This is a genomic window from Mesorhizobium ciceri WSM4083, from assembly GCF_000519305.1.
Classification (GTDB): Bacteria; Pseudomonadota; Alphaproteobacteria; order Rhizobiales; family Rhizobiaceae; genus Mesorhizobium; species Mesorhizobium ciceri_B.
Map to the genome: position 1 here is coordinate 506,223 of NZ_JAFG01000006.1, position 113,218 is coordinate 619,440.

Consider the following 113,218-nt stretch of genomic DNA (forward strand, 5'->3'; position numbering starts at 1 on the left):
AGGAGATCGAGCGAGCCGTCCTCGCGATCGGCCTGGAACAGCCGGTCGAGCCCGAGCAGACAGGACAGCAGCGCACCGATCCACAGGATCGCCGGCCCGATGCGGGCCAGCAGCTTCAGGTCCGGCCCTACTCCGAACGGGATGGTGGCGATGACGGCGAGGAAGAAGATGACCCCGGTCAGCGCCCCGCCGCCGGCACGGATGTTGAGGCGGATGTCGCGGGCGAAGAGGGCTAGCATGATGTGAAATGCCTTTGCCAAGGCACCCCGCCGTAGAGCGCCGACATCAACCGGCTTCCCCCATCATCAACCCCTTCGCCCCATCCAATCCAAGCGGCAGATGCGTCGCCGCGACAATCATCCCACCATCCGTGCAATGCCTCGTCATCAGCCCCGCGAACCGCGCCTCCGAAGCCTTGTCCAGCCCCGCCGTCGGCTCGTCCAGCAGCCACAATGGCCGGTGGCTGACCAGCAGTTTCGCGATCGCCGCGCGGCGTCGCTGCCCGGTCGATAGATAGCCGAACGGCAGGTGGCCGATGCCGCCAAGCCCGACGGTTTCAAGCGCCTCTTCGACGCCGAGCTGCCCATCGCCGTTGAAGTCGCGCCAGAAGCGCAAATTCTCCGCCACGCTGAGCGCCGGCTTCATTGCGTTCTGGTGGCCGAGGTAATGACAGGCCGAGGCAACAGACGGAAACGCTTCGCCGCCACCTTCAATCCTCACGCTGCCTTCCGCCAGCGGCAGCAGCCCGGCGATGACCCGCAGCAAGGTCGACTTGCCCGATCCGTTCGGCCCGGTGACGACAAGGGCTTGACCCTCCTTAAGGGCAAAGCCGATGCCGGAAAACACCGCGTCGCCGCCTCGCTCGCCGCCCAGATTTTCGGCGATCAGCCGCATTCCTCGCCTGCCCTGAAACCATGTGTCGCGGTCGCTGCCGCATCGCACAAAATTGCTTTCCAACTGTCTAGAACTATTCCAGAAAATTCTCTATATGCGGTGCATCCGTGCCAGCGGTCGGCACGGGAACAGAATTAGCGCCGAACCAGCGCACGCGCCGCCTTGAACGGCTCGGGTTGCTTGGGAACGGACAGCGGAAATGGCCGTACCCGCACCTTTGCGCGTGATTGCATGCCATCGGCGTCCGTTCCCTTTCAGGCTGAACAGACAAGGATCGCACGTGTCAAAATCCCTCGACAGTTTCAATTGCCGCCGCACGCTGACCGCAGGCGGCGCGGAGTATGCCTATTTCGACCTCATCGAGGCCGAGAAGAACGGCCTCACCGGCATCTCTCAGTTGCCCTATTCGATGAAGGTGCTGCTGGAAAACCTGCTGCGCAACGAGGACGGCCGCTCCGTCACCAAGGAATCGATCCAGGCGGTTGCCGGCTGGTTGACCGACAAGGGCACCGCCGGCGTCGAGATCGCCTATCGCCCGGCCCGCGTGCTGATGCAGGATTTCACCGGCGTTCCGGCCGTGGTCGACCTTGCCGCGATGCGCGACGCCATGGCCTCGCTCGGCGGCGACCCGCAGAAGATCAACCCGCTGGTGCCGGTCGACCTCGTCATCGACCATTCCGTCATCGTCGATGAATTCGGCACGCCGATGGCCTTCGCTCGCAATGTCGAGCTCGAATATGAGCGCAACGAGGAGCGCTACAAATTCCTCAAATGGGGCCAGCAGGCGTTCCGCAACTTCCGCGTCGTGCCGCCCGGCACAGGCATCTGCCACCAGGTCAACCTCGAATATCTCGGCCAGGTGGTATGGACCAACACCGAGGATGGCGAAACAACCGCCTATCCCGACACTTGCGTCGGCACCGATTCGCACACCACCATGATCAACGGCCTTGGCGTGCTCGGCTGGGGCGTCGGCGGCATTGAGGCTGAAGCCGCCATGCTCGGCCAGCCCGTCTCCATGCTTTTGCCTGAGGTGATCGGCTTCCGCCTCACCGGCAGGCTCAAAGAGGGCGTCACCGCCACCGACCTCGTGCTCACCGTCACCCAGATGCTGCGCAAGAAGGGCGTCGTCGGCAAGTTCGTCGAGTTCTTCGGGCCGGGCCTCTCCAACATGACGCTGGCCGACCGCGCCACCATCGGCAACATGGCGCCCGAATATGGCGCCACCTGCGGCTTCTTCCCGGTCGACTCGGAAACCATCCGCTATCTCACAATGTCCGGCCGCAGCGAGGACCGCATCGCGCTGGTCGAAGCCTATGCCAAGGCGCAAGGGTTGTGGCGTGAGACCGGCTCGACCGATCCGGTGTTCACCGATCTGCTCGAGCTGGAACTTGGCTCCGTCGTGCCGTCGATGGCCGGACCCAAGCGGCCCGAGGGCCGCGTCGCCCTGGAAGGCATTCCGGAAGGTTTCGCCAAGGCGATGGAGACCGAATACAAGAAGGCCGCCGAAATCTCCAAACGCTACGCAGTCGAAGGCACCGACCATGATCTCGGCCATGGCGACGTCGTCATCGCCGCCATCACTTCGTGCACCAACACCTCGAACCCGAGCGTGCTGATCGGCGCCGGCCTCCTGGCCCGCAACGCCAACCGCCTCGGTTTGAAGCAGAAGCCGTGGGTGAAGACTTCGCTGGCGCCGGGCAGCCAGGTGGTCGCCGAGTATCTGGAAAAATCCGGCCTGCAGAAGGAACTCGATCAGATCGGCTTCAACCTGGTCGGCTTCGGCTGCACCACCTGCATCGGCAATTCCGGCCCGCTGCCGGCGCCGATCTCGAAGACCATCAACGACAAGGGCCTGATCGCTGCCGCGGTCTTGTCCGGCAACCGCAACTTCGAAGGCCGCGTCTCGCCCGACGTGCAGGCCAACTATCTGGCCTCGCCGCCGCTGGTCGTCGCGCACGCGCTGGCCGGCACCGTCACCAAGGACCTGACCACCGAGCCGCTCGGCGAGGACAAGAACGGCGAGCCGGTCTACCTCAAGGATATCTGGCCGAGCTCGGCCGAGATCCAGGAGTTCATCGAGAAGAACGTCACCCGCGAGCTGTTCGCCCGCAAATATGCCGACGTCTTCAAGGGCGACGAGTACTGGCAGAACGTCAAGGCGCCGGAAGGCCAGACCTATGCCTGGGACGACAACTCGACCTATGTGCAGAACCCGCCCTATTTCGCCGGCATGACGTCAGGTTTCGGCAAGATCGGCGACATCAAGGGCGCCCGCGTGCTCGGCCTGTTCGGCGACAAGATCACCACCGACCACATTTCGCCGGCGGGTTCGATCAAGGCGGCCTCGCCGGCCGGCAAATACCTCACTGATCACGGTGTCGGCGTCGCCGACTTCAATCAGTACGGCACGCGGCGGGGCAATCACGAGGTAATGATGCGCGGCACCTTCGCCAACATCCGCATCCGCAACCACATGCTGGGCGAGAATGGCCGCGAGGGCGGCTACACCATCCACTACCCGTCGAAGGAAGAGGAATCGATCTACGACGCGGCGATGGAATACAAAAGGGAAGGCGTGCCGCTGGTCGTCTTCGCCGGCGTCGAATACGGCAACGGCTCGTCGCGCGACTGGGCGGCCAAGGGAACCAATCTCCTTGGTGTCCGCGCGGTCATCGCCCAGTCCTTCGAGCGCATCCATCGCTCGAACCTGGTCGGCATGGGCGTTATCCCCTTCGTCTTCGAGGAAGGCACCTCATGGGCATCGCTCAACCTCAAGGGAGACGAGCTGGTCGAGATCGACGGGCTGAGCACCATCAAACCGCGCCAGACGATGATCGCCAAGGTCACCTATGGCGACGGTACGGTGAAGAATGTGCCGATCATCTGCCGCATCGATACGCTGGATGAGCTCGATTACTTCAAGAACGGCGGCATCCTGCAATACGTGCTGCGCGATCTGGCAGCTTAGTACGGGAGTAAGGGAGTAGGTCAGTAAGGGAGTAGGGAAGGTGAAGACCTATTCCCCTATTCCCCTATTCCCCTATTCCCCTATTCCCCTATTCCCCTATTCCCTACCTTCGGCTTCCCGAACCGCGCCGCGGCGGCCAACAACACACCCAGCATCAGACCGTTGAGGATGTGCCAGAGGAAGTGCGTTCCAAGCGGAAAACTGCCGCAGACCACCGGATCGATCATCCGGCAGACAACGGACACGACGAAGATCGCCGATCCCGCCAGATTATACCAGCCGGCGCGATTGCCGCTGGCCGCCACCAGCGCACCGAAGAAGGCGAGCGCCAGGAACGGCGGCAGATAGCCCGTCGTGCCGTTCGACGCCTGGCGCAGCCAGTCCGGCACGGCCAGGGTTATCGCCCCGGCAATCACATAGAAGGCGATGAAGATGGCGATGGCTTTGCCCCATCGCATGCCGAGGAAGCGACGCAGATTGAACAGCGTGTAGGCCAGCGTGAAGCCGGCGATTGGCAGCACGTCGGCCCACACTGTGCCCTTGGTGGCAAAGGTGTGGAAGATCGTCGAGCCGATGCCGATCGCCACCACCCACCAGGCCAGCACCTCGGCGAAGGCGCCGGTGCCCAGCCTTCGCACCTCGCGCACGCCCCACAGGCCGGCGGCGATGAAGGCGAGGTTGGTCAGGGCGTTGACCGGCTCGGACCAGAATTCCGGGCCGGTCCGCTCGCAATAGAGGTCGACCGGCGCCAAAAACGTTTGCCACATCGTGATTGTCGCCCGAATCGGTTTCTATCCTGAAGCGCAGATCCTTCCTATTGCGGGGTTGCGGTCGGCTGCAATGGCAAAATTTCACCGCAACGTGACTTCCCGTTGACTTCCGCTTCTGCCACATATTTTAGCAATCAAGATAAAGCCGGCACCACCGGCGGGAATCGGAATGGCCATGGCCTCGCGAAAACCATTGTGGCTGGCAGCTCTTGCGCTGGCCTTCTCGGCGTCTGCCGGCGCCGGGCATGCCGGCGAATCCGATCGCGCCCATGCCGACCGGGTCCAGATCGACAGGCCCCAGATCGACAAGCCATTGGGCGTGGTGGAGCTGTTCACCAGCCAGGGCTGCAGTTCCTGCCCGCCGGCCGATACGCTGTTCTCCGAACTTGCCGCCAAGGAAGATATCGTCGCGCTCGCCTATCACGTCGACTATTGGGACTATCTTGGCTGGCAGGACACGCTGGGCCGCAAGGAGAACACCGAGCGGCAATACGACTATATGCGCGCCTTCGGCAGCCGCTCCGTCTATACGCCGCAGGCCGTCATCAATGGCCGCGTCCACGTCAACGGCGCCAGCCGCGGCGAGGTCGATGGCGCGCTCGCCCGCATGGCCAAGAGCGGCGAAGGCATGCGCGTCGCCGTCAAGGTCAGCCGCACCAGCGACCGCGTGACGATCGACGCCGGCGATGCCGGCAACGGCCCCAGCGACGCCCACGTCGTCATCGTCTATTTCGACCCGCCGCAGACGGTCAAGGTCGGCGAGGGCGAGAATACCGGCCGCAAGATGACCTACTGGAACGCCGTCACCGGCATCCAGACCGCCGGCATGTGGCATGGCAAGGCACAGCGCTACGAACTGCCGATGAGCGAGATTGCCAAAAAGGGCGGCTGCGCCGTGCTGCTGCAGTCGGTCGGCAAGGACGGCATGCCCGGTCCGATTCTCGGCGCCGCGTTCATCCACAGGCCTTAAGGCCTTCTTTCCTTCTCCCCTTGTGGGGCGAGCAGCCGGTTCGTCGAAGGCGAATTCATCGTGCCGGCGGCACGATGAAGGCCGGCGAACGCCGGGACGCTGCGAAGCAGCGCGGACCCGGCAGGGTGGATCGACTAACCACGCCCGGCCCTTCGCAGGCTCAGGGCGTTCGAAGCTCGAAAAGCCAAGCAATTGGCTTTTCGTTCGCTGCGCGAACCGCTTCTCACCCAATAAAAAACCGACGTCAGCTTGCTTCTGACGTCGGTCATTTAGGTTTTGGGATCGTCGCACCCGGTTCTTCCGAGGAAGAACCGAGGTTGGTTCGATCCGACGCAGACCCGTGGGCGGGGGGCTTGGGGTTTACGAGCCGGTGCCGGACCGAACCGTCTCAGGCAACACCGGTAAATTCGTCGGACATTGGGGCATGAGCGCGGATAAAAAAAGGCAGAAATGTGGCGGAACATCACCAATTCCAACACGGCGTTTCATAAAAGTGACTGGACGTTGCGGAAACAGCGCGGCGCGGGGCTCGGTTCGCCGGGCTTGCAATTCAGTCGCGAACACGCCAACTTTGGTTGGCAAAGATTCATTTTGAAGGATCGAGGCATGACCGATGACAGCGGCGGGACGGGGGATGGAGACGCATCCGCAATATTGATCCCGCTGCACGAGGCACGACGCGAACGTCTCGATCAGCCGGTGCGGTTCGACCGGCGCGAGCTGGACCAGATTCTCAGGCTCTACGGACGCATGGTCGCCGCCAATGAATGGCGCGACTATGCCATCGATCATCTCACCGACCGCGCTGTGTTTTCCGTATTCCGCCGCACCAGCGAAGTGCCGCTGTTCCAGATCGTCAAGGATCCGAAGCTGGCCCGCAAGCAGGGCGCCTTTGCCGTCATCGCCGCCGGCGGCCGCATCTTGAAGCGCGGCCAGGAACTCGGTCGCGTGCTTGGTGTGTTCGACAGCAAGCTCAAGGTTGTAGAGGCTTGAGCTGGGGAATTAGAGCAGGGGAATTGAGGAACTGGAGAATTGATGAGTTGAAGAAAAGGCTCGGCGTCTGACACAACCCACCTTCTTCTTTTATTCTTTTGTTTCTCAATTCTTCAGTTCTCCAATTCTCCAATTCCTCATTTCACCCCAGACCCTCGAAATCTCCGTTCCGGCAGAGAAGCCGGATCCGGCGGCAGCGTCGCACCGCCATTCAGCGACAGCTGCATGAACACCGTGTCGAGCCAGCGCCCGTGCTTGTAGCCGGAACCTTCAAGGCGTCCCGAATGGCGAAACCCGAGCTTTTCGTGCAACCGCACCGAGGCACTGTCGGGACGGCCATCGCCGATCACCGCGATGATCTGGCGAAAGCCTGCCGTCGTCACCGCCTCGATCAGGCTTTGCATCAGCTTGAGCCCGACGCCCTGGCCCTTGGCCGCGGGCGCGACATAGACCGAATCCTCGACGATGAAGCGATAGGCCGGGCGTGGCCGGAAGGCGCCGGCATAGGCGTAGCCGAGAACGGTGCCGTCCTTCTCCGCCACCAGGTAAGGAAAGCCGCCGGCAATCAAAGTGTCGAATCGAACACCCATCTCCGTGCGGCTGGGCGGCTCCAGCTCATAGCTCGCCGTGCCTTGGGTCACCGCATCGGCATAGATGTCCGTGACGCTGTCGAGGTCGGCCACCGTGGCGGGCCGGATCGCAATATTGCTCATTGTTTATGCATGCCGTTTCCCTGCTCGCAATAACAGCAAAGCCCGAGACAAAAGAAAAGGGCGGCCGTTGGGCCGCCCTTCCGGAAGTTGATGGTCCAATGCCGCTTTAGCGGCGGTCGCCCATGAACTGCAGCAGGAACATGAACAGGTTGATGAAGTCGAGATAGAGCGTCAGCGCGCCCATGATCGCCTTACGGCCCGCGACGTCGGAAGTGTCGCCCTCGAAATACATCTCCTTGATCTTCTGCGTGTCATAGGCGGTGAGACCCGAGAAGATCAACACGCCTAGCGCCGAGACGGCGAAGGACAGTGCCGACGACTGCAGGAAGATGTTGATCACCGACGCGATGATGATGCCGAACACGCCCATGATCAGGAACGAACCGAAAGCGGTCAGGTCGCGCTTGGTCGTGTAGCCATAGAGCGACAGTGCGCCGAAGGCCGCGGCGGTGGCGAAAAAGGTCTGCGAAATGCTGGCCGTGGTGTAGACCAGGAAAATCGAAGACAGCGACAGACCGACGAGGCCGGCATAGATCCAGAACGTCGTCTGCGCCGCCGAAACACTCATCGACTGGACGCGGAACGACAGGAACAGCACGGCGGCCAACGGCGCCAGCATCACCACCCAGCGCAGCGGCGAGCCGAAGATCGCGTAACCGAAGGAGGTCAGCATCTCCCCGCTTGGCAGCGTCGCAACAGCCGAAGCCGGATCGGTGGTGGTGGCCAGCATGATCGTGCCGACAGCGGCAAGACCGGTGATGAGGAGGCCAAGCCCCATCAGATTGTAAACCTTGATCATGTAGGCGCGCAGGCCCTGATCGATGTCGGCACCGACGCCAACGCCGGGCACGGCGCGCGTCTGGTAGTTGCGAATGGGATCAGCCATTGTAGTCCTCTATTGCTTCTGCCCCGTCCGGTGTCAGGTCCTTCCGGACCCAGGCGCCGCTGGCAGGGCTCCAGCATGCCTGTGGCGAAATATGATGGTTATTCGCGTCAAGAACAAGACCGTAACCGGATGTAACGGTTCGTGAGGCAACGAAGTGCCGATTCCTCGGCTTTCCGGACGGCTTTCTTACCAAGATTTAATCCAGGATGCCCATTCCGGGCCTGTCGTCACAGGTTGCGCAGCACCGGTGCTGCCTTGTGGCCGAGCACCCGCCAGGTGCCGGCGAGACCAATGCCGACCGTGATCACCAGCGAAAACAGAATGGTTGCCACCGCCACCTCGGGCATGAAATGCGACGGCAATGTCATGATGCGCGCGACGACGAACCAGGCGGCTGCGCTGCCCGCCGCCAGCGCGAAGATGGCGGTGGCCAGCCCGATCAGCATATATTCGAGCGAGAAGGCCGATATCAGCGTCGTGCGTGTCGCACCCAGCGTCTTCAACACCACCGCATCATGGATGCGCGCCCGGTTGCCGGCGGCAAGCGCGCCGGCCAGCACCAGCACCGAAGCGATCAGCGCCACGCCGGCGGCCGCCCGGATCGCCGTGCCGAGCTGCCCGACCAGCCGGTTGACGACATCGAGCGCGTCCTTGACCCGCACCGTCGTCACCGCCGGGAAGGCGCGGGTGACGGCGTTGAGGATGCGGGCGTCGTCGGCCGTCGAGGCACTCTTTTCGGTCAGCGTCGCCATCCAGCCATGCGGGGCGCCCGCGAATGTGTTGGGCGAGAACACCATGACGAAATTGATGCCCATCGTCTCCCATTCGACCTGGCGGAAATTGGCGATCCTGGCCGTGACATTGCGGCCCAGCACATTGACGGTGATGGTGTCGCCGAGCTTCAGCCCGATCTCCTTGCCTTCCTGCGCCGAAAACGAAACCAGCGGTTCGCCGCTGTAATTTTCGGGCCACCAACTGCCCTCGGTCAGCGTCGCGTTGTCCGGCTGCTTTGCGTCATAGGTCAGTCCGCGGTCCCCCCTCAGCACCCAGGCGCCTTCCGACGGTACGTTCACCTTGTCGACATCGACACCGTTCAGCGCCATCACCCGGCCGCGCAGCATCGGCACCTTGGCCAGCACGCCCTGCGGCACCTCCTTGCCGATCAGCGCCGAGAAAGACGCGACATCGGCGCTCTGGATGTCGACGAAGAAGAAGTTCGGCGCCCGTTCCGGCAGGCTGCCGGAGATCTGCCGCCTGAGATTGCCGTCTATCAGCGCCAGCGTCACCAGCAGCGTCAGACCAAGCCCCAGGGACAGCACCACCGATGGCGTCAGGGCGCCTGGCCGGTGAATGTTGCCGATGGCGAGCCTGAGCGCCACGAAGCGCACGCGCGGGCTTTTCCTGGCCGCCCATTGCACCAGTGCGCCGACCACGCGCAGCACCAGGAAGGCGAAGACGGTGGCGCCGACAAAGATCGAGGCGATGCGCTGATCGCCCGAGAACAGAATGGCCAGCGCCGCAAGCAACAGCGCGATGCCTATGGCCGCCGCGACATAGGCGGGGCGCGGCAAGCCGCGGCCTTCCAGCCCCATTTCGCGAAACAGCGCGGTTGCCGGCACGTCGCGGGCGCGGCCGAGCGGCAGCAGCGCGAAAGCCAACGTCACCAGCAGGCCGAACAGCGCCGCCATGCCGAGCGCGCCGGGATAGAAGCCGCCTTCGGCCGGCACCGGAATGACGGATTGCAAGGCCGCACTCGCCGCGAACGGCATCAGTGCGCCGAGCACAAGGCCCAGCACGATACCCAAAGCGGCAATGATCAGGATCTGCACCAGATACACGGCAAAGACGAAGCCGCCCGAAGCGCCCAGGCTCTTGAAGGTGGCGATGACGCCGCGCTTGCCGTCGAGATAGGCGCGTACCGCATTGGCGACGCCCACACCGCCGACCACCAGCGCCGTCAGCCCGACCAGGGTCAGGAACTGCGAGAAACGTTCAATGTTCGACGACAGCGCGGGCGCCGCATTGCTGCGTGTGCGGATCGACCAGCCTGCTTCGGGGAAATCCGTGGCGGCCTGGTCCTGGACGGCCTTCAGCCTGAGCTCGTCGGCGTCCGCCGGCAGCCGGATCTTGTAGGCATTCTCGACCAGGCTGCCCGGCTGGATCAGTCCAGTCGCCGCCAGCCCGTCGGTCGAGATCATCAGCCTTGGCGCGAAGCCGAAACCGTCGGACACGGCGTCCGGTTCGGCGACCAGCCTGGCGCGCAGTTCGAAAGTGGCGGTGCCGAGCTTCAGCCGGTCGCCGATCTTGACGTGCAGCCGCTCGAACAGAAGATCGGGCGCCGCCGCGCCGAAGACGCCGAACTCTTCGCCGAACAGTTCCTGTTTCGACAGTGCCGGCTCGGTCTCCAGCGTGCCATAGAGCGGATAGGCATGGTCGACCGCCTTGGCCTCGACCAGCGCCTGGTCGGATCCGTCGGCCAGACGCGCCATCGAACGCATGCTGGCGGTCCGGGAAACCGTGCCGAGCCCGTCAAGGAAGCTGCGCTCCCCCTGGCTGGCGTCACGCTGATTGATCTCGAAGCGAAGATCGCCGCCAAGCAGCGTCTGGCCCTGATTGGCGACACCGGCGGTGATCGAACGCGCCACCGAGTTGACGCCGCCGATGGCCGCGACGCCGAGCGCGATGCAGGCGAGGAAGATCAGGAAGCCGGACAGGCCGCCGCGCACCTCGCGCAGCGAGAAGCGGACCGCAAGCCTCAACGTCCGGGACAGCGGCATCAGGCCGTCACCTTGACGGGGGTCGGTGCCTCGATCCGGCCCGAGCGCATCGATACCTGGCGCGAACAGCGCGCCGCGAGCGCCGGATCATGGGTCACCAGCACCAGCGTCATGCCGCGCTCGGCCGCTTTGGCAAACAGGAGGTCGGCGACCTGCCGCCCGGTCGCCTGGTCGAGATTGCCGGTCGGCTCGTCGGCGATCAGGATGCGCGGCGAGGGCGCCAATGCGCGGGCGATCGCCACGCGCTGCTGCTCGCCGCCCGACAATTCGCCGGGATAGTGGGTGACGCGGTCGCTGAGGCCAACCGCCGCCAGCTCGCGCGCCGCCACCGCGAACGGATCGGCATGGCCGGCCAGTTCCAGCGGCACCGCGACATTTTCGAGCGCCGTCATGTTGGGAATGAGATGGAAGGACTGGAACACGATGCCAATGTTTCGGCCACGAAACGAAGCAATCTGGTCCTCGCTTTTGCCGTTGAGCAGCTCGCCGGCGATTCGGACCGTACCCGAATCGACCCTTTCCAGTCCTGCAAGGACCATCAGCAATGTCGACTTGCCGGAACCCGAAGGCCCGACGATGCCGGTCGCCTCGCCGGTCGCCACATCGAGGCTCACCCCCTTCAGCACATGGACCGATGAAGCGCCCTCGCCAAGGGTCAGGGATACATCTTTCAGCGCGATGACCGCTTCTGTCAAAATGAAATCGTCCTATATCTGGAGATGAAGGCTCTGCTTGCCGGAAGCCGTCGAAGAATCCTAGCTCATATGGGGCCTGCCGCATGTCTTTCAAACGCAGTATTGCCGCAGGCTTCGTGGCTTTCCTCGCCATTTGCGGCGCCATGTCCTCGGCGAGCGCCGAGCCGTTCAAGATCGTCGGCTTCGGTGACAGCCTGATGGCGGGCTTCGGCCTTGGGCCGGACCAGGGCTTTACCAACAGGCTGCAGGCGGCACTTGGCGCCAAGGGCCACGAAGTGACCGTCGCCAATGCCGGCGTCTCCGGCGACACGACGAGCGGCGGCCTGGCGCGGCTCGACTGGTCGGTGCCGGACGGCACGCAGCTGGTCATCCTCGAACTGGGCGCCAACGACATGCTGCGCGGCGTTTCGCCCGACATCGCCAGGAAGAATCTCGACGAGATGCTAAGCAAGCTGAAGCAGCGCAAGATTGCCGTGCTTCTGGCCGGCATGCGTGCCGCACCCAATCTCGGTCCCGACTACCAGAATGCGTTCGACGCCATTTTTCCGGACCTGGCGAAGAAATACGACGTCGTGCTCTACCCGTTCTTTCTCGACGGCGTCGCCGGCCAGCCCGGCATGCAGCTCGAGGACGGCCTGCATCCAAGCGCACGAGGCGTCGACCAGATGGTCGAACGCATCCTGCCGACGGTCGAGAAGGTGATCGCGGCGGTGCCGGGCGATTCCTAGCGGACTGGAACTGTTTCCGCCCGGCGAGCTTTTAACAGGGACTGTGACCAACAAACCTCTTGCTCCGTTTGACTATCGATGATTCGCTGGGGATGACAGTTCGATTCGAGGAAGGGAGGCTCTTCATGCCGCGTCTTTTCACCGCCCTCGAAATTCCGCGTGACGCCGCCCTTTCGCTGTCCCTGCTGCGGGGCGGCTTGCCGGGAGCCCGCTGGATCGACGTCGAAAATTACCATCTGACGCTGCGCTTCATCGGCGATGTCCCCGGCCATGTGGCCGACGAGATCGCCAACGCGCTCGACCGGGTCCACCGCCCTTCGTTCTCGCTGGCGCTGTCCGGCGTCGGCGCTTTCGGCCAGAAGAAGCCGCATGCGGTGTGGGCGGGCACTTCCGCCTCGCCCGATCTGGCCGCCCTTCAAGGTGAGATCGACCGCATCTGCCAGCGGCTCGGCATCCCGGCCGACCCGCGCAAATTCATGCCGCATGTGACGCTGGCGCGGTTACGCAATTCGACCCCGCTGGACGTGGCCCAATATCTGTCGGCGCGCGGCAATTTCTCGACGCTGCCGTTCCGCATCGGCCGTTTCGTGCTGATGTCGTCGCGCGATTCGGTCGGCGGCGGACCCTACATCGTCGAGGAAGCCTGGCCGCTGTCAGGCACGGACGCCCGCGCCTCCAGCCTTGTCGCCAGCGCCTCCGACGCCTCGCGGATCATGCGATAGGCGGAAGCGAAGGCTTCTGCCTCGTCATGATAAGGATCCGGCACGTCGCGTGACTTTCCATGCGCGAACTCCAGGAACAGATGGATGCGGTCCTGCACGGCCGCCGGCGCCAGCGCCTTCAGGTCGGCGACATTCGACCGGTCCATGCCGAGGATCAGGTCGAAACGGTGGAGGTCCTGCGGCGTGACTTTACGCGCCCTCTGCCCGGAAATGTCGACGCCGTGCCGCATGGCGACCGCGATCGCGCGTCGATCGGGGGCAGAGCCGGCCTCCCAGTCACTGGTTCCCGCTGAATCGAGCAGGATATCCCGGGCCGACCCGCGCTCGGCCCAAACGGCGCGGAAGACACCTTCCGCCAGCGGCGACCGGCAGATGTTGCCGAGGCAGACGAAGAGAATGGAATTTATGGGCTTCGCGCTCATCGATCCGTCGCTATGGTGAGGGTCGTTTTCGAATAGCACAGGATATGGACATGGCGAGAGAGAAACTGGGCAGGCAAGCCGCTGAAGCCGCATTGACCGGTCTCGACGGCTGGGCGCTGGCGGAAGACGGCGCCTCCATCAAGCGCACATTCACCTTCGCGAATTTCTCCGAGGCTTTCGCCTTCATGACCCGCGTCGCGCTTGCCGCCGAGACGATGGACCATCATCCCGACTGGTCGAATGTCTACAAGACAGTCGACGTGACGCTGAACACTCACGACGCCGGCGGCGTCACCGCGCTCGATATCGATCTGGCCAAGAAAATGAACCGTTTTGCCGGCGCCTGAGGGCCTGATATCGCCTCGACAGGCTCAAATCGGCACCGGCATCTTGTAGCGGGGGTCGGGTTTCACCACATTTTCCCCCGCGGGCATGCGCCGGATGCGCATGGGCGCTCGCAAGGAGAGACTGATGGCGCAACAATCCGGTTTTGATTTCTTCGGCTTTGGCGGCAAGCTGGCGGACGAGAGCGAAGTGCGCGAGAAATTCTGGCGCACAGCCAAGAAGGCCGCACGGCAGATCCCCTTCATGGAAGAGGTCGTGGCCGCCTATTACTGCGCCATGGACAAGAACACGCCGCTGCGCGCCAAAGGCATTCTGCTGGCCGCGCTCGGCTATTTCGTGCTGCCGGTGGATGTCATCCCCGACTTCGTCTTCGGGCTTGGCTTCACCGACGACATCGCCGTGCTCACCGCCGCGATCACCGCCGTCAGGGCCCACATCACCACTGCGCACCGGCAGGCCGCCAGGGACGCCATGGCCGACAAGGGCTGAGCACGCGCGCGGAACGCCGTTGAAGCCGGCTTTTGGCGACAGCGTAAAAAGTCAAACTCTTGCCGCTTTCGTGGCCTCCAAGTCCGCCAAAGGGATGTCGCGTCACCCGCTCGCAGGGCGGCGGCGCGGGAATGGCGGCGGTTTCCTCGGGTGAGGGTCCTTTTCTCTTCGGAAATTCACCGTTTGGTAACCCAGATTAAATCAAAATGAAGCGACGGGCAGGACGCCAAGCCGGCCTGCCTCCGCACCATTTGGAATACGGGAAAAGCGATGCGCGGATTGATTGCACTAGTTTCGAGTCTGGCCCTGGTGGCCGTGGCAGCGCCGGCACTGGCGCAGTCGGCGACCAAGATCGGCCAGCACAATGCCTGGGGCACCTACAGCTACCAGGCATCGGGCGGCAAGGTCTGCTATGTCCTGACCGTGCCGACCGACAAGCAGCCGCCGACGCTCGACCATGGCGACATGTTCTTCTTCGTCAGCCAGCGCCCCGGCCAGCAGGTTTCCTACGAGCCGCAATTCATCGCCGGCTACAACTTCCAGGAAGGCTCCAAGGCCACCGTGACCATCGACAAGAAGACGTTTTCGATGTTCACCCGCGGCAAGTCGGCCTGGGTCGAGAATGCCGCCGAGGAGCCGGTGCTGATCGCCGCCATGAAGACCGGCACCGACATGAAGGTGACGGCGAAGTCCGGCCGCGGCAATCCCACCTCCTATGTCTTCTCGCTGAAGGGCATTTCGGCGGCGCTGACGTCGATTGCCAAGTGCAAATAGGCAAAGAGAGCAAGCAAGCACTTCGTTTTGAATGAATGGCCGGGCCGCAAAGCCCGGCCTTTTTGCTTTCAGCCTTGCCCCGATCCTGGCCCGGCCTCCGCTCGGCGGCGCCGGATCGCCTCGGCGATGAAGACACGCGACAGCGCGTGGTAGAGCGGTTCGTGTGAGATCATCCGCGCCGTGCCATAGCCCAGCATCGAGGCCAGCATCAGCGCGATGACATTGTCGTGATTGCCGGTCATCTCCAGGATGATGACGAAGGCCGTCATCGGCGCCTGCACCACGCCGGCGAAGTAGCCGGCCATGCCGAGCAGTGCCGCAGCCCCCGTGCTGGCGCCGAAAAGGAGGCCGAGCGAACTGCCGATGCCGGCTCCGACCGCCAGCGAGGGCGCGAAGATGCCGCCCGGAATGCCCGAGATCATCGACAGCAGTCCCGCCAGGAACTTTTCGGCAAAGAAGAACCATGGCAGCGGCGTGCCTTCGACCGCCCCGCGCGCCTGCACGTAACCGGTGCCGAAGGTCAGCCCGCCCGAGGCGATGCCGATCACTGCAACCAGCAGCCCGCAGACGGCCGCGACCAGCAAGGCGCGCCGCAAAGGCTGGCCTGTGTTCCAGCGCCGGATCCGGCGTGTCACCTTCAACGCCAGCAGCGAAAACAGCGCGCCGAACCCGCCGCCGACGATGCCGCAGGCAAGCACCAGCGGCCACTCGGCGGCAAACGAGATGGTGTCCCTGGCGACGCCGAAATAGGTGTAGTTGCCGAGCAGGCCGAGCGAGGCGAGACCGGCCAGGATCACCGCCGTCAGCACCAGTCCGTTGGTGCGCGCCTCGTAGGTGCGGCCCATCTCCTCGATGGCGAAGACGATGCCGGCCAGCGGCGTGTTGAAGGCGGCGGCGATCCCGGCGGCCGACCCGGCCAGGATCAGGCCGCGCGCCTGCACCATGCCGCCCCAGCGTGCGGCCTGCAGCATCAGCGACGCGCCGACCTGCACGGTCGGACCCTCGCGGCCGATCGAGGCGCCGCAGAACAGGCCGACGATGGTGAGCATGATTTTGCCGACCACCAGCTTGAGGGACAGGATATGGCTTCGGTCCTTGTCGTCGCGAAGATGACGGGCGGCGATCGCCTGCGGAATGCCGCTGCCTTGCGAGCCGGGAAAGAAGGTGTGGGCAAGCCAGGCGCACAGCACGAAACCCAACGGCGTAATGGCAAGCGGCAGATAGAAACGCCAGCCGGCTGCGTCTCCTGTCATCAGGTGAAACAGTTCCTGCGCCCTGTCGGCCAGCACCGCGAACAGCACGCTGATCACGCCGATGCCAAGCGCCCCGGCCCAGAACACCAGGCGCGGCTGCCACACCCGCCGTGAGCCCCACATCGCGCGCGAACGCCGCAGCATGGGATATTTTCGCGATGTGCCGGCCATGTCTGTCCTCGAGCGGGGAATGTTTCGGCCTAACACAGCTGGGCAGTCTATTAAACTAGCGCCAGAAAAACCTGTCGTTGGCGCTCGCCTGAGTGCCAGGCAGAAGCATCGCTTCGGTGAAAGATCGACCCCCACTCCGTCGAGCTACGCTCGACACCTCTCCCCCGATCGACGGGGTAGAGGAAAGGCGCGAATTTGCCAGCCTTGGCTCCCTTCCTCTCCCTCCGGAGGGGGGAGAGGTGGCGCTGCGAAGCAGCGACGGGGTGGGGGAAGCCATCAGCCAAACGCGCTGCCGCCGCAAGACAGGCATTGTCGGGAGAGAAATGCCCGCCATGACGAGGGGCGGTGCCGACGTCGTTCCAAGGCGATCGTAGATCGTAGAGCTAGCTGAGCATGACTCTGCCCTCAACCTGTGCTATGCGCCGCGCTTCCTTTCCGGCACGATGCGTGAAATCGGCCGCAAACCGCTTATATCAGTGCAACCATGACCCTTTCATTCGATCTCACCACTGACGGCGCCCGCGACGCGTTGCGCGCCCGCGCGGCACAGCCCGAAAAGCCGTCGCTGATCGGCCTGACGCGGATCGAACTCGCCGAGGCTCTGGTTGCATCGGGCACTGTGCCCGAGCGCCAGGCGAAAATGCGCGCCCAGCAGCTCTGGCACTGGATGTATGTGCGCGGCGTCTCCGACTTCGCCGGCATGTTCAACATCTCCAAGGATCTGCGCGCCGAGCTGGACAAACATTTCACCGTCGCCAGGCCCGAGATCGTCGAGGAGCAGATTTCCGCCGACGGCACGCGCAAATGGCTGTTCCGCTTCCCGCCGCGCGGCGCCGGCCGGCCGGTCGAGATCGAGACGGTCTATATTCCCGAAGAGGGTCGCGGCACGCTGTGCATCTCCTCGCAGGTGGGCTGCACGCTGACCTGCTCGTTTTGCCACACTGGCACGCAGAAGCTGGTGCGCAACCTGACGGCTGAAGAGATCCTCGCCCAGTTGCTCACCGCCCGCGACCGGCTTGGCGATTTCCCTGACCGCGACACGCCCGACGGCGCCATCGTGCCGGCCGAAGGCCGCAAAGTGTCCAACATCGTCATGATGGGCATGGGCGAGCCGCTCTACAATTTCGAGGCGGTGAAGAAGGCGCTGCTGATCGCTTCCGACGGTGACGGCCTGTCCCTGTCGAAGCGGCGCATCACGCTGTCGACCTCCGGCGTCGTGCCGGAAATCTTCCGCACCGGCGAGGAGATCGGCGTCATGCTGGCGATCTCGCTGCATGCCACCAATGACGATCTGCGCGACTTGCTTGTGCCGATCAACAAGAAGTATCCGCTCAACGAGCTGATCGCCGCCTGCCGCGCCTATCCTGGCCTGTCGAACGCCAAGCGCATCACCTTCGAATATGTGATGCTGAAGGACGTCAACGATTCCATCGAGGACGCCAAGGGCCTGATCAAGCTGCTCAAGGGCATTCCGGCCAAGATCAACCTGATCCCGTTCAACCCGTGGCCGGGCACCAATTACCAGTGCTCGGACTGGGAGACGATCGAGAAATTCGCCGATTACATCAACAATGCCGGCTATGCCTCGCCGATCCGCACGCCGCGCGGCCGCGACATTCTCGCCGCCTGCGGCCAGCTCAAGTCGGATTCCGAGCGCATGCGCAAGGTCGACCGGCTGGCGCTCGAGGCCATGATGATCGCGGGGCACGGCGAGGCGTGAGCCGCCCCTTCGCCTGGCTAAAACGCTTCGCCATCATGACCGTCGGCTATGTCGCCGCGGTGCTGACCTCGATCCTGGTGCCGGTGCTGCTGATCGCTCTTCTGGAAGGCATCGAAGACGGCAACTGGTCCATCATTTTCGCCTTCGACTGGCTGGGCTCGTTCCCGCTCGCCGTGTTGACCGTAATGATCGGCGCGCTGTTGATCGTCGGCCCGGCGCTCTTTGTCGCCGAACGGTTTTCACTTCGAGGATGGTTCTACTTCGCCGCCACCGGTGCGATCACGTCCATCGCCTTTGGCGTATCCATGCCGCGCTCGGCCAGCAGCTTTGTCTTCAATCCGGGCTTTCTGGGTTTTCTCGCCACCGCCGGCATCGCCGCCGGTTCGGTCTACTGGCTTCTGGCTGGACGCAGGTCCGGCACGCGACAGACTCTGGGCCGGGATTGATGGCGCGTCTCGTCGGCTACCTCGTCCGTTTCACCGTCATCCTGTTCGGCTATGCCGTCGCCTCGCTGGCGGCGAGCGCCTTCCTCAACATCCTGTTGCTGGCATCGCTCGGCTACACGCCGGAGCATGCGCACCCGACGGCGACGGCTTCCCTGTATTTCTCAATTCCCTTCGCCGCCCTGTTCGTCGCCTATTTCGCCCTGATGCCGGCCTCTGTCGTCATCCTGCTCGCCGAAATCCTGGGCCGGCGCGACTGGCTGTTCTATGCGCTAGCAGGCGCGCTGGTCGCCGGTGTTTTCCTCGGGCTTGCCGACCACAGCGATGACACCGCCTTCGTCGTCAGGGACACCAGCACCATCATGGCCGTGATAGGCAGCGGCATGGTCGGTGGTATCTTTTACTGGCTCAGCGCCGGGCGCTGGGCCGCAAGCTGGTGGCAAGGCGAACCAGGCTCAAAAGAGGATGGCCGGACAGGATGACGGCGCCTACTTCGCCTGGGCCGTCAGGATCTTGAGGGCGAAGGCGGAGAACACGCCGGCAAAGAGATAATCGACCACCCGCGTGACGCGCGGGCTGGCCTTCATCGCCGCCGAAAACTTTTCCCCCGCCAGCACCATCGGCACCGTCACCGGGATCGACAGCACGATGAACATCAGCCCAAGGAAAAACAGTTTTCCTGGCGCGCTCGGATCATGCGCGGAGACGAACTGCGGCAGGAAGGTCATGAAGAACAGGATGATCTTGGGGTTGAGCAGGTTGACGCCGAGGCCCGCCGCCCAGCTGCGCAACAGCGAAATCTCGGGGCCTGTCTTCTTCTCCGGCGAAAAGGCCGAGCCCCTGGTGATTGCCTGCCAGGCCAGGAAGACGAGGTAACCGGCACCAAAGATCTTCAGCACGAAGAAAGCCATCGGCGAGGCGACGATCAGCGCCGAGACGCCGACCACCACCAGCGTGGTGTGGATCAGCGTGCCGCACAGCGCGCCGGCCATCGAGGCAAAGCCGGTGACGCGGCCCTGGCTCAGCGTGCGCGAGACGAACAGGGTCATGTCCGGCCCCGGCGTGATCGCCAGGATGACCGTGGCGATGGCGAACTGGATCAGCGTGGTGGTGTCTGGAATGAACGACATGAGCAGCCCCAGGGGATTGGGAGGCCTATACAGGATGCGCCATGACGATGCCAGACACAGCAGCGACCCGATGTCGATCCAGCAGGCGTCTGCACGGTATTCGCTTTACGGCCGGCCGCGGCGTCCTATGCCTGCCTGCTCAGCCGCATCCTCGCCGGCTCCTCCGCGACAAGTTGATCGTTGCGGACATCGGCGTCCCCGGTGATCTGGTCGATCGGCTTGGGCCGGCCGAGGAAATAGCCTTGCGCCTCGTTGCAGCCTTCGACTTGCAGGATGGTGAGCTGGACATGCGTCTCGACGCCTTCGGCAAGCACCGGAATGTCGAGGCTGCGGCCCAGCGTCAGCACCGCCCGGATGATGGCCTTGGCCTGCGGGCTTCGTTCGACGTCCGCCATGAATGAGCGGTCGAGCTTGATCTTGTCGAAGGGAAACGAGCGCAGCGTGTCGAGCGACGAATAGCCGGTGCCGAAATCGTCGATCGCGATCGTCACCCCAAGCGCCTTGATCTGGCGCAGCACATGCAGCGTGCGCACCTTGTCGGCGACGATCGTCGATTCGGTCAGCTCCAGCTCCAGCCGTTTCGGCGACAGCCCGGTCTCGATCAGGATCTGATGGACGAGCTTGGCGAGATCGGCATGGGCGAACTGTACCGGCGACAGATTGACCGCGATCTTGTGGCCATTGCCCCACGAGGCCGCCTGCCGGCACGCGGTCCGCAGCACCCATTCGCCGATCGCCATGATCGAGCCGTTCTCTTCGGCAATCGGGATGAATTCGACGGGCGGGATCATGCCATGCACGGGATGGGTCCAGCGCAGCAGCGCCTCGTAGCCGCAGGTGGCGCCGGTCGGGACCGAGGTCTGCACCTGATAGTGCAGCGAAAGCTCGCCGCGGTCGATCGCCTGGCGAAGGTCGGTGGCCAAGGCGCGGCGCGCCCGCGCCGTCTCGTCCATGGCGGATTCGTAGAAGCAGACGGCCCGCGTGACGTCGTTCTTCGCCCGGTACATGGCAAGATCAGCGTTGCTGACCAGCCGCTCGCGGTCGGCCCCGTCGCGCGGATAGACGGCGACGCCGATGCTGGCACCGGCGGCGATTTCGAAATCGTCGAGCCGCAACGGCTCGAACAGGGATTTCTCCAGCCGCGAGACCAACCCGAGAAGGTCCTTCTGATCCTTGAAGCGCTTGATGGCGGCGAACTCGTCACCGCCGAGCCGGGCGACGAATTCGCCCTCGCCGATGAGTTTCGACAGCCTGCGGGCTACGATCTTGAGAGCCTGGTCGCCGGCCGCGTGGCCCCTGAGGTCGTTGATCTCCTTGAAGCGGTCGAGATCGATGACGATGACCGCCGTCATTGTGTCCTCGCCCTCGCATGCCCGGTCGATCTCATGGTCGAGGCGGTCGTTGAAGGAGACCCGGTTGGGAAGGCCGGTAAGGGCGTCGTTGAGGGCGAGATGCTGAAGCCGCTCGAAGCTCTCCAGACGGCCACGCTCATCGATCAGATAGCTGGCGAAGCCGGTGGCCGCGACGATCAGGCCGACCACGGCGACGGCGACCGCCATGGCCACCAGAATATCGGGATTGGTGCCTGTGCTGATGAAGGACAGCGGCGTCACCGCCACCGCGGCCATAGCCGTAAAATGCAGGCCGACGATCGCCAGCACCAGCAGCCCGATGGCGAGATAATGCGACCAGCCGTATGGCCGGCGCACGGCATGGCCGACGGCCAAGGCGGAGAACACGGCCGAGATAACCAGTGAGGCCACGACATAGGAGCCGTCCCACTCGACGATGCCGGCAACGTGATAGGCCATCATGCCGGTATAGTGCATGGCCGAGATCGCCAGGCCGACGACGATGCCGCCCCATTCCGGGGCCAAGCGCCGGCTCTTGCCGGATGCGAGGGTGAAGCCCAGCCCGGTGCCGACGATGGCGATGACCAGGGATGCCATGGTCAGGACCGGATCGAAGGTGATCGGCGCGCCGGGCTGGTAGGCCAGCATGGCAATGAAATGGGTGCACCAGATCGACGAGCCGGCGGCGACCGCGGTCAGGAACAGCCAGCCCTTCATCTGCACGCCGGTGGTTTTCCTCGAACGGTCGAAGAGGCCGATCGTCACCCAGCAGCCGGTGACGCACACCAGCGCCGCCAGCAGGACAAGCCACAGATTATGCTCCATGGCGATGCATGATATAACGCGCATCAAAAATGGCTCGAGCCCGAGGACACCCGCGACAAAGCAGGCAAGAAGCCGCCCGGAACGTGCCCAAGGCGGCTTTGTCCCGAGTGTTAGCGACACTGCATGAAAACTTGATTAAGTCTCACCGGCAAATGCAGCCTTTGATTGCAGCAGGTTGTTTGCGCTGCCGGCATCGCGCTCCCGCCATGTGCTGGACCAGAAGCCATGCACGCACGCGTGCTTGCTCGCTCTGCCGTTCCTGTTAAAAGGCCCTCCGACAATCCGTGACGCCCCGGTAGGGGCGTCCGCCACCGACGGGGTAAAAATGTCCAAGGCCAAAGACATCAAGAAAGTCGTGCTCTCCTATTCCGGCGGTCTCGACACATCCATCATCCTGAAATGGCTGCAGACGGAGTTCGGCGCCGAGGTCATCACCTTCACCGCCGATCTCGGCCAGGGTGAAGAGCTGGAACCGGCGCGCCGCAAGGCCGAGATGATGGGCATCAAGGACATCCGCATCGTCGACGTGCGCGAGGAATTCGTGTCCGACTTCGTCTTCCCGATGTTCCGCGCCAACACCGTCTATGAAGGCACCTATCTGCTTGGCACCTCGATCGCGCGACCGCTGATCTCCAAGCATCTAGTCGATATAGCGCGGGAAACCGGCGCCGACGCGATCGCGCATGGCGCCACCGGCAAGGGCAACGATCAGGTTCGCTTCGAGCTTTCGGCCTATGCACTGAACCCCGACATCAAGGTCATCGCACCGTGGCGCGACTGGTCGTTCAAGTCGCGTACCGACCTGATGAATTTCGCTGAGCAGCACCAGATCCCGGTGCCGAAGGACAAGAAGGGCGACGCACCGTTCTCGGTCGACGCCAACCTGCTGCACTCGTCCTCCGAGGGCAAGGTGCTGGAAGACCCGTGGGTGGAGCCGCCCGAATTCGTCCACCAGCGCACCGTTTCGCCGATGGACGCGCCGGACAAGGTCACCGAGATCGAGATCGAGTTCCTGAAGGGCGATCCGATCGCGCTGAACGGCAAGAAGCTGTCGCCGGCGACCATGCTGGCGGCACTCAACGATCTTGGCCGCGACAATGGCATCGGCCGGCTTGATCTGGTCGAGAACCGCTTTGTCGGCATGAAGTCGCGTGGCGTCTACGAAACACCCGGCGGCACCATTCTGATCGCTGCCCATCGCGCCATCGAATCGATCACGCTCGACCGCGGTGCCGCCCACCTCAAGGACGAGTTCATGCCGCGCTACGCCGAGCTGATCTACAACGGCTTCTGGTTCGCGCCCGAACGGCTGATGCTGCAGGCGATGATCGACAAGAGCCAAGAAGACGTCGAGGGCACGGTGCGCCTCAAGCTCTACAAGGGCAATGTCATGGTCACCGGCCGCAAATCGAAGAAGACGCTCTATTCCGATGCGCTGGTTACCTTCGAAGACGACCGCGGCGCCTACGACCAGAAGGACGCCGCCGGCTTCATCCGCCTCAATGCGCTGCGGCTGAGGACGCTGGCCGCGCGCAACCGCGCCAAGTAGCGCGGATGCGCGGTTTCGGCCACTGCCTGGCGCCGCTGGTTGTTCTGGCGACGCCGGCCGCCGGCCAGGAGTTCGACCCCGCCTCTCTCGACCTTCCGGCGCTGATCGAGTGCAGGGCGGACGTTCCGACCTACAACGACTTTGCCCTGTGGCTGTCCAGCGCACCGGGTGCCGTTGAAACGCTTGGCTGGAAGGAGGTTGCCTCGGGCAATCCCTTTCTCAGCCAATACGAACTGCCGGCCAAGATCCGCGTGTTCAACCGCGAGACAGGATCGATCGTGTTTACCGCTGCGGGGCCGATGGCCGTGCTCGACGGCGTTGCCGCGCCGGAGCTTGCCAAAGAACTCAACGTCATGGCCGCTTTTTCCACGCCGCAAAAATTCCTTGGCGAGAAAGTCGTTGTCCAAAGCACCGAAGAGTCGGAAGGATTGACCTTCTCAACGGACGTCAAGCTCAACGTCTCGACCGTCGAATCCCACCCCGGCAAGACCCTGGCCGGCTGCTCCTACGTGCTCGAAATCAAATAAAAACCCGGCATTCGCGCCGGGTTTTTGATTAAGTCAGAAATGGCCGGGGCCTTCTGCCCGGTGCATGGTCCGTCAATCGCCGTCGATCGCCGTGGCAATGCGGGCGATGGCCTGCTGATAGACGCTCGCGGAATTCCAGCCGGCAATCGCGCCCATATTCGCACTCGCGCTGGCGCCCGCCCGCCAGCCATGGCCCTTGAGGAAGTTGGCGGTGGAAGCCAGCGCCGTGCTCTTGTCGCGCAGGTTCCCGCCGCCGACGCCATATTTCAGGACGTTTCCGGGCAGGAACTGCGTGTGTCCGATCTCGCCATGCGCGGCCCCGACCGACGAGGCTGTCAACGCCCCGCGATCAACCAGCTTCAGGGCTGCGATCGCATGCGGGTAAAAGAACCCCGGGCGGCGGCAATCATAGGCAAGCGTCAAAATGGCAGAAACGGTGTTCTGGTTGCCCATGGCCGAACCGAAGCCGGTTTCCATACCCCAGATGGCGAGCAACACGCCCGGCGACACACCGTAATTCGCTTCGATCTTGGAGAACAAAGCCGCATTCGACTTTTTTAGCGACCGGCCTTTGGAAATGATGGCCGCGCCGCCGCGACGCCGCATGAAATCGTCCACCGAGCCGCTGAAGGCCTTGTGAATGCCGCGGTCGACCGAGATCGTCTTAGTCGCGTAGTTTGCCCCGGCCAGAGCGGCCAGCCCCTTGGCGCCTACGCCTTCCGACCTGGCCTGCGCGGCAAAGTCCTGCTTCCAGGCGTCGAAGCCGGCGCCGGTCTTGCCGCAGCTGGCCGCCGCCTGTGCGCCCGTCGCCAGCGCAAGCACCGCCACCATGGCCGCTGCAAACATCTTTCCCTTGGCAAGAATTGCCATGTTGATCTCCTGGTTGCCTGAATCACGTCCCAATTGCGAACTTGCCAGCGAAACGCGCACTTGTCACTGTCACCGCTGCAATGCTGGCGAATGCCGTGGAATTTGCCTAGGATCAAGTGATTATTGTGGCAAGGGGGCTGCATGCAAGACGTTGATGTCGTCATCATCGGTGCCGGCTCGGCGGGTCTCGCCGCTGCCAGGACCCTGCAGGCGGCGGGCCTTTCCTTCACCCTGCTCGAGGCGATGGACCGAATCGGCGGGCGAGCCTGGACCAGCGACCAGCATTTCGGCGTGCCTTTCGACATCGGCTGCGCCTGGCTGCATGCCGCCGACCGCAATCCCTATTTTCCCGAAGCCCAGGCGGCAGGCTGGACGTTGCATCATCACGACATGAACGTCGATCATCTCTACTACCGCGAGCGCAAGGCGAGCGAAGCGGAAGAAGCCGACATGAAGGCCGCCGACGCAAAGCTGTTCGAACTGCTGGCCAGGCATGAAGTGAAGGACGGAGATGACGATCGTCTTTCGGCGCTTTTGGCAAAAGGCCATGCGCCGCGCGCCGCAGCCACCTTCGCCGGGCCGATGGATTTCGGCGCCGACGAGGACGAGATCTCGATCCTGGACTTCCAGGCCGCTGCCGATCTCGACCCGAACTACTTCAGCAAGGAGGGTCTTGGCGCCCTGGTGGCGCGTTTCGGCGCCGGCGTGCCGGTCGAACTGTCGACGCCGGTGCGCAAGATCCTGTGGGACGTGCCCGGCGTCGCCTGCGTCACCGATCGCGGCACCGTTCGCGCCAAAGCAGTGATCGTCACCGCTTCGCCGGCGGTGCTAGCCTTCGAGGAGATTGCGTTCTCGCCGGCCTTGCCAGACACGCATTTCGGCGCCTTCTTCGACCTGCCGATGGGCATGCTGACGAAATTGCCGGTCGAAATATCGGGCACAAGGCTCGGGCTGCAGCCCTTCGACGACCTGCTGATCGAACGGATGGCCAGGCACGACATCTATTTCCTGTGCTTCCCGTTCGACCTTGACCTGATGGTCGGATTCGTCGGCGGCGATTTCGCCTGGGAAATGTCGGCAGCCGGCGAGGCGGCCGGCATCGACTTCGTCGTCGACCGGCTGTGCGGCATCTTCGGCGGCGATACGCGCAAGCACGTCGGACGCGCCATGATGACCAATTGGGGCGGCGAGCGCTTCGTGCGCGGTGCCTATGCCGCCGCTCGCCCCGGCCGCTCGCTGGCGCGCGCGGCACTCATGCAGCCGGTGGCCGACAAGATCTTCTTCGCCGGCGAGCACCTGGCCGGTCCTCTGATGCAGACCTGCGGCGGCGCACGGCTGTCGGGCGAAGCCGTGGCAAGACAGGTTGTCGCCCAGCTTGCGGCCAAATAGCTTCAGGAAAATGTGGAACACCGCGCGGCCGTTCGCGTTGGGCACGGGCCGCCGTGAACATCTATGTCACCTCCGGTGAATTGAGACCGACATGAAACTCTTCGACTGCCCGCATTGCGGCCATCGTATCTATTTCGAGAACGCCCAGTGCCTGAACTGCGGGAACCCCGTGCTCTACGATCCCGAGCACGCCTGTTTCGCGCTGGCGGGCGTCGACGGCGTCTTCCAGTGCACCAACGCCGATGAATGCGCCTGCAACTGGATGGCGGAACCGGGACATGCCTTTTGCCGCGCCTGCGTGCTGAACCAGTTGATCCCGGATCTCTCCGTCGACGGCAACCGCCGCCGCTGGATCCGTGTCGAAGCGGCGAAGAAGCGCGCCATCTACTCGCTGCTGGCCTTCGGGCTGACGGTGGCGCCCAAGCAGAATCCGGCCGACGAGATCGGCCTGGCCTTCGACTTCCTCGCCGATCCGATCGGCGGCGGCCCCGGCGGCGAGCGGATCCTCACCGGCCACGACAATGGCCTGATCACGCTCAACGTCGCCGAGGCGGATTCGGCCGAGCGCGAGAAGCGGCGCGTCGAGATGGGCGAGAACTATCGCACCTTGCTCGGTCATTTCCGCCACGAACTCGGGCACTATTACTGGGACCGCCTCATCCGGGACGATCCGCACAGGCTCGAAGCTTTCCGCGCACTGTTCGGCGACGACCGCGCCGATTACGAGCAGGCGCTGAAGGCCTATTATGCCAATGGTGCGCCGCCCGACTGGCAGCAAGGCCATATCTCGGCCTATGCCACCTCGCATCCTTGGGAGGACTGGGCCGAGACCTGGGCTCACCATCTGCACATCACCGACACGCTGGAAATGGTCCATGCGCTGAACTTTCCGCTCGGCCGGCTGGAGACGGTGGAGGCCAACGACTTGCCGCGCGGCGACACAGGCGGCGGGTTGCAGGCCGCACCCTCGGAGCCGGCGACCGCGCCCGAGCCTTTCGAAAAGATCCTTGCACGCTGGCTGGTGCTGTCGGAAGCCTCCAATTCGATCAACCGCTGCATGGGCCTGCCCGACCTTTATCCCTTTGTCATTTCGGACGTCACGGCGCGGAAATTGGAATTCGTTCACGAACTTCTGACCGATTTGCCGAAAGAAGCGGGAACAAATCGTGAGTTGGCGCAAGCGTTTTAGCGGGAACGCATAAGCTGCTGCCCCGTTTTGGCTGCCGAGGGACCTGAAAACGGAGAGAAACCATGAAATTCCTGTTGTTTCCGGCGGTCGCCGGAATGCTGACCGTGATGTCGGGCGCCGCGCTTGCCGATACCGCCGTCTCAGCCGTCACCGATCTTAACGTGCGCGCCGGACCCGGCCCGCAATACCCTGTCATCGGCGTGCTCACCGCCGGCCAGTCGGCAACCCTCAATGGCTGCATCGAAAACAGCAAATGGTGCACCATAGCCGAGGCCGGCGGCCAGGGCTGGGTCTATTCAGACTATGTGACGGCCGATATCGGCGGCAGCCGCGTGGTGCTGACGGAACGGCGCGCCAGTGTTGCTGTCGTCTCGCCGCCGGAGGACATCGGCAACTACTCGACCGATTATACCGGCGCGATCGTTGCCGGTGAGCCGGTCGTGGATGACTTCCCCCCGCCCCCGGCTGAAGTCCGTACCTATGTCGACGCGCATCGCCTCGATCCCATCTATCTCGATGGCGAAGTGGTGACCGGCGCGACCCTGCCCGACACCGTCGAGCTGCGCGAGATTCCGGACTACAATTACCGCTATGTCTATGTGAACGGCCAGCGGGCGCTGATCGATCCTCAGACCCGGCGCATCATGTACGTCGTGCGTTAACAACAATTGCCACAAGCGGCCGCTGCGAGAGCAGCGGCCGCCAGCAGCGGCACTGCAGCGCGTCGCCTCTCCTGCGTCGACGCTGCTCTGAGCGTGTCCTTGGCGGAAAACGATTCCGATTTTCCCGGCCATCGGTTAGTCAATAGGCGATGACTTTGGCAAAGGAGCCCGCGTGACCATCGATCCGGCCGCCTTCGAGCGTTACAGGCATTCGCCGAACGCCAAGACGACCTTGCCGCGCCTGTTGCTCGGAACGGGGATCGTCGTCCTTTTTTGGGCAGCAACCACCGTGGCCGTGCTGGTCGGCGGCACCTATGCCTTCTTCGCCTGGCAGGCGGCCCCATCATCTGGCATTCAAGGTTTCCTCGCTTCGCCCCTTGGCATCCTCACCGCGCTCGTCTCCTTCGCCGGCATCTGGATCGGTCTGTGGGTCGCGATGCGCTGGGTGCATGGCGAGAAGCTGTCTGCGCTGCTCGGCAACAGCCGGCGTGTTTCATGGTCGGGCTTCCTCAAGGGGCTGATCGCGGTGCTGATCACCTCGTTCATATCCGAAGTCCTGCTCTATCTGCTGCAGCCGCAGATCGCGCGCGGCCCGATCAGCCTGTCGTCCTGGCTGCTGTTTGCGATCCCGATCGCCGCGCTCACACTGTTGCAGACCTCTTCGGAAGAGCTGCTGTTTCGCGGCTACCTGCTGCGCGGCCTCGCCAGTCGGTTCAAGAGCCCGTTCGTCTGGGCGCTGCTGCCGGCCCTGCTGTTCACCTCGCTGCATTGGAGCGCGAGTTCGTCGCCAGCCATCAATGCCTGTGTGCTGGCGTCGATCGCCGCTTTCGCGCTGCTGCTGACGCTGGTGGTCTATGCAACGGGCAATCTCGGCGCCGCCCTGGGTGCTCACCTCGGCAACAACCTGACCGGGTTTCTCTTGATCTCGCATCAGGAAAGCTACAATTCCTTCGCCCTATTCAATGCCAGGCCGCTCGAGGGACCGGGCTGGGCGACGTCGGACGCAGTCCTCATCGCCTTCATCGGCATCGCCTGCAGCCTGCTGACCATCGTGCTGCTTCTACATCCGCGTTCGCCGCTCAAGGTCGCCGCCGAGCTTCCGGACCGGGCGAGCACGGCCTGATTGCAGGCCCGGGAACGACGCAATCCGGTCTTTGTCTTGACTCTGCGTCCGATTTCCTGTCTACACGCCCCGAATTCCGCGACGAGTATCCCTCCGAGCAAGCCGACCAGGACGCCGAAGCCTCTTTGAGGTGAAGTGCTGTAAATCGATCCTGGAGGCCAACACCCGGCAGCGCTGAGCGCCCCCGGGTGCTTTTTGGCTTTTCGCTTGCACGGGCTTTTGCTTGGACACTTGGCGCGAACGCATTACTTCTCGGTCACCGTCCGGGTGCCTGGGAAAAAGGAAGAAGAATGTTTGAATCGCTGCAGGAGCGCCTTGGCTCCATCCTGAACGGCCTGACTGGCCGCGGCGCGCTGTCGGAGGCTGATGTCTCGGCGGCGCTGCGCGAGGTGCGCCGTGCACTGCTCGAAGCCGACGTGGCGCTGGAAGTGGTGCGCTCCTTCACCGACAAGGTGCGTGAGAAGGCCGTCGGCGCTGCCGTGGTCAAGTCTATCAAGCCCGGCCAGATGGTCGTCAAGATCGTCCATGACGAACTGGTCGACATGCTCGGCGCCGAAGGCGTCGCCATCGATCTCAATGCCCCGGCCCCGGTCGTCATCATGATGGTCGGCCTGCAGGGTTCGGGCAAGACGACCACTTCGGCCAAGATCGCCAAGCGTCTTTCCGAGCGTCAGAACAAGAAGGTCCTGATGGCCTCGCTCGACACGCGGCGCCCCGCCGCGCAGGAGCAGCTGCGCCAGCTCGGCGAACAGGTCAAGGTCGCCACGCTGCCGATCATCGACGGGCAGTCGCCGGTCGACATCGCGCGCCGCGCCGTGCAGGCGGCCAAGCTCGGCGGCCACGACGTCGTCATCCTCGACACCGCCGGCCGCACCCATATCGACGAGCCGCTGATGGTCGAGATGGTCGACATCAAGAAGGTGTCGAGCCCACACGAAATCCTGCTGGTCGCCGATTCGCTGACCGGCCAGGACGCCGTCAACCTGGCCAAGAGCTTCGACGAGCGCGTCGGCATCACCGGTCTCGTCCTGACTCGCATGGACGGCGATGGCCGCGGCGGTGCTGCACTCTCCATGCGCGCCGTCACCGGCAAGCCGATCAAGCTGATTGGCACCGGCGAAAAGATGGACGGGCTGGAGGAATTCCACCCCAAGCGTATCGCCGACCGCATCCTCGGCATGGGCGACATCGTCAGCCTGGTCGAGAAGGCCGCCGAGAACATCGACGCCGAACAGGCGGCGGCGATGGCCAAGAAGATGCAGTCGGGCAAGTTCGACCTGAACGACCTCGCCGGCCAGCTTCAGCAGATGTCGAAGATGGGCGGCATGGGCGGCATCATGGGCATGATGCCCGGCATGGGCAAGATGAAGGATCAGATGGCCGCCGCCGGTCTCGACGACAAGATGTTCGGCCGCCAGCTCGCCATCATCTCGTCGATGACCAAGGCCGAGCGCGCCAATCCGGATGTGCTGAAGCACTCGCGCAAGAAGCGCATCGCCGCCGGGTCGGGCACCGACGCGGCCGAAATCAACAAGCTGCTCAAGATGCACCGCGGCATGGCCGACATGATGAAGGCGATGGGCGGCAAGGGCAAAGGCGGCGGCCTGATGCGCGGCATGATGGGCGGCCTCGCCAACAAGATGGGCCTCGGCGGCATGATGCCGGGCGGCCCCGGGGGCATGGGTGGCGGCATGATGGGCGGTGGCATGCCGGACCTGTCGAAGATGGATCCCAAGCAGCTCGAAGCCTTGCAGAAGCAGGCGCAGGCGGCCGGCCTCGGCGGCGGCATGAAAGGCCTTCCCGGCGGCGGCCTACCCGGACTGCCCGGCGGCATGAAGCTCCCCGGTCTGCCCGGAATGGGCGGCGGCCTGCCCGGCCTTGGCAAGAAGAAGTGAGGACGCCATGAACGAAGAGAAGGACATGGCCGAGGCCCGCGCTCTCCTGGCCGATTACCGGGCGTCGATCGACAACATCGACGCGGCCCTCATCCACATGCTGGCCGAGCGCTTCCGCTGCACCAAGGCGGTCGGCGTGCTGAAGGCGACGCACGGCCTGCCGCCGGCCGACCCGGCACGCGAACAGCAGCAGATCGCCCGGCTTCGCCAGCTGGCGAAGGATGCCCATCTCGACCCGGATTTCGCGGAAAAATTCCTCAACTTCGTCGTCCGCGAAGTGATCCGCCACCACGAACAGATCGCCGCTTCCGCTTCCAACGGCGTGACGAAAACCAACTGAAACCCAATCAACGAACTTAGTTTTTAGGAGAAAAGAAATGCCCTTGAAGATCCGACTGGCCCGTGCGGGCTCGAAGAAGCGTCCTTACTACCACGTCGTCATTGCCGACGCCCGTTCGCCGCGTGACGGCCGGTTCATCGAGTCGATCGGCTCGTGGAACCCGCTGCTGCCCAAGGACGGCGAACGCGTCAAGGTCGACGCCGACCGCGTCAAGCATTGGCTGGCGCATGGCGCCCAGCCGACCGACCGCGTGCTGCGCTTTCTCGACGAGGCCGGCCTCGTCAAGCGCGACGCCCGCTCCAACCCGAAGAAGGCCGAGCCGGGCAAGAAGGCGCAGGAACGCGCTGCCCTTCTGAAGAAGGCGCAGGAAGACGCCGCTGCTGCTGTTGCGGCCGCCGCCGCTGCACCGGCCGAGGCGGAAGCCGCCACCGCCGAATAATTGCTCTATTCGCATCCAGGAAAACGGCGGGCATGGCCCGCCGTTTTGCTGTCCAGTTCTGTCTGTAAGAGCTGCCGATCAATAACCGTCCGGGCAGCGGTCGACGTAGACGCGGCCACGGCGATCACGGTAGCGGCATTCGCCACGCTCGCTCGCCCGGCCGATCAGCGCGCCGGCAACGGCGCCGACAGCGCCGCCGACGACGGCGCCTTCAACCGGATCGCCGGCGACCGCCGCACCGACGGCAGCACCACCGAGACCGCCTACGGCCGCGCCTTTTTCCGTTTGCGAACAAGCGGCGAGCGGCACCAGCAGCGCCATCAAAAGCATCGTTTTCTTCATCGTCGTTCCTCTCCGATAGGAGCCGCCTCCGCCGCCAGGCGAATCTCTAACTCGCAACTCGGCGATTCGATCCCTGAGACATTGCCCGGCAAAGGGTTCAGGCTTCGAGTTGAAAGCGATGCTTCGATCGGGATCTAACGGCTGAACGGGATCAGCGCGCGGACGCGGGCATCGCGCAGATACAGGCCGCCCCACAGAATAATGCCGAGATAGACGCCGAACAAAATGTGCGAGAACAGCGGGTTGTCGACGCGGACATTGGTGGCGATGGCGCCGCCCATATAGGCGGTGAGCAGGATGGCGCCGAGCACCGAGGTGCGCGGCAGCGCATAGAGAGCGGTCGAGATCAGGCCGATGACGCCAAGCATGCGCGCGACATTGGCATCGGCCGGCCAGCCGAGCGGCACCATCGTCTGGGTGACGATATCGAGCGGCGGCAGCTTGATGGCGCCGTCGAAGATCATGAACAGCACGATGACGCCGCTGAGCGCGCGGCCGGTCCACAGAGCGCCCGGCGATACGGGCGCGGTTTCGAAAATGCTCATGATGGTCCCTCCTGATGGTTCGAGCCCTTTTCGCTGGGGTCGAACCAAGGACGCGGCATGGAGCGGCGATCCGACAGGGGTCCGGATTCTTGTTAAGCCCGCACGTCTTCGCCTACGAGAAATAGAACTTTTCCGCCGGGATCATCTTCGGCGGCGTTTCGCCCAGCGCCTCGAACACCGAGATTTCGCAGACGCGGCAGAGGCCGTCGAGTGCAAGGTCGTTGGCCTCGGTGCCGAACGGATCCTCGAGCTCTTCCGACAGCGCGTCGAGGCCGAAGAAGGTATAGGCGATCAACGCCGTGAACAGCGGCGTCGCCCAACCGGTGGTCGAGATCAGGCCGATCGGCAGCAGCAGGCAGACGATATAGGCCGTGCGATGCACCAGCAGCGTGTAAGCGAAGGGTAACGGCGTGCCGGCGATCCGCTCGCAGCCGGCCTGGATGGCGGCGATCGACGCGAGCCTCTCATCGAGGATACGAAAGCCGATCGTGTCGACGTCGCCCGCCCGGCGCTGGGCATTGGCACGCCGGCCCATGCGCCTGACCATCTCATCCGCCGGATTGGAAAAGGCTGCGGCCTTGTCCGCCTCGGCGTCGATGAAGGCGCGGGCATCCTTCAGGCTGTCGATCTTGCGCAACTGCCCGCGCAGGAAATGACAGAAGGCGAGCGCTTCCATCAGCAAGGCGCGCTGTTCGGTCTGGTCCGGGATGAGGCTAGTGGTGGCGCGGGCCAGGTTGCGCATTTCGAAGACCAGCGCGCCCCACAGCTTGCGCGCCTCCCACCAACGGTCGTAGGCAGCGTTGTTGCGGAACGAGAGATAGATCGACAATGTCACGCCGACCAGGCCGAAAGGCGTGATGTTGAAGACGCTGAAATCAAGCTGGAACCGGCGCGCCACGGCCAGGATGATCGCGGAATAAAGCGCGAAGCCCAATATCTGCGGCAGGATGCGTGGCACGACCGAACCGCGCATGATGAAGAACAGCTGCAGGAATGTGGGGCGCGGGCGAACGATCATCGAAGGCCTTTCACGGGCCGGCATCGGCCCTCAGCTCCTCTATTGTGCGATGCGACAGCTCTGCAAGCCCAGCCGCCAGCGACATCGCCATGTCGTCCTTGCAGCGCCTGGACTATCGGCATGCGCCGGTCGCGGATATTGAAGAGCACGTGGGCTGCGGCCCATTTCTGCAAGCGAGAGAAAACGAATGACCGGCGAGACCGATCTGAAGACACTGCTGGCATCGATGACGCCGGAACTGCTGGCCGGCACCTATGTCTTCGCCACGCTGGCGCCTGGCGTCGCTCAGCCGGAAGGCGTTGAGCCGGTGATGATGTTTCGCGAGCGCGAGGGCGTGACACTGATCGTGACCGAGGAGGCGGCCAGCACTGCTGCACTGACCGCTTCGTTCCGCTGCCGGATGCTGACGCTGAACATCCATTCGTCGCTGGAAGCCGTCGGCTTCCTCGCCGCCATCACCACGCGCCTGGCCGCCGCCGGCATGGGCGTGAACCCGGTTTCGGCCTTCTACCACGATCATCTGTTCGTGCCGGCCGACAGGGCAGAGAAAGCGCTGGAGCTGCTACGCCAACTGGCTAGGGACAGCGCCGGCTGAATTTTGACAGGACCCCAAAAATCGCGTAAATTGTGGTAAATGCGTAAATTACGCGAATTAGGATGACCCCATCATGCGTGAAGTTCCCACCACAGAATTCACCCGTAATTTCGGGCGTTACCGAGAGATCGTGCAGCGTGAGCCGGTCGCAGTGATGAGTCACGGGCGGCCAACCGGCTATTTCGTTTCAGCTGTCGAGTATGAAGAGCTGCAACACTACAAGAACCTGGCCCGGCAGTCATTTGCGACCAGGGATCTGCAGCGCGAGGAAGTGGAAGCTATCGCCGGCGGCCGCATGTCATCAGAACACGATCATCTCAATGCCTTGATGGATACCAAGTAAGGCATGCCGCTTCCCGACCCACAGCTCGGCCTCGTCATCTCCTATGCATATCTGTGGCATCATGAACATCAAGCCGGACAGGACGAAGGGCGGAAAGATCGCCCTTGCGTGATCGTGCTAGCCGTCGAACGCGGCGCCGATGGTCTGATCGTGACGGTGGTGCCTGTCACGCATGTACCGCCGGCCGATCCGTCGCTGGCGATCGAGCTGCCGCCAGCCGTCAAGCGTCATTTGGGAATGGACGGCGAGCGTTCATGGGTGATGCTCCACGAAGGCAATCGCTTCGCGTGGCCAGGCTACGACCTTCGTCCGGTGCCGCGCTCCACCGACCGCTATGACTACGGCCTGTTGCCGCCCCGGCTGTTTTCATCACTGGTGGAGCGCTTGAGGACTATCTGGGAAGCCGGGCAAGGCCGTCAGGTGCCGCGCGACTGACCCGTCCTCCGTATCCGACAAGGGGAAAAGCAAGAAGTATCCCGGCCAAAGGCCGAGCCCGCGGGCCGCCGATCGTTCGGCGCCCCCGCGGAGGGCTCGCCGCGGCAGCGGCGATACGGCCCGTGAGCGAAAACTAAACGGCCGTCAGGCCGCCTTCTTCTTCGGCTGGATCAGGCCGCGCTCGACCAGCAACTCGGCGATCTGCACCGCGTTCAGCGCCGCGCCCTTGCGCAGATTGTCGGAGACGATCCACATCGACAGGCCATTGTCGATGGTCGAATCCTCGCGGATGCGCGAGATGAAGGTGGCGTCTTCGCCGGCCGATTCCAGCGGCGTGATGTAGCCGCCGTCCTCGCGCTTGTCCAAGACCTGGCAGCCCGGGGCTTCACGCAGGATATCCCGCGCCTCGTCGGCGGTGATCGGCTTTTCGAACTCGATGTTGACCGCTTCCGAGTGGCCGATGAACACCGGCACGCGCACGCAAGTCGCCGTCAGCTTGATCTTGGGGTCGAGCATCTTCTTGGTCTCCGCGACCATCTTCCACTCTTCCTTGGTGGAGCCGTCGTCGAGGAAGACGTCGATGTGCGGGATGACGTTGAAGGCGATGCGCTTGGTGAACTTCTTGACCTCGACGCCATCGGCGACGAAGACCGCGCGGGTCTGGGTAAAGAGTTCGTCCATACCTTCCTTGCCGGCGCCCGACACCGACTGGTAGGTGGCGACGACGACGCGCTTGATGGTGGCGAAGTCGTGCAGCGGCTTCAGCGCCACCACCAACTGCGCCGTCGAGCAGTTCGGGTTGGCGATGATGTTCTTGCGCGTGAACAGCGAGATCGCGTCCGGGTTCACTTCCGGCACGATCAGCGGCACGTCCTGGTCGTAGCGGAAGGCCGACGAATTATCGATGACGACGCAGCCCTGCTTGCCGATCTTCGGCGACCATTCCTTGGAGACGCTGCCGCCGGCCGACATGATGCAGATGTCGGTGTCGGAAAAATCATACTGGTCGAGCGTCTTCACCTTCAGCGTGCGGTCGCCGAACGACACTTCCGTGCCCTGGCTGCGCCGCGACGCCAGCGCCACGACTTCGCTTACCGGAAAGCCGCGCTCTTCCAGTATGTTGAGCATTTCCCGGCCCACATTGCCCGTGGCGCCGACGATCGCTACCTTGAAACTCATCGAAAAATCTCCTGTCCCTCTCCGCTTGGTTTTTGGAGAAACCCGCTGGCCGGTGCGGGTTCCGTCCCCCGGGCCGAACCCGGGAGAGGGTGGTTAGGCCAAGGGAATCACACCGTTTTGGTGGTGGTTTTGCCGGTCTTCTTGGCCAAGAATGCAGTTTTGCTGGAACGAGGAGACGCGCCGACGCGCCCGGCCCAATGATGTGCATTGAGGCTGGGGGCATCGAATGCAAGAAGAGCCATCAAAAGGCCGCGCATCGAAACTGTCCCGTTCGGTGCCGGCTTTTACGCGGTTTGCGTCAAGAGTCAATTGCCGAGCGGCGCCTGGTTTTGCGCGCGCCCTGTACAATCGCGGCTGCGCGAAGTACGAACGGCCAAGATTGTTTGGCTGGCGCTAGGCCCGCCCCGGCATGTGCTCCGTGATGAGCGCGGACCCTAAAATTCCGAAAGAGTGAGATGTCCAACTTCGAAGCACTTGTTCCAGCGCTTGCCAGGGCGCTGGAGAAACGCGGCTATTCCGAGCTGACGTCCGTCCAGAAGGCGGTTGTGGCGCCGGAACTCGGCGAGGCCGATGCGCTGGTTTCGGCGCAGACCGGCTCCGGCAAAACGGTGGCCTTCGGCCTCGCTCTGGCGCCGACCCTGCTTGAGGGCGCGGAGCGCTTCGGCCACGCCGCCGCACCGCTGGCGCTGGCGGTGGCGCCGACGCGCGAACTCGCCTTGCAGGTGACGCGCGAGCTGGAATGGCTCTACGAGCTGACCGGCGCAACCGTGGCTTCCTGCGTCGGCGGCATGGACATGCGCTCGGAGCGGCGTGTGCTGGAGCGCGGCGCCCATATCGTCGTCGGCACGCCCGGCCGGCTGCGCGACCACATCACCCGGCGCTCGCTCGACATGTCGGCGTTGAAGGCGGTGGTGCTCGACGAGGCCGACGAGATGCTCGATCTCGGCTTTCGCGAAGACCTCGAATTCATCCTCGACGCAGCGCCCGCCGAGCGCCGCACGCTGATGTTCTCGGCCACGGTGCCGCGCTCGATCGCCACGCTGGCGCAGGGCTACCAGCGCGATGCCGTGCGCATTTCGGCCGCCGGCGAGGAGAAGCAGCATCTCGACATCGAATACCGGGCGCTGAGCGTCGCCCAGCCCGACCGCGAGAACGCCATCATCAATGTGCTGCGCTATTACGAAGCCAAGAACGCGCTGGTGTTCTGCAACACGCGTGCCGCCGTCAATCATCTGACCGCGCGCTTCAACAACCGCAACTTCTCCGTCGTCGCCCTGTCGGGCGAGCTCAGCCAGAACGAGCGCAGCCATGCGCTGCAGGCGATGCGCGACGGCCGCGCAAAAGTCTGCATCGCCACCGATGTCGCGGCGCGCGGCATCGACTTGCCCAATCTCGAGCTGGTCATCCACGCCGACCTGCCGACCAACCCGGAAACGCTGCTGCACCGCAGCGGCCGCACCGGCCGCGCCGGGCGCAAGGGCGTCAGCGCGCTGATCGTGCCCAACAGTGCCCGCAAGCGCACCGAGCGGCTGCTGCAGAACGCCGGCCTCAAGGCAACATGGGCGAGCCCGCCCTCGGCCGACGACGTGATGCGGCGCGACGACGAGCGCATCCTTGCCGATCCGGCTTTCGACGAGCCGGTGAAGGAAGACGAGCGCGGTTTCATCGACGCACTGCTCGCCAGACATGGCGCCGAACAAGTGGCCGCTGCCTTCGTGCGCCAGTGCCGCGCCAGCCGCTCGGCCCCCGAGGACCTCATGGAAATCGCGCCCTTCACGCCGTCGCGTGAAAGACCGGCAGGCGAAAATTTCGCGCGCCGCGACGAGGCGCCCAGCCGTCGCGACGATTTCGGCGACAGCGTCTGGTTCTCGCTATCGATCGGGCGGCGGCAGAATGCCGAGCCGCGCTGGCTGATCCCGATGCTGTGCCGCACCGGCAGCATCTCGAAGTGCGAGATCGGCGCCATCAAGATGCAGCCGGAAGAGACCTACGTGCAGATATCAGCCGATTGGGCCGACCGCTTCCTGGCCGCGATCGGCCCCGATCGCAAACTGCAAGGCAACATCCTGGTGAAGCGGCTCGACGGCCAGCCCGATCTGTCGCGCGCCGGCTATCAGCCGCCAAGCCCCGACAAGAAACCGCATCGCGGCAAGGCGCCGTTCGACCCCAACGCGCCGAAGCGCAAATTCGAAAAAGGTGCACCGGCTTCGGCCGATCAGCGCCCGGCAGCCACGCATGAAGCAAAGCCTTGGGCGAAGCCGGGCAAGCCGAAATTCGACGCCGCCGGCGCGCCCAAGCACAAGAAAGCGAAGAAGCGGCCTTCGTAGGACCGGCAACGAGCCTGATCCACCCGCAATGACGTCGGCCGCATCCCGATGCGGTCTTGCCCATCGGTTCGGCCATGTGCCACACCTTGGCAGGGACGTGGCAAGCGGGGGTGGCAAATGCGCGGCGAAGTGCTTCACTATGACGAGGTCCAGGGCTTCGGCTTCATCACCGGAGCCGACGGCAACCAATACACCTTCACCCGAGAAAACCTGCGCCGGGAAACCGCTATGCGGAAGGGCGCGGCCGTCGAGTTTCAGGCGGGCGGCGGCCAGGCTCACGACGTCTTTTCGATCGGCGCCCAGACCGCTACTTCGGCCACTGACGCCGGCACGAACCCCGCACCGGCTCAAGCCGGCAGCAAGGCCGCGGCAACCCCGCCCCCGGCACAGCATTTCGGCCGCTCCTCCGAGCCGGCCGAACCCAGCGATCTCTGGGGCTATTTCTGGCGCGGCGTGACGCAGAACTACTTCAATTTCGCCGGCCGCGCCCGCCGCAAGGAATATTGGGGCTACTGCCTGTTCTGGACGGTTTGCCTGCTGATCATCGGCGGCATCGGCCTGTACACCGATATGGATATGGGCGGTTTCGACAGTGATATTTCGGGCGCGATAACGGTCGGGCTGTGCGGCACGTTCCTGCTGGCGACACTGCTCCCTAGCCTCGGCATGATCGTGCGCCGGCTCCACGACATCGGCCTGTCAGGCTGGCTCAGCCTGCTGATCCTGATCCCGACCATCGGCAGCCTGATCATCCTGGTCTTCGCGCTGATCCCGACGCAGGCCCGGGAAAACCAGTGGGGGCCGGTGCCGGCGGGTGTCAGGATTTAGCCGCCACGTGTATTGCAATCACAAACAACCCTGGGTAGTATTTGCGCAACGCGGGGGAGAAACATGCGTGGCACGATATTCCACTACGATCAGGATCAGGACTACGGCTACATCGACGGAATCGACAGCAAGCGTTATATCTTTGCCCGTGACGATGTGAGCCATGAAGTGACCCTCGCCAGGGGCACCCTTGTCGAGTTTCAACCGGATGACGGTACGGCGCACGATATAGTCGCCGTCACCCCGACAGCGCCATCGCCAAGCACGGGCCAGCCACGCCGTTCGGCCGAGAGCAGGCCCGCCTATTCCATGGGTCTGTGGGCTTACTTCTGGCGCGCGATAATTGCGGACTATAGCAATTTCAAAGGTCGCGCCCGCCGCAAGGAATTCTGGGCCTTCTGGCTATTCTACACCCTCGGGATATTGGCGCTTCTAGGCTTCGGAATACTCGTTGACCTAGCGTTCAATGGCTTCAAAACCAATGCGGACAGGACGACGATGAGGGCCATAGGGCTCATACCCTTCCTGGTTTTCTTTTCGGGATTGATCCTGCCGTCGATTGCCCTCGTCGTGCGGCGTGTGCATGACGCGGGTCTGAGCGGCTGGTTTGCACTGCTGGGCTTCATCACTCCCATTGGCAGCATTGCCTTGCTGGTCTTCGGACTTCTGCCGTCCCAGGTGGGCGAAAATCCTTGGGGACCAGTGCCGGCAGGCGTCAGGATCTAGCCGCTTTTCAACGCCTCACCCGAAAGCCTGAGAAAGACCTTCTGGCCGTGGCGCTCGACGCCAAGCCGGTCGTAGAATCGCAGCGCGCCTTCGTTCCAGTCCTCGGTGGTCAGGTCGATGCGGCCGATGCCTTCGCGCAGGCAATGATCGGCGAGAAAGCCGATCAGCGCCCGGCCGACACCAGCGTTGCGGGCTCTGTCGCGCACGAACAGGTCCTTGAGGAACAGCAGCCGCTGGAGATCAATGCCGGGATGCGCGATCGCCACCGACGCCAGGCCGCTGACCTCGCGATCGACGAAGGCAAGCGCGAAATGCGGATAGGCCGGGCTTTCCTCGCCAAGCCATTTGCGTGCGGCAGACAGGGCCCGGTCGGCATCGAGAGGTGGCTGCCGGTAGTGAACAGCCATCTCGCACAATATGGCCGCGAGTGCCCCGGCGTCCTCGATCGTCGCCCAGCGGACGTCGACCGTCACGGTATCAGCCCAGGAATTTGGCGATGATCGCGTCGCCCATCTCGACCGTACCGACCTCGGTCATGCCATCGGACATGATGTCTTTCGTCCGCAGGCCCGCGTCGAGCACAGCGGCGATCGCGCTTTCGACGCGGTCGGCTTCCTCGACCATGCCGAAGGAATAGCGCAGGCACATGGCGAAGGACGCGATCATGGCGATCGGGTTGGCGATGCCCTTGCCGGCGATGTCGGGGGCCGAGCCGTGCACCGGCTCGTACAGCGCCTTGCGCTTCTTGGTCTTCACGTCAGGCGCGCCGAGCGAGGCCGACGGCAGCATGCCGATCGAGCCGGTCAGCATGGCGGCGATGTCGGACAGCATGTCGCCGAACAGATTGTCGGTGACGATGACGTCGAACTGCTTTGGCCAGCGCACCAGCTGCATGCCGCCGGCATCGGCCAGCATGTGGTCGAGCTTGACGTCGGAATAGCGCGCCTTGTGGGTCTGGGTGACGACCTCGTTCCACAGCACGCCCGACTTCATCACATTGCGCTTTTCCATCGAAGTGACGTGGTTCTTGCGCGTGCGTGCCAGTTCGAAGGCGACGCCCGAAATGCGCTCGATCTCGAACGTGTCGTAGACCTGCGTGTCGATGCCGCGCTTCTGGCCGTTGCCGAGATCGATGATCTGCTTCGGCTCGCCGAAATAGACGCCGCCGGTCAGCTCGCGCACGATGAGGATGTCTAGACCCTCGACCACCTCCTGCTTGAGCGAGGAGGACGCCGCCAGCGCCGGATAGCAGATGGCCGGGCGCAGATTGGCGAACAGCTCCATGTCCTTGCGCAGGCGCAGCAGGCCGGCCTCAGGGCGCACCTCGTAGGGCACCGCGTCCCATTTCGGACCGCCGACGGCGCCGAACAGCACTGCGTCGGCCGCCATCGCCTTTTCCATGTCGGCATCGGAGATCGCCGCGCCATGCGCGTCATAGGCGCAGCCGCCGACCAGCCCCTCATCGGTGGCAAAACCGCTGCCCAGCTTGTCGTTCATGACCGCGATCAGTTTCTTGACCTCGGCCATGGCCTCGGGACCGATGCCGTCACCGGGGAGCAGGAAAAGATGCTTCGTTGCCATGGAGAAACCGTCCTGGAAAGATTTGAACCGGCGCTTTGCTAAACGCCAAGCGCCCGTCGCGCAAGGAGGAACGCAGAGATCGGGGACAACCTCGTTCGTTTGTGATCCTTGGCGCCCCCTCTTGCCTGCCGGCCATCTCCCCTCAAGGGGGGAGATTGGATATCACCTCGGCTTTCGCCAATTTCCTATGCCGAAAGCGAGGCGGTGTGGTGAAGCGCTAATCTCCCCCCTTGAGGGGGAGATGTCCGGCAGGACAGAGGGGGGGCTGTCCCGCCGGCGTCGGAAGAGCTCTCTGGCCTGCCTACCGATGCGAGAGAATGTTGACCAGCCGGCCGAACGGATCGCGGACATAGAAGCGGCACACGCCCCAGGGCTCGTCGGCCGGTCCGTATTCGATGGCGAAGCCCGCCGCTTTCATGGCATCGAGCGCCGCATCGACATCATCGACCTCGATCGAAAGATCCGGCACCGGCGTTTCGGAGCCGCCTTGCGCCATGAAACTGACCTGGACATCCATCTTTGCTTGCGAGCCATAGGTGGCGATCCAGCCAAGGTCCATCAGCACATCGAGGCCGAGGACATCCTGGTAGAAATGCTTCGCCGCGGCGACATTCGATGTCTCGATATTGGCAACGATGCGCTGGACTTTCATCGTCGGCCTTTCATGCCGTGCGCCGCAGCGCGGTGACTTCGATCTCGATCTTCATTTCCGGTCTGTTGAGCTGGCAGACGATCATCGTCGCTGCCGGCCTGATGTCGCCGAACGTCTCGCCGAGGATCGGGAAGACCACGTCCACGAAGGCCTGGTCGGTGATGTAGTAATGCGCCCGCACTACGTCAGCCATCTCAAAGCCGCCTTCCTGAAGCGCCTTGCCGATCGTCGCCAGGCAATTGCGCGTCTGCGCCTCCACCGTCTCCGGCATCGTCATCGTCGCATAGTCGTAGCCGGTGGTGCCGGACACGAAGCACCAGTCGCCCTGCACCACGGCGCGCGAATAGCCGGCGGTCTTTTCGAAGGGCGAACCGGTGGAGATGAGTGTGCGCATGGAGGTTCTCGCAGGATTGTGGTGGCCATTTTGCAGGGAAAGGGCAGGGCAGGCCATGGGCCAACATGGATGGATTGGCGGTGCAAACCGTCGATGCCGGCGGGACAGCACCCCCCTCTGGCCTGCCGGCCATCTCCCCCGCAAGGAGGGAGATCGGATGTCACGAATGGTTTCGCCAACGACCAACGTTGCAGAGATGGGCGGAGCGCTGAAGCTGCCGATTTCCCCTTGCGGGGAGATGCCCGGCAGGGGCAGAGGGGGGTGTGAAGGATTGCGGCGGGCAATTCCTTTCCGCAACACGACGACGGTGCGGCTGCCGTCGCGCAAAATACTTAGTTCGCCGACCCCTGCGCCTTGTCCAGCGCCGCCTTCACATCCGCCGGCCATGTCGCCACATCAGGCCACGCCTGCGGCTGGCCATTGTCGCCGCGGCGCGCAAAATAGAGCTTGTGCTGGGCCGGGTCGACCGCCATGAAACCGTCATTGCCGCCGCAGTCATGCGGCACGCAGCCGCTGGCGTAGAAGGCGCCCGAAGCGGTCTTTTCCGTGCCGCCGCCGACCAGCAGGCTGGTCGCCATGTCGGGCATGTCCTTGCCGAGCAGCTTTTCAGCTTCCTTGTAGACGGCCTCGTTGTGGAAGGCGTCGATGATGTTCTGGTACTTTTCCGGGTCGATGTCTTTCCAGTCCGTGCCGGGTTCCGGCATGTAGCTCAGATTGCCGGAAATCGTCAGCCCATCGGTCGGCGACCATTGCAAAGCCGGCTTCTGATCTCCCGGCAACAGATAGGGCACGAAATAGATGGCGTTGTCGGACACCGCCGAGGGCGGCGCGCCGCACTGGTCCTGCTCGACCGTGGTGCTCTGGATCGTGCCGCCATCCGGTTTCCAGACGATCACCGTCGCCGGCCCGCATTGGTTCCCGCCGTCGCCGACATCGAACAGCGCCACCTTGACGCCGCCGACCTCGACTATCCTGTCGAAGAAGACGTCATAATTGCTGGCCAGCTGCTGGCCGTCATAGGCAAGCACCTTCTCGCCATACTGTTCCTTCTGGGTGATGGTCAGCGTGCCGCCTTCGAAAGGGACGGGCGCCTGCTTGTCGTCATCGGCAGCGTCGGCGGCGTTCGTCCCCTGATCGGCGGACGGCTGGTCCGTCGCGGGGGCCGGCTGGGTGGCGGGCGCCTGTGTCTGCGCAAGCGCGCTCACGGCCTGCCCCAGCAATAAGGCCAGCCCGCAAACGCCGGCAAGAAGCGAACGTGTCATGACTGTCCCTCCGTTCAGCCGCCACGAACCCGGCCTGTGGCGGCCGGGTCAGATCCTGCGACTCAGGCCCAGGGGCGCTGTTCGGCGTTACGCTTCTCGAACGACGCGATGGCGCCGGCCTTCTCCATGGTCAGGCCGATGTCGTCGAGGCCGTTGAGCAGGCAGTGCCGCTTGAAATCGTCGAGGTCGAAGGTGACGACACCGCCGTCGGGCCCACGGATTTCCTTGGCTTCGAGGTCGACCGACACCGTGGCATTGGAGCCGCGCGAGGCGTCGTCCATCAGCTTCTCGAGATCCTCGGGGCTGACGGTGATCGGCAGGATGCCGTTCTTGAAGCAGTTGTTGTAGAAAATGTCGGCGAACGAGGTCGAGATGACGCAGCGAATGCCGAAGTCGAGCAGCGCCCATGGTGCGTGCTCGCGGCTGGAACCGCAGCCGAAATTGTCGCCGGCGACCAGGATCTGCGCCTTGCGGTAGGCCGGCTTGTTGAGCACGAAATCCGGATTTTCCGAACCGTCGTCCTTGTAGCGCATTTCGGCGAACAGGCCGGTGCCGAGCCCGGTGCGCTTGATCGTCTTCAGATAATCCTTCGGAATGATCATGTCGGTGTCGACATTGACGATCGGCATCGGAGCGGCGACGCCGGTGAGCTTGGTGAACTTTTCCATGGCTTTTGCCCGTATCTCGTTGCGGGGGAATTTGCTGAGGCCCGGTTTACACAAAGCCGGCGGCAAATAAAAGGCAACTGTTCGTGCACGGTGGCACAAGCCAGCCCGATGGTGCAGTCTGGCGGACATGGCAGAAAACGCACACGTCCTCTATAACAGCGAAGCCGCGCTCGACATCGCCGAATTCCGTCGCGTGCTGGTCGAATCCGGCCTCGGCGAGACACGGCCGGTCGATGATGAAGCACGGCTGCGGGCGATGCTGTCGGGCGCCAACCTGGTGCTGACCGCGCGCCTCGACGTCGAGGGCAAGCCGCTGATCGGCGTGATCAGGGCGATCACCGACTTTTCCTGGGTCTGCTACATCTCCGAACTCGCCGTTTCCCGATCGGCGCAGGGGCTCGGCATAGGCAAGGGCCTGATGGACGAGGCGCGGCGGCAGCTTGGACCATCGGTCGCCATCAGCCTGATCTCCATGCCCGATGCGGTAGGCTTCTACGAACGTATCGGCATGAAGCGCATGGCGGATGCCTTCTGGTTCGACCGCAAGGGCTGAGGCTAGCCCACGTGCCGATGACGCAGTGTCTTGATCTGCGTTCCGCTTGATCCACATCGCGAGGATGGAAAAGCAGAGATGCTTCGTTGGCACGGCCGGTTGGGGAATTCCGACCCGATACAGGGATGATTTCCCACAACCCGGCTCGCATCTCGAACGTTACGCCCAGCGCCTGCCGATCGTCGAGATCGACACCTCCTTCTACAAGCCGCATCGCCGCGAGACCTATGAGCGCTGGGCAGGTTCCGTCCCTGAGCATTTCCGCTTTGCCGTCAAGACACCGAAGGCGATGACGCACGACCTTCGTCTCGCCGACTGCGAGATGGTCGCCGAGGCCTTTCTCCAGCAGGTCGGAGGTCTCGGCGAAAAACTGAGCGTGCTTTTGGTGCAGCTTCCGCCGAGCCTGCCGTTGGAGCCGGACGTCGCCGGCGCGTTCTTCGACATGCTGAGGTTGCGAACCCAGGCAGGGCTGGTCTGCGAGCCGCGCCACCCAAGTTGGTTCGATGCGAAGGCCGATGCGCTTCTGGCCTCTCGCCAGGTTGCGCGTGTCGCCGCCGACCCGGCTCCAGTCCCTGCAGCGGCGGTTCCGGGCGGCTGGCCCGGCCTCGCCTATTTCCGCTGGCATGGCGCGCCGCGCGTCTACTATTCGGACTACGATGCTGAAACGCTCGACCGGATCGCTCGGCAGGCGAATGCGGCGGCCGCTTCGGGCGCGGAGGCCTGGTGCATTTTCGACAACACGGCGGCAGGGCACGGACTCGGCAATGCTCTCGAGGTTGATGCGATGATCATCTAGAACGCGGGCCAGCTCAAATCACATTCAATTCCCGAAACGCCCTTCCCTCCGCCACCCGCTCATACCCAAACGCCGAGCAATCCACCGTGCGGTAGCCGCCATGCACGATCAGCTCGGCCAGCGCCTTGCCCACCGCCGGCGCCTGCTGCAGGCCGTGGCCGGAGAATCCGTTGGCGAAGATGAAATTGCCGACTTCGGGATGCGGACCGATCACCGCGTTCTGGTCGAGCGTGTTGTAGTCATAGTGGCCGGCCCAGGCGCGGGTCGGCTTGATTGCCTCGAAGGCGGGAATGCGGGTCGCCAGCACCGGCCAGATCACCTCTTCGAACAGCGGCCAGTTTACTTCGAAGTCGCCGGGATCGGGTGCGCAGTCGCCTTCCTCCGGTTCGGCGCCGCCGGTGAGATAGACCGAGCCTTCCGGACGGACATAGATGCCGGAGGGATCGACCAGCAGCGGCATATCGGCATATTTCTCGCGCGCCTCAAAGACGAAGACATTGCGCTTGCGCGGCTCGACCGGCAGCTCAAGCCCGGCCATGGCAGCCACCTTGCCGGCGTTTGGGCCGGCGGCGTTGACGACGATGCCAGCCTCCAGCGTCTCGCCATTGCCGAGGCTCACTCCGGTGACCCGGTTGCCATCGCGCGCGATGCCGGTGACATCGGCGGCGATGAAATCGACTTTCTTCTGCCGCAGCGCCTTGCGGAACAGCGTCAGCATCGCATGCGCGTCGAACCAGCCTTCGCCGGTGCGGCCATAGGCGCCGGCTGAAATGCCCTCGGTCGACAGCCACGGGAACCGGCGCGTAAGCTGGTCGGCATCCTCGAGCACGATGTCGGCGCCCTCCGCGATCTGCGCCTCGTGATTGCTCTTGAGGATCGGCAAGCCGTCCTCGCCGGCAAGGATGAGGTAGCCGCCCTCGCGAAAGCCGATATCGGCGTCATCTCCGAACTCTTCCTTCAGCCGCCGGAACAGTTTCAGCGTGAACTGCGATAGGCGGATGTTTTCCGGGATCGAGAATTGCTGGCGGATAGAGGCCATGGACAGCGTCGTTGCCGCATGCGCAAATTGCGGATCACGCTCGACCAGCGCGATCGTGCCGGAAAACCCTTGCTCACGCAGGTAATAGGCGACCGAGGAGCCGACGATGGCTCCACCGATGATGACGATGTCGTAGCGCATGTTCTCTCCGATCCGACCGATGGTGTCCTTCACGCCACCGGCAGAATGATCTCGAAGCGCGTGCCGCGTTCGCTGTCAACCAGCGCGATCATACCATCATGCGCTTTCAGGAGGGCCAGCACGATGCCAAGGCCCATGCCGGTGCCGCCCTGTTCGCGCCGCGTGGTGAAAAACGGCTCGAAAATGCGCGCCCGGTTGCTCGGCGAAATGCCGACGCCATCGTCGCTGACCAGGAGGCTCGCCTTGCCGTCGGCGCTCGTAGCAGAGACAGAAACCTGTGTCGCGCCGTGCCTGGCCGAATTGTCGATGAGATTGGCCAGCACGATAGCCGCGTTCTCGGCCGATATGCGCAATCTGATGTCGCCGCCGGCTCCGATGCTAACCGCCAGCCTGTTGTCTACGGGAAGCAGCGCCAGCGCCGCACCGATCGATGTGCTTTCGCCGCTCGGCGCCAGGTTTTCGGCGCGCGCCAGGTCGAGCAGACGGCGAACCAGCAGATTGAGCCGCCCAGCGTCGGTGACGATATTGTCGGAAAAGCGCCGCCGCTCCGTATCGTCCATCGCGCTACCGGAATCGCGCAGCAATTCGGCCGCGCCCTGGATCGCTGTCAGTGGCGATTTGAGCTCATGCGAGACATGGGTGGCGAACGTCTGGATGCTGTCGGAACGCGCCTGCAGTTTTTCGGCCATGTCGAGGAAGGCGGCGGAAAGCTCCGCCATCTCTCGCGTGCCGTGATGGTCGAGCGGCCTGATCGCCGCGCGGTCGCCGGCGGCGATGCGCTCGGTGCGGTCGATCAGCGCATAGATCGGCCGGCTGACGGTGCGCAGGAAGATGAGGCCGATGAGCAGCGTGCCGCCGAGAATGGCAATCGCCGCCAACGTCACCTTGCCGCGTTCGCCATAGAGATGCTTGATGATGTTGTTGGGCGTCCGCGACACATAGACAACGCCGGCGACCTTGCCGTCGACGGCCACCGGCAAAGCGGCGAAGACACGCACCTTGGTGCCGCGGCTGACCGAATAAAGCGGCGGCGCCGGCTGGTCGCGGATGCGCAGCCTGAGCGCGCTGGCATAGTGGCCGGCAAGTGCTGTGCGCACCTCTTCGACCTCGCTGAGCGACTGGCCGACCTCGCCGCGTCCGGCAATGACGACGCCCCGGGGGTCGAGCAGCCGGAAGCCGGCCAGCGTGGTTTTCTGGGTGGCGTCGAGAATACCGGACAGACGGGTGCCGATCGCGGCAAAGGCAGGATCGGCGGTGGCAGCGATCGCCGCCGGCCGGGTCGGCAGCACATAATCTGAGGCAAGATCGAGTTGCGGCTCGATTGGCCTGTAGAGCGGGTCCGGATTGCCGCTTCGGCTCGAATCCCCGGCTGGCCCCGGCATCGGCGCGCCGAGCTTTTCCGGCGGGGTGCCGGCGTCACGCACATCCTGCGCATAGATGGCGGCGATGGCCGCGCCTTGCGCGATCAGCTCCGCCTCGGTCTGGCGGATGAGCTGGTTTTCGTAGAGCCGGAAGAAGAACAGGCCGACCAGCGGCAAGGCCATCACCATGATCAGGATGGCGACGACGACCGTGGCAAGCCGTGGCCGCCATTTGCGGCCGATCCATTTGCTGGACGTCGTCAGCCGCATCGGCCAAGCCGGAAGCCGACGCCATGCACGGTCTCGATGACATCCAGGCAACCCACTGCCGCCAGCTTGGCGCGGATGTTGCGGATATGGCTGTCGACGGTGCGGCCGGCGACGTGGATGTTGCCGGCATAGGCGCTGGCCATCACCGCGTCGCGGTCGAGCACATGCGCCGGCCGCGCCAGGAACCCCTTCAGGATCGAAAACTCTATCCCTGTCAGGGCAAGCGGCCTACCGTCGAAGCTGGCGGCATGGCTGGCCGGCGCCAGAGCCAGCTTGCCATGCGAAAACTGCCTTTCGTCGGCTGGTTCGGGCGGCACCGGGCGGGCGCGCCGCAGGATGACATTGACGCGGGCGACCAGCTCGCGCGGGCTGAATGGTTTCGTCACATAGTCGTCGCCGCCCATTTCGAGGCCGAGGATGCGGTCGATCTCCTCGTCGCGCGCGGACAGGAACAGCACCGGCACATCGGATGTGTGCCGCAGCCGCCGGCAGACCTCCAGCCCGTCCATTTCCGGCATGCCTATATCGAGCACGACAAGATCCGGCGCCCGGCGGCCGATCGCCTGCAAGGCGGCGGCACCGTCGGCCACCCCTGTCGTTTTCATGCCGGCCTTTTCCAGCGCGAAGCAGATCACCTCGCGGATGTGCGGGTCATCGTCGGCGACGAGGATGTGATGCGGCATGGATCAGCGGTCCGGCACAGGTTCTGGGACGTCAGGAACCACGAACGGCCCCTTGCTGTCGAGATATCGCAGCAGCCGCCAGTCGCGAAAGCTCCAGGCCCGCCAGTTCCGCTGGATAGTTCGATACCAGATTTCGTCGCTGCCGCGCACGCCAGCCAGTTCGCGGACAGTGCCGGCGGCCGGCGTCTTGCCCTGCTGCTCGAGGAAGCGATCGAGTGCGGGAAACGCGCCCGGACCGAGCGAGTGAAGATACCAGGCGTCTAGGGGAATGCCCTGGCCGGTCACTTCGAGGGAATGGTCGACATTGTAGTTGGCGATCGTCGCTGCAAAATTGATGAAGCAGCCGGCATAAAGCGTCAGGGATAACGTCAGAAGATTGGCGGAGAGCAGCCATTCGTTGGATTTTCTGAGCGCGATGCGGGCAATGATCAGGGCCAGGCCTGCTGCCACCAGCCCCATCCAGGCAAAGGCGGCGACGCGCCAGTAGGTCAATGCATAGATGCCGATATAGAGGTCGAGCCGCAGGATCGACGAGACGACCAGCATGATGTTCTGCGCCACCCAGGCATAGACCAGCCGGCGGATGAGCGGATCGGCCGATGTCTCGCTGCCTGGCCGCAGCGCTGCCAGCACGAAGCCGGCGGCAAGCAGCGCCGTGACGATCAAGGGATAGGCGCCACGATGCGCGTAGGCCGCGTAGCTCAGCCCGTCGGGAAGGGCCGCCCCGCCCCACAGATAGGTGGCGTCGAGCGCCGTCTGCAGCGCAAACAGGATGTTGAAGACGATCAGGGCGCGCAGGATGGCGGCCTTGCCGAACAGGATGTCTTCGATGGTGGTGACGGTTTTGTCGGCTTGAGCGCCGACCGCCGGCGCCGCGCGCGGGATGCGGCGAACCAGGCGCGGCAGGCGCGGCCGCAGAAAAGTCCAGACAGCGGCGGGCACGAACAGCCAGAAGGCAATCCGCACCAGCTGGATAAGATCGAGCAGCCTCACGAGGTCGATCAGCGACAGCCAGTAGTCGATGACCGGATTGGCCACACCGAACAGCGCCAGGAAGACCGCTCCCAGCGTCAGCGGCATCACCCAGACAGCGATCGCCGCGAGGCGAACACGCCGTCGGCCGAACCGCCGCGCCGTCCTGCGCCAGCGGATGAAATCATTGGCGAAGCGGAACGGCGCCGCCAGCCCGAACAGCGCGATCTGGCCGGCAATACGGGCGATGCTGTGCCGCAACCGCCCGCTCAGCGAGAGCGCGAAGACGCTCAGCGCCGCCAGCGCGATCGAGACCGACAGGGTGCTGACGTTTTCAGCCAGCGGCAGCAGCGCGACAAGCAAGGCGATGGGCTTGAGCCAGACCCTGCCGTCGCTGAAAGCCGCCGGGTGCACGGCCACGACCGCCGCGGCAATCAGCAGGGCGAACAGGAAAACCGTGATGCCGGCGGGCTGGCCATAGAACAGGAAATCCGCAAGTGCTGCCAGCAGCACGGCGACACCGAAGCGGCTGCAATAACTCGGCGCGGCGGAGAACAACGCTGTCATGACCTGGCTTTCCTGACCCGCCGAACCGTTGGCGGGCTTCTGTGTACAAAGGGAATGAGGGTTGCGACAGGACACGCGCGCGGCGGATCGGCCAGCCACCAGCCTTCGCTGCGCAGTCGGAAGGGCAGGAAGGGTTTTGCTCGCTTTTGCATGCCACCTGTTTGTCAGGCCGGCAGGGAGATCGCAGGGCGGATCCGAGGAGGTTTTCCGCAGGCCTGTGCAGTTTTCGTGCAGAGGCCGAAGCTGCCAATCTCCCCCCTCGTGGGGGAGATGCCCGGCAGGGCAGAGGGGGGCGTGAAGGATCGCCGACCCCGGTTACTCCGCTCCCGCTGAGAACAGCCTCAGAGTGCAATTGCAATCAATGATAGGTCGGCAGGACAGCGCCCCCCTCTGGCCTGCCGGCCATCTCCCCCACGAGGGGGGAGATCGGACTGTCCTGCGCGCTTGCCTCACCCACCCACAAGCGGCATAGATCACCCATGGAAACCTATCGCCCGCGCCGCTCGGTGCTCTACGTCCCGGCCTCCAACGACAAGGCCCTGGCCAAGATCGCGCAGCTTGCCTGCGACGCAATCATCATCGACCTGGAAGACGCCGTCGCTCCGGCCGACAAGATCGCCGCTCGCGCAAAACTGGCCGGCATTTTCGCCAATCGCCCCAACGAACGCTGCGAGATGATCGTGCGCATCAATGCGCTGGCCAGCGCATGGGGCGCCGACGACCTGCTGGCTGCCGCAAGCTGTGAGCCCGACGGCATCCTGCTGCCCAAGGTCGACACGCCGCGCGACCTGCTCGAGGCCGGCGATGTGCTCGACGACAATTTCGCTCCCGACAGCGTGAAACTATGGGCGATGATCGAAACGCCCAAGGCGCTGCTCAACATCGGCGCCATCGCCGAGCTTGGCCGCGACCCGGCCTCGCGGCTCAATTGTTTCGTTGCCGGAACGAATGATTTGGTCAAGGAGACCGGCATTCTGGCAACGCCTGACCGGCGCTACCTCGTGCCATGGCTGATGCAGATGGTGCTGGCCGCACGCGCCGGCGGCATCGACATGCTCGACGGCGTCTCCAACGATTTTCGCGACCTCGACGCTTTTGCCCATGAATGCACCGAGGCGGCCGCCATGGGGTTCGACGGCAAGAGCCTCATCCACCCGGCCCAGATCGAAGCCGCCAACCGCGCCTTCGCGCCGTCCACGGAAGCGGTGGCCGAGGCGCGCTCGGTGAAGGAAGCCTTCGCGCTCGCCGAGAATGCCGGCAAGGGCGTGATCGCGCTGAACGGCAGGATGGTCGAGCGGCTGCACCTGGCGCAGGCCGAAAAACTGCTGGCGAAGGCAGCCGCCATCGGGTCATAAATGCTCGATGGATGCGAGCGGGCTATGGCTACTCACGACAGGAATTGAACAATGAAACTCTACCGCTTTCTGTCCGCTCCGGACGATGCCAGCTTCTGCCACAAGGTGACGGCGGCGCTGAACAAGGGCTGGCACCTGTTCGGCTCGCCGACCTATGCCTACGACAGGAAGGCCAAAACGATGCGTTGCGGCCAGGCCGTGGTCAAGGATATCGACGGCCAGGAATACGGGCCCGATACGAAGCTCAGCGACTGGTAATCGACGCTCGCATCCACAGCCACCCGCCCAGCCAGGCGATCGCTGCCGCAAGCGTCACCAAACCCAGGTCAAGGGCCCACTCCGGCACGAACGCACGGAGCGCAATAGGCACCGCGCCAATGAAATAGAGGGCGAGCGGAATGCGTGGCACGCCTCTTGCAACGACAAGAGAGATTACAAACGCAAGTGTCCCAAGCAGAAAAAGGAACGAACTGACGACCAGAGCCAGTCCGAGAGGGCCGGCGCGCAGCTCGATGATGGTTGTCAGCGGAAGTTTCGAAAATACCAGATTGATCACCACTTCCACACCGACCAAACTTGCCAGTGCAAAGAAGTTGATGACAAACGCGATGGTGCCGAACAGACCCGCGCGCCGCCCAAAAGCGAGAAACAGGCCGACGACAAGACCAAGCGCCAATATCTCGGCGACTGGCGCGAGAAGTTGTGTCAGATCGGTGGTCGCGATGAGCGCGCTGCGTTTGGCCGCGTTAACCACAAGAATAAGCGCGCTTCCCACCCCGGCGATGGCGGCAAGCCGATAAAGCGTGACGCTGGGCATAGCCGCGCTCGACTGGACAGTCGTGAGGTTCTCGTTGTGCTGAGGTTCTTCGGCTGGACTCCTCAGCGAAATCAACGATTGCGGACGGCGGGGTTCGGCGGTTCTGGCAGACATGTTCGTCTCCTCATTCTGGGAAAACGGGGAGCCCGCGAAGACCGCAGGCCTGTTTCGGTCCCATTTGTAATCACTGCTTACATCCCCTTACCTGCATTGTAAACGGTGATTACATAAATCGCGGATCGTGCTACGGACGCGTGAAGCAGCTCTACGGAACGAAGGAAAAGAGATGGCAAAAGCCAAGACGCCTCACCGCACCGGCTACCACCATGGCAATTTGCGCGACACGTTGATCGATGCTGCAATTCAACTTGTCGAGGAAGGCGGCCCCGACAATGTGAGCGTGCGCGAAGCCGCAAAGCGGGCCGGCGTTTCGCCCGGCGCGCCCTTCCGGCATTTTCAGTCGAAAACAGCGCTGCTGACCGCGGTCGCCGAACAAGCCATGAACCGGCTGACAGAGGCCGTTGCCAATGCACTTTCAGAAGTCGACAGCGCGGATCCCATCGTGGCCTTCGAAGCAATCGGACAAGGCTATCTGGAATGGGCGATCGGCAATCCCACGCATTTCCAGATCATCAGTTCCCGAACGCTGATTGATTTCGACGCGTCGGACAGTCTTCGCGGTCAGAATGAGGCCATTCGCCGGAAGATGATCGACCTGCTGACCCAGGCGCAGCGGCAGGGTCAGTTGGCTGCGAACGCGGACTTCGATCATCTGGTTCTTGCCGCTCGTGCCTTTGTCTATGGGTTGGCACGAATGGTGGTTGATGGTCATTTTCCGGAGTGGCATCCGTCCGAGCCGCCATCGCTCGCCGTGCGCAAGGCGCTGCATCTTTTCATCAGCGGGATGACCAACCTATCCGAAGCGAGATCCCAAGAACCCTTGCCGCCGCTGAGTTCTGGACGACTGGATAGGAATGGACAATTCACGTGACGCAGGAAGCAGTTACTCCGCCGCCTCTTCGATCTTCTCCATATCATCGTCCGACAGCCCGAAATGGTGGCCGATCTCGTGGATCAGCACGTGGGTGACGATGTCGCCCAGCGTCTCTTCGTTTTCGGACCAGTAATCGAGGATGGCGCGGCGGTAGAGCGTGATGCGGTTCGGGCCTTCGCCGGTCTGCGGGTTCCAGCGCTCGGCGATGCCTCGCCCCTCGAACAGGCCGAGCAGGTCGAACGGCGTTTCCAGCGACAGATCGTCCATGATCTCGTCGGTCGGGAATTCGGCGATCTGGATGACGATCTCGCCGGTCAGCTTGCGGAAATCTTCCGGCAGATGCGCGTACGCCTCCAGCGCCAGGAACTCCATTTCGTCCATCGAGGGCGAGAGTTCGTCGTGCCAGGTGCGGGTCTTGTAGATGCGGGCCATGCTTTGTCCTTTGATCCCGGCATATAGGCTTTCGCACCGGAATCGGCAAATGAACGGGCCGATGCGTCTGCGCCTTCCATGCGGAGAGGAATAAATTCCCTATGAGTCTGCTTGACTCTTGGGGTGCGCTCTGGAATCTATAGGAACATAACAGGAACAATTGTGAGTGGAAGCTGACCGTCATGGCGATGACCGCCGTGGCGCGGGAGACTGTTTTTGCCCTGCGCCGCCAGATCGCGAAAATCGAGGGAACGCTGCCCGAGCGCTTGGCTGCGCCGGCCGCCGCGCCCCTTGATGCCGACGTCAACACAGATCTCACAATCGTCCGGCGTGGCATTGCCGCGGCGTTGCCGGATGCGTTCCTGCCTATTGGCGTCCAGCGCTTCGACGCCGCCCTGAGCGGCGGCCTGCCGAAGGCCGCCCTGAGCGAAATCCATGGGCTGGAAACCCGCGATGCCGGGGCCGTCGCCGGCTTCGCTTTGTCGCTCACCAGCCTGATCCTCAAGCAAACGCCGGGGCTGCCGGTGCTGTGGATCGGCACATCGGAGATCTTTCGCGAGGCAGGCTTTCCCTATGCCAGGGGGCTTCACGCCTCGTTCGGCATCGGGCCGGAGCAATTGCTGTTTACCGAGGCGCCAAAGCTTGTCGATGCGCTGTGGGTCGCCGAGGAGGCGGCCCGGATGACGGCGCTCGCCGCCGTCATCCTGGAAATCCGCGGCAATCCGCAGCGGCTGGACCTGACCGCGACACGCCGGCTGCATGCAAGGGCGCAAGCTGCCGGCCGGCCGGTGTTCCTGCTGCGGCAGGCGGCCGAGCCCGAACCGACGGCGGCACCCGTCCGCCTCATCGTCGCGTCGGCGCCGGCAACACCGCGCGACACCATTGCCGGACCGCTGGCCGGCTCGATCGGCCGCCCGGCCTTCACCCTCACCATCGGCAAGAGCCGCACGGCCCTGCCTGGACAATTCACACTGGAGTGGAACCCCGATGAACGCGCATTCGACGAAAGATGGAGCGAGGGAAGAGACCGGGCAAAGAATCCTGTCCCTGTGGTTTCCCTATCTGGCGGTGGAAAGGATCCTGCGCCAGCGTCTGGGGCGGTCCTGGCGTTCCCGGCCCTCGGATCACCCATCTCACCCGCCGCTCGTAATCAGCCATCGCGACCGCAACGCGCAGCGCATCTCGGCCCTCGACGAGCGGGCTGAGGCGCTGCACCTGAAGCGCGACATGGGCATTGCCGATGCGCGCGCCATGCATCCGTCGATCGAAATCGTCGAGGCGGATCCGGAAGCCGACCGCCGCCTGCTCGAAGGCCTTGCCGACTGGTGCGACCGCTACACCCCGCTGGTGGCCCTGGATGGGGCGGATGGCCTGTTTCTCGACGTCACCGGCTGCACCCATCTGTTCGGCGGCGAGCGCGCCATGCTGGACGACATCCTGTCGCGTTTCTTCCACCAGGGTTTCGATGTCCGCGCCGGGCTTGCCGCGACACCGGGTGCTGCCTGGGCGGCGGCACGCTTTTGCGGCGACCGCATCGTTGTGTCAGGTGAGGAGGAGGCGCTGCTGGCACCCCTGCCGCTGGCCGCGCTGCGCATTGAACCTTCGACCCGCACCAGCCTGGAAAGTGTGGGCCTGCGCACGGCGGGCGCCGTCATGGCGGCACCGCGCGCGCCGCTCGCCCGCCGCTTCGGCGCCTTGCTGCTCCTGCGCCTCGACCAGGCGCTTGGCCGTCTCGATGAGGCTGTCTCGCCGCGCCTTCCCGTCGCGCCGCTTTCGGTCGAACGCCATCTCGCCGAACCCGTCACCTTGACCGAGGACATCGAACGGCTGGTGGGCATGCTGGCGGCGACCCTGAAAACCGATCTCGAACGCCGCGGCGAGGGCGCCAGGACGCTGGCGCTGCTGCTCTTTCGCGTCGACGGCGCCGTCAGCCGCATCGCCATCGGCACCTCGCGGCCGATGCGCGAACCCATGCTGATCCAGAAACTGTTCCATGAGAGACTGGCCGCGATCGAGCAGGATATCGATGCCGGCTATGGTTTCGATCTGGTGCGGCTCTCGGTGTTGGCGGCAGCCACCTTCGACATGCAGCAGGCCGATCTTGCCGGCGAGGTGACCGACGACGGCGCCGATATCGCGCTGTTCGCCGACCGCGTCCGCGCCCGGCTCGGCGAGGGCGCGGTGCTCCGGCCGGTCGCGGTCGAAAGCCATCTGCCGGAGCGTGCCGTAGCCACCATCCCCTTCACCGAAGCGCCGCGCCGGACCACGCCGCCGAAAAAGCCGGACAGGCTGCAGGCACCACCACAAACCATTTTTCCGCCGGAACGGCCGATCCGGCTGTTCCGCTCGCCCGAACCCATCGATGTGCCGGCCACTGAAATGCCGGAAGGACCACCGCTGAACTTCCGCTGGCGGCGCGCGCTCTACCGGGTCACGCGCGCCGAAGGGCCGGAACGCATCGCCGCCGAATGGTGGCGCGAGGCAGCGAGCGACCCGATCACGTCAACCCGCGACTATTTCCGCATCGAGGACGCCGATGGTCGCCGCTATTGGCTCTACCGGCAAGGTCTTTACGGCAACACGCAGGTGCCGCCGCGCTGGTTCATGCATGGTGTTTTCGCATGAACGCGCTGACCGTCATCCCCTATGCCGAGTTCGGCATCCAGTCGAATTTCTCCTTCCTGCGCGGCGCCTCCAAGCCGGAGGAGCTGGTGGTCGCGGCCAAGCTCCTGGGCTTCTCGGCGATCGGGCTTGCCGACCGCAACACGGTGGCCGGCGTGGTGCGCGCCTGGCAGCAGGCCAAGGTCGAAAAACTCTCCTATCATCCCGGCTGCCGGCTGGTTTTCGGCGACGGCACGCCGGACATCCTCGCCTATCCCCAGGACCGCAAGGGCTGGGGACATCTCTGCCGCATGCTGACCCAAGCCAATCTGCGCGACGAGAACGAAAAAGGCGCCACCCTCCTCCAGCGCGGCGACCTTCTCGAATGGGGTGACCTGATGTCGCTGGCGGTCCTGCCCGATCTGTCGGCGGGCGCGCAAGACGGTCTCGCTTTGCTTGGTGAGCTCAAGGGCCGTTTCGGCAGGAACCTGCGGCTTGGCGTTTCGCCCTGTTATGCCGGCAATGACCGTTTCCGTATCGAGCAGGCGGCAGCGCTTGCCGAGAGCGTCGGTGTTCCGCTGATGGCAACCAACGACGTTCTCTACCACACGGCCGAACGGCGCCCGCTGCAGGACGTGCTGACCGCGATCCGCCTCAACACGCCCGTCGCCGAGGTCGGGCTGCAACTCACCGCCAATGCCGAACGCCATTTGAAGCCGCCAATGGAGATGGCGCGCCTGTTCCGCCGGCATCCGCAGGCGCTGGCCGAGACGCTGCGGTTTGCGGAAGAATTGACCTTCTCGCTTGGCGACCTCCAGTACAACTACCCCGACGAGCCGACGGAATCGGGTCTTGGTCCACAGGCTGAGCTGGCGAGACTGGCTCGGGAGGGGGCGGCGAACCGCTATCCGGCTGGTGTGCCGGATTCGGTGACCAGGCGCATCGAGGAAGAGCTCGCTTTGATCGAACGCCTCAACTATGCCCGCTATTTCCTGACTGTCTACGACATCGTCAAGTTCGCGCGCAGCAAGGATATTCTCTGCCAGGGACGTGGATCGGCCGCCAATTCGGTCGTCTGCTTCTGCATCGGCATCACCGAAGTAGGACCGGAAAAAATCGATTCGCTCTTCGAGCGCTTCATTTCCGAGGAGAGAAACGAGCCGCCGGATATCGACGTCGATTTCGAGCACGAAAAGCGCGAAACCGTAATCCAGTACATCTACGAGAAATACAGCGGCAAGCGCACGGCACTTGCGGCCGCCGTCATCAGCTATCGCGGCCGTTCGGCGCTGCGCGAAGTGTCGAAGGCGATGGGCCTGTCCGAGGATGTCAGGGCATCGCTTTCCGGCTCGATCTGGGGTTGGTCGACATCGGAGCTTGGCGAGAAGGAAGCCCGCGCCGGCGGCCTCGACCGCACCGACCCGGTGTCGAGGCACGTGATGGAGCGTGCCAATGAGATCATGGGCTTCCCCCGCCATCTGTCGCAGCATGTCGGCGGCTTCGTCATCACCAGGGACCGGCTCGACGAGATCGTGCCCATCGTCAAGACGGCGATGGACGAGCGCAAGATGGTCGAATGGGACAAGGACGATCTCGACGCGGTGAAGATCCTGAAAGTCGACGTGCTGGCGCTCGGCATGCTGACCTGCCTCCAGCGCGCCTTCACCTTGCTTACTGACCACTATCCAAAGGCGCGAGACAAATACGGCCGACCTTATGTGCTGGCCACCCTGCCGCCGGAGGATAGGCAAGTTTACAAAATGATCTGCCGCGCCGATACGCTTGGCGTCTTCCAGATCGAATCGCGCGCCCAGATGTCGATGCTGCCGCGCCTTGAGCCGAAAACCTTTTATGACCTTGTCATCGAGGTGGCGATCGTGCGGCCGGGCCCGATCCAGGGCGACATGGTCCATCCCTATCTGCGCCGCAGGCAAGGCAAGGAAAAACCCGAGTATCAAAAACCGGAGCTGGAGGCGATCCTCAGCAAGACACTGGGCGTGCCGCTGTTCCAGGAGCAGGCGATGAATATCGCCATCGTCGCCGGTGGTTTCAAACCGGGCGAGGCCGATGAACTGCGCCGCGCCATGGCCACTTTCAAGCGCACCGGCACCATCGGCAATTACCGCGACCGTATGATCAATGGCATGGTCGGCAAGGGCTACACGAAGGACTTCGCCGAGCGCTGCTTCAAGCAGATCGAGGGCTTTGGCGAATATGGCTTTCCCGAAAGCCATGCCGCTTCCTTCGCCCTGCTCGTCTATGCCTCCTGCTGGTTCAAGACCTTCTATCCCGACGTGTTCTGCGCCGCGATCCTGAATTCGCAGCCGATGGGGTTTTACCAGCCGGCCCAGCTGGTGCGCGACGCAAGCGACCATGGCGTCGACATCCGCGACGTCGACGTCAATTTCTCGGTCTGGGACTGCACGCTGGAGAAAGCGCCTTTCAATCCGGCCCGCATCCTCCCACGCCATGCCGAGATGCGCGGCGTCATCGAGACGAAGCATGCCGTCCGGCTCGGCTTCCGCCAGATCAAGGGCCTGTCGAAAGAGCGCATGGAGGCTTTCGTCGAACAGCGCGGCTCAGGCTACGTATCCGTCCGGGATGTCTGGTTGCGCTCCGGCCTCGATGTCGGCGAGATCGAGCGGTTGGCGCAGGCCGACGCCTTCCGTTCGCTCGGCCTTGATCGTCGCGAAGCCTTGTGGGCGGTGCGCGCACTCGACGGCAAGAGCGCCGCCGAAAGGCTGCCGCTGTTCGACCAGCCGGCGCTTCGCCTGCGCGAGCTGGAGCCCGAGACGAAGCTGCCGAAAATGCCGCTAGGCGAGCATGTCATCCATGATTACCGCGCGCTCGGCCTGTCGCTGAAGGCGCATCCGGTCGCCTTCCTGCGCGAGCGGCTCGACCGCGCCGGCGTCATCCCCAATGCGAACCTGCCTTCCGTGCGCGACGGCAGGCGTGTCTCCGTTGCCGGCCTCGTGCTGGTGCGGCAGCGCCCCGGCAAGGGGAACGCGATCTTCCTGACGCTGGAGGACGACAAGGCGGTGGCCAACGTCATCTTCTGGCAAAGAACCTTCGACCGTTACCGGCCGATCGTCATGGGCGCCCGGTTCGTCAAGGTCACCGGAAAATTGCAATCTGAATCGGGCGTGGTCCACATCGTCGCCGAGAGGATCGAGGATCTGACGCCTTGGCTGACCGTGCTTCTGGAGAAGGTCAGCGGGGCCGAACCAGCGGTCGCCGGTCCTCCGGAGCGCGCTGCCAGGGGGCCCGATCGCTTCGGCCAAGCCGCGACGGGGAACGCGCTGGTCCGGCAGGATCTCGCAACGCTGTCGGAAGAAGCGGAACAGGTCATGCCCAAGGGACGGAATTTTCAGTAGGCAAGGCCATGCCAAGAGCGGAACGAAAGCGGACGTCGGCGATCCTTCGTACCCCTCAGCCCGGCCCACCCAAGCGCGGCGGCGGCGGGGCCAGCACATCCTCCACCGAAAGCGTCCGCGCCTCGGAAGGCAGCATGATCGGGATGCCGTCACGCACCGGATAGGCAATCTTGGCGACCCTGGAAATCAGCTCACCGCGCTCTGGATCCCAGGCCAGCGGCCCCTTGGTCAGCGGGCAGGCCAGCAGCTCCAGCAGCTTGGGGTCGACCTTCCTCCCGTCACGTCCGTCCGCCGCCATAGCAACCTCTCATTGTAGACTCGAGCCAAAGTCCTCATTCTCGCGCGCCAGCGCCATTTCGGTGATGGCGATCAGCGTCTCGGCCCGGGTCCTCAAATCCGCCGCTTCGAGCAGCGCCTGTTTCTCGGCCGGCCCGTAGGGCGCCATCATCGACAGCGCATTGACCAGCATGGCATTTTCGGCCCGGCTGACGCTTTCCCAGTCGGCCTCCAGGTCGTTGGCCTGCAGATAGGCGCGAAATGCCTTGAGCAGCGAGGGCCGGTCGATCTCGTTGCCCGCCTCGTCCTCATCGAGATCGGTGAGGAAGGGCGCCGGCTTGCACTGGCGAAACGGCGTCTTGACCGTCAATTCGTGGGCAATGCGGAACCGGCACACGCCCTGCAGCGAAATCAGGTAGCGGCCGTCGCCACTCTCGGAAAAGGCGATGATGCGCCCGGCGCAACCGACATTGCAGAGCTCCGGCTCGCCATCGCCGCGCAAGGCGCCGTCGAGACTGGGCTGGATGACGCCGATGAGCCGCGGGCCGGCAATCGCCTCGTCCACCATCTGCAGATAGCGCGGCTCAAATATGTTGAGCGGCATGCGGCCTCCCGGCAGCAAAAGCGCACCCTCGAGCGGAAAGATCGGGATCGTCGACGGCAAATCCTTGGCGAGCCGGTAATGCGCGTTTCCCGCTTGCACCGTATTCCTCCGATCGCTTCACCAGAAGCGCGTCATCCCGTTCTAATCTGGCGCAGTCGTGGCCGACGCCAAGCCCGTGCGGCAAAACAACCGGCAGCCGGCTCAGGAAAACAGCAATGCCGACAATTTGCGGCGCGCCGCCAGCGTTGCCTCGTCGGTCATGCCCCATGCCTCGAACAGCTGCAGCAATTGCGTCCTGGCGCCATCCTCGTTCCAGGCCCGGTCGGCCTTGATGATGGCCAGCAGATTGTCGGCCGCAGCCGTACGGTCGCCATTGGCGTTCTGGATCATGGCCAGATCGAAACGCGCCTGGTGATCTCCGGGATTTTCCGCCAGCCGGCGCTCGAACTCGGCCGGATTGCCGAGGGCCGCCGCCTGCGCCGCAACCGCCATCCTGGCGCGCAGGGCTGCCAGTGGCGGCGCATCCTTCTTGGCCTCCGGGGCTGTTGCCAAAAGCGCCTCGGCGCCTTCCGTGTCGCCGGCGTCGAACAGCAGTTCGCCCAGCCCGGCGATCGCCTCGATCGTCTCCGGCGCCTGCGCCAGGATGGCGTCATAGATGTCGGCCGCGGTCTGCATGTCGCCGGCGTCGCGCGCCTCGGTGGCCGCAGCCAGGGCTTCGGCCACCGGCGGCGCGCCATTGCCCTTGCCGCCGACCTTGGTGATGAATTCGTTGATCTGGCTCTCCGGGATGGCGCCCATGAAGCCATCGACCGGCTGGCCGTCCTTGAAGGCAATGACCGCGGGTATAGACTGGATGCCGAGCTGGCCGGCGATCGAGGGATGGTCGTCGATGTTCATCTTGACCAGCTTGACCCTGCCGCCGGCGGCCTTGACCGCCTTCTCCAACTGCGGCGTCAGTTGCTTGCAAGGGCCGCACCAGGGCGCCCAGAAATCGACCAGAACCGGCTGGCGGCGCGATTCCTGGATGACATCGGCGGCAAAGGCAGCCGTCGTCGTGTCCTTGATCACATCGGCGGGAGCGGCGGGCGCATCGCCAAGCGCGACTTTCGCCGGCGCCGGCGCGGCTCCACCATACTGCACCGAGGTGGTGTACTGGCCGCCATTGCCGCCAAAGGAGCCGCCGAACGGATTGTTGTCGCTCATCTCTTTAACCCTTCCGTGGCGCCGCCGGCCGGCGGCCATGCGCCCTATGCTTCAGACCATCTGACTCAAGCCATCCATGTGGCGATCACACGGAGACTTTCAAGATAGCAGCATCGTGCCCGGTTGCCTCGACGAATCTGATCAGGTCGCGCGCCGCGATCGATGTCGTCGCCTCATTGGTCAGCGGATGCCCATTGATCACCGCATGCTGCATCAAATCCTTGTCGAGCACGAGCTTGACCCTGTTTGCCGTGTCGTTGATGACGCCAAAGACCGTGACGGCGCCCGGTGTGACGCCGAGCAGCTCCATCAGCATCTCCGGTCTGCCGAAGGAAACCCGGCTGGCCGCACCGATCACCTGATGGATTTGCTTCAGGTCGACGACCGCGTCCTCGCCGACGGTAACCAGGAAGAAATTGTCCTTCTTGTCCTTCAGGAACAGGTTTTTCGTGTGCCCGCCGGCGATTTCGCCGCGCAGCGCCTGCGAATCCGCGACCGTGTAAAGTGGCGGATGGCGCTTCGTCGACGTGGCAATACCGAGTTCGGCAAGAAAGGCCATCAAATCGGCTTCGGTCTTCGGCATCGGTTTCGTCTTCGTCCCATTTCTCTAGCCAGCCGTTTACGGCCAATGGGGCAGCCGACACAAGACCGTCATGCGACATCATGGTGAGCGGCGCCGCCCTTCGCGCTGGCGCCCCGCCGCCCGCCGCTCACGCGCCCGCCAGCAGCTTGCCGGTCCCGCTTGCCGCATCGCAAAAAAGCCTGCGATTTCCCTGTTGCAATCGCCGCGCTCTTCAGCCATATAGGCCCGGCTTGCGGCCAAGACGCCGTGCGAGCGGGTGTAGCTCAGGGGTAGAGCACAACCTTGCCAAGGTTGGGGTCGAGCGTTCGAATCGCTTCACCCGCTCCAGTTTCCTCCAGGGGACTAAGCATCGAAAAGCCGCGGTCCGCCGCGGCTTTTTCGTTTCTGGGGCTTGCCGGGCTAAGAGCTTTGGCGGAGCTCTTTCGTCCCTCCCCCAGAAGTCACATAAAATTACAGTGGGGAACGGTTCCCGCCTCGCCTCGTTAGCCTCCTTCAACGCAACGATGGAGAAAGCCATGCAGGACATTTCCGGCAAGCGCGTCGCTATTCTGGCGACGAACGGGTTCGAGCAGTCCGAACTTGAGGTGCCGCTGAAGAAGCTGCGCGAGGCGGGCGCCAAGGTCGATGTCGTGTCACTCGCAAGCGGCAAGATCAAAGGCTGGGACCTCAAGGACTGGGGTCGGGAGATTCCCGTCGACAAGACTTTGGATGAGGCGCGGGCGCACGACTATGACGCGATCGTCCTGCCCGGCGGGGTCATCAATCCCGATCTGCTGCGCGTCGAGCGAAAGGCCCTGGACTTCATCGAATCGTTCTGGTCGGCCAAGAAAGTCGTCGGCGCGATCTGTCATGCGCCCTGGCTTCTCGTCGAGACAGGCATCGTAAGGGGTCGCCGGGTCACCTCTTACAAATCGATCAAGACCGATGTGATCAACGCCGGCGGTCTTTGGGAGGACAGCAAGGTCGTCACCGACCAGGGACTTGTTACCAGCCGCAACCCCGGCGATCTCGACGCGTTCTGCGACAAGCTCGCCGAGGAGATCAGGGAAGGGCGGCACGACAGAAGGGTTGCTGCCTAGCCTTCTGTCCGGACGCGTCGGTTGGAAGGTTACGCCGGGAAAACCGCAACGTTTTCCTCAGGCGCTCTTTGCCCCATGCGCCTTCCGCAGCGATGCCTGATGCACCAGCGAGGTCCAGCTGTTGGTCGAGGCGAGGTGGCAATAGAGCAGGCCGAGCGCACCTGATTTGCGCAGGTCGAGAAACGCCTCGTCGCTCAATTTGTTGAAGGCCGGCTCGTCGATCACCTGGAAATCGGTGAGGTTGAGCACCTCGCCGCCTTCCAGCGTCACCTTGCTCTGGCGCGGCGAGAACAGGCCGTGCGCATCGATCTTTTCGACCATCTCGCGGGTGGCTCTGAAGTCGATCTGGAACTGGTTGCAGAAGGCGAGCGCCTGTTTGGTCGCTTCGGTCGGCTCGTTGCCGGTGAAGAACGGCGCGATCTTGTCGTCGCGCAACGGCGCCAGCAGCTGGTCGACGACGCGGTCGCTGGCCCGTTCGACGCACAGCGTCAGCCGGCCGGCCGATGTCGGGTCTTCGGCCAGGATGAAGGGATAGCGCCGGACATAGGCGGGGATGTAGTGCGGACCGGTCCATTTGCCGCCGGCATCGACGAACAGGTTCTCGTTCTGGCGCACGCCGGTGATGATCACCGGCGACTTGGCCGGGCCGATGAAGACGATCGGGTAGGAGCGCATCGCCGCCGGCATTTCCGACGCGACCACCGGAATGGCGTGCGCCGAGCGGGCGAAGCGGAAGTCGCTGCGCGCGGTCAGGCCGAGCGAGCCGTGCCGCGTCGGATTGAGCGCCTCGGGCCTCGAATAGAACAGCGGCAACGCATCGCTCGCCACGTCCGTCTTTGCATCCGCCATCATCCGTCTCCCGCAAGCCGATCTGGCCGCCAATGGTCCCGAAGCCGGGATCTGTTGTTGTTTGCACCGAGCTTGGATCGAAAGGAATCCCGCGCAGGAACAAAGTACTACAGCGTCTCTTGCGTGCATAAAAGGACAGGCGGTGCTGTATTTTGGGTTTGCGGGCGATCGATTGTCTTGGGGAGCACGGCTGTCGGCCTGCCGCCTCTGGACAGCTTGCGGCGAAGCGGCGACAGTGCCGCCGCTGGAGCAATTCCAGGAAAAGTGTGGAGCAGTTTTCCCTGGCAATTGCGAAGAAACAAAAGCCGGATCAGCGATCCGAACACGGAACCGCTCCAGCAGATAGATTGAGGGAAACGGAATGGCGTCGGTGTCGGATTTCGAGCAAGGACAAACCTTCACCATAGAAGCCGGGGGCCAGCGGATCCCGCTCGAACTGAGCGCGGTCAAACCAATCGCCGCCAGCCCGCGCCCGGGTGGCGGTTTCTCGCTGCTGTTCAGAGGCCCGCGCGACATCGCGCTGCCGCAGGCGACCTATCTTTTCACCGGGAAAAGCGGCAGCCACGAGATCTTCATCGTGCCGGTCGCCGCCGATGCGACGGGGCGGCTGTACGAGGCGGTGTTCAATTAGGACCCAGTTTTGGGCTGCATGCAGGCCTATCGCATCGTGACAGGGCCTAATGCGACAATTCTTGCCGCCGGCGCCGCCCCTCACTGTCCTGCCGGACATCTCTCCCCGTAAACGGGGCGAGAGTGGCTGGCTGCGACGCGGGCGCCTTTCTTGCAACGCTGGAGAGTGGTGAAATCCGCGGCGAAAGCGTCCCTCTCCCCGTCACTATACGGGGAGAGGATGCCGGCAGGCAGGTGAGGGGCAGCGCAAACGATGACCATAGACAATGATCGCATCTGCCAACAAATCGGTTCCGACGATCATAGATCGTCGCCCCCTGACGGCGCACAGGCCATCAGGTCATAAACGCCCTTGTCCTCGACGACCGCGAAGCCCAGCGCCAGGTAAAGCCGTCTCGCCGGATTGTTCTTCTCGACATGGATCGAGGCTGATTTGCCGGCTAACCATGCCTCGTCGATGAGATCGCGCAGCAGTGCGGTGCCGTAGCCCTTGCGGCGATGCTCCGGCAGGAAAGCGATGTCGATGATGCGGTGCTGGCTCGGCCAGCGCTCGATGTAGAGGCGGCCGATGTCTTCGCTATCGCGTTCCACCACCAGCCAGTCGGCCTCGGGATAGTGTTTTCGGTAATGCGCGTGCTGGGCCTGGAACTGCATACCGAGGAATTCGGCCTTCTGCGCCTCGCTCCACGACGTCACCGCGAGTTCTTCCATGCGCGTCGAAGCATAGAGCCGCGACAGGAACGGCAAGTCCGCCTCCGCTGCCGCACGACAGCGGAGCCCGGCCGTGTCAGACCGGGTCCAGGCCGGACGGGCCTGCTTGCCTTCCGCCCCGCTGCCGGAAACCAACCGTCAGACCGGCGGCGTCAGGTCGCGCACGACGATGGTCTGGTTGACGTTGCTGTCGGCAAGCGACACCCAGGAATATTCCCACTCTGTGCTGTCGATGCTCATCTGCGACAGCGTCCACAGCGAATTGGAATTGCCGGCGGCACCGCTCAACAGGCTGAACACCGCGAGGCGGCCATCGGCATTGTAGTCGAGCATCAGCCGCGTGTTGGCGTTGGAAGCGTTGAAGTCGCGCCATCCCGACCAGTTCTGCGTGGCAGCATCGTACTGCGCGTTGAACTCGTGCACATGCTGTACGTCGGATGCGACAAGCATGATGTCGCCATTGCCCTCGATGCCGGCGGCCAGCGTATATTTGCCGACCCTGCTGTAGCCTGTGGTTGCCCAAGGCGTCCATGTGGCGGTTCCGGCCGGTTTCTGGCGCGTGTGCAGGGCTTGGCCGCCCTTGGTCAAGGCGAACAGATTGGTGGCGCCCAGCGGACCGACAATCGGCGCCATTGCGATGAACCCGCCGGTGCCTGGAGTGTCGATCTGCACCCAGCCCGTCCAGTCCGCAACCTTTAGCGCCTGCGCCTTATTCTGCTGGCAGCGGTAGAGATTGGCTCCTGAATTGATGCCGAACAACGCAATGGTCCCGTCGGCCTGGCGTACCGCTGAGATCGACACCAGTCCGCCGGGAATCTGCAGCCAGTCGCTCCACATCTTGACGGGCGGAACGCGTTCCTCGACGGTGACGACGATCGGCGTGGAGGTGCCGGGCGGCGTGATGGTTTTCTGCACCTGCACGATCTGGTCCGGGTTCTGGTAGATCCACCAGATGCGCGCCTGGTTGTCGAGGACGAAGAGTTCGATGCGGCCATCAACATCACGTGCCATCGAAAAGCCGTAGTAGCTGGCGGCGCCGGCCGGCGCGCCGATGTTCATCGGCGCGGTCCATTTGTCGATCGGGCCGACCTGATTGGCATCCTCGGTGATGAAGAACAGATTGGGGCTGCCTGACAGCTGGGCGACGACGGCCACCCTTCCGTCCCTGGTGATGCCGGCCGTCATCTGCACGAAGGTGCCTGGAGCGATGATCGACCAGGCGGCGGGCCACGGTCCGTTCGGCGCGGTCTGTGCCTTCTGGATCAGGCGCCCGGCCGACGTATCGATGGCCACCACCATCAGCCGCGACAGTTCGAAGAAGGAAGCGCCGGCTGGCATGCTCTGGAAGATGGGCGCGGTCGGCGACGTGGCCGTCGCGGCCGTCTTCTTGGCTGCGGGGGTCGGCGCTTTGGACTTTGGTGCTGCTGTCTTGGCCATCGTATCGGTCCTGCCCTGTTGACTCGGTGTCAGCCTCTTGGTGGGAAAACGCCTTGCAGCGCGATGCAGAAATAACAGGTGAGATAGGGCTGCATATTGTTGTGCGGCTGGTCGCCGCCGGCAGGCGATATCGTCTGGTCCGACAGCGACACCATGCTGCCTGGCGCGACATATGCATTTCCCTGGCTTGACTTGGCGAACGCATTGCCGGGAGCGATGTTGCTGTCCCCGCTGACAAGCGAAGGAGCGGCCTGAACGAAATGGGTATGCATCGGCATCTCGGACTCCAGCAGGGACACCGTTTCAGAACCACCGGTTTCACCGAGATCATGCAACGACAGGCCCGGCCCCTGCCCCGGGTGCATCGGCGCGCGGCCTTGCAAATCCGGCAAGGCGAAGTTGGACTTGCCGTTGCCGCCATAAGTGGTGCCGAGCAACGAGAACAGTGCGGTGTTCTGCGACAGCGGCAGCAATTGACCATCGCACCAGGCCCAGCCCTTGGGCGCGAAATTGAACGGAAAGATGCGGATTTCGGCAACGAACGGATCAGCCATGACGGTCCTCTTTAAGTCGGCGAAGGGAATATGCCGAACAGCGAGATGATGAAGTCGACGCACAGATAGGGCTGGAAATTGCTGTGTGGCTGGCTGCCGCCGCGGCTGCCGAGAAATTGGGTGCTCATTGGCACCGACGGGCCGGCGTTGATGAACGCATTGACCTGACCTGATCTGCCGATGACGCTTTGGCTGGGGTTCGGCTGATTGGCGACGTCGCTCGAGGCCAGCAAGGCGTGGGTATGCGCCGGAATTTGCTGGATTGTCAGCGTGATGTCCTCCGCGCCTCCCGTCTCGGCTAGGATGAACCCGTTGCCCTGGTGGATGGGAAGGCGGCCGCGTAGGTCAGGCAGCGCGAAGGTGCTCTCGCCATCGCCGCCATAGGTGGTGCCTATCAGTTGGAAAAGCGTCTCGTTCTCGGAGATGGGCAGCAACTGCCCCTCGCAGAACATCCAGCCGGCCGGCGCGAAGTTACCGGCAAACATCCGAACTTCGCCAACATAGGGTTGTGCCATGATCGCGTTTCCTCAGGTCGGCGATGGGAAAATGCCCTGCAGGGCAATGCAGAAACTCAATGCCAGAAAAGGCTGCATATTGAGATGTGCCTGGCTGTCGCCGATATTGGTGACGGTGCCGGAAGCCATGGCACCGAGATTTTGCACCGGGCCATAAAGGAGGTTCGGCGTGCTGTTGCCCAGGACGTTGTTTGCGGGAAGGTTGCTCACGCCGGTGGCGGACGATGCGTTGGCGGCGTGTACATGGGTAGGCATTTCAGCAATGGACAGCGTGTGGGCCTGCTCGCCCCCGCGCTCGCCCAGCGTATGGCCGGCGCCGACATGGATAGGCATGCGTCCGCGATAGTCGGGAAGCGCGAAATTCACCCGACCGTCGCCGCCGAAGGTGGTGCCGAGCAGCGAAAACAACGCCTGGTTCTGATTGATGGGCAGGAGCTGGCCGTTGCAGAGTGCCCAGCCTTTTGGCGCGAACACGAACGACATGATTCTGATTTCCGACAAGAACGGCTCAGACATAAGTCCTCTCCCCAAATGCTTGTACTGACCTTACGGCCACTGCATTAGCAAGTCGACAGAAATCTTTAAGAAAATTTACATCGCTCTATTGTCGACGGGCATGCCTAATTCTTCGTAAGTATTTCCCGTCGAAATTAGTTAGTCGGCACGAGAACCAGTCCGCCATTATGTCCGCCAGGCACCGCCGCATAGGCCGGCGCGCCGCCGGCGTCGATCGCAGTCGCCAGGTTCGACGAATTCGTGACCGTGTTGCCGCCGGCATTCCAGGTAGCGAGGGCGCTCGCCGCGTTGTTGGCGCCGCCGACAAAGTTCTGGAAATACAGGTGCGAGGTGTCGCTGCCCAAGCGTGCCAGGAATCCATAGTCGTCGGCCGGCTGGCCAAGGGTCACGGTGTTGCCGCTGATGTTGAGGTAGGTGGTCGTGAGATCGCCGTCGTTGGAACCCGCGCGCACATCGATGGCAGGAGTACCAAGGCCCGCCGTACCACTGCCGGAGGTGGTGATGTTGTTGTTCTTGATCGTCAGATCGAGCGAGCCGTTGTCCAAACTCGGACCGGCGCCGTCGCCATGCGGTGTGGCAAAGATCGCCGGATCTTGGCCGGTCTTGGTGATCGTGTTGCCGATGATCTCGATGATGCCGGTCGAGGCGTCCTCCGGATGGATGTAGATTGCCGAACCCACCGAACCAACGCCGCCGCCCTGGATGTCGGCATTGTTGTTGATGCGGCCCATGATGACGGCATTGTTGATGCCGAACACGTTGATGACCGGACCGCCATTGCCATAGATCTTCTTGTTGTTGAGGATATTGAAATTCAGATGCGCGGTGTCCTCGGCGTTGAGGCCGATGGCGCGGCCCGTGCCGCCTTGCGGGTCGAACGTGTTGCCGTTGCCGCCCGTGCCGCCGTCGGTGATGTTGACGTTCAGCGTCGAGGTGTCGCGGGCGAAGGCCTCGACACCGGAGGTCCTGAGGCTGAGGAAGTTGCTGTTCGAGATGTTGAGCGTCGCGTTGGCGTTGCCAAAGGCTTCGAAATTGAGCCCTTGCGCGCCGTTTGTTGTGGAAAGCTTCGTGTTGCTGAACGTGCTACTGGCAATGTTCAGCGTCAGGCTCGTGCCTGCGCCGTTGCGGATGTCGACCAGATTGTCACCGCCAGCGCCGGCCGTGAAGCTGAACGTGGAATTGGTGATCGATGATGTGCCGGTAAGATTGTAGAACCGCATGCCGCCTTCGAAGACGGCATCGCCGAAGCCAGTCACCGTGGTGTTGGCGATCGTCAGGTTCGAGACGTTCTGGCCGTTGATGCCGACCTGGACGCCGCCGTTCAAATTCAAATTGGTGAACGCTGCCGTCGCCACGCCGCTCATGTTGATCGCCGCCTGGGCAGCGCTGTTGAACGTCGGGCCGTCGACATTGTTCAGCGTACCGTTGCCGGTATTGGCATTGGTGAAGTTCATGTTCGAAAGCGACAGATTCTTCGTCGACGTGAACAGCGCACCTTGCGCTGTGTTCTGGATTGTGCCGCCGGAACCAGCCGTAACCCCGACGCCCGTCACCGTCAGGCCACCATTGCCGGCAGCGAGGCCGGTGTTGTTGAGCACAATGCCGTTGATGGCGCCGCTGGCCGAAATGCTTTGGAACGTCAGCCCGCTGGCGCCGATATTCGTGTTGACGACGTTGAGCGCCGTCGCGGTGCCCGAACTGATGACGCTGCCGGTGCCGGTGGCGCTGACCGTGCCGCCGCCCGTCGCGCTGAAGCCGGCCACGTTGGCGCCCGTCAGCGTCAAGGTATTGGCGAAATTGATCGTGGAGCCAGTGTTGGTGGCAAGAGCGATACCGCCACTCGAAACGGTCGCCGAAATCGTTCCGTTGAAAGTCACCGTACCACCGGTGCGCCCGGAGAGGCTGACCACGTTGCCGCCGCTGGTCTTGGCGATCGACCCGCCATAGGTGACGCTTGCCGAGCCGCCCGAGCCGAGGAAGGCCACGCCGCTGGCGCCGGTCAGCGAGCCGGTGCCAAGATTGACGGTGCCGGGGCCGGTGACGCCGCTGACCACGACGTTGTTGGCGCCGCCCGTCGAAGTCGTCGACGAGAAGTTGATGCCGGTCGTCGTGGCGACGCCGTTGAGGTTGATCGCCTGCGCAACGCTGGAACTGACCGTGCCCGTCGTGACATTGACCGTACCGCCATTGATGGCGCTGAAGCCGGTGGTGCTAATGGTGACGATGCCGATGTTGGCGAAGCTGACAGTAGAGGTGGTGGCGTTGTTGTCGATCGCCACGGCCGTGCCGGTCAGCGCCGTCGTCGTGCCGAGAGCGACGCCGCCGGTGAAGCTGACCGTGTTGGCCGCCGTCGCGCCGGAAACGCTGATGCCGCTCGCCGTGCCATTCGCCACGACCGACCCGGCAAAGGCGAAACTGCCGCCACTGCGGCCCGTTATCGTGACCGCCGTGCCGCTCGACGTGTCGGGGACGCCGACAAAGCTCGCCGCATCGAAGGTGATGGCCGCGTTGCCGCCGGTGACCTTGATCCCGCCGCCGGCGCCGCCCGTGACATCGACATTGGTGCCGATGATCGTACCGCCCGGCCCGGATGCACCGCCGAAGGCGATGCCGGTGCCGGTCGTGTTCGTGGTGATGTTGAGGTTGGTCAGCGTCGTCGTGCCGGTCGCGTTGCGGATGTCGAAGGCAATGCCGGTGGCGCCTGTGCTGCTGACGTTGCTGATGGTGGTGTTGAGCGCGTTGACGATGACGTCGCTGGCATTGCTGGAGAACGTCACATGGTCGATCGTCGTATTGGCCGACGGCGTGATCTCGACACCGGCGATCAGGAAATTCTTGATCGTCATGTTGCTGATGATGGTACCCGTCGTCGTACCACCGCTATTGTCCTTGATACCGCGCGCCGCACCCGTCGGGCTGCCGTCGAGAATGAAGCCATCGATGATGTTACCGCTGGCGCCGAGCGTGATGGCGTTGCTGCCATTGCCGGTCGTCAGCGTCGCCGCGCCGTCCGGCGTCTGGTCGATGATCGAGATGCTGTTGCTGGAAAGCTGGATGGTGGACGGCACCGTCAGCGCCAGATTGATGGCGCCATTGCTGAAGCCACGCACCTGCTCGCCGTCGCCAAGCACCAGCGTGTTGTCGGCATTGGTGCCCGCCGCGCTGATAACGCCGCCGTTGTTGACAAGGACGAGGATGTCGCTGGCGACAGACGCCGCTTCGGCCGTCGAAAGCGTCGCCAGATTGTTCTGGTCGCGGCCGGTGCCGTCGCCGCTGGGGCTGGCGCCGACGAAATAGATCTTGCCGACGCCGAAGCCGAGGCCCGGGCTGGTCGTGAGGTTCACATCCTGGAAATTGTAGGTGCCGGCGACCGGCGCGCTGGCCGCATCGATGCCGACATTGGCGCCGAGGGTCGAATTCTTGTCGGTCACCGATTCGCCGTCGCCATAAGTGAAGGCGAGATTGGTCGTGCTGCCGAGGAACACGCCGGTGTTGACGCCGGCAATGCTCGAGCTGGCGCCGCCGACCACGGCGTCGCCGAGGCGCACGATCTGGCCGCCGATGGCACCGCGCAGATCGACGCCGATCGAGGTGCCGGCGGCAGCCGCGTTGGTGACATCGAAGTCATTGGCCGTCACCGCCGCGTTGATCGTCGCGCCGTTGAGGTCGAAGGCGACGCCCGTCGTGCTGTTCAGGCCAATGTCGAGGTTGGCGAAGGACAGCGCCGCGCCGAGCGTGCCGGAAACATCGACGCCGCGCGTGGTGATGCCTTGCAGATTGACCGTGCCGAGCGCGATTGCGCCGCCGCCGGAGGAGGCGATGCTGTTCAGCGTTATGCCGCTTGCAGCAGACGTGGTGGAAACCGAGTTGAAGTTGACGCCGCCGGCGCCGGCCATCACGCCGTCGAGACGCAGGGCGATGCCGCTGTCGGCCGAAATCGTGTTGCCGCTGCCGGTAACGCTGATCGTGCCGCCGCCGATGGCAACGAAGCCATCCGCGCTCGTCGTCGTTATCGCCAGCCCGCCGCCGCTGAAATTGATCGTCGCGCCGGTGTTGTTGACCACGCCAACGGCCGTGTTGATGCCAGTGTTGAAAGAATAGGACGGACCGGCGAAATTGATCGTTCCGCCGCTGTTGCCGGTGACCTGGATACCCTGGAACGTGGAGCTGACATTGCCGGTATCGAACGCGATGGTTCCGACCGCATGGTTGCGGATGTCGACGGCAAACCCGCCATTGGTGGCGATGCTGCCGTGATAGGCAACGCTGGCGCTGCCGCCATCGAGGAAGAAGCCCACGCCGGTGGGGTTGGTGATCGACGTTGCCGAACCGAAGGTGAAGGTGCCGCTGCCGGCAAGGATATCGATGCCGGCGTCACCGCCATTCAGCGTCGTCGTGCCGTTGAAATTGTAAATGCCGTTGGCATTGTTGAACTGCAGGCCGGTGCCCGCCGTGGCTGACAGCGCGCCGGTGCTGAAGGCGATCGTGCCGGCCGAGTGGTTGGCGACGCTGACCAGGGCGCCGGCATTTGCCTTGGTGATGTTACCGCTATAGGAGGCGCTAACCGTGCCGCCGCTGATATCGAAGGCCGTGCCGGTCGCGCCGGTGAGCGAGCCGGAGCCGAGGCTGACCGTGCCGGTGACATTGGCCAGGCTGACATTGTTGGTGCCGCCGCCGGACGATGTCGAGTCCAGCGCGATGGTGGCGGCGACGCCGGAAAGGCTGATCGCCTGGCCGCCGGTCGAGTTCACCGTCTCGGCACCGCCGGTGGCGGTGATGCCCATCGTGCCACCGGTTCCGGAGATGGCCGTGCCCGTGGTGGTGTCGATGGTCAGCCCGCCAGTGAAGCTGGTCGTGCCGCCATCTTGCGACAGGCCGATGCCGTTCGCGGTTTTGATGTCGGCGAGGCCGGTGACGTGGAGCGCGCCCGTCGCCACATGGATGCCGCCGCCATTAGTCGCTGTGTTGTCCACCGTCACGGTGTTGAAGTTGAAGGTGCCGGTGTTGGTGGCGCTGGCATCGATGCCGAAGTCATCCGTGCCCGTGATGGTCGTCGCCCCGGTGACGGTGAAAGTGCCGGCGACACCGTCGAAAATGATGCCGTTGGTACCGCCGCTTGCGCTAACGCTATTGAGCGTCAAGTTGACCGTCAGTGGATCGAGATTGAATGCAGCGCCGTTGGTCGTGTCGACTGAACCGCCGCTGCTGTTCAGCGTGAAGACGTTGCCCACTAGCTTGGTGTTGACGAAGACGCCGGTTTGGCCATCGTTGGCGACGTTGAAGGTGCCCAGATCAAGCGTGCCGCTGGTGCCGGTGAAGTTGATGCCAACGCCCTGGACACGCGCGCCTGGCGTGCCGACTATGAGCGTGCCGGCATTGACGGTGCCGCCAGCGCCGTCGGCGTCGAAACGCACACCATTGAAGGCGATACCACCGCTGTTGGCGCCACCGGTCACCGTATTGCCGGCAAAAGACCTGATCGCCACTGAGTTGTGGGTCGGATCGATGGTCGTACCGAAGAAGGCCGCCCCCAATCCCGATCCGGTCGACTGGAATGTGTTGCCGTCGATCGAGGCGAGAAGCGTATCGGCGGTTACACTGCTTGAGGAGAAGTTGAGCGCATTGCCTCCGGCCGCGATATCGTTGTTCCTGAGCACGAAGTTCGAGGCGCTGGCCGCATCGACAGAGATGCCGGTGCCGGAGCCGAGATTGCGCACGATCAGATTCTCGATGCCGGCGGTGATCGTACCGGTGCCTGATGTCGGCAGGCTGATGACCGAGGTGGCATTGTTGGCTGAGAGGATCGGCCGCAGCGTGTCGATGCCGGTCGGCGCCGCGATGATCGGCGTGTTCTGCACCGTGGTGAAGTGGAACGCAGCGGATGCGCCACCGCCGGCATCGATACCGAGTTGAGAGACGTCGATGGCCACGTCGTCGCTCTTGAACGAGATCAGCACCTGGCCGTCGTCGAGCACGAACGACGTCGCACCCAGGTCGATCGTCTCCTGGTTGCCGTCGACGGTCTTGTCGATCAGCACCACGACGTTGGCCGTGGAAGCCTGCGCTCCCGCATAGCTGCCCGGATTGGCGAGGCTGCCGTCGCCGGTGCCGCCTTCGATGACATAGTAGGTGCTGACCGCCGACAGGTTGGACGTGTCGCCGATGAAATTGACGTCATCGAAATCGTAGTCGCCGGATGTCGGCAGGCTGTCGGTCGTAGTGATGACATAGCCGCCGGTGGTCGAGATCAGCGATTCAGCCGGGCCCTGGCCGTCGCCGAAGACCAGCTTGGCATTGGTGGCGCTGGAGAACTGGACGCCCTGCGCGACGTTGGTGATGGTCGAAGTCTGGCCGGCCGGGCCGGGGTTGTTGTTGATGCTGTCACCGAGCCGGATGAAGCCGGTGCCCGTCGTGCCGGCCATGTCGATGCCGAGCGTACCGGCAAAGCCGCCCCCGGCGACGTCAAAATCATCAGCCGAGATATTGCTTGTGCCGAGCGCCGCACCGTTGAGATCGAGGCCGATGGCGTTAGCGGCGTTGAGCCCGATGTTGAGGGCGACGGCACTCAGCGCCATACCATCGAAGGTACCGGAAATGTCGACACCGCGCGAGGTGATGCCCTGCAGGTTGACGACGCCGAGATTGATGGCGCCACCGGCGTTGGTGACATTGTTGAATGCGATGCCGGTCGCCGCGCCATTGGCGGAAACCGAGGCGAAGTTGAGGCCGCCCGCGCCGACCGTCGCGCCGTCGAGCTTGAGTGCGGTTCCGGTTGTCGTGCTGATCGTGTTGTTGAGGCCGGTGATGCTGACCGTGCCGGCGCCGCTGGTGCTGGCGGTGAAGCCGGCGCCGCTGGTGGTGGTGATGACGAGGCCGCCATTGGTGAAATTGAGCGTGCCCTTGGTCTGCGGATCCGGCACGTACGCAGGTGCTTTGTAGATGGCATCGTTGGCGCCGGTGTTGAATATCTTCGACGTACCAGAGAAGGTGACCGTGCCGTTGGCCGAGCCGCCGATGGCGACACCCTTGCCACCGCTGTGATCGATGGTGCTCGAAATATCGTATATGCCTTCGGCATGGCCAAAGAAGTCGAAGGCCGTCGATGACGTGGTGGAAACGACGGAACCGCTCATGTTCAGACGGGTCGCGTCGCCGCTGGCGCTTAACACCGATCCCGCACCGACCGTGATCTCACCGTTGTAGGTCAGCGTGGTGAAGGCCAGGTCATTGCCGCCGCCGAGGCCGATGGCCGCAAGGGTGGTGTTCGTGATGCTGGCGCTGCCGTTGACGCCGACGTTGATGGTCCCGCCCTGCGAGGTCTGTAGGATGCCGAACTGGCCGCCATCGATGGTCAGGGTGGATCCAGTGACATTGGCGATGTTGACGGTGCCAACCTCGGGACCGCCGATGTCGAACCCGGCATATTGGACGTCGAGATCGATCGTGCCGGTGAAGTTGACCTCGCCGCCGGTGCTGCTCAGGGCGTACAGCGAGGCGCCGGTGTATCCGGTGTCCCTCAGGCCGCCGATGTTGACATCGCCGACGAGATTGGCGCCCGACAACGTCACGCCGGCACCGCCGGGGTCGCCGGGAAGGGCAGGGATGGTGGAGTCCGCCGTGATGCTGTCGAAGGTAATGCCGTCGCTGCCGACATTGGCACCATACACCACAAGCCCGTCGCTGCCGGCATTGATCTTGTTGCCGGCGCCGGTGACGGTAATGATGGTGGAGGTTGCGTCAGCCGGGCCTAAATCGCCAATTGCGACGAAGCCCGCCCCGGCCATTGTCGATATATCAAGGCCGCCATGGGTGAAGTCGATCGTGCTGTTGGTATTGAGGGCCGGGGCGCCTGAAGCGTAATTGCCAATGATACCCAAGCTCACGCCGTCCGTCGCGCCCGAGCTGATCACCTTGCTGGTGCCCGAGAAGGTGATCGCGGCCGCGTCGTTGCCGGCAACGACGATGTTGCCGCCGGCCGCCGCATTGGTATCGGTGAGATTGCCCGACAGCGTCACCGAGCCGCCGGTCATGCTCTGGATCGACACCGCGGCGCCGGCGCCGTTGGTGGCGATCGTCCCACCATAGGAGATATCAGCAGCGCCGCCGCTGGCTGATGTCGCCGAGCCGACATTGAACGAGGTGTCCGAACCGGTGTTGGTCAGCGTGCCGGTGCCGAAGTTTGCCGTGCCGGCCAGGTTCTCCAGGTCGATGCCGCTGCCGGAAGCGAAAGTCGCACTGGTCGAGGTGAAGTTGATACCAGCCGTGATGCCGTCGAGCGCCACCGCCTGTGCGTTGGTGGCATTTATCGTGCCGGTCGTGACATTGACCGTGCCGCCACCGGAGGCGCTGAACGCCGTCACGCCATTCGTGGAAATGTCCAGGTCGGCGAAGGTGACCGTGAAACCCAGATTGCCGGCCAGCGAAACACCATTGCCGTTGACCGTCACCTTGTCGGTGAAGTTGACCAGGCCGCCGCTGCGGTTGGCGATCGAGATGCCGCCGCCGGTCAGCGTGCCCGCCGGTCCGCTGTTGGGCAAGGTGCCGCGCGTGACCGTGATGTTGCCGGCGCCGCCATCGACATCGAGCAGCGTGCCGGCGACGCTGACGTTGTTGTTGGTGATCGACAAATTGGTGTCGAGGCCGGCGACCTTGAACGCCGTCTGGCCGGTGGCGACATTGGTGACCGTGACGCCCTGGATGACGATGCCGCCGACATTGCTGAAGCCGGCGGCATTCTGGTCGATGGTGAAGACCGAGCCGCTGCCGCCGGTGAAGTCGAACGCGGTGTCGCGCACCTGGTTGCTGCCGAGCAACTGCAACGTATCGCCGCCCGTGCTCGTGACCACGCCCTCATTGCCGGTGACGTTGCCGCCGGTGGCGCCGAGATTGCCCTGGACATTGATCGGCTGGATGGTGCCGGAGGTGAGGATCGAGCTGCCGTTGCCGAAGCCGGCGATCGACTGGCCCGAATCGAGCGTGAACGGCGTGACGCTGAGATCGACCGTGCCGACAAAGGCAAAGGTCAGCGTGCCGGTCATGGCATCGGCTTCGTCGGCCGTGACCGTGGTCACGTCGGCGCTGAGTCCGTCCGTGCCGGCCTGGACGATGCCACCGTCCTGGGAAATCATGATGACCCCGCCGACCGCGCTGGCCAGATGGGCGGGGCCGGAGAAGGCGACATCGTCGAAATCATAATTGCCGAGCGTCGGATCGAGCCCGACCGTGTTGACCGTGAAGCCGCCACTGGCCGCTGTGATCGAGGATTGCAGCAAGGTCGCATCGCCGTCGCCGAAGGTGAAGTTGGCGTTGGCCGACGTCGCCGTCGTGCCGCCCGACGACAGTTCGACGCCGACACCAGCATTGGAAATGCTGGAGCCGCGCAGGAAGGTGATGGTCTTGTTGCCCGTCGTCGACGACAGGTCGATGCCGCGCGAGGTGAGGTCGCCGGTGCCGGTGATCGTTGTCACGCCGAAATCGGCCGTGGTCGATGAACCGCTGAAATCGATGCCGGTCTGGCCGGCGCCGACATTGCCGACGGTCGTCGTGCCGAAGCTGACGTCGGCATTGGCGAGCGCGAAGTTGATGCCGGCGGTGCCGGCCGTGCTGCCGAGCGTGATCTGGGTCGTGCCGAAAGTGACTGAACCGGCATTGTTGCCGATGCCGATACCGTCCGCGCCGGCGCCCGTCACCGTAACCGCTCCGAAGGTCGCCGATGCGGTGCTGGCGACATTGGCGACGGCCAGGCCGGTGCTCGTGGCATTGGTGATCGAAAGCGGCGCGGTGACGTTCAGCGCCGCCGTGCCGGCAAGGCCGACAACAACCGCACCACCGCCGCCTGTCGCGGACAGTGTCGGGCCGGAGAAGCTGATCGCGCCGCCGACCGGGAACAGCGACGAGCCGATCGCGAAAAGATTGCCGTTGCCGGTCGAGGTGACGCTGCCGCTGAAGGTCACCGAGCCGCCGGTGGTGCCGTCGACCTTGACCGCCGTGCCTGGCACGGTTGCCGAGCTGGAGATGTTGGCCGCTACGCCGATTGTCGCGCTGCCGCCGGAAACGACTACACCGTCGCCAGCGCCCGAATTGGTGATGGTGCCACCGAGGATCGTGATCGAGCCCGTGTTGTTGGTCAGGCTGACATCGGTGCCCCCGACATTGGTCGTCACCAGATTGGTGATGGTGAAGGTCGATGACGAAGCGTTGATTGCAAGGCCGTTGATGCCGCCACCAGCGCCGCCGATAGTGACGTTGCCGCCCAGGAACTGGCCGCCCGAGACGGCATTGAAGTTGAGCGCCGTGGCTGCCGCGACGCCTGTCGTGATGCTGTCGAACGCCATGCCGCCGGTGCCGATGGTGACGCCGTCGAGATTGATCGCGTGGCCGGTGCCGGTGCTGATCGTCTCGGTGCCCGCGGCCGCGACATTGACCGTACCGCCGCCGGTGGCGCTGAAGCCGGTGCCGGTCGTGGTGGTGAGGTCGAGCCCGCCGTTGAAACTGATGATGCCGCCGGTGTTGCCGCTCAGGTTGATCGCAAAGGCGGTGGCGGTGCTGGCGGTGATCGCTCCACCGAACGTGGCGCTGCCGCCGCTCATGCCGGAGATCCCTACCGCGCTGGTAGCAGCGGTCTGGTTGATGGTGCCGTTGTAGGTGACGTTGGGCGTCGAGTTGCTGATGGAGAAGGCGTTGCTGGCCGTGTTGGCGATGGAACTCCCGATGTCGAAGGTGAAGGTTCCGCTGGAGCTGCCGGCGATACCTATGCCTACGCCGCCGCCGGTGATGTCGAGATCGTCGAAGGTGGCGATGCCGTCGAAATTGTTGGCGGACAGCGCCGCACTGGTGGCGTTGGTGATCTTGGTGTTGCCGGTGAAATTGACGGTCGCGCTCGAACCGACAAGCGCGATGCCGGTTTGAGATGCGGTCTGGACAGTCAGGTCGTCGACCGAGACCGTACCGGTCACTCCATCGAGGAAGAGGCCGGTTGCGACATTGCTGACCGTCACGCCCTGGACGGTCAGGCCATTGATGCCCAGGCCGTGGATGCCGGCGGCGGCGCCCCCGGAAATATTGAAATCGAGCAACGTGTTGCCGTTGCCCAGCGTCACGACATCGCCGCCGCCGGAACTGGTCAGCGTTGCCGCGCCCGCGGAATCCGAGATGGATTCGTCATGATGGACGTTGGTGCCGGTGACATTCAACGGCACCCCGCCGAGCGAGAACGCGCGGCCGTTGCCGAACGACGCCAGCTCCTGTCCGTCGCTCAGCGAGAAGCCGGTGGCGTCGTCGATCGTCCCGCGGTTGACCAGGACAATGATGGCGTCGCTGGCGGCAATGCTGTCGGCATAATCGATCGAGGCGAGGTCGGTGATCGACGTGCCGCCGCCCGAAGCCCCGGCCGCAACGAAGATGTAATTGCGCATATCGTAGAGTTGCGGGCCGGAAAACGCGGTCGTGCCGAAGGCGTAGTGGCCGCTGCCCTCATTGAGCCCGCGCGCATCGAGCGAGGCGGTGATGCCGGAGATGGAACTGGAATCGCCGCCGAAGGTAAACTCGGCGTTGGCCGTGGCGCCCGGCGTGCCGGCAATGCCCAGCCGCACGCCGGTATCGACCCCGGCGATGACGCCGCCATCGGTGATGGTGATGATCGCGCCGCCGACGCTCGGCGAGGTCAGGTCGATGCCGATCGAACCGGCGGCACCCGTACCGGTGATGTTGAGCGACTGCGCGGTGAAATTGGTCTTGGATCCGGAGAAGTCGAGGCCGGTGCCGACACCCAGCCCGGAGATGACGATGTTGCCGGCGACCACCGCCGCATTGACGCCGGCAAACGAGATGCCGTCGGCGCCGGGGTTGGTGATGCTGATGTCACCGAAGCGGATCGTCGCCGGCGAATCCGAAATGGCGATCGCCGGCCCGGTCGTGTTGGAGATCGTCGTCGCACCGTTGACGGTGAAGCTGCCCGCGACATTCTCGAGCACGACGCCCGACGTGCCGCCGCTCTGGCTGATCGAATCGAGCACGACATGCGCGGTGATCGGATCGATGAAGACGGCGGTGCCGCCATTGCCCGATACAGTACCGCCGGTGGTGGTGAACGTGCCGCCGGTCGACGTTCCCTGCACGGTGATGCCGCGGTCGATATTGTCCTGCGCATTGACGATGGCGAAGGTGTAGGTGCCCTTGCCGGTGATATCGAGACCGTCGTCGAGATTGCCCTGCAGCAGCGTCGTGCCGGTGAAATTGTAGGTGCCGTCGCCGTCGATGTGCAGGCCATCGAGGCCGTTGCCCGTGGCGGTGAAGTTGGAGCCGGTGATGCCGGTCGAGCTGCCCGTGAAGTCGGCGCCGTTGCCGCCCGCACCGGTGACCGTCACATTGGTCAGCGTCGCGCCGGTGATGTTGTTGCCGAAGATGCCGTCGCCGCCGCCGGTGATGGTGATGCCGTTGAGCGTGTTGCCGTTGCCGAGCGTGATGACGGGATTGGCGACGTTGGTGCCCTGGATCGTGCCGTCGCTGCCGCCCAGGTTGAAGGTGCTGGTGCCACCGCCGAAAAGCCTGGCGGTGACGCTTTCGCCGCCGCCGATGACGGTCTGTCCATTGGCGAGCGTCACGCCGCCAGTCGTCAGATTGCCGTTGCCGCCAAGCGCGACGACAAAGCCGTTCGCGCCCGACTTGGTCACGGCGTCGTCCAGCGTCGTCGGGTCGGCCAGCGTGCCGGCGCCGGCGAGGCCGCCATCGGTGAAATAGAATTTGCCGAAGGCGGCATTGGTGGCGGCGTTGATGGCGACACGCGTCGTCGAGCCGCCGGTCAGCGTCTGCGACTGGACGCGGACGCCGATATCGCCACGCACGCGCTCGTTGACGCGCTTGCGCAGGCCTTCGCTGACCGGATAAACCGGCTCCGGCCCGCTGTCGGCCCCATTTTCGGCTCCATTGTCCGAGCCGCTGCCGGGATTGAACGGGATGTTCAGCCGCACACTGCCGGCGAACTGGGTGTCGTCGCGATTGTCGTTGCGGACCTCGCCGGCGAAGACCAGTTCCGTGTTGCTGCCGAAGACATCGCCGATCGTATACTCGAACCCGGCCTTGGCGCCGGTGACGCTGCCGTCGTCGCCGTGCGGATCCTCGAAGTGATAGCCGCCAATGTCGAGCCGCAGCGAATGCTTGTCGGGCAGATTGACCGGCACCTGCGCACCGATCTCGCCCTCGATTCCCCACGCCGCGTAGTCGCGGTGGTCGAGGACCGAGATCTGCTCGATCAGCTGGTTGCTGACCATCGACAGGGTCGAGCTGGTCGAATGATCCGTCGAATCGCCCTTGATCGGCAGGTAGACGTTCACATGCGCATCGAAATGAGGCGTGATCGCCTCGGCGCCCAGCGTGACCGCGGTGAACTGGGTGGAGTTGTAGTTCTCGAGGTTGAGATAGGCGTAGCCGCCGATCATCAGGTCGGGGTTGACGATGCGGCGAATGCCGAGGCCGACATCCTGGCCGGAACCATCCTTGAAATCATGCTTGGCCCGGACATCCAGGAACAGCAGGGATTCGGCCGTCTGCTTGAGCGGGATGAAACCTTCGAGCGCGCCGTTGCCGCCATTGTTGTCGGCGCCGATGATGGCGCGGATCTGCGGCTGCCATAGCCCGTTGGGATCGCCATGGGCGGCCATGCCTGAAAGGCCGAGCGCCAGCGTCGTCAGCGCCGTCGTCTTCCAGAGATGCCTGGCGATTCGCGAACGGCGATAGCGGGCGCGAACGTGGAAATCCTCCCCACGCGCCGCTATCTCACCAACTTGCCGAGAAGTCTCGGTAGTTCCCATCCCTGGCGAGTCCTTAGGGGACTACACGCGCCCCGTGTAAATTCTTACTCGAATTCTATTGTATAGCGAGTCTTGGGCGCTCCGAATTCTGGAGGCCCCCTGCAATATTGTTCTCTGTATCCGAAAAGCCACAGTAATTTCGCCGGCTTGCTTGCCTCCGGCTCGGCTTTCGGAACAGTCGAGAGTGTTGTATCAAGCCATGCTCGGGAGAATACCGGGCGCGGCGAGGAAACATGCAAGGCATCCGGCAAAACAACATGGCGCTTACTTTAGCGAGGTCTAATTTACTTGGCATGGCCGCGGGGCTGGCCGCCCTGTGGCTTGGTCTGGCGGCCGGCCCGGCCCTTGCCGAAGATGCCAGGCCGGCCCAGCCAAAGCCGGCTGAAAGCAATGCAAAAACGGCCGATGCCAATCCGTGGGCGGTGAACTGCTCCAGCGGTTCGGCGACCACCGAGCTTCAGTGCCAGGTTTCGCAGAACCTGACCGAGGCCAAGACCGGGCAGCGCGTGCTGACCGTGACCGTGCGCCGCGACAACGGCAATGGCAGCCTCGCCATGCTGCTTGCCCTGCCGCACGGCCTGTTCCTGCCGTCCGGCGCCTCCTTCCAGATCGACCAGGGCCAGACGACGACCATTGCCATCCAGACCAGCGACCAGAACGGCGCCTATGCCGCCACCCCGCTGTCGGCGGACCTCATCAAGGCCATGAAGTCCGGGACCAATCTGAACATCGGCATGGAATCGGTCACCCGCAAGCCGGTCACCATTCCGGTGTCGCTGGCCGGTTTCACGGCCGCCGTCGCCAAGCTGGAATCGATCAAGTAGCTGCTGTCAGCGGCTTGATTGTGCGCACCCGGAATGCTCCGTTGCCGCTTCGGACATTCGGAGAAACTCATGACAGGTTTTGTCGACCGCGAGCGCGCTGCGCAACTGATGGACCGCGCCGGCATCGCGGCGCTGGTGCTGTGCGCGCCCGAGGCCTTCCATTATGCGACCGGCGCCTCCATCGGCCCGGCGGGACTGTTCCGGCGCGCCGGCGCCGGCTTCGTCGTCATCCCGGCTGGCCGGGATCTGCCGATCGGCGTGGTGGTGGCCGATTTCAATGCGGGACAGTTGCAACTGGCTCTGCCCGACGCCGTCATCCGCAGCCACCCGATCTGGATCGAAACCGCCACGCTTGACGCCTCGACCGCAGGGCAAGGGCTGGCGCAACGCGTCGAGGCCGGCCTTGCCTCGTCTGGCCGGGCGCCTGGTTTTTCCCGGCCCGCGACATTCGAGCTGGCCAATTCCGTCCATGAGCTGAAGCAAATCCTGACCGGGTTCGGACTTGAGCGCGCAAGTATCGGCGTCGATCTCGATTTTATTCCCGCCGCCGATCTCTCGGTCATGCAGGCGCTGCTGCCGGGCTGCACGATGGTCGACGGCTCGGCCGTGCTCGACAGGTTGCGGGCCATCAAGTCGCCGCGCGAGATCGACCTGCTGCAGCAAGGCATCATCCTGTCCGAAGCCGGCCTGGAGCGGCTGCAGGTCGATGCCATGGCCGGCATGCGTCAGGCCGATCTCATTGCGCTCTATCGGCAAGGCGTCGCCACGGCCGCGGCCGGACTGGCCCATCCGGTCGCCACAGCCGAATATGTGACGCTCGGCGCCCGGCTCAAAAGCACCGATGCGAAAGCCATGCCTGGCGATCCGCTGAAGTGCGACATGGTCTGCACGGTGGGCGGCTACGCCTCCGACATGTCGCGCAACTTCACCTTCGGACCGCCATCCGCCGAGCAGGCCGAACTGCACGCGATCGCCGAGCGGGCCTTTGACGACGGGCTGGCGTCCCTTGTTCTGGGAACCACGCTCGCCCACGTGCATCGCGTCGCCACCGACAGCCTGGCGCGGCAAGGGCTGCGCACCTACCACCGCGGCCATTTCGGCCATGGCGTCGGCCAGTCGGTCTTCTCGGAGCAATGGCCGTTCATCGCCGCCGACAGCGATGTCGTCATCGAAGCCGGCATGGTGCTGGCCTTCGAGATCCCGCTCTACATAGACGGCCTCGCCAGCTTCAATCTCGAGGACCAGTTCCTGATCACACCGGACGGGCCTGTCGCCATGAACCGCTTGCCGAGGCGGCTGGAGATGATTGGGTAGCGAGGGCGTGGTCGTTTTCACTGTAGGGGGCGCCACGGAACTCGGCGGTGGGGTGCCCAGCAACTAACCACTCACCGCCGGCCTTCTCCCCTTCCACGGCATCTCCTGCTCCAGCTGCGCCGATGCGGCCAGCACCGTCGCCTCGTCGCCGTAGCGGCCGACCAGCTGCACGCCGATCGGGACACCGTCTTTCGACCAGCCGAGCGGCAGCGAGATCGCCGGTTGGCCGGAGATGTTGAAGGGGAAGGCAAACACCGAGTCCGCCCATTTGGCGTTGTAGCGGTCGATGTCGGTTTCCGACATGTCGTAATAGCCGAACGGGCGCGGCAGCTGCGTCAGGGTCGGGGTGATGAAGAGATCGTAGGCGCCAAGGTCGCCGACGATGTCGCGGCCGATCTGCCGCAATTGCTCGACATCGGAGATGTGCCTGGTGCCGCTGGTCGAACGGCCACGCTCGATGATCGCGAAGGTCACCGCCTCGACATCGCCTGGCGTCACCGGCCGGCCGATCACCGTTTCAAGGTAGTCGAACGTCGCCGCCGTCTGCACGCAGGTCATGTTGGTGTAGGTCTTCCACGCTGCGTTGGCGTCGAGCGGCATGTCGTGCTCCTCGACATGGTGGCCGAGGCGCTCGAGTGCCGCCACGGTCGCCAGCACCGCCGCCTTCACCTCCGCATCGATCGCGGTGCCGTTGGGCGGCGTGACGGAAAAGCCGATGCGCAGCTTCTTTGGCGCCCGCGCCGAGAGGCTGAGCCAGCTGCCATCAGGAACCGGCGGCGTGTAGGGATCGCCGGGCAGCGCGCCGGCCACCGCATCGAGATAAGCCGCGGTGTCGCGCACGGTGCGCGAGCAGCACAGGAAGTACGCGCCGCCATACCAATAGTCGCCGAACGGTGCGAGGCTGACGCGGCCGCGCGACGGCTTCAGCCCGACGATGCCGCAGCAGGAGGCCGGAATGCGGATCGAGCCGGCGCCATCGCTGGCCTCGGCGATCGGCACCATGCGCGAAGCGATGGCCGCCGCAGCGCCGCCGCTGGAGCCGCCGGGCGTGATGCCTTCCTTCCATGGATTCTTGGTCACACCGTAGAGTTTTGGTTCCGTCGTGATCGACCAGCCATTCTCCGGCGCGTTCGACTTGCCGACCAGCACCAGCCCGGCCGCCTTCATGCGACGAACGACTTCGGTGTCGAAATCGGCAATGACATCTTTCAGGTAGAAAGAAGAATTGGTGTTCGGTGCCCCGGTCCAGGACGAGGCCAGCTCCTTGAGCAGGAATGGCACGCCGGCGAAGGGCGCTGATGTGTCGACCGTCTCGGCCTGGGCGCGCGCCATGTCGTAGAGGCGGTGGATGACCGCATTGAGCGCCGGGTTGAGCCGCTCGACCAGCGTGATCGCCGCCTCGACCAGTTCCGCCGGTGAAACCTGGCCGCTGTGCACCAGTCCAGCCAGGTCGAGCGCGTCGGACTCGGCATAGGTTTTCAGCAAACTGTCGGTGACCATGTCTCTCTCCCGTCGTTCGTTGATCTTGCCAACGTTGGCGCCGCCCCTCATCCGCCTGCCGGCACCTTCTCCCCGTATAGTGACGGGGAGAAGGGAGACGCTCCAACGCTGACGACCCCCTCTCCCCGTCCTTCACGGGGTGAGGGGCAGCGCCGGCCTGAAACGATTGCCGCCAGCAGCCGGATTGCGTCAGGCCAGGTCGATGGTCCGCCCCAGCGCGATGCTCTGTTCGGCGGCCAGCACGATGCGCAGGCTGTTGACCGCCGCATCCATCTGCTCGGTAAGGTCGAGATCATCGCGGATGGCACGCAGGAAGAAGGCCTGCTCGCGATCGCAGAGTTCCTGGTGGCCGGGCTCGTCCTCCATGCTGACGATCTCGTCGGGTTTGGAGAAATTCTTGTCGCCGTCGACAGCGGCATAATGGATCTTCAACGCATCGGTCTTGGTGTGGCGGTCGATGTCGGCGGAGTTCGACACCTCGGCGGTGTCGGCGGCACTGACCGCCTGCTGGCCGGCGACGATCGACACCGCGCCCTTGGGGCCGACCACGTCCTTCACGAAATAGGCCGTCTCGCTCATCATCGGCCCCCAGCCAGCCTCGTACCAGCCGACCGAGCCGTCATCGAAGGTGACGTGCAGATGGCCGTAATTCTGCTTGTCGGCTTCCGCCCAGAGCTTGGCGCCGATGCCATGCACGCGCACTGGCTTGGCGCCGGTCAGCTGGCACATGACATCGACATAGTGGACGCCGCAATCGACGATCGGGATCAGCGAATCGATCAGGTTCTTGTGCCAGTGCCAGGCGCTGCCGCTGCTCTGCTGGTTGAGGTTGAGCCGCATCACCAGCGGCTTGCCAAGCGTCTTGCCGACCTCGATGAACTTGATCCATGACGGATGCACGCGCAGGATATAGCCGAGCACCAGCTTGCGGTTCTTCGCGCGTGCCGCCGCGACCACTTTCTCGGCATCCTCGTTGTTGGTGGCGAGCGGCTTTTCCATGAACACATGGCAGTTGGCGGCGATTGCCTTCAGCGCATATTCGGCGTGGGTGTTCGGCCAGCTGTTGATCGAGACGGCGTCCGGTTTTGTTTCCTTCAGCGCCTGGTCGAAATCCTCGTAGAGTGGGTAGCCGGCTAACTCTCCCGGAATCTTCGTGTTGCTCTTGATCGAGCGGCTAATGATGCCGACGATCTCAAAACCCTCGGAACGGTGGTAGGCGCTGGCATGCGACGCACCCATATTGCCGAGACCCACCACCAGCACTTTTACCTTGTCGGACACCGCTACCTCCCAGTTCTTGGTTGAGTTGTTCGTGGCGACTCGGCGTCGCCTTTCCTCTCCCCCGTCGATCGGGGGAGACGTGTCGAGCGAAGCTCGACGGAGTGGGGGTCGACCGTCTCCGCGCGCCTCAGGTCTCTTGCTCGTCAGATGGTCTCTGTCTTGCGGCGGCTGCGCGTTTGACGAACGCCTTCCCCCACTCCGTCGCTGCTTCGCAGCGCCACCTCTCCCCCCTCCGGAGGGAGAGGAAAGGAGCCAAGGCAGGCCAATGCGACATGACCCGCTTGCGCCCCTACTTGATCGCCGAGTCGAACAGATGCGCCTTGATCTTCTCGACATCGAGTGCGGCAAAACCTTCCGACAACTTGACGCCGTCGGCATCGGCCTTGACCTTGGCCTTGTCGAAATCATTGGCCGGGCCGATCAGCTCGTTGGTGCAGACATCCTCGGCCTTCACCGGAGCGGTGATCTGGCCGATCTTGTGGATTTCGTCGAAGAAGCCCTGCCAGCTCGCCATGTCGTGCGAGCCCCAGCCGCCGCGCTTGTCCATGTCGCCGCGGAAGACGTTGATCTGCTGCAGGATCGAGGTGGTGCCAAGCTCCGGCCCGAGATTCTTGGCCAGCGTCGGGAACTGCTCGAACACCGCTTCGACGGCCGCGCGGGGATTCTGGTAGCCGAATTCGAGGCCCATCGCCCAGCCGCGCAGGTACTTTTCCAGCAACGCCTTCTTGTCGGCGTCCTCAAGATCGGCGGCGCGCACGACGAAAGTGTTGGCCGGCAGCTTCGAGTTCTGCACGCCGAGCCAGTATTCGAAGTCGAGCCCCTTGGCGATCCATTCGGCGCGCAGGCCTTCCCACGACAGGGCAGCGTCGCCCTGGCCGCCGGCAAGAGCCGTGCCCCATGTCGGCCAGCCGGCTTCGACATATTTGACCTTCTTGATGTCGACGCCCTGCGCCGCCAGCAGCGGGTCGGTGATCGACTGCCATGCGGCGGAGCCGAGCAGTATGGTCTTGCCTTCCAGCTTCTTCAGATCGTTCGATCCCTCGCCCTTGCGGAAGGCGATGCTGAACGTGTCGCGGGCGCCCATGTGGAACACCGACTTCAGCTTCATGCCGTTCTGGATTGCGAAGGAGAACACGCCGGGCGACGGGAAGCCCATATCCGCCTGGCCGACATCGACGAACTTCACCGTCGCGGTGCCGTCCGACGGCCCCGGCTGCATGTCGGTGTCCAGCCCATCGAAATAGCCGGCCTTCTTGGCCGCCCAGTAGGGATAGTCGTCGAGCACTTCGAGCGTGCCGCGCGGCGATATCCAGGTGAATTTTCCGTAGGGTTCGGCCCTGGCCTTGAGGCCGGTGGCGCCGAGCGCCGTGGCCGTCACCAGCCCGGCGCCGGTCACCTGCAGGAAGGTGCGGCGGCTGATCCCCGCCGGGTTGATCGAGACATTGTTGGTCATGGCATTCCCCTTTTTTGTTTGATGTCAGTCTCTTGCCGCCCGCCTCCCGGGCGTCGTCATATCCCTGTGTTCAAGCCTCCCAGCTCGCCCATTTCTTGCCGATCAGGAAGAACAGCACGTAGATCAGGATGCCGAGCGTCGACAGGATCAGCACCACGGCGAAGAACTGCGGCATCTGGATCATCGACGAATAGGTGGTCAGCCGGTTGCCGAGGCCAAAGCCGCCGCCGACCATCTCCGCGCCGACCGCTGTCAGCAGGCCGAAGATGGCGCCGATCATCAGCCCGACCAGGATCATCGGCAGCGCCATCGGCGCGCGGATCTTCCAGAAGATCTGCAAGGTGCTGGCGCCATAGGAGCGCGCCAGCGCGATCTTGGCGCTGTCGACGCGGCGAAAACCTGTCGCCGCATTGATCATCACCATCGGCCCGGCGGCCAGCGCCACCGCGATGATGCGCGGCGTGTAGCCGAAACCGAAGCGCAGGATCAGAAGCGGCACCAGCGCCAGCATCGGCGTGGTGACGAGCAGCAGGATGTAGGGCGCGACGATTTTTTCGGCGAACGGAAACTGGGTGATGACCGCAGCTAGAACAAGGCCTATGACGGCGCCGATCGCAAAACCGGACAACAGCTCGACCAGCGTGTAGCCGAGATGCGGCGCGATCAGCGGAAACTCGTCGAACAGCGCATAGGCGATCGAGCTCGGCGGCGGCATGATGTACAGCGGCACGTGGAACAACCGCAGCGCCAGTTCGATGCCGCCGATGATGATCACCGCCACGGCAAGAATGGCCGCCACCTCTTTGCCCGACCTGATGCCGGGGCCGCTGGCGAAGGCCGACAGGTTGGTCAGGCTGACCTCATGGCCGTCGCCAGACTTGGCACCCGACTTGGACTTCGAGAATTCCGGAATGGCATCGCCCCCGCTCACGGCCTGATCCTCACGATTTCGGCGCTCGGACGCTCCGGGGCTTTTGGCCGCGTGCGTTCGCCGACAATGTCCATCTTGATACGGTTGGTGAGGTCGAAGACCTCCTTCGTTGCCATGATCTCCAGCGAGCGTGGCCGCGCAAACGGCACGCGATACTCCTTGGCGACACGCCCCGGCCGGGCGCTCAGCACCACCACCCGGTCGGAGAGGAAGATCGCCTCCTCGATGCTGTGGGTGATGAAGACGATGGTGGTCTTGGTGTCGAGCCAGATCTCCTCGACCAGCCGGTTCATCTCCTCGCGGGTAAAACTGTCGAGCGCGCCGAACGGTTCGTCCATCAAAAGCACCGAGGGCTTCAACGCCAGCGCCCGCACGATCGCCGCGCGCTGCTGCATGCCGCCGGACAGCTCGCGCGGAAACTTGCCGCCGAAGCCGTCGAGCCCGACCCGGTTGAGGAGATGCGCGATCCACGCCCGGTCCGGCTTCTCGCCCTTGATCTCGAAGGGAAAGCGGATGTTGGCGTCGAGATTGCGCCATGGCAGGAGGTTCGCCTCCTGGAAGACGATGCCGATATCGGGATGCGGACCGGTGATGGCCTTGCCGTCGAGCCGGATCTCGCCGCTGGTCAGGCTGTGCAGGCCCGACATCGACCACAAGAGCGTGGTCTTGCCGCAGCCGGAAGGGCCGACGATCGAGACGATTTCATTGGCGCTGACATCGAGGCTGCAGCGGTCCAGCGCCAGCAGGTCGCCGGAGGCCGTGTGATAGATCTTGGTCGCTGCCTGCACGCCAAGCTTCGGCTTTTTTGCATCGCCCGTATTCATCTGCCCCCCGGGAAGATTGCGCGATGATCCATTGGCTCATCCCCAGCGAAAATCAGTCTGTAACTATCCTACTTTCCTGTCAAGCACCGACGATGGCAGCCGTATCAGGAAAATCGATTAGTATGCCTATCTGCTTGTTTTGATATCGGTTTTGCGGCCTTGAAATGCATGTTGCTTTCCTACATACTTCGGAACTGACACGGATCGGAGAGGACCGGAGGAAGGTGAGCTTTACCCTACGACACGCTGCGGTTGCGAGGCGGTCGGGCGCATGGAGCCAGGGCGTGCAAACATGCTAAGACGGCAGCCTCGCAACCCAGGGAAAGACCAGGACCCCATGACCGAAGCCGGCAGCCAGGACGAGCCTGTTCCAGGCCCCGATACCGAGGGGCGCGATCCTGTCCGGCGCATTCCCGACATCATCTCGCTGGTCAAGGATTCCTACAGCGAATTGCGCCCGGCCGAACGGCGTGTCGCCGATGTCGTGCTCGACGACGTCAAATATGCCGTCGACGCCTCCAACGCCGCCCTTGCCCAGCGCGCCGGGGTCAGCGAACCGACGGTGACCCGGTTCTGCCGCGCCATCGGCTGCGAGGGCGTGCGCGACTTCAAGCTGAAGCTGGCGCAGAGCCTCGTCGTCGGCGCGCTCTATCTGGCCAAGTCGCCTTCCGTCAGCAATGACAATGGCATGCCGTTCTGGAACGCCGTGTTCGGCGAGGCGCGCCGGGCGCTGCAAGAGGCCGAGCGGCAGCTCGACCCGGCGCAGCTGCAGAAAGCGGCCGAGCTGATCGCCAAGGCGCGCCAGGTCACGGTCTTCGGCCTCGGCGGCAGCTCTTCGGCGCTGGCGCAGGAAACCCAATACCGGCTGTTCCGCTATGGCATCACAGTCAGCGCCCAGTGCGATCCCTATCTGATGCGCATGACCGCCTCGACGCTCAAGCCGGGCGATCTGGTGATCGCCATTTCGGCGACGGGACGCACCCGCGAGGTGATCGAGGCCGTCGAACTTGCCAAGCACTACCGCGCCAATGCGATCGCCGTGACCGCGCCCGACACCGAGCTCGCCCGCGCCTGCGACGTCAGGCTGACGGTGGCGGTGCCGGAATACCCCGACACGCTGAAGCCGACGGCCTCGCGCTTCGCCTTCCTGGCGGCGATCGACCTTCTGGCGGTGGCCTCGGCCTACAAGCTCGACGGCTCGGCCCGCGAGACCGTGCGCCGCATCAAATACAACGCCCAGATCCACCGCACCGGCAAGGAGATGGAGCCGCTCGGAGATTAGGGCTGCGCTTTTCCTTCTCCCCTTGTGGGGTGAGCAGCCGGTTCGCGAAGCGAATTCATCGTCCCGGTGGGACGATGAAAGGCCGGCGAACGCTGGGACGCTGCGAAGCAGCGGGGACCCAGCAGGTGGATCGTCCACCGCCCGGCCCTTCGCTGGCTCAGGGCGTTCGAAGCTCGAAAAGCCAAGCAATTGGCTTTTCGTCCGCTACGCAGACCGCTTCTCACCCCACAGGGGGAGAAGGGAAGACCGGACAGCGCCAATGTGAAACGAAAGAGGGAAGAAATGCTCGAAATAGCACCGACGAAACAGGCCGCCGCATGGCTCGAATCCCTGGCGCAGGCGCTCGCAGCCGGCGACGTGGCCGCTGCGTCCAACCTCTTCGTCGACGATTGCTACTGGCGCGATCTCCTGACCTTCACCTGGAACATCACCACCATGGAGGGCCGCGACGCGATCGCCGACATGCTGGCGGCGACGCTGGCGACGGCCAAGCCGAGCGCGTGGCAACTGACCGGCGAGGCGATCTCGGACGATGGCGGCATCGAGGCCTGGTTCAGCTTCGAAACCGCAGTGGCCAGGGGAGAGGGCATCATGCGGCTGCGCGACGGCCGCTGCCGCACGCTGTTCACGGCAATGACGGACCTGAAAGGGTTCGAGGAGCGCAAGGGGGCGGGGCGGCCGCTCGGCGTGCGTCACAAGGCCGATCCAAAGCGCGAGACCTGGTCGGAGGCGCGGGCGCGCGAGACGCGCGAGCTCGGCACCGAGGAACAGCCCTACTGCCTGGTCATCGGCGGCGGCCAGGGCGGCATCATGCTGGGCGCGCGGCTGCGCCAGCTCGGCGTGCCCACCATCGTCATCGAGAAGAACGCGCGGCCGGGTGATTCCTGGCGCAACCGCTACCGCACGCTCGTGCTGCACGACCCGGTCTGGTACGACCATCTGCCCTATATTCCCTTCCCCGAAAACTGGCCGGTCTTCACGCCCAAGGACAAGATGGGCGACTGGCTGGAAATGTACACGCGCGTCATGGAGCTCAATTACTGGGTCGCCACCAAATGTCTCAGCGCGTCCTATGATGAGGCCGAAAAAGTCTGGACCGTGGTGGTCGACCGCGTCGGCCGCCAGATCACGCTGAAGCCGAAGCACATCGTCTTCGCCACCGGCGCCTACGGTCCGCCACGGCGGATCGATCTGCCGGGCGCCGACCGGTTCAAGGGCGAGTTGCTGCACTCCAGCCAGTATGCCAGCGGCGACAAATTCCGCGGCAGGAAAGTCGCCGTCATCGGCGCGGCAAGCTCCGGCCACGATGTCTGCGTCGACCTCTGGGAAAGCGGCGCCGAGGTCACCATGATCCAGCGTTCGCCGACGACGGTGGTCAAGTCGGACACGCTGATGGAAGTCGGCTTCGAGATCTTCTCGGAAGACGCACTGGCACGCGGCATCACCACCGAGAAGGCCGACATGATCGTCGCCTCGACGCCGTTCGCGTTGGTGCCCAACGGCCAGCGGGCGCTCTACGAGGTGATCAAGGCGCGCGACGCCGCGTTCTACGACCGCCTGCGCGCCGCCGGCTTCGCCATCGATTTCGGCGACGACGACACCGGCCTGTTGATGAAGGCCTACCGCACCGGCTCCGGCTACTACATCGATGTCGGCGCCTCCGACTTGATCATAGATCGCAAGATCGGCGTCCGCAGCGGCGTCGCCATCAAATCGCTGACGCCTGAAGGCATCCTGTTCGAGGACGGAACCGAGCTGGCCGCCGACGCCATCATCGCCTGCACCGGCTATCAGTCGATGAACGAGAATGTCGCCGCGATCGTCTCGCGCGACGTCGCCGACAAGGTCGGCCCGTGCTGGGGTCTTGGCTCGGGCGTCAAGGGCGACCCCGGCCCATGGCAAGGCGAGCTGCGCAACATGTGGAAGCCGACTGCCCAGGAAGCGCTCTGGTTCCACGGCGGCAATCTGGCGCTGTCGCGCTTCTATTCGAAATATGTGGCGCTGCAGATCAAGGCGCGGATGGAAGGCATTGAGACGCCGGTTTATGGGAAGCCGAGCAATTCAGGCGCTGCTGATCTCCCCCCTCGAGGGGGAGATGTCGCCGAAGGCGACAGAGGGGGTCGCCGCGCGTAGAGCGCCAGCCTCCATCTGCCGCAAGGAGGTCGCATCCAGTCGAACCGACCCCCTCTGGCCTGCCGGCCATCTCCCCCTCAAGGGGGGAGATCAGCTAATCATGCCGATGCCCGAAATGCCTCGCCGCAACCTCGACATGCGTATGCAACGCCTGCGCCACGAAACGCTCGGTCTCGTTGTGATCAGCCGCCTCGTTCGGCCACCAGGTGCCGCCGATGACGATGCCTTCCGACACCAGCCTCTGGTCGGCGACCAATGACGCGCCGACCGCGTCGACGAAGGTGAAGCGGCCCGGGCGCTGCCTAAGCACGGCGACATCGCCGACGGTGCCCACCGCCAGCGTGCCCAGGTCAGGCCTGGCGATCGCCCGCGCCGGCGCTTGCGTCGCGGCGCGCAGGACCTCGATCAGCGGCATGCCGAGCGCCAGCAGCTTCGACATGCAGACCAGGATGTCGAAGGCCGGCCCGTCGACGCAGTAGAGGTGCACGTCGCTCGAGATCACGTCCGGCGCCAGCCCTTCCTCGAGCATGGCGCGGGCGACGGCGAAATCGAACGAGCCCATGCCGTGGCCGATGTCGAAGATGACGCCGCGCTCGCGCGCCAGCCGCATGTCCGGCCGCACCGCGCCGGAGGCGAACACCGGTGCATTCGGGAAAGGCCGGAAGCAATGGGTGAGGATGTCGCCCCTGCGCAGCCGCGGCAGCACTTCCGAGCGGCCGGGCGGCGGCTCGTCGATATGCGCCATCAGCGGCAGGCCGGCCTGGTCGGCCGCCTCCAGCGCCAGATCCACCGGCGCGATGCCACTGGTGCCGCCGGCGTTCTTGCCGGAGCGGACTTTTACGCCGACCACGACATCGCGGTGTTCACGCACCGCCGCCACCACCTCGCGCGGCTCGCACAGCCTGAGGTCGCTGCACTCGCCGACCGACACTGTCTGCGAGAAGCCGAAAATGCCGGCAAAGGAAATGTTGACATAGGCCAGGATGCGGACCTTCGAGCGCTCCATGACATGGCGGCGGAAGCCGAGGAAATTGCCGGCTCCCGCACTGCCTGCATCGATGAAGGTGGTGGTGCCGCTCTTGGCGGCCAGCCTATCGGCATCGACGCCAAGCGACGTGCCGCCCCAATAGACGTGGCTGTGCAGGTCGACCAGGCCCGGCGTGACGATGCAGCCGCCGGCATCGACGATCTGCGCGGCGCTGTCCGCCGGGATATCGGCATCGACAGCGGCGACCCGGCCATTGGCGATGGCGACATCGCGCGGCGCGTCGAGGCCAGCGGCCGGATCGATCAGCCGTCCACCCTTCAGCAGGAGGTCGAATTGCATTGAGGTCACCTCCGCTTCGTTGCTTTGCTACAGAGGCCGGTAGGCGACCGCCTCGACCTCGATCTTGATGTCGATCATCAGCCGCGATTCGACCGTCGTGCGGGCCGGCGGGTCTTTGGGGAAGTGCCGGGCATAGACCGCGTTGAAGGCGCCGAAATCGCGCGCATCTTCCAGCCAGACCGTGGTCTTCACCACATCGTCCATTGTGCAGCCGGCCAGCGCCAGCGCGGCCTTGATGTTGGCGAGCACCTGCTCGGTCTGTTCGGATATGCCGCCCTTGACCACGATGCCGTCGCTGCCGACGGGAACCTGGCCCGAGACATAGACGAGATCGCCGGCCCGCACGGCTGGCGACAACGGCACATGCGACGTTCCAAAACACTGTTTCGGCAAGGGACAAGCCTCCTTTGATGACAGGACCGGGTGCCATGGCAGCGCCCGCTTCGATCGACATTTACGCCGATCGGGGCGATCCTCATAGGGGCCTTGTTGGAAAGCAACATTCTTCGAAATCCGCGTTGCTTTATTACATGAGCGCTTGCATCGTACGCGCTGACGGGCGGCTTGGAAGCCGCACCGCACAGACGCATTTGCCAGAGCGGAGACACCCAGCAATGACCTACGACAAGAACCCGTTTCCATCAGGCGATGCCGATCGCCACGCGCTCTGGGAAATGCTGGTGCGGCGCGACATCGACGCCTTTATCGGACAGGACTGGGCGATGGTCGAGGATGATTTCGTCGCCGAGAGCTTCTTCGGCATGCATGCGCATTTCCTGCACAACGCCGACGCCTGGCGGCTGCAGTTTCCAAGGCTCGACGTCTACCGCGACGAATGGCTGCGCCAAGCCAGGGAGACGGCGGCGACCAAATTCGCCGAGCCGCTGCGCGAGGCGCTGTTTCGCGTCACCAACATGCGCGACATCGACGTCGACGGCGACCGCGCCGTGCTGCACAAGAAATTCGACGGCTCGGTCGCCAAGGCGGACGGCAGCGTCGACCGCTTGAAATGGCAGACGCTGTATTTCTGCAGCAAGGTCGGCGGCAGCTGGAAGATATCAGGCTTCGTCGGCTACATGCCGCATCCGCTCGGTAGCTAGAACCACCGATCACCAGAGCGCAAGATGGGTCGGGCCGAACGTGCGGCCCGCGCCGCATTCCCTCAAACGCATCGCCAGACATCGGCAATGCCTTTTGCGCCCATTCTTACGAATTTGTATGCCGCCGGACAGGCCGGTGTGAACTCGTTTGCTTACGATGCGCGCGGCGGATCGCCACCGCCCCGCCGCAACCGTCGACCTCTGGACTTCAGCCATGCTCGCGCCCAACAGGCAACAACCCGCCGCACCGAGCCACAACAGGGTTCCCGACGTCACCCTCGACTTCTGGCTGGTCAAGCTGATGGCGGTCACCACCGGCGAGACCGCGGCGGATTATCTTGCCGACACGATCGGGCTTGGGCTGACCGCCACCTCGCTGATCATGACCGGCATCCTGATCGCCGCCCTTGTCCTGCAGTTTACGCGGAAACGCTATGTGCCGTGGGCCTATTGGCCGGCGGTGGTGCTGATCAGCATCGTCGGCACGCTGGTGACGGACAGCCTCGTCGACAGTTTCGGCGTGCGCCTGCAGACGGCAACCATCGCCTTCTCGGTCGCGCTCGCCGCGACATTCGCGGTCTGGTACGCCAGCGAAAGGACGCTGTCGATCCACACCATCTTCACCACCAGGCGCGAGATCTTCTACTGGCTGGCGATCCTCTTGACCTTCGCGCTCGGCACCGCCGCCGGCGACCTCGTCGCCGAAAGCTTCGACATGGGCTACCTCACGACGGGGCTGCTGTTCGGCGGTACCATCGCGCTGATAGCGCTCGCCTACTGGCTGCTCCATCTCGACGGCATCCTGGCCTTCTGGCTCGCCTATATCCTGACGCGGCCGTTGGGTGCCTCGTTCGGCGACCTGCTGTCGCGGTCGGCCAGGCATGGCGGCCTGGGCTTCGGCACCATCTTCACCAGCCTGCTCTTCCTCGGCTGCATCATTGCGCTGGTCCTGCACATGACCCTGAAGGGGACAACCGACGAGGCTGACGAACTTTTGCTGGACCTGGACTAGGTGTAGGGCGGATGCGCTAGCGTTGGCAATTGCCGAAAACCCCACCGCTTCGGCCAATCTTGAACGTTCTAGCGCCACCATGCCTGCGCCTTCGTGACATCCTAGGAACAAGCCCGTGCCGGTGATAGCCTCTCCATCTCGGCAACGGACCGGACCTTTCATGCGACTGCTTCTCGTCGAGGACGACCACAGGACGGCCGACTATATCGTCAGGGGACTGACCGAGGCCGGCCATGTCTGCGATCTCCTGCGCAACGGCCATGACGGGCTGTTCGCGGCGACCCGGGGCAATTACGACGTGATCATCGCCGATCGGATGATCCCCGGCCTCGACGGCCTGTCGATGGTCAAGGCGGTGCGCGCCGCGGGCGTACGGACGCCGGCGATCTTTCTCACCTCCGTCGGCGGCATCGACGACCGCGTCGAGGGGCTGGAGGCCGGCGGCGACGACTATCTGGTCAAGCCCTTCGCCTTTTCCGAACTCCTCGCCCGCATCAACGCGCTTGGCCGGCGGCCGGCGGCGCAGGAGCAGAAAACCGTCCTGCGGGTCGCCGATCTCGAAATGGACCTGATCATGCGCCGCGTTGTCAGGCAGGGCCAGCCGATCGACCTGCAGCCGCGGGAATTCAGCCTGCTGGAAGTGCTGATGCGCGGCGAAGGCCGCGTCATCACCCGCACCATGCTTCTGGAGCGCGTCTGGGATTTTCATTTCGATCCCAGGACCAGCGTCGTCGAGACCCATATCAGCCGGCTGCGGGCCAAGGTCGACAAGCCTTTCGAAACCCAGCTCATCCACACCGTCCGCAACACCGGCTACAGCCTGCACGCGCCGTCATGACCGGAACATGGTCCCGCCTGCTCCGCAGCACGCCGTTCCGGCTGGCCCTCACCTTCGCCTTCCTGTTCGTGCTGGCCTTCGTCCTGTCTGGCGCCATCGTCTACCAGATGATGAGCGCCGATCTTGCCGAGCGGCTCGACGACACCATCAAGGAAACCTACGCGGTCGTCGCCGCGACCTATGCCGACAATGATCTCAAGGAGCTGGTCGAGACCGTCGGCAGCCACTCCCTGCGCAGCCTCAAGAAAGAACAGCTGTTTTCGCTGACCGACGCGGCCGGCAATCGCCTGGCAGGCAACTTCACCGCGGCAGGGCTTCCCGACGGCTTCTCGATGTTCGACACCGAAATGCCCGGCGTGCCGCCCGGCGCCGAGTACCGCGCCTATTCCGGCCCGGTCGGCGGCAACACCCTGACCGTCGCCTTCAGCCTTTCCGAGACGGAGGAGCTGGAGAGGATCGTGCTGATGAGCTTTGGCTGGGGAACCCTGATCATCACCGGGCTGGCGGTAGCCGGCGGCGCCCTGCTGGCCTCCCGGGTCCAGCGCCGTCTCGACGGCATCGCCGCCACCATGGTGGATGTCTCGCATGGACGGCTGGACACACGCATTCCGCTGACCGGCAAGGGCGACGACATCGACATCGTCTCCAGCCAGATCAACGCAGCGCTTGACCGCCTGTCGGCACTGGTCGAAGGCATGAAACAGGTCAGCGCCAACATCGCCCACGACCTGAAGACGCCGCTCAACCGGTTGCAGATGATCCTCGACACCGCGTCGGAAAAGAACCTGTCGGGCCAGAAGATCGCCGCGGAACTGGCCGAGGCGCATGCCGAGAGCCTGCAGATCAACGAGACCTTCGATGCCCTGCTGCGCATCGCGCAGATCGAGGCCGGCGCCCGCCGGGCGCGGTTCACCGATGTCGATCTGGGCGAGGTGCTGCAAACCATCGCCGAAATCTATGCCGATGTTGCCGAGGACGACGGAAAGTCGCTGTCATTGGCGCAACCACAGGAAACGACGGATCGGATCCATGGCGATCGCGAGCTGTTGACGCAGATGTTCGCCAATCTGGTCGAGAACGCGCTGCGCCATTGTCCGTCGGGCACGACGATAAAGCTGTCGGTGGCGCGTCAGGGCGAACGCGTCGTCGCCAGCGTCGCCGACAACGGTCCCGGCATTCCCACCGACGAACGTGAAAAAGTGTTTCAGCGGCTTTATCGGCTGGACCATAGCCGGTCGACATCGGGCAGCGGGCTGGGTCTCAGCCTTGTCCGGGCGATTGCCGATCTGCATGGCGCATCGATCACGCTCGAGGATTGCTGGCCTGGGCTTGTGGTGGCGGTGAGTTTTCCGCTGGCGACGGATTAGAGCCTGATCTCCCCCCTTGAGGAGGAGATGTCGCCGAAGGCGACAGAGGGGGTCGCCTCGCGTGAAGCGCCAACCTCCATCTGTCGCAAGGAGGTCGCATCTGGTCGAACCGACCCCCTCTGGCCTGCCGGCCATCTCCCCCACAAGGGGGGAGATCGGCAGCTTCGCCCTACCTATCGATCCGCGTCGACAGGATGATCGACGACAGGGTCCGCTCGACCCCATCCATGGTGCCGATCTGGTCGAGCAGCATGTCGAGGTCGCGGATCGATGGCGCGTCGACGATGACGATCATGTCGAAATTGCCGCTGACCGAATGCAGCGTCCGGACCGTCGCCAGAGCACGCAGGCCGCGCACCACCTTGTCGGCGAGCTTGGGCGTCACGGTGAGCAGCACATGCGCCCGCACCAGCCCCTGCTCGTAGTCCGACGCCAGCCGCACACCGTAGCCGGTGATGATGCCGCGCTGCTCCAGCCGTTCGATCCGGCTCTGTACCGTGGTCCGCGAGACGCCAAGCCGCCGCGCGAGCTCGGCGGTCGAGGCGCGCGCATTCTCGCGCAGCAGGGAAAGCAGGGCCAGTTCGGCGTCACTGAGCATTTCGACGAATCCTGTCGGCAGATCGCGCAATCAGAGTTTCGTTTCGAACAAAACCACGCTTCCTTTCGACGGGCAAGCTGCGAATCTGGGCTCACAATCAGTGAGGGATCGGTCATGAAGAAAATTGTCGTTGTCGGCGCCGGCAAGATCGGCTCGACCATTGCCGAAATGCTCGCCGCCACAGGGGACTACCAGGTCACGCTCGTCGACCGCTCGGCATCACAGCTCACTGCTGCCGAAGTGCCCACCACGGTTGCGACGCTGGAGCTCGACATCGAAGCCGCCGGCGCGCTGGAAGCGGCGCTCGCCGGCAAATTCGCGGTGCTCAGCGCCGCTCCCTTCCATCTGACCACCCGCATCGCCGAAGCGGCGGCCAGTGCCGGCGTGCATTATCTCGACCTCACCGAGGACGTCGTCTCGACCCGCCGGGTCAAGGAACTTGCGCGGTCGGGCAAGAGCGCCTTCATCCCGCAATGCGGCCTGGCGCCGGGCTTCATCTCGATCGTCGCGAACGATCTCGCCAGCCGCTTCGATTCGCTGGAAAGCGTGCGCATGCGCGTCGGTGCTCTGCCGCAATACCCCTCCAACGCGCTGAACTACAATCTGACCTGGAGCACCGACGGCGTCATCAACGAATATTGCGAACCCTGCGAGGCGATCGTCGAGGGCGAGCTGGTCGAGGTGCCGCCGCTGGAAGAGCGCGAGGAGTTCTCGCTCGACGGCGTCACCTACGAGGCCTTCAACACCTCCGGCGGCCTCGGCACGCTGGCCGAGACGCTGAAGGGCAAGGTGCGCACGCTGAACTACCGCACCATCCGCTATCCCGGCCACGCCGCGATCATGAAGGCGCTGCTCAACGACCTCGGCCTGCGCCACCGCCGTGACGTGCTGAAGGACATTTTTGAAAGCGCCTTGCCGGCGACGCTGCAGGACGTGGTCATCGTCTTCGTCACGGTCTCCGGCCGCAAGAACGGCCGCCTGCTGCAGGAGACCTACGCCAACAAGATCTACTCCAGGCGCATCGACGACCAGGTGCGCAGCGCCATCCAGATCACCACCGCGTCGGGCATCTGCGCCGTGCTCGACATGCTGGCCGACGGCAGCCTGCCGGCGACCGGCTTCATCAAGCAGGAAGACATCGCCCTCGACGCGTTTCTGGCCAACCGTTTTGGCCGCGCCTATGCCCAGCACGAGATGGTGAGCCGGCTCGCGAGCTGAAGCGCTTAATCTCCCCCCTTGAGGGGGAGATGTCGCCGAAGGCGACAGAGGGGGTCGCCGCGCGTGAAGCGCCAACCTTCATCTGCCGCAACGAGGTCGCGTCCAGTCGAACCGACCCCCCTCTGGCCTGCCGGCCATCTCCCCCTCAAGGGGGGAGATCACCCTGCCTCTAAATATGCAGCGCGTGTCCCAGCGCCTTCAGCGCCGCTTCCTGGAACCCCTCGCCTTGCGTCGGATGCGCGTGGATGGTGCCGGCGATGTCCTCCAGCCGCGCGCCCATCTCCAGCGCCAGCCCGAACGCCGCTGACAGTTCCGACACACCCTGCCCGACAGCCTGGATGCCGAGCACCAGATGGTTGTCGGCCCGCGCCACGACACGGACAAAGCCGTCCTCGCCGAGCTTGGTCATCGCCCGGCCGTTGGCGGCGAACGGGAACATGCCGATCTTGATCTCGCCGCCGAGCGCCTTGGCCTCTTCCGGCGACAAGCCTGCCGTCACCAGTTCGGGATCGGTGAAGCAGACGGCCGGTATCGAGCGCTTGTCCCAGTTGCGCTTGTGACCGGCAACGATCTCGGCGACCATTTCGCCCTGCGCCATCGCCCGGTGCGCCAGCATCGGCTCGCCGGTGACGTCGCCGATGGCGAAGATGCCGCGCATCGAGGTGCGGCACTGGTCGTCGATGCGGATGAATTTGCCAGCCCTGTCGAGGTCGATCTGCTCGAGCCCCCAGCCTTCGGTCACCGGCTTGCGGCCGACCGTGACCAAGATCTTGTCGGCCGGCACCTTGACGCTCTTGCCGTCCGAGGTCTCGACCAGCAGCGCGTCGCCTTTAGTCGACAGCCCCTTGGCCTTGGCACCCAGCATCACCTCGACGCCGAGCGCGGCGAGCCGCTTGACCACCGGCCGCGTCAGCTCCGCATCATACTGCGCCAGCACGCGCGGCAAGGCTTCGACCACGGTCACTTTGGCGCCCATTTTCGCAAACGCCATACCGAGTTCCAGCCCGATATAGCCGCCACCGACGACCGCGATTTTTTCTGGAACCGCGCCGAGTGCCAGTGCCGCGGTTGACGAAATCACCGGACCGCCAAAGGGCAGGAACGGCAGCTCGACCGGCGCCGAGCCGGTGGCGATAACGATCGTCTCGGCGCGGATGACCTGTACGCCGGTCTCGGTCTCGACCGCGACGGTCTTGCCGTCGCGAAAGCTCGCCCAGCCATGCACGGTCTTCACGCCGGCCTTCTTGAGCAGGCCGGCGACGCCGCTGTTGAGCCGGCTGACAATACCGTCCTTCCAGGCGATCGTCTTGGCAAGATCGAGCGTCGGTGCGGTGAGCGAAATGCCCAGCGGGCTCTTGCCGCCTTCCATGTGCGACACCTTGTCGAACTCTTCCGCCGCATGGATCAGCGCCTTGGACGGGATGCAGCCGACATTGAGGCAGGTGCCCCCCGGCTTGCCGGCTTCCACGATCACCGTGTCGACGCCAAGCTGTCCCGCACGGATGGCACAGACATAGCCGCCCGGACCAGCGCCGATGACGAGCAGCTTGCAGGAGATTTCTTTCATGTTGGCAGCTCCACGCCCCTTGTCCTTCCCCCCTTGTGGGAGAAGGTGGATCGGCGCGATAGCGCCGAGACGGATGAGGGGTGTTCCAGCGGAGTGAGGCGTTGGCATTCCCTGGAGCACCCCTCATCCGTCGCCTTTGGCGACACCTTCTCCCACAAGGGGAGAAGGGGGAGCCCACATTCCAACGCCGGCAGCTCCCGACGATCCGTCTTAAACTTCGCGATCACTCCATCACCCTCAATCCACGAAAATCAGCGCCGGCGTTTCCAGCAGCGTCTTTATCCGCTGGATGAACACCGCCGCGTCCCAGCCGTCGATGACGCGGTGGTCGAAGCTCGACGACAGGTTCATCATCTTGCGCGGGATGAACTGGGTGCCGTCCCACACCGGCCGCACCATCATCTTGTTGACGCCGATGATCGCCACTTCCGGATGGTTGATGACCGGCGTCGTCGCCACGCCGCCCATGGCGCCGAGCGAGGTGATGGTGATGGTCGAGCCGGACAGCTCGTCGCGTGTCGCCGTGCCGGACTTGGCCGCCTCGGCCAACCTGACGACTTCTGCGCCGCACTCCCAGATGTCGCGCGCCTCGGCATGCTTGACCACAGGCACCACCAGCCCCGACGGCGTCTGCGCGGCGATGCCGATATGGATGCCGCCATGCTGGTGGATGATGCCGGCCTCGTCGTCGAACAGCGAATTGAGATTGGGCTGGTCCGCGATTGCCTTGACCATCGCCCGCATCAGGAACGGCAGCAGCGTCAGCTTCGGCCGCTCCACGCCCGGGCGCTTCTCCTTGTTGAGCGCGGCGCGCAATTCCTCTAGCGCGGTGACGTCGATCTCCTCGACATAAGTGATGTGCGGGATGCGCGATTTCGACAGCGACATCTTCTCGGCGATCTTGCGCCGCAAGCCGACCACCTTGATATCCTGGATCGCATCGTTGCGGGCGAGGCCGGATCCCCTGGCGACCTGCGGCCCGCGCGCCAGGAACGCCTCGATGTCCTCATGGCCGATGCGACCGGCAGGGCCGGATCCCGCAACCTGCCTGAGATCGATGCCGGCTTCCTTTGCCCGCAGGCGCACGGCAGGCGAGGCCAGCGGTTTTTCGCCTTCGGGGCGCGGTGCGCCGGAGGGCGCAGCAACTTGAGATGTCGGCGCCGTACCCCCACCCCTAGCCCCTCCCCACAAGGGGGAGGGGGACTCGGTCGCCGCCGCTTCCCCGCCTTCGATTCCTTTGGGATTTGCTGATGACGATGAGGTGGGTTTTGCTCCGCCCTTGGAGGCAGTGGCGCGTCCCCCTCCCCCTTGTGGGGAGGGGCTAGGGGTGGGGGTAGATGCCGCCGTGGCCTCCAAGGATTTCGTGTCTGCGACAACATTCCCCTCGCCCGCCACCTTCAGCCGCACGATGGGCGAACCGATGGCCACCGTGTCGCCGATCTCGGCGCCCAGCCACAGGATTTCGCCATCGACCGGCGACGGGATTTCGACTGTCGCCTTGTCGGTCATGACGGCGGCGAGCACAGTGTCCTCGCGCACCATGTCGCCGATCTTGACGTGCCATTCGACCAGCTCGGCCTCGGCGACACCTTCGCCGACATCGGGCAGCTTGATGATGTGTTCGCCCATCTCAGGCTCCCATGGTTTCAAGCAAGGCGCGGCCGACCCGGGCGGGGCCGGGGAAATAATCCCACTCCTGCGCATGCGGATAGGGCGTGTCCCAGCCGGCAACGCGAGCGACCGGCGCTTCGAGGTGATAAAAACAGTTTTCCTGCACCAGCGCCGACAGCTCGGCGCCGAAGCCGGAGGTCAGTGTCGCCTCATGCACGATGACGCAGCGCCCGGTCTTCTTGACCGAGGCGACGATCGTGTCGAGGTCGAGCGGCAGCAGGGTCCTGAGATCGATGATCTCGGCATCGATGCCGGTTTCTTCGACGGCCGCCTGCGCGACATAGACCATGGTGCCGTAGGCGAGCACCGTGATGGCCGAGCCCGCCCGGCGGATCGCTGCCTTGCCGAGCGGCACGGTGTAGTGGCCGTCGGCGACTTCGCCGAGCTCATGCTTCGACCATGGCGTCACCGGCCGGTCGTGATGGCCGTCGAACGGGCCGTTGTACAGCCGCTTCGGCTCCAAAAAAATCACCGGATCGGGGTCTTCGATCGCCGCGATCAAAAGCCCCTTGGCGTCGTGCGGGTTGGACGGCACCACTGTCTTCAGCCCCGACACATGAGTGAACAGCGCTTCCGGGCTCTGGCTGTGCGTCTGGCCGCCGAAGATGCCGCCGCCGGTCGGCATGCGCACCACGATCGGGCAGGTGAAATCGCCGTTCGAGCGATAGCGCAGTCTAGCTGCTTCCTGGGTCAGCTGGTCGTAGGCCGGATACATGTAGTCGGCAAACTGAATCTCCACGCAGGGTTTCAGGCCATAGGCGGCCATGCCGATGGCCGAGCCGACAATGCCGGATTCGTTGATCGGCGCATCGAAGCAGCGGCTCTTGCCGTATTTGGACTGCAGGCCCTGCGTGCAACGGAAGACGCCGCCGAAGAAGCCGACATCCTCGCCGAACACGACAACCTTGTCGTCGCGCCCCATCGATACATCCATGGCATCGCGGATGGCCTCGATCATGGTCCGTCTCGGCATGGCTCAGACTCCCGCCTGCTGGCGCTGGCGTCTGAGATGCGGCGGCATCTCGGCATAGAGCCCTTCGAACATGTCGCGCGTCGATGGCTTGCCGCCGGCATGCAGCGTGCCGTGGCTTTCCGCTTCCTTCTGCGCCGCGATGACCGTGTCGAGGATTTCCGCCTCGGCCTGCGCGTGCCGCTCGTCCGACCAGACGCCGAGCGCGATGAGATGGTTCTTCAGCCGCACGATCGGGTCGCCGAGCGGCCAGGCGTCGGATTCGGTCTTTGGCCGGTAGGCCGAGGGGTCGTCCGAGCTCGAATGCGCCCCGGTACGGTAGGTGACATATTCGACCAGCGTCGGCCCGAGATTGCTGCGCGCCCGCTCCGCCGCCCATTTGGCCACCGCATGGACGGCGAGATAGTCGTTGCCGTCGACGCGCAGCGACGGGATGCCGAAGCCGAGGCCCCTTGCCGCGAATGTGCCCGAGCCGCCGCGCGCAATGCCTTGAAAGGTCGAGATCGCCCACTGGTTGTTGACCACATTGAGCACGACCGGCGCCTTGTAGGTCGAGGCGAACACCAGCGCCGAGTGGAAATCGGATTCGGCCGTCGAGCCGTCGCCGATCCAGGCGGCTGCGATGCGCGAATCGTTCGATATCGCCGAGGCCATCGCCCAACCGACCGCCTGGATGTATTGCGTCGCCAGATTGCCGGAGATCGAGAAGAAGCCGTGCTCCTTCGACGAATACATCACCGGCAATTGCCTTCCCTTCAGCGGGTCGGCCTCGTTGGAATAGATCTGGTTCATCATCGTGACCATCGGATAGCCGTCGGCGATGAGCAGCCCTGCCTGGCGATAGGTCGGAAAATTCATGTCGCCGGGTTCAAGCGCCTTGCGGAAGGCGCAAGCCACGGCCTCTTCGCCCAGATGCTGCATGTAGAACGAGGTCTTGCCCTGCCGCTGCGCCATCTGCATGCGCGCGTCGAAGGTCCGCAGCGTCATCATGTGGCGCAGGCCGGCCAACAGCTCGTCGCTGGAAAGCAGTCCGGCCCAGGGACCGACGGCCTCGCCCGTGCGGTTCAGCACCCGGATGATCGAGAAGGCATGATCGCGGATGGTGCGCGGATCGACATCGATTTCGGGGCGCGGCACCGAGCCGGCCTTGGGGATCGGCACATTGGAAAAATCAGGCGTTCCGCCCGGCCGCACTTCCGGTTCCGGAACGTGAAAACGCAACATCCCAGCATCGGCCATGACCTTTGTCCTCCAATGTTGCCTGGATATTTGCATATCTGCGCCGCCAGGCCAGTGCGAATTCGTCGGGTAGCCTTCGGACGTCGGTCCCGGCCGCGCCGGCCGACCCAGCCTCCCGCGCATCAAGATGAAGATATGTCGGCGAAATTTCTTGTCGATCTTGGGCGCCGGCGCGCAATTAGAGAGAAGGTTGGGCCGGGTTTGCCGGCAGATAAAGTGATTGGTCGGCGAACTCGCGCCTTCCCCGTCGATCGGGGAGAAGTGTTACCCATCTATCCGGTTCGAACTGCTGCCCATCTATCGGCTCGACAGAGCGAAGCTCGACGGAGTAGGGGTCGATCTTCGTCAACGCAATGCTTCCGCTGATTGCCGCCTTGCCCGCTCGCCGGCTCGTGCCTGTCCTGCGGCGACGGCGCGTTTGGCTAACGCCTTCCCCACTCCGTCGAGCTTCGCTCGCCACCTCTCCCCCCTCCGGAGGGAGAGGAAGGGAGCCAAGGCTGGCCAACTCGCGCCTTTCCTCTACCCCGTCGATCGGGGGAGAGTGTCGAGCGAAGCTCGACGGAGTGGGGGTCGACCGTCGCCCAAGCTGGATGCAGCTCCCGCATCATGCTAACCAACCCGCCATGGCACAGAAGAAAGCATATGAGGTCGATGGCTGGCTCGCGAAGCCGGACCAGCGCATTTCCATCGTCCTGCTTTACGGCCCTGACCGCGGCCTCGTTTCCGAGCGGGCGAAGGCGTTTGCCGGCAAGACCGGCCTGCCGCTCGACGATCCCTTCTCGGTGGTCAGGCTCGAGGGTTCGGAGGTCGACCGCGACGAGGGCCGGCTGCTCGACGAAGCCCGCACCGTGCCGATGTTTTCCGATCGGCGCCTTTTGTGGGTGCGCAATGCCAGCGGCCAGAAGGCATTGGCCGACGACGTCAAGGCGCTGACGGCGGAGCCCGCGCGCGATGCGATCATTCTCATCGAAGCCGGCGATCTCAAGAAGGGCGTCGGCCTGCGCGCCATCGTCGAGGCGGCCGACAATGCCATGGCGCTGCCTTGCTATGCCGATGAAGCGCGCGACATCGACGGCGTCATCGACGCCGAACTGAGCAAGGCCGGCATGTCGATGAGCATGGAGGCGAGACAGGCGCTGCGCCGCAATCTCGGTGGCGACCGGTTGGCCTCGCGAGGCGAGATCGAGAAGCTTGTGCTCTACGCCCATGGCCAGAACGAGATCGGGCTGGAGGAGGTCAAGGCGATGTCGGGCGACGTCTCCGGCGCCTCTTTCGACGACGCGGTCGACGCGCTTCTCGAAGGCAAGATCGGCGACTTCGACACTGCCTTCACCCGCCATTGCCAGTCCGGCGGCCAGCCCTTCCTGGTGCTGTCTTCGGCGATGCGGCAGTTGCAGCAGATCCAAATCATGCGCGGCCAGATGGAGTCCGGCAACCGCAACGCCGCCTCGGTCGTTGCAGCCGCTCGCCCGCCGGTGTTTTTCTCGCGCCGCAAGCTGGTCGAGAAAGCGCTGGAGCGCTGGAGCACCGACGCGCTCGGCCGCGCCCTGACCCGGCTGCAGACGTCGGTGCTGCAGACCAGGCGGCGGCCGGATCTTGCCGTGGCGCTGGCACGGCAGGCGCTGCTGGGGATTGCGGTGGAAAGCAGCAGGCTGGCGCAGCGCGCCTGATCTTCCCCCTCGAGGGGGAGATGTCGCCGAAGGCGACAGAGGGGGTCGCCGAACGGAAAGCGCCAACCTTTTCTTCATTTCCGCGCGGGCGCCGGCGCTTGATGTGGGGCGACCCCTCTGGCCTACCGGCCATCTCCCCCTCAAGGAGGGAGATTTGCGGCGTCACCGATTTCGCCAATCATCATCGCTAAAAAAGAGAAGGGCTGGCAATCGCCAGCCCTTGCTCAATTCAGAAGATACTTCGCCGGCTAACTATCGGTCCTGCTTCAGCCTTCTGCACAGCTCATCAAGCTGCTCCAGCGACCGGTACGAAACCCGAAGCGTGCCGCCTCTGCCCTTGTGATCCACCGACACGATCATGCCGATCGTATCGGTCAACAGTTTTTCCAGCGCCAGCGTGTCGGCGTCCTTTTCGTCAGGACTTGGCGCCGGCCTGGCTTCCCTGGCGCTGCTGGTGCCGGCCGGCATCTGCGCCAGCGCTTCGGCCTGGCGCACCGAAAGTCCCTCTTCGACGATACGCTTGGCAAGGCCGGCTGGATCTTCCGCCGTTACCAGCGTGCGGGCATGGCCCGCCGACAGCGCGCCGTCGACCAGCATGTCGCGGATCACGTCTGGCAGCTTCAAGAGCCTGAGCGTGTTGGCGACATGGCTGCGGCTTTTGCCGATCACCTGGCCGAGATCGGCCTGGGTGTAGCCGTGCTCGTCGATCAGCTGCTGATAACCAAGCGCTTCCTCGACCGCGTTGAGGTCGGTGCGCTGGACGTTTTCGATGATCGCCAGTTCGAGCGCGGTGCGGTCGTTGACCTCGCGGATGATGACCGGGATCTCGGACAGCCCGGCGCGCTGCGCCGCGCGCCAGCGCCGCTCGCCGGCGATGATTTCGTAGCGGCCGGCCTGTGTCGGCGAAGGCCGCGCCACCACCGGCTGCACGACGCCATGTTCGCGGATCGACTGGGCAAGGTCGGTCAGCTCGGCATCGCCGAAATGCCGGCGCGGATTTTTCGGATTTGGGGTCAGGAACTCGATCGGCACCTTGCCGTCGGCGCTCATGCCTGGCTTTTCCGGTGCTGCCGGGCGATCGATTTCGCCGATCAGCGCTGCCAGTCCGCGGCCCAGTCTCTTTCTCGAAAGGTCTTCGCTCATCTTTATTCCAGTTGGCTATTCCAAATCGTTTCGGTATCGAATCGGCTCTTAACTATGCATCCGGCCTTATCAAGCGGCGCGTAACTTGCGCTCGCGGCGGATCACTTCCGACGCCAGTTGCAGATAGGCCTGGCTGCCCGAGCATTTCAAATCGTAGAGGATCGCCGGCTTGCCGTAGGACGGCGCCTCGGAGACCCGCACATTGCGCGGGATAATGGTCTCGTAGACCTTGTCGCCCATATGCGCCCGCACATCCTGCACCACCTGGTTGGCGAGATTGTTGCGGCCGTCATACATGGTCAGCACGATGCCCTGGATGGTGAGGTCCGGATTGATCGAGCGGCGCACCTGCTCGACCGTCTCCAGCAACTGGCTGAGACCTTCGAGCGCAAAAAACTCGCATTGCAGCGGCACAAGAACAGAATCGGCTGCCGCCATTGAATTCAAAGTCAAAAGGTTGAGCGATGGCGGGCAGTCGATCAGCACATAGCCGAACGGCGCGCCGCGCTCGGTCGCGGCGCGCAGCGCATTGCGCAGCTTCAGCACTCGGTCCGGTGCGGAGGCGATTTCCATTTCGATGCCGAGCAGATCGAGCGTCGACGGCACGATCGACAGGCCAGGCACCGCCGTCGGAATGGCCGCGGCCTCCAGCTCCAGCTCGCCGGTCAGCACATCATAGGAGGACACCGTGCGATCTTTGCGATCGATGCCGAGGCCGGTGCTGGCATTGCCCTGCGGATCGAGATCGACGATCAGCACCTTTTCGCCGATTGCAGCCAGCGCGGTCGCCAGATTGATGGCGGTCGTCGTCTTGCCGACACCGCCCTTCTGGTTGGCTACAGTGATGATTCGGGGGCCATTCTTCATCATGGGTTTATGCCAGAAATTCATTTTGGGCGCCAAATCGCCTGTCAGTGACGGATCAGACAGGTCGCAGGTTGGACAATTCCAGGATGACGCCGCCAACGTCGGTCACACTGGGATGTTCTACCAGATCGAAGGACCATCGGTGAACGCTTTCTTGCACTTCGGTGCGGTAATCCCGGCCTTTGTGGAACAGGCCGCGCGCGCCTGAAATCAGCCAGGGCGCCGACAGGTCCAGCAAGGTCGAAAGCGGAGCCAGCGCCCGCGCCGTGACGGTTTGCGGCGTCGAAACAAGCGCATGGCTGTCATCGATGCGGCGTGCCACGACCCGCGCCGGCAGGCTGAACTGACCGACGACGGTCTGCAGGAAGGATGCTTTTTTGCGATTGCTTTCAACCAGATCGATGCTGGCGCCATCGCGCTCGGCAAGCAGGAAAGCCATGACAAGGCCCGGAAATCCGCCGCCCGAGCCGAGATCCACCCAGCGCGTGGCTTGAGGCTCTATGCGTGCGAGCTGCGCGCTGTCCAGTATGTGGCGCTGCCAGACATCGCCCGACGTCGATTGCGCAACCAGATTGATGCTGCGATTCCATTTCTGGAACATCTGCTCGAACGCCACCAGCCGATCGAATGTTTCACGTGAAACCGGGCCCGCCGTATTCTGCAGGCTCTCCAGGGACATAGAATTCACGCAACATCCTTTTGTGGGCGCTGGGCGCTCTCCGCATGGCGGACATGCGCGACAATGATCGCCAGCGCCGCCGGCGTCATGCCTTCCATGCGCTGGGCGTCGGCAATGGAGCGCGGCCGCCGCGCTTGCATCTTCTGCTTCAACTCGTTGGACAGCCCCGGCACCCCGGCGAAATCGACCGTCTCGGGGATAAGCCGGCTCTCTTCATGCCGGATCTGCGCCACATCCGTCTTCTGACGATCGAGATAGACCGAATATTTCGCTTCCGTTTCGAGGCGCTCCGCCGTCTTCGCGTCTATATCTGCAAACCGCGAATCGACGCGAGCCAGCCAGGCTACATCGACGTCTGGATAGGACAGCAATTCATAGCCGGACCGGCGCACGCCGTCCCGGTTGATGTCCAGCCCGTGTCGCGCCGCCTCATTCGGCGTCATGATGAGCGACTTCGCCAGACCCCGCGCCTCATCCAGACTTTGCATGACCTGCCCGTAGCGCTCCATCCGCTGCGCCGAGGCAATTCCCAACCTCGACGCCAACGGCGTCAGCCGCTCATCCGCATTGTCGGCGCGCAGCGACAGCCGGAACTCGGCCCGCGAGGTGAACATCCGGTAGGGTTCGCTGATGCCGCGGCTGGTCAAATCGTCGACCATCACGCCGATATAGGCTTCGGTGCGGCTCAGCACGATCTGCTCGCTGCCCGCCGCCCGCCGCGCAGCATTGAGGCCGGCAAGCAGGCCTTGCCCGGCCGCCTCTTCATAGC

Annotated in this window: 102 protein-coding genes and 1 tRNA gene (2 of these 103 only partly in view); 47 read left to right on the top strand and 56 right to left on the bottom strand. The window is 64.2% G+C overall.

From position 1 onward, the window contains the following. Both ccmB and ccmA read right to left on the bottom strand, forming a co-directional pair. Positions 1–239: the 5' portion of a heme exporter protein CcmB gene (gene ccmB, locus MESCI2_RS0115900; protein WP_027037453.1), read on the bottom strand. Its footprint begins 427 nt before the window's first position; 239 of the gene's 666 nt are visible here — the first part of the coding sequence; it begins with the start codon at positions 237–239; its stop codon lies off the left edge, out of view. Positions 240–285: 46 nt separating this feature from the next. Further along, the gene (gene ccmA / locus MESCI2_RS0115905) at positions 286–894 is read right to left on the bottom strand and encodes a heme ABC exporter ATP-binding protein CcmA (RefSeq protein WP_027037454.1); all 609 of its coding nucleotides are present in this window, start codon (positions 892–894) and stop codon (positions 286–288) included. 280 nt (positions 895–1,174) lie between these two features. Here ccmA and acnA point away from each other — a divergent pair, with 280 nt between their 5' ends. Continuing rightward, the gene (acnA, locus tag MESCI2_RS0115910; RefSeq protein WP_027037455.1) at positions 1,175–3,865 is read left to right on the top strand and encodes an aconitate hydratase AcnA; all 2,691 of its coding nucleotides are present in this window, start codon (positions 1,175–1,177) and stop codon (positions 3,863–3,865) included. An 80-nt stretch (positions 3,866–3,945) separates the two neighbouring features. Here the strand turns inward: acnA and MESCI2_RS0115915 are convergent, their stop codons facing one another. Continuing rightward, positions 3,946–4,632: a ceramidase domain-containing protein gene (locus tag MESCI2_RS0115915; protein WP_027037456.1), complete on the bottom strand. Its 687-nt coding sequence runs from the start codon at positions 4,630–4,632 to the stop codon at positions 3,946–3,948. 172 nt (positions 4,633–4,804) lie between these two features. Between MESCI2_RS0115915 and MESCI2_RS0115920 the strand changes: the two genes are divergently transcribed. Continuing rightward, positions 4,805–5,605: a DUF1223 domain-containing protein gene (locus MESCI2_RS0115920; protein ID WP_027037457.1), complete on the top strand. Its 801-nt coding sequence runs from the start codon at positions 4,805–4,807 to the stop codon at positions 5,603–5,605. Between the two features lie 606 nt (positions 5,606–6,211). Further along, the gene (locus MESCI2_RS0115925) at positions 6,212–6,598 is read left to right on the top strand and encodes a DUF2794 domain-containing protein (protein ID WP_027037458.1); all 387 of its coding nucleotides are present in this window, start codon (positions 6,212–6,214) and stop codon (positions 6,596–6,598) included. 137 nt (positions 6,599–6,735) lie between these two features. On the opposite strand, the gene MESCI2_RS0115930 is transcribed toward MESCI2_RS0115925, so the two are convergent. The 4 genes from MESCI2_RS0115930 to MESCI2_RS0115945 all read right to left on the bottom strand — a co-directional run bounded on the left by MESCI2_RS0115930 (position 6,736) and on the right by MESCI2_RS0115945 (position 11,669). Beyond that, the gene (locus MESCI2_RS0115930) at positions 6,736–7,311 is read right to left on the bottom strand and encodes a GNAT family N-acetyltransferase (RefSeq protein ID WP_027037459.1); all 576 of its coding nucleotides are present in this window, start codon (positions 7,309–7,311) and stop codon (positions 6,736–6,738) included. Between the two features lie 106 nt (positions 7,312–7,417). Continuing rightward, positions 7,418–8,197 carry a Bax inhibitor-1/YccA family protein gene (locus MESCI2_RS0115935; RefSeq protein WP_027037460.1) on the bottom strand — a complete coding sequence of 260 codons (780 nt, stop codon included), beginning with the start codon at positions 8,195–8,197 and terminating at the stop codon, positions 7,418–7,420. A gap of 227 nt (positions 8,198–8,424) precedes the next feature. Beyond that, complete coding sequence (locus MESCI2_RS0115940; RefSeq protein ID WP_027037461.1) at positions 8,425–10,974, bottom strand: ABC transporter permease; 2,550 nt, start codon at positions 10,972–10,974, stop codon at positions 8,425–8,427. Next, positions 10,974–11,669 carry an ABC transporter ATP-binding protein gene (locus MESCI2_RS0115945; RefSeq protein WP_027037462.1) on the bottom strand — a complete coding sequence of 232 codons (696 nt, stop codon included), beginning with the start codon at positions 11,667–11,669 and terminating at the stop codon, positions 10,974–10,976. Before MESCI2_RS0115945 ends, MESCI2_RS0115940 begins: the two co-directional genes overlap by 1 nt. A gap of 83 nt (positions 11,670–11,752) precedes the next feature. On the opposite strand from MESCI2_RS0115945, the gene MESCI2_RS0115950 reads away from it, so the two are divergent. Continuing rightward, positions 11,753–12,397 (top strand): arylesterase, encoded by a 645-nt coding sequence (locus MESCI2_RS0115950; protein ID WP_027037463.1) that lies wholly within the window; start codon positions 11,753–11,755, stop codon positions 12,395–12,397. A gap of 125 nt (positions 12,398–12,522) precedes the next feature. After that, complete coding sequence (gene thpR, locus MESCI2_RS0115955; RefSeq protein WP_027037464.1) at positions 12,523–13,119, top strand: RNA 2',3'-cyclic phosphodiesterase; 597 nt, start codon at positions 12,523–12,525, stop codon at positions 13,117–13,119. On the opposite strand, the gene MESCI2_RS1000000136900 is transcribed toward thpR, so the two are convergent. Further along, positions 13,023–13,541, bottom strand: a complete 519-nt coding sequence (locus tag MESCI2_RS1000000136900; protein WP_081738755.1) for a low molecular weight protein-tyrosine-phosphatase — start codon at positions 13,539–13,541, stop codon at positions 13,023–13,025. The two genes, thpR and MESCI2_RS1000000136900, sit on opposite strands and share 97 nt — an antisense overlap. A gap of 50 nt (positions 13,542–13,591) precedes the next feature. Here MESCI2_RS1000000136900 and MESCI2_RS0115965 point away from each other — a divergent pair, with 50 nt between their 5' ends. The 3 genes from MESCI2_RS0115965 to MESCI2_RS0115975 all read left to right on the top strand — a co-directional run bounded on the left by MESCI2_RS0115965 (position 13,592) and on the right by MESCI2_RS0115975 (position 15,149). Then, positions 13,592–13,888 (top strand): 4a-hydroxytetrahydrobiopterin dehydratase, encoded by a 297-nt coding sequence (locus MESCI2_RS0115965; protein WP_023811314.1) that lies wholly within the window; start codon positions 13,592–13,594, stop codon positions 13,886–13,888. 124 nt (positions 13,889–14,012) lie between these two features. Beyond that, the gene (locus tag MESCI2_RS0115970; protein ID WP_027037466.1) at positions 14,013–14,375 is read left to right on the top strand and encodes a YkvA family protein; all 363 of its coding nucleotides are present in this window, start codon (positions 14,013–14,015) and stop codon (positions 14,373–14,375) included. Positions 14,376–14,645: 270 nt separating this feature from the next. Continuing rightward, positions 14,646–15,149 (top strand): invasion associated locus B family protein, encoded by a 504-nt coding sequence (locus tag MESCI2_RS0115975; RefSeq protein ID WP_027037467.1) that lies wholly within the window; start codon positions 14,646–14,648, stop codon positions 15,147–15,149. A gap of 68 nt (positions 15,150–15,217) precedes the next feature. Here MESCI2_RS0115975 and MESCI2_RS0115980 read toward each other — a convergent pair whose 3' ends face one another. Next, the gene (locus MESCI2_RS0115980) at positions 15,218–16,573 is read right to left on the bottom strand and encodes a chloride channel protein (protein ID WP_027037468.1); all 1,356 of its coding nucleotides are present in this window, start codon (positions 16,571–16,573) and stop codon (positions 15,218–15,220) included. A 484-nt stretch (positions 16,574–17,057) separates the two neighbouring features. Here MESCI2_RS0115980 and rlmN point away from each other — a divergent pair, with 484 nt between their 5' ends. The 3 genes from rlmN to MESCI2_RS0115995 are packed head-to-tail and all read left to right on the top strand — an operon-like array spanning position 17,058 to position 19,218. Further along, positions 17,058–18,293 carry a 23S rRNA (adenine(2503)-C(2))-methyltransferase RlmN gene (rlmN, locus tag MESCI2_RS0115985; RefSeq protein ID WP_027037469.1) on the top strand — a complete coding sequence of 412 codons (1,236 nt, stop codon included), beginning with the start codon at positions 17,058–17,060 and terminating at the stop codon, positions 18,291–18,293. Then, positions 18,290–18,739, top strand: coding sequence for a hypothetical protein (locus tag MESCI2_RS0115990; RefSeq protein ID WP_027037470.1), 450 nt, complete (start codon positions 18,290–18,292; stop codon positions 18,737–18,739). The genes rlmN and MESCI2_RS0115990 overlap by 4 nt, the downstream gene beginning before the upstream one ends. Further along, complete coding sequence (locus MESCI2_RS0115995; protein WP_027037471.1) at positions 18,739–19,218, top strand: hypothetical protein; 480 nt, start codon at positions 18,739–18,741, stop codon at positions 19,216–19,218. The genes MESCI2_RS0115990 and MESCI2_RS0115995 overlap by 1 nt, the downstream gene beginning before the upstream one ends. 6 nt (positions 19,219–19,224) lie before the next feature. On the opposite strand, the gene MESCI2_RS0116000 is transcribed toward MESCI2_RS0115995, so the two are convergent. Both MESCI2_RS0116000 and MESCI2_RS01000000134720 read right to left on the bottom strand, forming a co-directional pair. Beyond that, entirely contained in the window at positions 19,225–19,866 is a 642-nt protein-coding gene (locus tag MESCI2_RS0116000) for a LysE family translocator (RefSeq protein WP_027037472.1), read from the bottom strand. A gap of 125 nt (positions 19,867–19,991) precedes the next feature. After that, the gene (locus MESCI2_RS01000000134720; protein ID WP_050596565.1) at positions 19,992–22,067 is read right to left on the bottom strand and encodes a putative bifunctional diguanylate cyclase/phosphodiesterase; all 2,076 of its coding nucleotides are present in this window, start codon (positions 22,065–22,067) and stop codon (positions 19,992–19,994) included. 301 nt (positions 22,068–22,368) lie between these two features. Here MESCI2_RS01000000134720 and MESCI2_RS0116010 point away from each other — a divergent pair, with 301 nt between their 5' ends. Together MESCI2_RS0116010 and MESCI2_RS0116015 are read left to right on the top strand one after the other, a co-directional pair. Next, the gene (locus tag MESCI2_RS0116010; RefSeq protein ID WP_027037473.1) at positions 22,369–23,592 is read left to right on the top strand and encodes an argininosuccinate synthase; all 1,224 of its coding nucleotides are present in this window, start codon (positions 22,369–22,371) and stop codon (positions 23,590–23,592) included. 5 nt (positions 23,593–23,597) lie between these two features. Beyond that, positions 23,598–24,119, top strand: coding sequence for a hypothetical protein (locus MESCI2_RS0116015; protein WP_027037474.1), 522 nt, complete (start codon positions 23,598–23,600; stop codon positions 24,117–24,119). Between the two features lie 72 nt (positions 24,120–24,191). Here MESCI2_RS0116015 and MESCI2_RS0116020 read toward each other — a convergent pair whose 3' ends face one another. Then, a complete protein-coding gene (locus tag MESCI2_RS0116020; protein ID WP_027037475.1) occupies positions 24,192–24,989 on the bottom strand; it encodes a lytic murein transglycosylase in 798 nt (265 codons plus the stop codon). A gap of 141 nt (positions 24,990–25,130) precedes the next feature. On the opposite strand from MESCI2_RS0116020, the gene MESCI2_RS0116025 reads away from it, so the two are divergent. From MESCI2_RS0116025 to rpsP, 7 genes are all read left to right on the top strand, one after another. Continuing rightward, entirely contained in the window at positions 25,131–26,378 is a 1,248-nt protein-coding gene (locus MESCI2_RS0116025; RefSeq protein WP_027037476.1) for a flavin monoamine oxidase family protein, read from the top strand. Positions 26,379–26,469: 91 nt separating this feature from the next. Further along, entirely contained in the window at positions 26,470–27,567 is a 1,098-nt protein-coding gene (locus MESCI2_RS0116030; RefSeq protein WP_027037477.1) for a zinc-binding metallopeptidase family protein, read from the top strand. A gap of 62 nt (positions 27,568–27,629) precedes the next feature. Continuing rightward, a complete protein-coding gene (locus MESCI2_RS0116035; protein ID WP_027037478.1) occupies positions 27,630–28,229 on the top strand; it encodes a DUF1236 domain-containing protein in 600 nt (199 codons plus the stop codon). A 172-nt stretch (positions 28,230–28,401) separates the two neighbouring features. Beyond that, positions 28,402–29,352, top strand: coding sequence for a CPBP family intramembrane glutamic endopeptidase (locus MESCI2_RS0116040; protein ID WP_027037479.1), 951 nt, complete (start codon positions 28,402–28,404; stop codon positions 29,350–29,352). Between the two features lie 290 nt (positions 29,353–29,642). Then, positions 29,643–31,247: a signal recognition particle protein gene (gene ffh, locus MESCI2_RS0116045; RefSeq protein ID WP_027037480.1), complete on the top strand. Its 1,605-nt coding sequence runs from the start codon at positions 29,643–29,645 to the stop codon at positions 31,245–31,247. Positions 31,248–31,254: 7 nt separating this feature from the next. Then, on the top strand, positions 31,255–31,587 hold the full coding sequence (locus MESCI2_RS0116050; protein ID WP_027037481.1) for a chorismate mutase: 333 nt from the start codon (positions 31,255–31,257) through the stop codon (positions 31,585–31,587). 37 nt (positions 31,588–31,624) lie between these two features. Continuing rightward, positions 31,625–32,026 carry a 30S ribosomal protein S16 gene (rpsP, locus tag MESCI2_RS0116055; protein WP_013528800.1) on the top strand — a complete coding sequence of 134 codons (402 nt, stop codon included), beginning with the start codon at positions 31,625–31,627 and terminating at the stop codon, positions 32,024–32,026. Positions 32,027–32,104: 78 nt separating this feature from the next. Here the strand turns inward: rpsP and MESCI2_RS0116060 are convergent, their stop codons facing one another. The 3 genes from MESCI2_RS0116060 to MESCI2_RS0116070 all read right to left on the bottom strand — a co-directional run bounded on the left by MESCI2_RS0116060 (position 32,105) and on the right by MESCI2_RS0116070 (position 33,955). Further along, positions 32,105–32,368: a YMGG-like glycine zipper-containing protein gene (locus tag MESCI2_RS0116060; RefSeq protein ID WP_027037482.1), complete on the bottom strand. Its 264-nt coding sequence runs from the start codon at positions 32,366–32,368 to the stop codon at positions 32,105–32,107. Between the two features lie 134 nt (positions 32,369–32,502). Beyond that, positions 32,503–32,913, bottom strand: coding sequence for a DoxX family protein (locus MESCI2_RS0116065; protein ID WP_027037483.1), 411 nt, complete (start codon positions 32,911–32,913; stop codon positions 32,503–32,505). A gap of 112 nt (positions 32,914–33,025) precedes the next feature. Further along, positions 33,026–33,955 carry a bestrophin family protein gene (locus tag MESCI2_RS0116070; protein WP_245270350.1) on the bottom strand — a complete coding sequence of 310 codons (930 nt, stop codon included), beginning with the start codon at positions 33,953–33,955 and terminating at the stop codon, positions 33,026–33,028. Between the two features lie 163 nt (positions 33,956–34,118). Between MESCI2_RS0116070 and MESCI2_RS0116075 the strand changes: the two genes are divergently transcribed. The 3 genes from MESCI2_RS0116075 to MESCI2_RS0116085 all read left to right on the top strand — a co-directional run bounded on the left by MESCI2_RS0116075 (position 34,119) and on the right by MESCI2_RS0116085 (position 35,304). Beyond that, positions 34,119–34,526 carry an ACT domain-containing protein gene (locus MESCI2_RS0116075; protein ID WP_027037485.1) on the top strand — a complete coding sequence of 136 codons (408 nt, stop codon included), beginning with the start codon at positions 34,119–34,121 and terminating at the stop codon, positions 34,524–34,526. A 73-nt stretch (positions 34,527–34,599) separates the two neighbouring features. Continuing rightward, complete coding sequence (locus MESCI2_RS0116080) at positions 34,600–34,869, top strand: type II toxin-antitoxin system prevent-host-death family antitoxin (RefSeq protein ID WP_024504036.1); 270 nt, start codon at positions 34,600–34,602, stop codon at positions 34,867–34,869. Positions 34,870–34,872: 3 nt separating this feature from the next. After that, positions 34,873–35,304 carry a type II toxin-antitoxin system PemK/MazF family toxin gene (locus MESCI2_RS0116085; protein ID WP_027037486.1) on the top strand — a complete coding sequence of 144 codons (432 nt, stop codon included), beginning with the start codon at positions 34,873–34,875 and terminating at the stop codon, positions 35,302–35,304. A gap of 144 nt (positions 35,305–35,448) precedes the next feature. On the opposite strand, the gene MESCI2_RS0116090 is transcribed toward MESCI2_RS0116085, so the two are convergent. Both MESCI2_RS0116090 and MESCI2_RS1000000138470 read right to left on the bottom strand, forming a co-directional pair. Next, on the bottom strand, positions 35,449–36,483 hold the full coding sequence (locus tag MESCI2_RS0116090; RefSeq protein ID WP_023814446.1) for an aspartate-semialdehyde dehydrogenase: 1,035 nt from the start codon (positions 36,481–36,483) through the stop codon (positions 35,449–35,451). A 107-nt stretch (positions 36,484–36,590) separates the two neighbouring features. Next, entirely contained in the window at positions 36,591–36,740 is a 150-nt protein-coding gene (locus MESCI2_RS1000000138470; protein WP_197031549.1) for a hypothetical protein, read from the bottom strand. A gap of 198 nt (positions 36,741–36,938) precedes the next feature. On the opposite strand from MESCI2_RS1000000138470, the gene MESCI2_RS0116100 reads away from it, so the two are divergent. From MESCI2_RS0116100 to MESCI2_RS0116110, 3 genes are all read left to right on the top strand, one after another. After that, complete coding sequence (locus tag MESCI2_RS0116100; RefSeq protein ID WP_027037487.1) at positions 36,939–38,810, top strand: DEAD/DEAH box helicase; 1,872 nt, start codon at positions 36,939–36,941, stop codon at positions 38,808–38,810. Between the two features lie 117 nt (positions 38,811–38,927). After that, a complete protein-coding gene (locus MESCI2_RS0116105; RefSeq protein ID WP_027037488.1) occupies positions 38,928–39,638 on the top strand; it encodes a DUF805 domain-containing protein in 711 nt (236 codons plus the stop codon). Positions 39,639–39,701: 63 nt separating this feature from the next. Beyond that, positions 39,702–40,364 (top strand): DUF805 domain-containing protein, encoded by a 663-nt coding sequence (locus MESCI2_RS0116110; RefSeq protein ID WP_023814442.1) that lies wholly within the window; start codon positions 39,702–39,704, stop codon positions 40,362–40,364. Here MESCI2_RS0116110 and MESCI2_RS0116115 read toward each other — a convergent pair. The 6 genes from MESCI2_RS0116115 to leuD all read right to left on the bottom strand — a co-directional run bounded on the left by MESCI2_RS0116115 (position 40,361) and on the right by leuD (position 44,921). Then, entirely contained in the window at positions 40,361–40,837 is a 477-nt protein-coding gene (locus MESCI2_RS0116115; protein WP_027037489.1) for a GNAT family N-acetyltransferase, read from the bottom strand. The genes MESCI2_RS0116110 and MESCI2_RS0116115 overlap by 4 nt on opposite strands. Before the next feature lie 4 nt (positions 40,838–40,841). Then, positions 40,842–41,945 carry a 3-isopropylmalate dehydrogenase gene (gene leuB, locus MESCI2_RS0116120; RefSeq protein ID WP_023814440.1) on the bottom strand — a complete coding sequence of 368 codons (1,104 nt, stop codon included), beginning with the start codon at positions 41,943–41,945 and terminating at the stop codon, positions 40,842–40,844. A 301-nt stretch (positions 41,946–42,246) separates the two neighbouring features. Beyond that, positions 42,247–42,597, bottom strand: a complete 351-nt coding sequence (locus MESCI2_RS0116125; protein ID WP_027037490.1) for a VOC family protein — start codon at positions 42,595–42,597, stop codon at positions 42,247–42,249. A 10-nt stretch (positions 42,598–42,607) separates the two neighbouring features. Next, positions 42,608–42,991 (bottom strand): RidA family protein, encoded by a 384-nt coding sequence (locus MESCI2_RS0116130; RefSeq protein ID WP_027037491.1) that lies wholly within the window; start codon positions 42,989–42,991, stop codon positions 42,608–42,610. Between the two features lie 332 nt (positions 42,992–43,323). Continuing rightward, positions 43,324–44,253, bottom strand: coding sequence for a hypothetical protein (locus MESCI2_RS0116135; RefSeq protein ID WP_027037492.1), 930 nt, complete (start codon positions 44,251–44,253; stop codon positions 43,324–43,326). A 62-nt stretch (positions 44,254–44,315) separates the two neighbouring features. Next, entirely contained in the window at positions 44,316–44,921 is a 606-nt protein-coding gene (leuD, locus tag MESCI2_RS0116140) for a 3-isopropylmalate dehydratase small subunit (RefSeq protein ID WP_023810900.1), read from the bottom strand. Positions 44,922–45,048: 127 nt separating this feature from the next. Here leuD and MESCI2_RS0116145 point away from each other — a divergent pair, with 127 nt between their 5' ends. Further along, positions 45,049–45,474, top strand: coding sequence for a GNAT family N-acetyltransferase (locus MESCI2_RS0116145; RefSeq protein WP_023810899.1), 426 nt, complete (start codon positions 45,049–45,051; stop codon positions 45,472–45,474). A 64-nt stretch (positions 45,475–45,538) separates the two neighbouring features. Further along, complete coding sequence (locus MESCI2_RS0116150; protein ID WP_032900834.1) at positions 45,539–46,270, top strand: DUF72 domain-containing protein; 732 nt, start codon at positions 45,539–45,541, stop codon at positions 46,268–46,270. Positions 46,271–46,283: 13 nt separating this feature from the next. Here the strand turns inward: MESCI2_RS0116150 and MESCI2_RS0116155 are convergent, their stop codons facing one another. The 4 genes from MESCI2_RS0116155 to MESCI2_RS0116170 are packed head-to-tail and all read right to left on the bottom strand — an operon-like array spanning position 46,284 to position 51,303. Then, positions 46,284–47,450, bottom strand: coding sequence for an NAD(P)/FAD-dependent oxidoreductase (locus MESCI2_RS0116155; protein ID WP_027037494.1), 1,167 nt, complete (start codon positions 47,448–47,450; stop codon positions 46,284–46,286). A 29-nt stretch (positions 47,451–47,479) separates the two neighbouring features. Next, positions 47,480–49,081 carry an ATP-binding protein gene (locus MESCI2_RS0116160; protein WP_027037495.1) on the bottom strand — a complete coding sequence of 534 codons (1,602 nt, stop codon included), beginning with the start codon at positions 49,079–49,081 and terminating at the stop codon, positions 47,480–47,482. After that, positions 49,072–49,764 carry a response regulator transcription factor gene (locus tag MESCI2_RS0116165; RefSeq protein ID WP_027037496.1) on the bottom strand — a complete coding sequence of 231 codons (693 nt, stop codon included), beginning with the start codon at positions 49,762–49,764 and terminating at the stop codon, positions 49,072–49,074. Before MESCI2_RS0116165 ends, MESCI2_RS0116160 begins: the two co-directional genes overlap by 10 nt. A gap of 3 nt (positions 49,765–49,767) precedes the next feature. Next, positions 49,768–51,303, bottom strand: coding sequence for a DUF4153 domain-containing protein (locus MESCI2_RS0116170; protein ID WP_027037497.1), 1,536 nt, complete (start codon positions 51,301–51,303; stop codon positions 49,768–49,770). A 479-nt stretch (positions 51,304–51,782) separates the two neighbouring features. Here MESCI2_RS0116170 and MESCI2_RS0116175 point away from each other — a divergent pair, with 479 nt between their 5' ends. Continuing rightward, complete coding sequence (locus MESCI2_RS0116175) at positions 51,783–52,658, top strand: HpcH/HpaI aldolase/citrate lyase family protein (RefSeq protein ID WP_027037498.1); 876 nt, start codon at positions 51,783–51,785, stop codon at positions 52,656–52,658. Positions 52,659–52,709: 51 nt separating this feature from the next. Continuing rightward, positions 52,710–52,916, top strand: coding sequence for a DUF1737 domain-containing protein (locus MESCI2_RS0116180; RefSeq protein ID WP_027037499.1), 207 nt, complete (start codon positions 52,710–52,712; stop codon positions 52,914–52,916). Here MESCI2_RS0116180 and MESCI2_RS0116185 read toward each other — a convergent pair. Beyond that, the gene (locus MESCI2_RS0116185) at positions 52,903–53,589 is read right to left on the bottom strand and encodes a hypothetical protein (protein ID WP_197031550.1); all 687 of its coding nucleotides are present in this window, start codon (positions 53,587–53,589) and stop codon (positions 52,903–52,905) included. The two genes, MESCI2_RS0116180 and MESCI2_RS0116185, sit on opposite strands and share 14 nt — an antisense overlap. A 172-nt stretch (positions 53,590–53,761) precedes the next feature. On the opposite strand from MESCI2_RS0116185, the gene MESCI2_RS01000000134725 reads away from it, so the two are divergent. Further along, on the top strand, positions 53,762–54,466 hold the full coding sequence (locus tag MESCI2_RS01000000134725; RefSeq protein WP_050596566.1) for a TetR/AcrR family transcriptional regulator: 705 nt from the start codon (positions 53,762–53,764) through the stop codon (positions 54,464–54,466). A gap of 12 nt (positions 54,467–54,478) precedes the next feature. On the opposite strand, the gene MESCI2_RS0116195 is transcribed toward MESCI2_RS01000000134725, so the two are convergent. Then, positions 54,479–54,901, bottom strand: coding sequence for a metallopeptidase family protein (locus MESCI2_RS0116195; RefSeq protein WP_023763026.1), 423 nt, complete (start codon positions 54,899–54,901; stop codon positions 54,479–54,481). A gap of 182 nt (positions 54,902–55,083) precedes the next feature. Here MESCI2_RS0116195 and MESCI2_RS1000000138835 point away from each other — a divergent pair, with 182 nt between their 5' ends. The 3 genes from MESCI2_RS1000000138835 to MESCI2_RS0116210 are packed head-to-tail and all read left to right on the top strand — an operon-like array spanning position 55,084 to position 60,876. Next, positions 55,084–56,106 carry a hypothetical protein gene (locus MESCI2_RS1000000138835; protein WP_027037501.1) on the top strand — a complete coding sequence of 341 codons (1,023 nt, stop codon included), beginning with the start codon at positions 55,084–55,086 and terminating at the stop codon, positions 56,104–56,106. Next, on the top strand, positions 56,081–57,526 hold the full coding sequence (locus MESCI2_RS0116205; protein ID WP_245270359.1) for a DNA polymerase Y family protein: 1,446 nt from the start codon (positions 56,081–56,083) through the stop codon (positions 57,524–57,526). Before MESCI2_RS1000000138835 ends, MESCI2_RS0116205 begins: the two co-directional genes overlap by 26 nt. Then, entirely contained in the window at positions 57,523–60,876 is a 3,354-nt protein-coding gene (locus tag MESCI2_RS0116210) for an error-prone DNA polymerase (protein ID WP_027037503.1), read from the top strand. Before MESCI2_RS0116205 ends, MESCI2_RS0116210 begins: the two co-directional genes overlap by 4 nt. 55 nt (positions 60,877–60,931) lie before the next feature. On the opposite strand, the gene MESCI2_RS0116215 is transcribed toward MESCI2_RS0116210, so the two are convergent. The 4 genes from MESCI2_RS0116215 to MESCI2_RS0116230 all read right to left on the bottom strand — a co-directional run bounded on the left by MESCI2_RS0116215 (position 60,932) and on the right by MESCI2_RS0116230 (position 63,542). Beyond that, complete coding sequence (locus MESCI2_RS0116215) at positions 60,932–61,174, bottom strand: Trm112 family protein (RefSeq protein WP_027037504.1); 243 nt, start codon at positions 61,172–61,174, stop codon at positions 60,932–60,934. A gap of 9 nt (positions 61,175–61,183) precedes the next feature. Then, positions 61,184–61,855, bottom strand: a complete 672-nt coding sequence (locus MESCI2_RS0116220; protein ID WP_027037505.1) for an LON peptidase substrate-binding domain-containing protein — start codon at positions 61,853–61,855, stop codon at positions 61,184–61,186. A gap of 102 nt (positions 61,856–61,957) precedes the next feature. Next, positions 61,958–62,959: a thioredoxin gene (gene trxA / locus MESCI2_RS0116225; RefSeq protein WP_027037506.1), complete on the bottom strand. Its 1,002-nt coding sequence runs from the start codon at positions 62,957–62,959 to the stop codon at positions 61,958–61,960. Between the two features lie 85 nt (positions 62,960–63,044). Continuing rightward, a complete protein-coding gene (locus MESCI2_RS0116230; RefSeq protein ID WP_027037507.1) occupies positions 63,045–63,542 on the bottom strand; it encodes a prolyl-tRNA synthetase associated domain-containing protein in 498 nt (165 codons plus the stop codon). 252 nt (positions 63,543–63,794) lie between these two features. Between MESCI2_RS0116230 and MESCI2_RS0116235 the strand changes: the two genes are divergently transcribed. After that, positions 63,795–63,869 (top strand) — tRNA-Gly (locus MESCI2_RS0116235). A gap of 188 nt (positions 63,870–64,057) precedes the next feature. Next, on the top strand, positions 64,058–64,621 hold the full coding sequence (locus MESCI2_RS0116240) for a type 1 glutamine amidotransferase domain-containing protein (protein WP_027037508.1): 564 nt from the start codon (positions 64,058–64,060) through the stop codon (positions 64,619–64,621). A gap of 57 nt (positions 64,622–64,678) precedes the next feature. Here the strand turns inward: MESCI2_RS0116240 and MESCI2_RS0116245 are convergent, their stop codons facing one another. Then, entirely contained in the window at positions 64,679–65,470 is a 792-nt protein-coding gene (locus tag MESCI2_RS0116245) for a SapC family protein (protein ID WP_027037509.1), read from the bottom strand. Between the two features lie 361 nt (positions 65,471–65,831). Between MESCI2_RS0116245 and MESCI2_RS0116250 the strand changes: the two genes are divergently transcribed. Next, a complete protein-coding gene (locus tag MESCI2_RS0116250) occupies positions 65,832–66,101 on the top strand; it encodes a DUF6916 family protein (protein WP_027037510.1) in 270 nt (89 codons plus the stop codon). A gap of 299 nt (positions 66,102–66,400) precedes the next feature. Here the strand turns inward: MESCI2_RS0116250 and MESCI2_RS0116255 are convergent, their stop codons facing one another. From MESCI2_RS0116255 to MESCI2_RS01000000134730, 6 genes are all read right to left on the bottom strand, one after another. Beyond that, entirely contained in the window at positions 66,401–66,946 is a 546-nt protein-coding gene (locus MESCI2_RS0116255; RefSeq protein WP_027037511.1) for a GNAT family N-acetyltransferase, read from the bottom strand. A gap of 3 nt (positions 66,947–66,949) precedes the next feature. Beyond that, entirely contained in the window at positions 66,950–68,248 is a 1,299-nt protein-coding gene (locus MESCI2_RS0116260) for a hypothetical protein (protein WP_155936615.1), read from the bottom strand. Between the two features lie 29 nt (positions 68,249–68,277). Next, positions 68,278–68,802 (bottom strand): phage tail protein, encoded by a 525-nt coding sequence (locus MESCI2_RS0116270; protein WP_027037513.1) that lies wholly within the window; start codon positions 68,800–68,802, stop codon positions 68,278–68,280. 11 nt (positions 68,803–68,813) lie between these two features. After that, on the bottom strand, positions 68,814–69,317 hold the full coding sequence (locus tag MESCI2_RS0116275) for a phage tail protein (RefSeq protein WP_027037514.1): 504 nt from the start codon (positions 69,315–69,317) through the stop codon (positions 68,814–68,816). A gap of 12 nt (positions 69,318–69,329) precedes the next feature. Then, positions 69,330–69,833, bottom strand: coding sequence for a phage tail protein (locus MESCI2_RS0116280; RefSeq protein WP_027037515.1), 504 nt, complete (start codon positions 69,831–69,833; stop codon positions 69,330–69,332). 134 nt (positions 69,834–69,967) lie between these two features. Next, positions 69,968–83,641 (bottom strand): hypothetical protein, encoded by a 13,674-nt coding sequence (locus tag MESCI2_RS01000000134730; protein WP_197031551.1) that lies wholly within the window; start codon positions 83,639–83,641, stop codon positions 69,968–69,970. A gap of 293 nt (positions 83,642–83,934) precedes the next feature. Here MESCI2_RS01000000134730 and MESCI2_RS0116290 point away from each other — a divergent pair, with 293 nt between their 5' ends. Both MESCI2_RS0116290 and MESCI2_RS0116295 read left to right on the top strand, forming a co-directional pair. Then, the gene (locus MESCI2_RS0116290) at positions 83,935–84,465 is read left to right on the top strand and encodes an invasion associated locus B family protein (RefSeq protein WP_245270352.1); all 531 of its coding nucleotides are present in this window, start codon (positions 83,935–83,937) and stop codon (positions 84,463–84,465) included. A gap of 69 nt (positions 84,466–84,534) precedes the next feature. After that, positions 84,535–85,779: a M24 family metallopeptidase gene (locus MESCI2_RS0116295; protein ID WP_027037517.1), complete on the top strand. Its 1,245-nt coding sequence runs from the start codon at positions 84,535–84,537 to the stop codon at positions 85,777–85,779. A gap of 63 nt (positions 85,780–85,842) precedes the next feature. On the opposite strand, the gene MESCI2_RS0116300 is transcribed toward MESCI2_RS0116295, so the two are convergent. The 5 genes from MESCI2_RS0116300 to MESCI2_RS0116320 form a co-directional block, all read right to left on the bottom strand. Then, on the bottom strand, positions 85,843–87,279 hold the full coding sequence (locus MESCI2_RS0116300) for an amidase (RefSeq protein WP_027037518.1): 1,437 nt from the start codon (positions 87,277–87,279) through the stop codon (positions 85,843–85,845). A 189-nt stretch (positions 87,280–87,468) separates the two neighbouring features. Continuing rightward, entirely contained in the window at positions 87,469–88,560 is a 1,092-nt protein-coding gene (locus tag MESCI2_RS0116305) for a Gfo/Idh/MocA family protein (protein WP_027037519.1), read from the bottom strand. 289 nt (positions 88,561–88,849) lie between these two features. Next, the gene (locus tag MESCI2_RS0116310; RefSeq protein WP_027037520.1) at positions 88,850–90,013 is read right to left on the bottom strand and encodes an ABC transporter substrate-binding protein; all 1,164 of its coding nucleotides are present in this window, start codon (positions 90,011–90,013) and stop codon (positions 88,850–88,852) included. A gap of 70 nt (positions 90,014–90,083) precedes the next feature. Then, entirely contained in the window at positions 90,084–90,944 is an 861-nt protein-coding gene (locus MESCI2_RS0116315; RefSeq protein WP_027037521.1) for an ABC transporter permease, read from the bottom strand. Further along, entirely contained in the window at positions 90,941–91,768 is an 828-nt protein-coding gene (locus MESCI2_RS0116320; protein ID WP_027037522.1) for an ABC transporter ATP-binding protein, read from the bottom strand. Before MESCI2_RS0116320 ends, MESCI2_RS0116315 begins: the two co-directional genes overlap by 4 nt. 337 nt (positions 91,769–92,105) lie before the next feature. Here MESCI2_RS0116320 and MESCI2_RS0116325 point away from each other — a divergent pair, with 337 nt between their 5' ends. Both MESCI2_RS0116325 and MESCI2_RS01000000134735 read left to right on the top strand, forming a co-directional pair. Beyond that, positions 92,106–93,050, top strand: coding sequence for a MurR/RpiR family transcriptional regulator (locus tag MESCI2_RS0116325; protein ID WP_027037523.1), 945 nt, complete (start codon positions 92,106–92,108; stop codon positions 93,048–93,050). A 282-nt stretch (positions 93,051–93,332) separates the two neighbouring features. After that, complete coding sequence (locus tag MESCI2_RS01000000134735; protein WP_245270354.1) at positions 93,333–95,183, top strand: flavin-containing monooxygenase; 1,851 nt, start codon at positions 93,333–93,335, stop codon at positions 95,181–95,183. A 94-nt stretch (positions 95,184–95,277) separates the two neighbouring features. On the opposite strand, the gene MESCI2_RS0116335 is transcribed toward MESCI2_RS01000000134735, so the two are convergent. Continuing rightward, entirely contained in the window at positions 95,278–96,510 is a 1,233-nt protein-coding gene (locus tag MESCI2_RS0116335; protein ID WP_027037524.1) for an amidohydrolase/deacetylase family metallohydrolase, read from the bottom strand. 27 nt (positions 96,511–96,537) lie between these two features. Further along, a complete protein-coding gene (locus MESCI2_RS0116340; RefSeq protein ID WP_027037525.1) occupies positions 96,538–96,903 on the bottom strand; it encodes a RidA family protein in 366 nt (121 codons plus the stop codon). A 221-nt stretch (positions 96,904–97,124) separates the two neighbouring features. On the opposite strand from MESCI2_RS0116340, the gene MESCI2_RS0116345 reads away from it, so the two are divergent. The 4 genes from MESCI2_RS0116345 (at position 97,125) to MESCI2_RS0116360 (ending at position 100,827) form a co-directional block, all read left to right on the top strand. Beyond that, positions 97,125–97,610: a hypothetical protein gene (locus tag MESCI2_RS0116345; RefSeq protein WP_027037526.1), complete on the top strand. Its 486-nt coding sequence runs from the start codon at positions 97,125–97,127 to the stop codon at positions 97,608–97,610. 214 nt (positions 97,611–97,824) lie between these two features. After that, positions 97,825–98,622, top strand: coding sequence for a COG4705 family protein (locus MESCI2_RS0116350; RefSeq protein ID WP_027037527.1), 798 nt, complete (start codon positions 97,825–97,827; stop codon positions 98,620–98,622). Positions 98,623–98,782: 160 nt separating this feature from the next. Further along, entirely contained in the window at positions 98,783–99,460 is a 678-nt protein-coding gene (locus MESCI2_RS0116355; RefSeq protein WP_027037528.1) for a winged helix-turn-helix domain-containing protein, read from the top strand. Then, entirely contained in the window at positions 99,457–100,827 is a 1,371-nt protein-coding gene (locus MESCI2_RS0116360; RefSeq protein ID WP_027037529.1) for a HAMP domain-containing sensor histidine kinase, read from the top strand. Before MESCI2_RS0116355 ends, MESCI2_RS0116360 begins: the two co-directional genes overlap by 4 nt. Before the next feature lie 169 nt (positions 100,828–100,996). Here the strand turns inward: MESCI2_RS0116360 and MESCI2_RS0116365 are convergent, their stop codons facing one another. After that, complete coding sequence (locus tag MESCI2_RS0116365) at positions 100,997–101,425, bottom strand: Lrp/AsnC family transcriptional regulator (RefSeq protein ID WP_027037530.1); 429 nt, start codon at positions 101,423–101,425, stop codon at positions 100,997–100,999. A gap of 114 nt (positions 101,426–101,539) precedes the next feature. Here MESCI2_RS0116365 and MESCI2_RS0116370 point away from each other — a divergent pair, with 114 nt between their 5' ends. Beyond that, positions 101,540–102,643 (top strand): saccharopine dehydrogenase family protein, encoded by a 1,104-nt coding sequence (locus tag MESCI2_RS0116370; protein WP_027037531.1) that lies wholly within the window; start codon positions 101,540–101,542, stop codon positions 102,641–102,643. A gap of 169 nt (positions 102,644–102,812) precedes the next feature. On the opposite strand, the gene lpdA is transcribed toward MESCI2_RS0116370, so the two are convergent. The 4 genes from lpdA to MESCI2_RS0116390 form a co-directional block, all read right to left on the bottom strand. Beyond that, positions 102,813–104,210 carry a dihydrolipoyl dehydrogenase gene (gene lpdA / locus MESCI2_RS0116375; protein WP_027037532.1) on the bottom strand — a complete coding sequence of 466 codons (1,398 nt, stop codon included), beginning with the start codon at positions 104,208–104,210 and terminating at the stop codon, positions 102,813–102,815. A gap of 237 nt (positions 104,211–104,447) precedes the next feature. After that, entirely contained in the window at positions 104,448–105,839 is a 1,392-nt protein-coding gene (locus MESCI2_RS0116380) for a dihydrolipoamide acetyltransferase family protein (RefSeq protein WP_027037533.1), read from the bottom strand. 1 nt (position 105,840) lies between these two features. Continuing rightward, positions 105,841–106,854: an alpha-ketoacid dehydrogenase subunit beta gene (locus MESCI2_RS0116385; protein ID WP_027037534.1), complete on the bottom strand. Its 1,014-nt coding sequence runs from the start codon at positions 106,852–106,854 to the stop codon at positions 105,841–105,843. Between the two features lie 3 nt (positions 106,855–106,857). Then, positions 106,858–108,090 carry a 3-methyl-2-oxobutanoate dehydrogenase (2-methylpropanoyl-transferring) subunit alpha gene (locus MESCI2_RS0116390; RefSeq protein ID WP_027037535.1) on the bottom strand — a complete coding sequence of 411 codons (1,233 nt, stop codon included), beginning with the start codon at positions 108,088–108,090 and terminating at the stop codon, positions 106,858–106,860. Between the two features lie 623 nt (positions 108,091–108,713). On the opposite strand from MESCI2_RS0116390, the gene holA reads away from it, so the two are divergent. Further along, positions 108,714–109,760 (top strand): DNA polymerase III subunit delta, encoded by a 1,047-nt coding sequence (holA, locus tag MESCI2_RS0116395; protein ID WP_027037536.1) that lies wholly within the window; start codon positions 108,714–108,716, stop codon positions 109,758–109,760. Positions 109,761–110,012: 252 nt separating this feature from the next. On the opposite strand, the gene MESCI2_RS0116400 is transcribed toward holA, so the two are convergent. The 4 genes from MESCI2_RS0116400 to mnmG form a co-directional block, all read right to left on the bottom strand. Further along, positions 110,013–110,903: a ParB/RepB/Spo0J family partition protein gene (locus MESCI2_RS0116400; protein ID WP_027037537.1), complete on the bottom strand. Its 891-nt coding sequence runs from the start codon at positions 110,901–110,903 to the stop codon at positions 110,013–110,015. A gap of 69 nt (positions 110,904–110,972) precedes the next feature. Then, positions 110,973–111,773, bottom strand: coding sequence for a ParA family protein (locus MESCI2_RS0116405; RefSeq protein WP_081738757.1), 801 nt, complete (start codon positions 111,771–111,773; stop codon positions 110,973–110,975). Positions 111,774–111,825: 52 nt separating this feature from the next. Beyond that, on the bottom strand, positions 111,826–112,458 hold the full coding sequence (rsmG, locus tag MESCI2_RS0116410) for a 16S rRNA (guanine(527)-N(7))-methyltransferase RsmG (protein ID WP_027037539.1): 633 nt from the start codon (positions 112,456–112,458) through the stop codon (positions 111,826–111,828). After that, a protein-coding gene (mnmG, locus tag MESCI2_RS0116415; protein ID WP_027037540.1) for a tRNA uridine-5-carboxymethylaminomethyl(34) synthesis enzyme MnmG crosses the window boundary here: on the bottom strand, positions 112,455–113,218 show its final stretch. Its footprint extends 1,117 nt past the window's final position; the window shows 764 of its 1,881 coding nt (coding positions 1,118–1,881); its start codon lies beyond the right edge, outside the window — the gene reads right to left on this strand; its stop codon occupies positions 112,455–112,457. Before mnmG ends, rsmG begins: the two co-directional genes overlap by 4 nt.

Coding starts and splice junctions, on each gene's coding strand:
- MESCI2_RS0116245 (WP_027037509.1), bottom strand. CDS start 65,470: ATGGCGGATGCAAAGACGGACGTGGCGAGCGATGCGTTGCCGCTGTTC.
- MESCI2_RS0116145 (WP_023810899.1), top strand. CDS start 45,049: ATGGCAGAAAACGCACACGTCCTCTATAACAGCGAAGCCGCGCTCGAC.
- MESCI2_RS0115965 (WP_023811314.1), top strand. CDS start 13,592: ATGGCGAGAGAGAAACTGGGCAGGCAAGCCGCTGAAGCCGCATTGACC.
- MESCI2_RS0115980 (WP_027037468.1), bottom strand. CDS start 16,573: ATGGCCGGCACATCGCGAAAATATCCCATGCTGCGGCGTTCGCGCGCG.
- leuB (WP_023814440.1), bottom strand. CDS start 41,945: ATGGCAACGAAGCATCTTTTCCTGCTCCCCGGTGACGGCATCGGTCCC.
- MESCI2_RS01000000134725 (WP_050596566.1), top strand. CDS start 53,762: ATGGCAAAAGCCAAGACGCCTCACCGCACCGGCTACCACCATGGCAAT.
- leuD (WP_023810900.1), bottom strand. CDS start 44,921: ATGGAAAAGTTCACCAAGCTCACCGGCGTCGCCGCTCCGATGCCGATC.
- MESCI2_RS0116170 (WP_027037497.1), bottom strand. CDS start 51,303: ATGACAGCGTTGTTCTCCGCCGCGCCGAGTTATTGCAGCCGCTTCGGT.
- MESCI2_RS0115970 (WP_027037466.1), top strand. CDS start 14,013: ATGGCGCAACAATCCGGTTTTGATTTCTTCGGCTTTGGCGGCAAGCTG.
- MESCI2_RS0116065 (WP_027037483.1), bottom strand. CDS start 32,913: ATGAGCATTTTCGAAACCGCGCCCGTATCGCCGGGCGCTCTGTGGACC.
- MESCI2_RS0116050 (WP_027037481.1), top strand. CDS start 31,255: ATGAACGAAGAGAAGGACATGGCCGAGGCCCGCGCTCTCCTGGCCGAT.
- MESCI2_RS0116275 (WP_027037514.1), bottom strand. CDS start 69,317: ATGGCACAACCCTATGTTGGCGAAGTTCGGATGTTTGCCGGTAACTTC.
- MESCI2_RS0116110 (WP_023814442.1), top strand. CDS start 39,702: ATGCGTGGCACGATATTCCACTACGATCAGGATCAGGACTACGGCTAC.
- MESCI2_RS0116100 (WP_027037487.1), top strand. CDS start 36,939: ATGTCCAACTTCGAAGCACTTGTTCCAGCGCTTGCCAGGGCGCTGGAG.
- MESCI2_RS0116240 (WP_027037508.1), top strand. CDS start 64,058: ATGCAGGACATTTCCGGCAAGCGCGTCGCTATTCTGGCGACGAACGGG.
- MESCI2_RS0116260 (WP_155936615.1), bottom strand. CDS start 68,248: ATGGCCAAGACAGCAGCACCAAAGTCCAAAGCGCCGACCCCCGCAGCC.
- MESCI2_RS0115920 (WP_027037457.1), top strand. CDS start 4,805: ATGGCCATGGCCTCGCGAAAACCATTGTGGCTGGCAGCTCTTGCGCTG.
- MESCI2_RS0115975 (WP_027037467.1), top strand. CDS start 14,646: ATGCGCGGATTGATTGCACTAGTTTCGAGTCTGGCCCTGGTGGCCGTG.
- MESCI2_RS0116270 (WP_027037513.1), bottom strand. CDS start 68,802: ATGGCTGATCCGTTCGTTGCCGAAATCCGCATCTTTCCGTTCAATTTC.
- MESCI2_RS0116385 (WP_027037534.1), bottom strand. CDS start 106,854: ATGCCGAGACGGACCATGATCGAGGCCATCCGCGATGCCATGGATGTA.
- MESCI2_RS0116370 (WP_027037531.1), top strand. CDS start 101,540: ATGAAGAAAATTGTCGTTGTCGGCGCCGGCAAGATCGGCTCGACCATT.
- MESCI2_RS0116195 (WP_023763026.1), bottom strand. CDS start 54,901: ATGGCCCGCATCTACAAGACCCGCACCTGGCACGACGAACTCTCGCCC.
- MESCI2_RS0116155 (WP_027037494.1), bottom strand. CDS start 47,450: ATGCGCTACGACATCGTCATCATCGGTGGAGCCATCGTCGGCTCCTCG.
- MESCI2_RS0116215 (WP_027037504.1), bottom strand. CDS start 61,174: ATGGCGGCGGACGGACGTGACGGGAGGAAGGTCGACCCCAAGCTGCTG.
- MESCI2_RS0116180 (WP_027037499.1), top strand. CDS start 52,710: ATGAAACTCTACCGCTTTCTGTCCGCTCCGGACGATGCCAGCTTCTGC.
- MESCI2_RS0116310 (WP_027037520.1), bottom strand. CDS start 90,013: ATGACCAACAATGTCTCGATCAACCCGGCGGGGATCAGCCGCCGCACC.
- thpR (WP_027037464.1), top strand. CDS start 12,523: ATGCCGCGTCTTTTCACCGCCCTCGAAATTCCGCGTGACGCCGCCCTT.
- MESCI2_RS0116135 (WP_027037492.1), bottom strand. CDS start 44,253: ATGACACGTTCGCTTCTTGCCGGCGTTTGCGGGCTGGCCTTATTGCTG.
- MESCI2_RS0116070 (WP_245270350.1), bottom strand. CDS start 33,955: ATGCCGGCCCGTGAAAGGCCTTCGATGATCGTTCGCCCGCGCCCCACA.
- MESCI2_RS0116355 (WP_027037528.1), top strand. CDS start 98,783: ATGCGACTGCTTCTCGTCGAGGACGACCACAGGACGGCCGACTATATC.
- MESCI2_RS0116080 (WP_024504036.1), top strand. CDS start 34,600: ATGCGTGAAGTTCCCACCACAGAATTCACCCGTAATTTCGGGCGTTAC.
- MESCI2_RS0116020 (WP_027037475.1), bottom strand. CDS start 24,989: ATGGCAATTCTTGCCAAGGGAAAGATGTTTGCAGCGGCCATGGTGGCG.
- MESCI2_RS0116025 (WP_027037476.1), top strand. CDS start 25,131: ATGCAAGACGTTGATGTCGTCATCATCGGTGCCGGCTCGGCGGGTCTC.
- MESCI2_RS01000000134730 (WP_197031551.1), bottom strand. CDS start 83,641: ATGGGAACTACCGAGACTTCTCGGCAAGTTGGTGAGATAGCGGCGCGT.
- rpsP (WP_013528800.1), top strand. CDS start 31,625: ATGCCCTTGAAGATCCGACTGGCCCGTGCGGGCTCGAAGAAGCGTCCT.
- MESCI2_RS0115915 (WP_027037456.1), bottom strand. CDS start 4,632: ATGTGGCAAACGTTTTTGGCGCCGGTCGACCTCTATTGCGAGCGGACC.
- MESCI2_RS1000000136900 (WP_081738755.1), bottom strand. CDS start 13,541: ATGAGCGCGAAGCCCATAAATTCCATTCTCTTCGTCTGCCTCGGCAAC.
- MESCI2_RS0116400 (WP_027037537.1), bottom strand. CDS start 110,903: ATGAGCGAAGACCTTTCGAGAAAGAGACTGGGCCGCGGACTGGCAGCG.
- MESCI2_RS0115995 (WP_027037471.1), top strand. CDS start 18,739: ATGGCGCGTCTCGTCGGCTACCTCGTCCGTTTCACCGTCATCCTGTTC.
- MESCI2_RS0116075 (WP_027037485.1), top strand. CDS start 34,119: ATGACCGGCGAGACCGATCTGAAGACACTGCTGGCATCGATGACGCCG.
- MESCI2_RS0116060 (WP_027037482.1), bottom strand. CDS start 32,368: ATGAAGAAAACGATGCTTTTGATGGCGCTGCTGGTGCCGCTCGCCGCT.
- MESCI2_RS0116035 (WP_027037478.1), top strand. CDS start 27,630: ATGAAATTCCTGTTGTTTCCGGCGGTCGCCGGAATGCTGACCGTGATG.
- MESCI2_RS01000000134720 (WP_050596565.1), bottom strand. CDS start 22,067: ATGCGCGTTATATCATGCATCGCCATGGAGCATAATCTGTGGCTTGTC.
- MESCI2_RS0115935 (WP_027037460.1), bottom strand. CDS start 8,197: ATGGCTGATCCCATTCGCAACTACCAGACGCGCGCCGTGCCCGGCGTT.
- holA (WP_027037536.1), top strand. CDS start 108,714: ATGGCACAGAAGAAAGCATATGAGGTCGATGGCTGGCTCGCGAAGCCG.
- MESCI2_RS0116000 (WP_027037472.1), bottom strand. CDS start 19,866: ATGTCGTTCATTCCAGACACCACCACGCTGATCCAGTTCGCCATCGCC.
- MESCI2_RS0116160 (WP_027037495.1), bottom strand. CDS start 49,081: ATGCGGCTGACGACGTCCAGCAAATGGATCGGCCGCAAATGGCGGCCA.
- MESCI2_RS0115950 (WP_027037463.1), top strand. CDS start 11,753: ATGTCTTTCAAACGCAGTATTGCCGCAGGCTTCGTGGCTTTCCTCGCC.
- MESCI2_RS0116105 (WP_027037488.1), top strand. CDS start 38,928: ATGCGCGGCGAAGTGCTTCACTATGACGAGGTCCAGGGCTTCGGCTTC.
- MESCI2_RS0116380 (WP_027037533.1), bottom strand. CDS start 105,839: ATGGGCGAACACATCATCAAGCTGCCCGATGTCGGCGAAGGTGTCGCC.
- MESCI2_RS0116365 (WP_027037530.1), bottom strand. CDS start 101,425: ATGCTCAGTGACGCCGAACTGGCCCTGCTTTCCCTGCTGCGCGAGAAT.
- MESCI2_RS0116185 (WP_197031550.1), bottom strand. CDS start 53,589: ATGTCTGCCAGAACCGCCGAACCCCGCCGTCCGCAATCGTTGATTTCG.
- MESCI2_RS0116325 (WP_027037523.1), top strand. CDS start 92,106: ATGACCGAAGCCGGCAGCCAGGACGAGCCTGTTCCAGGCCCCGATACC.
- MESCI2_RS0116300 (WP_027037518.1), bottom strand. CDS start 87,279: ATGGTCACCGACAGTTTGCTGAAAACCTATGCCGAGTCCGACGCGCTC.
- MESCI2_RS0116015 (WP_027037474.1), top strand. CDS start 23,598: ATGCGCGGTTTCGGCCACTGCCTGGCGCCGCTGGTTGTTCTGGCGACG.
- lpdA (WP_027037532.1), bottom strand. CDS start 104,210: ATGAAAGAAATCTCCTGCAAGCTGCTCGTCATCGGCGCTGGTCCGGGC.
- MESCI2_RS1000000138835 (WP_027037501.1), top strand. CDS start 55,084: ATGGCGATGACCGCCGTGGCGCGGGAGACTGTTTTTGCCCTGCGCCGC.
- MESCI2_RS0116165 (WP_027037496.1), bottom strand. CDS start 49,764: ATGCCGCATCACATCCTCGTCGCCGACGATGACCCGCACATCCGCGAG.
- MESCI2_RS0116085 (WP_027037486.1), top strand. CDS start 34,873: ATGCCGCTTCCCGACCCACAGCTCGGCCTCGTCATCTCCTATGCATAT.
- MESCI2_RS0116295 (WP_027037517.1), top strand. CDS start 84,535: ATGACAGGTTTTGTCGACCGCGAGCGCGCTGCGCAACTGATGGACCGC.
- MESCI2_RS0116280 (WP_027037515.1), bottom strand. CDS start 69,833: ATGTCTGAGCCGTTCTTGTCGGAAATCAGAATCATGTCGTTCGTGTTC.
- MESCI2_RS0115940 (WP_027037461.1), bottom strand. CDS start 10,974: ATGCCGCTGTCCCGGACGTTGAGGCTTGCGGTCCGCTTCTCGCTGCGC.
- MESCI2_RS0116090 (WP_023814446.1), bottom strand. CDS start 36,483: ATGAGTTTCAAGGTAGCGATCGTCGGCGCCACGGGCAATGTGGGCCGG.
- rlmN (WP_027037469.1), top strand. CDS start 17,058: ATGACCCTTTCATTCGATCTCACCACTGACGGCGCCCGCGACGCGTTG.
- MESCI2_RS0116290 (WP_245270352.1), top strand. CDS start 83,935: ATGGCCGCGGGGCTGGCCGCCCTGTGGCTTGGTCTGGCGGCCGGCCCG.
- MESCI2_RS0116130 (WP_027037491.1), bottom strand. CDS start 42,991: ATGCGCACACTCATCTCCACCGGTTCGCCCTTCGAAAAGACCGCCGGC.
- MESCI2_RS0116030 (WP_027037477.1), top strand. CDS start 26,470: ATGAAACTCTTCGACTGCCCGCATTGCGGCCATCGTATCTATTTCGAG.
- MESCI2_RS0116125 (WP_027037490.1), bottom strand. CDS start 42,597: ATGAAAGTCCAGCGCATCGTTGCCAATATCGAGACATCGAATGTCGCC.
- MESCI2_RS01000000134735 (WP_245270354.1), top strand. CDS start 93,333: ATGCTCGAAATAGCACCGACGAAACAGGCCGCCGCATGGCTCGAATCC.
- MESCI2_RS0116320 (WP_027037522.1), bottom strand. CDS start 91,768: ATGAATACGGGCGATGCAAAAAAGCCGAAGCTTGGCGTGCAGGCAGCG.
- trxA (WP_027037506.1), bottom strand. CDS start 62,959: ATGAGCGACAACAATCCGTTCGGCGGCTCCTTTGGCGGCAATGGCGGC.
- ccmA (WP_027037454.1), bottom strand. CDS start 894: ATGCGGCTGATCGCCGAAAATCTGGGCGGCGAGCGAGGCGGCGACGCG.
- MESCI2_RS0116390 (WP_027037535.1), bottom strand. CDS start 108,090: ATGGCCGATGCTGGGATGTTGCGTTTTCACGTTCCGGAACCGGAAGTG.
- MESCI2_RS0116335 (WP_027037524.1), bottom strand. CDS start 96,510: ATGCAATTCGACCTCCTGCTGAAGGGTGGACGGCTGATCGATCCGGCC.
- MESCI2_RS0116230 (WP_027037507.1), bottom strand. CDS start 63,542: ATGCCGAAGACCGAAGCCGATTTGATGGCCTTTCTTGCCGAACTCGGT.
- MESCI2_RS0116350 (WP_027037527.1), top strand. CDS start 97,825: ATGCTCGCGCCCAACAGGCAACAACCCGCCGCACCGAGCCACAACAGG.
- MESCI2_RS0116175 (WP_027037498.1), top strand. CDS start 51,783: ATGGAAACCTATCGCCCGCGCCGCTCGGTGCTCTACGTCCCGGCCTCC.
- MESCI2_RS0116360 (WP_027037529.1), top strand. CDS start 99,457: ATGACCGGAACATGGTCCCGCCTGCTCCGCAGCACGCCGTTCCGGCTG.
- MESCI2_RS0115930 (WP_027037459.1), bottom strand. CDS start 7,311: ATGAGCAATATTGCGATCCGGCCCGCCACGGTGGCCGACCTCGACAGC.
- ffh (WP_027037480.1), top strand. CDS start 29,643: ATGTTTGAATCGCTGCAGGAGCGCCTTGGCTCCATCCTGAACGGCCTG.
- MESCI2_RS0116210 (WP_027037503.1), top strand. CDS start 57,523: ATGAACGCGCTGACCGTCATCCCCTATGCCGAGTTCGGCATCCAGTCG.
- MESCI2_RS0116250 (WP_027037510.1), top strand. CDS start 65,832: ATGGCGTCGGTGTCGGATTTCGAGCAAGGACAAACCTTCACCATAGAA.
- MESCI2_RS0116010 (WP_027037473.1), top strand. CDS start 22,369: ATGTCCAAGGCCAAAGACATCAAGAAAGTCGTGCTCTCCTATTCCGGC.
- MESCI2_RS0116150 (WP_032900834.1), top strand. CDS start 45,539: ATGGAAAAGCAGAGATGCTTCGTTGGCACGGCCGGTTGGGGAATTCCG.
- MESCI2_RS0116405 (WP_081738757.1), bottom strand. CDS start 111,773: ATGATGAAGAATGGCCCCCGAATCATCACTGTAGCCAACCAGAAGGGC.
- MESCI2_RS0116345 (WP_027037526.1), top strand. CDS start 97,125: ATGACCTACGACAAGAACCCGTTTCCATCAGGCGATGCCGATCGCCAC.
- MESCI2_RS0115925 (WP_027037458.1), top strand. CDS start 6,212: ATGACCGATGACAGCGGCGGGACGGGGGATGGAGACGCATCCGCAATA.
- MESCI2_RS1000000138470 (WP_197031549.1), bottom strand. CDS start 36,740: ATGCGCGGCCTTTTGATGGCTCTTCTTGCATTCGATGCCCCCAGCCTC.